The sequence below is a fragment of the Brucella oryzae genome, from assembly GCF_041929965.1.
Lineage (GTDB): Bacteria > Pseudomonadota > Alphaproteobacteria > Rhizobiales > Rhizobiaceae > Brucella > Brucella oryzae.
The window spans coordinates 1-88,883 of record NZ_JBHEEO010000018.1 but is presented as its reverse complement, the minus strand read 5'-3'; the positions used below and the strand labels follow the sequence as shown (position 1 = coordinate 88,883).

Below are 88,883 nucleotides of genomic sequence, written 5' to 3'. Positions count from 1 at the left end.
GCGGCTGTCTTTTGTTGATGGAGAAACTGCAATCGCTCAACGATGTGCCGGTTCAATTCCATCAGCGTGGCTTCATCAAGACTATCAATATCGAGCTCGGTAATCGGAGTCTTCTTCATCGTGCAATCTATACGACCTTCTTGGGCAAAAGGAATTATGGTAGATTGCAACTCACCGTGCAACTGCACAACAAAATGGCACCGCCAACGGATATGCCCCGCTTACAATTTTTGCCGGTTGATGCGGTTTTTGCGCACAGTTTAGACCGCTGATATTTCATGCAGAATTATGCGATTTGGAACCTAACGGCCGGTTTGCTTGCGTTACTGGATATATGAGTTTCCGTTTTGAGAAGGCGACTTAGGGAAGCGTGAGGTATTGCAGGATTGTGTGCGTCTGCCTATGGCACCGCCGCCCTATTCGCCGGTTTCACCGGCTCACCGAACCATCCGTGCCGTTTGCCAGCCTTCGCAACGGCGTTTCCGGTCTTTTGCTCCGCAAGCCCGTCTCTTGCCTGCTTCGTCAAGGCTCCCGGCACGTCCGTTTCGGCCCATGCGGGTGACGACCGGACTGACGCGGCGATGCCATCGCTTCGCTCATGCCATCGCAGAATAAAAGTCGGCCGTAGGCCGTCCTATTCGCGTCAACGCGAAAAAGGATGCTCATCATGCATATGAGAAGGCTTGTTCAACTGGCGATGTCCGGCGTCTTGGTTCTTGGCTCGTTCGCTTTCGCTGAAGAACCGGACTGGACCGGACGCTCACAACAGGAACGAGAGGCCGATAGTTCGGACTCCCGGCACGAAAACCCCGAGGAATCGACAGAGCAACCGCCTGTTCTCCCGCCGCCAGCCTCGCCAAGATCGCCCAAATAATCAGGAACGGAGAGCCGCGTTGCGGCTCTTGCTTGTTTGTCTCGAGGGGGAGAGATCGGCCGCCGGTCTCTCCCCCGCAACAGGCAAAACCGGTTTCCCCGTCCTTCCGCGGGCGAGCTCGCCGGCGTTGCCGGCGAACTCCCCCTTGTGCAGGACCAGGTGCGCGGATTTTGCGCGTCCCGCGCGGATCCTCGCAACCTGTCCCTTCGGGCGGGTGATCCCCCTCCGGTTTTGCCTGTTGCCCCCCTCTCTCCGGTCGGATCGCCGACTGCTCGGGAGCAGGAGCCGGGCTCCTGCCCCTCACCGGGACAGGAAGACCGCTTCGCGGATCAGGAGAGAAAACACCATGGCGAAACTCAGCAAAGCACAGCGCAAGGCCCATGCCGAGGCAGAGGCGATCCTGACAAAGGACCGCCTGACCGAGGACGAAAAGGATTTTGTTTTCCAGAACTGGCATGAGGGCGCAAACTTTGAGACCGGCGCGGCTGGCGCATTCTTCACGCCGTGGGACATGGCAGCAGATTTCCAGATCGATACGCGCAGCGGGCGCGTGATCGACCTTTGCGCAGGCATCGGCATTTTGAGCTATTTCATCCATCATCGCAGCCTGTGGGGCGGCGGTAGGGGGGCCGATATCACATGCGTTGAGATCAACCCCCGTTATGTGGAGATCGGGCGCAAACTCTTGCCGGAGGCCCGTTGGATCAATGCCGATGTTTTCGACTGGCGCGAGCTTGATCTAGGCCACTACGATTGCGCCATAGGGAACCCGCCGTTCGGGAGGGTGAAGCGGCAGGGGAATGGCCCGCGTTATCGCGGTCAGGACTTCGAGCTTCACGTTATCGATATCGCTTCTGAGCTTGCCGACTATGGCGCTTTCATCGTGCCGCAGCAGTCCGCCAGCTTTCGCTATTCCGGAACGCAGCTTTACCAACGTCTTGAGAAGGGGCGCGGCGTCGATTTCGAGCGTCAGACCGGCCTTGAAATGATGGGCGGCGCAGGTATCGACACGGCTTTTTATCAAGACAAATGGAAGGACGTTGCCCCCCTCTGCGAGATCGTTTGCATTGAATTTGCCGAATGCCGCGAACGCATGAAGGCCGAACGTGACCGGATCGCCGCCCGACCCATGCCGCAAATAATGCGGCAGGCCGAGCAACTGGCCTTGCTGTGAGGGGAGATCGGGCAATGTCGAAAATAAGCATCAGCCTTCTGGAAGGCTACCACATCACAGCAACCGACAAGCGCCATATCGCGGCGATTGTCGAACGAGGTTGGCGCGAGGGCGTAACCCGTCAGCGCCGATACAAGATCACGGAGAGGACCGGCGATATAGTTCGCCTTGTGATCGAGCGGAGCGAAAGGGACATGCACGGACGGCCCACGACCCGGCGCAGCAAGGTTGTCATCAGGATCAGGGAAGGGCAGGGGCATGCGTGAGCGGGATAGTGTCACGGTATTTGATACCCCCTCAAATCTAGGGGGAAGTTTCACCGTGTCGATTTTGAAGGAGATCGACCCCGAAACTGTCAAGGTGCGCGTCTGGTACGGGCGCGCAACGCCGAGCGGTTGGGAGCCTTGGAAAGATTGGGACGGCTACACCTTTCAAACGCGCCGCGATCTTCTCGCTAATAAGCGTGTCATGCGCTTGCGCAAGCCTTGAGCGAGCAACCATTATGAGCAGGGTCAGAGGCCGAGGCTAGAGCAACTGGATTGAACCGCGCACCGGTGCTAGAAGAAGGGCATATTATGAGCCGTTATTATATCAATCTTTTCAATCAAGGGCGCACCGACGCGGGCGCTGTCATCGGCTATGATCCGCCGTTGCGCACGTTTTTCCTACAAGGGTTTATTTCGGAGGAATCCGATTTTGAGGAGCCTGAAATCTGGCTCGGGACCGTCCTTGAAGAGTTTCCCACCCTGGAATGTCTTGTCGAGGAAGCGCGATCACGCGGCTACGAAATCGGCCAGCTAAAGAGGGATGACGTAATCTCCATGTTGGCGGAGGCTGGTCACAAACATGAGCCGACGATTTGGGAGCGGCTTGGCCTGATCATTTAGAACGGGAAAGGAAACATATGCTTGAAAATCTTGGAGAATTCATTTCGCCAATGGCGACCATCGTCGCCGCTTTATGCCTTATAGTCGTATTGGTCTGGATATTCAGAAAAGGGCTTTAAGCAAAAAATGCCTCATCCCTCGCGTGTTGACGATCTGCAAAAGAGTATCGCTCGCTTTGCGATTATAATGACTGTCGGAGGATTAGGATTTCTTGCGACTTATTTTTTGACTGGCGGATTGGCATCAGACGATGCAAAACTAGTAGGGATGCTGCATGGATGTATATTCTTGTGTGGCTTGGTTATGCTCTTGGTGCGGTTGCTCGTCTATTTTCAAAGGCGTTAGTGCGCTAACGCGCTGGGGGATATCCCGCCGCCAGTTCGCCAATATTTGGTGAAAATATAGTGCGGAAATCCCGCATGTGTCGCTTGACAAATGTACGGAATTTCTGTACTTAAATCCCATGCACACGGTCATTGAAACACCCGCCTATCTGTCATCCGCCAAGGATGAAAATGTAAGTGAGGAGGAGCGCATCGAGATTGTGTCCTTCCTCGCTTCAAATCCAGACGCGGGCGATATCATGGCCGGCACAGGTGGAGCGCGAAAGGTGCGTTTCGGCGGTCGCGGCAAGGGAAAGAGCGGCGGCTATCGGATCATCACCTTCTATGCCGACGAGGATATTCCGGTGTTCTTGCTCGATATCTACAGCAAGGACACGCAGGCAAACCTATCGAAGGCAGATCGAAACGAGCTGCGCAAAATTCTGACGGTCCTTCCGCAAATATGGAGGGAAAGCGTCAGTGAACAGGTGAAGAAACTCAGGAGTCGAAAATGAGCAAGGCAGGATCACGAATTTTGCAGGGCGCACGGGAAGCTCTTGCTTTTGCTAAGGGCGAGGCCGATCCGGCGGAATATGTTATTCATATCCCGCCACAGGTGGACGTTCGCGCCATCCGTCAGAAAACCGGATTGTCCCAAAAGGCGTTTGCCGCCCGGTACGGATTTTCCTTCGGTCGCGTTCGCGATTGGGAACAGGGCCGCTCCAATATCGATGCGCCGTCCCGCATCCTTCTCACCATCATCGAGAAGGAACCGGAAGCAGTTGAACGGGCGCTTTCCGCAGCCTGACCGGAGGCCTTATGAAGCAGCAGGCAGACCGCAGGAATGATCCACGTAAGGTCTACAGAACGGCGGACACGCCGTCCGATCTAGCGGAAATGCTGATAGTGGAACTGGATAAGCGCTTGGCAGGTAAGCCGGTAGCAACGAGAGGAGAAAAGCCATGGCACTAGCCCTCAAGCAGAAGGCCCCGGCCATCACCGCCGATGAAATGGAGCGCCGTCGCAAGATGGTTCGCAGCGCATTTCGTTCGAACGCTATGGAAGGTCTTCGCCCGAACCCGGCATGCCAGCCGGTATTTGACGCGTTCATTGCTGGCGAGATCGAGCTTGACGAGATGATGCCGCGCGTTAAGTCCATTCTCGGCATCCAGTAGGCATGTCGTTTACGCTCGCCGACGGCGAGACCCTTCGAAACAAGATAGGGGCCGAGACACACGAGGCGCTAGAAGCGGCCGAGCACCCGATTCTAGCGATCCGGCTGCTCGAACTGCGAAGCGGTCTCGGTCCCGAACCCACCTTCGACACGGCCCATCTTCAGGCGCTTCATAAGCACCTGTTTCAAGACGTGTTCGAATGGGCGGGCGAGCTGCGCCATCATCCATTCACTTTCGCTGACGGTACGCAGGCCTCAATGCCTGCCATGCACAAGATTGGCGGTAAGGATTTCGCGATCGGCAACGAGATCGACAGAGGCTTGAATAACCTCATGTCGGATCTCGAATCCCGCAACTTCTTGCGTGGCCTTGATCGCGAAACCTTCGCAACGGAAGCGGCCGACGCCTTCGCCCGGATGAATTCCATCCATCCTTTTCGCGAAGGCAACGGCCGGACTCAGCGTGAATTCTTCGCGGCCCTTGCCGAAAGGGCAGGGCATCCGCTCGAATTCGGCGTGATTTCCGACGAACGCATGACGTTCGTCTCAGTCGCCGCCCATGAACGCGGCGACCTGGCGCCCATGCGTCGCATGTTCGCGGAAATCACCGACCCCGATCGCGTGAACGCGCTCGAGGTCGCGCAGCAGGCTATTGAGCGCTTCCGCCCTGTGCAGGCCCCGCACGTCACGGCATGGGACGGTATATATATGGCGACGACCGAACCGGGGCAGGATTATCGCGGCGTCTTCAGCGGTGCGGCCGGTCGCAACTTCATGATGCAGAGGGATGATGGCGCGATCATCATAGGCAACGTGGTCGATCTGCCGGAGCCGCGCCCGGAATCAGGCGCGCGGCTCTCCTTCACCGCTTCCGATCCTCGCCAACTCCAACCCGCGTATGAGCAGGCACAAGCGCCGCTCATTGCCGCCGTTACCGATTGGCCGCGAAGCATCGATGAGACCGTGGCGGAGAGGATTTCGGCCCGGCCGACCATGCAGGCCGCGAACAGCCGCCTTGAGACGGCGGTTTCGGCAGTCTGGCAAGATCCGCAAGCGGTCCTTGCCGAATTGCGCAACCGCATCGAGGTTGAACGCCGTCCCGTTTCCGAATTTGCGCAGGAAATGCGAACCAATCCGGAGGCTTTCGGCTCGCTCCACGGCAACCGCAGCCTTTTCGGCCGCGATGACGCGGCCCGCGAAAAGGCGCTTGCTGCCGTTCCGCTCGCCGTCGCTGCGCTCCATGATTACGGGCAGGTACGTGGCTCCCTGGCCGTGGACCTTCGTCGCGACGAAGAGCGCTTTCGCACTCTTATGCGCGAGCCGGTCAACGATCTGTCACCCGCTGCCCGCGAGCTGGTCGGCCGGATTGAAAAGACACCCGCCCACGAGCTGGGCGCGGTGCTCGGACAGGGCGACCATAAGCAAGCCTTGACCGAATTGCGCGGCTTTATCGCCAACATTCGTGACCGCTTTGGCGCTCCCGGTTCGCTGGAGCTCGACCGGGACCGCCTTTCGCGTGCGATTCCGAATGCTTCGCCGGAACGACTTGAGGCGTTCACGGCGGGCTTTTCGCGCGCGCAGTTCATCGTCTCACGCGCAGAAACCTTCGAGCAGGCCAACACCCTGCAGGCGGCTCACAGCCACCAGCAGGGACATGAGCAGGGCAAGACTTTCGAGATGTAGCAGATGCGGTTGATGCTTTATGCGGCATTTTGCTAAGTATCGCTATTCCCGTCAGCTATAACGAGGTTTCCGCTTATGAAGTTCACCTACATCGCCTTTGCCATGGTAGCCCTTGCTGGCTGCACGACCGCCCAAAAAAGCCCTTATGACCTGACCGCAGTCTGCCTCACTGACGAAGGAAAACCGGTTTCCAAGGGCATGACCTACAAGGGCAAGACATGCGGCCAGTCGGACATGCCGATCGCTGACGGCAAGCCTACGCCGCTCGTCTGGCGATAAATGGGAGGGGAGGGGACATGAAATCTTGCCTTGTCATCGTAGCCGCCCTCTCGGCGCTCAGTGCCTCGACAGCGATCGCGCAAACCTTCGAGACCGTCGATAGGAGCCCGGCCGGCGATCGTTTCGAGAAATCCGCCAACTTCGACATTCTCGGTATTCACCCCGGCGATACGATAGAGGACGTAAAGACGAAGCTGAAGGCCGAATTTCCGGACGGTCGTGAGCCGGAAGAAACCCGGCTGAAGGGATCGGTATCAACGCCTGAAGGCGCACGCGCCGAGATTGAGTTCGTCAACGAGATCGCTTCTGGAACTAGTGACGGAAAGAATCAGGTCTACGTGAATTTTGCTTCCGAGGTCTACGATAACAGAGCGCTTTCGATTCGTCGTATCGTGGGATTTGAGACCTTTACGACCGCAGACGTTTTCCGAAAGCAAGTTGCCGAGAAATACGGTCAGCCTTCTATTGTCGAAGATGAAGGCGGATTCCTCAAGCTATACTATCTCTACGCGAATGGCCGCTTGGTCTCGGATACCGAAGCTCCCAAAACCAAGGAAAATTGCAATCGCGTCAACGAAGGAAGCCTTTGCGATTTTGTAGAAGTCCAGCGGTCATCCGATAATCGAAACATTGAGATCGCGCAGAAGCCATGCGCAGCATTCTTTCACAGTCAATGGCAGTACTTAGGGAAATATCAGGTTGGGGAGCGAAATTCTGTTATTAAGGATGACCGGTGCGACGGGATCATGGTCGTCAGCATGAGCACATTCCAGCCCGAACTAAACTCGGCAGAATTCACCCTTGTCGATGTCAAGCGGGCCTATGGTCATCAGACCGCCCTGGATGCTGCCATAGAGGCCAAGTTGAAGCAGGGCGTCGATATGGACAAGGTTGCCAAGCCGCGTCTTTGATCTAATTGCACAGGCGCTATAATTGCATGATTGCACCGCCACCCGTATCTGACGCTCCAATTGACGTCGATCACGTATTGAACTTTGCTTTTTTTACAGGCGCGGTGTTAGCCGTGCTTTTGACGCTGAGCGCTGTTATATGCATCCAATGGCTTCGACGGCTCACGCGATGGATTTGGTGGCTCTATACACCGCAAGGACGGCGCTCCACCGCGAAACACGAAGCCGGTCACGCCCTTGTTGCATCAGTTCTCGGTGCGGAAATTGTGGGCGTATCTGTTTATCGCAGGGCAGTTGATGGCGACCTAGGATTGTCCGTTCATAGAAATCCATTGATTGCTGCAGATACGCTTGAGGATGTTTGGCAAATGTTGGTCAGAGAAATAGCCGTCTGTTTGGCCGGGGGAATGGCAGAGCGGAAGTGGTCAAACATTGATGCTGTAGCTTACTCAATGGGAGCGTCGAAGGATTTGGCGAAAGTGCAGGCCATGGCCTCACTCGCGAGATTCATTACACACCGCCCTGATCCAGAGAGCGAGATTAAGAAGGCCTTATACGACGACATTCAGACGCCAAACTGGCAAAGAGCGATAAATGATCTGGCAAGCGCGCTTTTGAGGTCAAACGGAGCAGGTGTTACCTCTCCTGTGGTTGCTAAGGTCGTGGATCAATACATGTTGCAGCTACCTATGGTAAGATCGCTCGCGGAAGCCCGAAATACCACAAACGATCCCAGGAACACCGTCATCCCCTGACGATCACCGGCGCTCCGATCGGCACGCGCTCATATAGATCGATCACATCACGGTCAAACATGCGAATGCATCCACTCGATACGGATTTGCCGATCGAGCTTGGATCATTCGTGCCGTGAATGCGATAGAGCGTGTCCCGACCGCCCTGGAACAGATAGAGCGCGCGAGCGCCAAGAGGATTCGCCGCACCCCCTTGCACACCGCCCGCTAGTCGGCCCTTGCCGTCAGGATCGGCGGCAATCATGTTCGCCGTCGGCGTCCACTTAGGCCATTCTTCCTTGCGGCCGACTGTCGCCCGCCCGCTGAAACTGTGGCCTGCTTTCCCGACGCCGACCGGATAGGTGAGGGCTTTGCCGCCGCCCTGTATCAGCAGCAGTTCATACCGGGATGGCTCGACAATGATCGTTCCGGCCGGCTCGCTTGTTTCATAGTCCACTGTCCGTCCGCCTCGGTTCGAAGGTGCTGGCCGATCCAAGCCAACCCGCTCCGTTTCCGAGGAAGCACAGCCAGTCAGCATCGAGCCGGCTGCGAGCAAGAATATCCGTCTGCTGTATTTCATAGGTTACGACCACTTCTGAATTTGACATACGTTAGCTGCCGACCATGGGAATGGTGCAGACGGACTAAGCGATGAGCACTGAATTTCCCGGCGCTGCGTCCCCTGAGTGAAGAACCTTTGCGTAAACTCCAAGGCATGGAAATGCCCCGACATCTGGTATGTCCACGCGGTTCTGCGCATGGATTGCTCGTAATACATCTGGTTTCGGCTCAAGCCCGAGACCGTGAGCCAAAGTGGGCGTGTCGCAAATTCTTTTGGTTAACTAGCTGTTGACCACAACGGTGGAAATTCAGCTCCCGATGTAGCGGAGCGTAGCCATGATTCTGAATGCCATTGCCGAAAAGCTGAAGCGCCAGTCGAAGGACGATTTCAAAGGGCGGCATTTCGAGGCATGGCTGATCGTGCAGGCAGTGACATGGTATCTACGGTATCCGCTCAGCTACAGAGATCTCGAGGAGATGTTCCGCGAGCGCGGCTTCGAGGTCGACCATAGTACAATCAACCGCTGGGTCCTCGCCTATGCACCTGTAATCGAGAAGCGCCTACGCCAGTTTCGCCGACCGCATTGTGGCTCAGTCAGGATTGACGAGACCTACGTCAAGATCCGGGGCAAGTGGCGATACCTGTACCGCGCCATCGACAAGCACGGAAACCCGGTCGACTTCTTGCTCACCGCGAAGCGCGATCTCGACGCCGCCAAGCGCTTCTTCCGTAAGATGCTCAAGGATGAGCCGCTACTATCGCCGGGTAAGATCGGTACAGATGGCGCTAACACGTTTCCTTCAACGATCAAAACAGCCATCGATGACGGGCTCCTGCATCCGAGCCCGGTACATTATGTCACGAAGCACCTCCAGCAAGGCATCGAGAGCGACCACTTCCGGGTCAAGAAGAACATGCCCAAGATCGGCTGCTTCCAGTCATTCAAAACGGCGCGCCGGACGATCGCTGGGTTCGAAGCGATGTTGTGGCTGCGCAAAGGCTTCGGCTTTTCCGGCGACTGGACAATCAACGACCAGAATGACCTGCTCGGGCGCCTCTTCGGACTTCAAAAGGTTAACAAAGCGTGAAAATGCCACCGTTCGCGGGGTAGTCTCAGCCTACTGCAAGGTTTGCGACAAGCCCCATATTATCGTTGTCAAAAGCGCCGCCGTGATTCATCCTGCTTTTCGATGATTCTGCGGCCCAAACTCCTCTCGCGCCACCCCGGCAAGCTTCTTGACGCGGTGGCCGTCGCTCCGTGGGCCCTGGTCCCGGCCTGGCTGCGCCGGGCAATCCCGGATGCGCAAAGCGTTGCGGGAAAGGAAGTTGAGGAGGTCGCGCTTGCTGCCGGTGCTGCTATCGGCGCCCTCGATGCGGTAGTCCGCCGGCAGGAACGGTGGGCCGGGGTCTGGCGGCAGCGCCTGGCGCTTGTCGCGGCCGCGGTGACGGCACGACAGGCCGGCCGCGTCGAGGATTCTTTGGCATTGCGCGACGCCGTGCTGCTGACACGCCCCGGCGATTTTTTGTCCGTTGGCCCGGCCGGGCTTTTGCTGCTCGCCTGGCGCCGGTTGGTCGACACGCCTGCCGAGAAACTGCTGACCGAGCGGAGCATCGGCGCGGTGTTGGAAGAACTCGGCTACGCCCCGGATGAAGAGGTGGTCAGCGCTCTGGTGGGGGAACTCGGTCAGATCGGCGGCGGGGCAGAGACGGTCGGGATGCTGACCGGTGCTTTTGTGGCCGCCGAACGCTATGGTTTTGGGCCGGCTTTCGGCGCCTGGCTCGCCGACGGTCTGCTGGCGCAGCGGCTGGCGTGGCCGCATGCAATACCGCTGCTGGGCACCGAAGCTGCTTTTTTTGGCATGCGTGCCGGGCATTCACGTCGGGCGGCGACCGGTATGGCGGCAGCGGGCCCTGAGACAGAGCCGGAGCGTGCCAAAAAACTGCTGGCGGCACAGGCGCGGGCGGCGCTGCGCGCCATCGATCTTTTTGCTGAGCTCGGCCGCCGTGCCGAAAAACTGCTGGCCGTCGCGCCGAAACTCAGGGCCAAGGGAGCGGACGCGATCGTCGACCGGTTGTTGAACGAAGACGCGCTCATGGCCTCGCGCGGGGACAAAAAAATGGACAAAAAGATGAGTGACCGGGGGCTACGCCGCCTGTTCGACCGGCTTCTTGTCCTGGGTGCCGTGCGTGAGCTGTCCGGTCGCCCGACCTTCCGCACCTACGGACTGTGACGATGGCGGCTCGTTCGACCAAAACTCGGCGAGACAATGGGGATGGGCAACGACCGTTGCTTGACCGGGAGCTGGATCACCTGCCGCCGGAGGCGCGCTGGCGCGAATGGATGCAGCGCGTTGAGGCAACCATTTTTGCCGCCAGCGAGCCGGTGACACGTAGTGTCCTCGCGCGGGTGGTTGGCGCGGATTGCAACCTCGATCTCTTGATCGACGACATTCGCGAGGAGCTGCGCGGGCGGCCTTACGACCTGGTCGCCGTCGCCGGCGGCTGGAAACATTTGACCCGGCCGACCTATGCCGACGCCATCCGCGCCGCTATGGGCGGCAGTGAGAAGGCGATGGATCTCACGCAATCCGAGGTGCTGGTGCTGATGTGCGTGGCGTATTTCCAGCCGATCACCCGCGCCGAGTTGTCGTCTTTCTTCGGCAAGGAGATCAGTCGTGATTTTATTGGTCATCTGCGCGGCGCGAAGCTGATTGCGTCCGGCCCGCGCAGCCCGACGCCCGGCGCGCCCTACACCTACGTGACGACCAAAGAATTCCTGTTGGAGTTCGGCCTCGACACGCTGCGCGACCTGCCGGATTTCGAGGCGCTCGAAGACGCCGGGTTGCTGTCGAAGGAGAAGCTGCTGGCAGGGGATATTCCGATGGGGATTGCGGGCGGTGAAGATGATGGCGAGGACGAGCAGCCGAGCGTCGGTCTCGTCGACGACGCGATGTGATGAACGGATCATCCTGGTTTTCCTGCGCCCGCCGATGAGAACTCATGACCATGACGACTGATCGTGCGACAGGCGATGACCGGTGAACCTACATGGCGTTGCCGTCAAGCAGGCTGGCCGGAAATAGCACCAACTTGGTGCCGCCGGCATAGCGTCGCGGCGAGAACAGGATGTCACGAAACCCTGCTGCTTGACCTGGTCGGCGGGCTTCCAGGAAGATTCTGATGCTGTCCCGTGTCTTCCTGACGACCAGCACGAAAGCGAATTTGCTCGTGCGAACAAGGCCGGTCTATGCCGATGCGTCGTCTGGCGGGGCAGTTCGCTTTGGAGCGGTTTGGTGATCGCTGAGGGTCTGGGAGAGACTGTGCAGCGCCCTCAGCAATTCTCCCATCGCCATACTGTGGGACAGCCCGTCTTTTTCGACGACCTTGATCAGCGCCTCGATATGGGCGCTGTCGGTATCCCACGGATTCGAAGAAGTTTTCATAAAGCATCGATTCAGGGGCAACGCGCGGGCGGCCAGGAGCGGGATGCCGCCCGCCGTGTTGCCTGATTTGCGTACTCGTTACCTGGCGCGAATCCCAATCTCGCTGATTATGGTTAAAATAGCATTACAGACTGCGTTTGAATCAGCACCGAAGCATGCCGCTTTGTCGGGCGGATGCAGCGGCACGAGGGCAATGCCCGTGTCGAACGGACACGACAGGATGGCCTGCTCGATTGTCAGAAACTGAAAGCGAACAGTAGATGTCGGTGTGATCGCCAGGACTGCTGAGCGACCTTACGGAATTCGAGGATTTCGGCTGCCCGCTTTGGCATCGAATGCTCGGTCGTGGTGATTGAGTGTGAAATCGCACCGAACAGTAACCCCGCGTCGAGCAGGATTTATCGACCTGATTTCATTGCGAAAATTAGAATTGTCCAAGGATCTAAGAAGGCGCAAATCGCAACCCTTCGAAAATCTGGGAAAGAGCAGCTGAATCAGACACTTGAGCATGCTGGTGCTTGGGGTTACTGTTCGGCGCGATTTCACAACGTGTATGCGAAACTGATAAAGGTGAAGGCCGCGCCACCTCGATGACAACCTTGTCCGCTACAATGTCGCTTGCACCTATTCGCTGCTGGGCGAGACTGATGGTGCCATCAAATTGCCGGAAATTTGCCTGAAGCAGTTTGGGACCGACATGAAGCAATGGATCAAAAACGACTCTCGATCTCATCCGGGATCATCCGGCAATCAGACGCTTTTAGCGCCGTATTGATGTCCGTCAGCAATGCTATGTTAGGAAGTCAAATGGCTGAGCCGCCCTATCGCGTCCAGGCGTTCAACAGCGCCACGCACTCCGAAAACAGGATGCACGATGATGCGGTGGCGCAAAAATATGGCTTCAGCGGCGGCCTGGTGCCAGGCGTCGATGTCTTTGCGTATATGGTCCACGTTCCGGTGGCGAAGTGGGGACGAGCCTTCCTCGAGCGCGGCCTGATGGAGGTGCGCTTCGCGAAGCCGGTTTACGATGGCGAAACCGTGGTGGTTACGTCCGAGCCTTCAGACGAAGGCCTAGCGATTGCGCTCAACGGCAGCGACGTTCGAGCTGCCGGCAGTGCCTCGCTGCCGGACGCGCCACCCCCGATCTCCGTTGGCGATTATCCCGAGACTGCGCCGGTTGCGGTGCGGGGGCCGGTCGATCTCAGGTCTTACCAGGTCGGCAAATGGCTCGGAACGGCGCCGCGCTCCTGGCCGGGCCAATCTGGAGCGGACTATCGGGCGGAAGTACGCGAAACCGATCCAATCTATGCTCGCGAAGGGTTGGTGCATCCCGGTATGGTGCAGCGGGTTATGAACCGGGTCTTGATGGAGAACGCTTTACTGGGGCCGTGGATTCATCTCGGCAGCCGCATGCAGATGCTGTCCACAGCTGCTTGCGATGAAGAGTTGGTCGCGCGGGCACGCGTTACCGCGAACTACGAAAAGAAGGGCAACCGTTTCGTGGAAGTAGATGCCGTTGTTGTTGCGAACGGCCGGAAGTTGATCGCCCACTGCCAGCACATCGCGATCTATCAACTTCGCGAACGAGCAGCGTGAGGCACAAGGCTGTCGAGCAGCATCGTCACCGGCGCACCCGGTTCTGCAGGCCGTCAAAACAGATAAGGGAACGCAAGACACGCACGTGACAATCGCTCCACCAGACGCGGACGGGGATTCTAGTCGCCTTTCAAGTTTGTCCCCCAGGACAGCCCGTGTCTGCTTCGGCGGCGCGGGCATCCTTACAACGAAAGCAATCAAAGATGCCCAATGCGGCGCTGGTATATCCCGATACGAAGCTCTTTATTGATGGCGAATGGCGTGAGGGTCGCGAATGCCGGACTATTCCGGTTATTGATCCGGCGACCGAGGAGACGATCGGCTCGGTTGCACATACCGCGCGCCGGATCTCGACGCCGCGCTGGCCGCCGCCGATCGCGGCTTCAAACTCTGAAGCTCAACCTCGGCGTTTGATCGGTCTAAGCTGATGTGCAAGGCCGCCGGCTTGCTGCGAGAGCGCGGAGATCGCATCGCCTGGCTCCTGACGCGCGAGCAAGGCAAACCTTTGGCAGAGGCCAAGGGCGAAGTGATGGCGGCGCCGACATCATCGATTGGTTCGCTGAGGAGGCGCGCCGCACTTGCGGCCAGGTGATTCCGGCGCGCGCGCGAAGAGCCATGCAGATGACGCTCAAAGCTGCCGGTCGGTCCGGTGGCCGCGTTCACGCCCTGGAACTTCCCGTCAATCAAACAGTGCGCAAGCTCTCCGCGGCGCTCGCCGCCGGCTGCTCGATCATCGAAGGCGCCGGCACCGCCGCCGGCGGCGCCTGCCGAGCTCCTTGGCGCCTTCGTCGATGCCGGCGTGACCGCCGGGGGTCGTCACTCTGGTCTCTGGCGCGCCGGGGGAGATCTCCGAGTGTGAAAATGCGCCGGCCAGTGACCCCGCGTCGAGCAGGATTTGTCGTGCTGATTTCATTGCGAAGATGAGTGTTGTCCTAGGGATCTCAGAAGGCACGATTGTGACCCTGCGAATCTCACAAAGAGCAGCTGTATCAAACTCTTGAATGTTCCAGTACCTAGGGTCACTGGCCGGCGCATTTTCGCAGCCGATCGCCTAATCAGATTCACGCGCTCGAAGGCGCACTGAGTCAGTCGGTCTGGTCGGCATCGAGGTATCGTCCCTCGGTTCATTACGCTTCGGCACCTTGGGGTCGATTGCACTATTTGGTAGTTTGTTCCGGCGCCGCGTGGAGAGTCTGCCATGTGGCCAGGGCTCGGGACAAGTGTCGGTCCATCATTCCCACTGCCAAATCGGTTCGACGAGCCTCAATGGCTTCAAGTATCTCACAATGATCGTCGTAAGCTTGCGTGCCCCGTGAGTAATCTGAAAAGTATATTATGCGACGCTGTTTTGAGAATTCATAAAATAATTTCACCGTGCGAAGCAGTACTCTATTCTGTGTTGAAGCGACGATTCCAAGATGGAACGCTTCATCCTCAGCCTCAATTGTCTTTTTGCTATCAATTGCAAGCTTCGTTTTGTAGAGGATTTCCCTCAGCCGATCTACGTCCTGATCCCGCCTTCTATCGCAGGAAATCCGTACGCCCTGCAGCTCCAGAATACTTCGCACTTCAAACACGTCCTTAGTCTCTTCAGGCTGAAACGGCAGGCCAGAAGACGCACGAAGAACGAGGGCCTCGATGCTACTTTCCTCAGAATTTCTAAGATAGATCCCAGAGTTAGGCCTTCGCTCAATCACACGCATCGACTCGAGAGCGGCCAAAGCCTCGCGAACCGCCCCGCGACTGACATTGAACCTGTCGGCAAAGTCACGTTCCGACGGCAATCGTTCGTTCGGCTCATAGCGACGCTCATCAATGAATGAGAGTATTTTCCCTACAACGTTCGGGACACCGGCAATCCTATCGCTTTCCGTCTTCTCAAGCATTTTTCGGTCTTTTTTCCAGCCGTCAGTCCATCCCAACCAGGTCCATCCCGATACGGAAGGGTCATAAATCATACGCGTTGCTTGGCAACTCGAACCCAAAGTACCAGTGAAACCCTAGCCGGTCTACCAAATTGGTTAATCCGGCTCCGCGCTGAAGCTGCCATATGCCCGATGGTTAAGCCACCCGTTCATTAAACTCCCCACGGCATGCCTTGCGCGTAGAGATGGCCAAGCGCGGCGCCCGGCCAACACCAAGCCGATGGCCTAGCCGTAAACGCCGTCCGCCGTTCAGGGCCTTCCTCTATCGCCACCGCACCCTCGAGACGCAGGTCGAAACTACCTTGCTCTCGTCAAACTCATTTCAGCTAAAATCTAGATGCAATTCATGGGTCGGTGACCTATAAATGCCCCCGGAACGCTCGGAGAGGCGTTCAGGTAGGAGCCCGACCATGATCAAGATGAGCGTCTACTATCCGGCCCATGGCGGCTCGAAGTTCGACCACGATTACTACTGTGCCAGCCACCTGCCACTGATCAGAGAACGAATGGGCGATGCCTGCCTGCGCTACGAGATCGAGAAGGGCCTAACGGGCCGCGAACCTGGAAGCGCGCCGGAGTTCGTCGCAGCGTGCCACATCTACTCACCGAGCCTGGGGACATTCCGGGAGGCGTTCGGCCCACACCGCGCGGAGATCGTCGCGGACGTCGCCAACTATACGGACATCGCACCCATCGTGCAGATCAGCGAAATCGTTGGAGCGTAAGGGCTTCGGTGCGTCAGGCTTGGCCGTTGTCCGGGATCGGCGTCGTGCTCGCCATGACCAGCTAACCGGTGCCGAACAGGTCCACGATCAGGAACGTGTCATTGCCATTCATGCGACAACTACTTTGCTCTCGTCAAGCGCGCTTCAGCCAAAATCTGGATGCGCTCTATGAACCGGTGAAGTAGACCGGCGCTGGCGAACGGTTCCAGAAAGCACCCGAAGCCTGCATCATTAACTCCATCTATCTTCGAAGTAGGGGTCAAAGTTCGGTCGTGCGGATACCCGCCGGGACCAGCGCCGCGTCGATCATTGCCATGACCATGTTCTGCGGGGCCTTGCCGATGTCGATGACATGTCGGCGGTGTCTATAGTGAGGGTGAACATGCGTCTCTCTCCTCACCTGCGAAGAGTAGAGCGAAGGTGCAGCCCGCTCACCGACTTGAGGCCAGCCTGCCGCAAAGTTCATCGGCAAAACCCGCTTCCAAGCACATTCCGCACGCAAAAGCCGTTTCACGCTTTTGCTTGGAAATGGGGTTAGCCCTTGTCCGCGGCCAGGCCTACCTGTTCGACAGCGTGCGCCGCGCAGATTTCGTCGTTGTCCGATGTATCGCCGGAGATTCCGACAGCACCGAGGGTTTCGCCCGCTTCCCCGCGTATCAGGACACCACCGGGAACCGGCACGATCTTCCCGCCGGAAACGCCGGACAGGGCTTGGACAAAATGAACACGCTCGGCGGCGGCCGCGTTCAGCCAGCGGGAGCCCGAGCCGACCGCCAGCGCGCCATAGGCTTTGCCAAAGGCGATCTCGAAGCGGAGCATGGAAGAACCATCCTGCTTCTGGAATGCGATGAGGTGGCCGCCTGCATCGAGCACCGCGACCGAGAGCGGCTTCAGGTTGAGCTCCCGCCCCCGATCCAGCGCGGATTCGATGATGCGATTGGCGACATTCAACGTGATGGTATTCATTGTTTTATCCCGTTCCGAGAACGTTCTCGCCTGCCCCACTGGCCTTCAGCTCCAACCGGCGGGCGTGCAGAACCGGCTCGGTATAGCCGTTCGGCTGGGCGCGGCCCTGCAGCACCAGATCACACGCGGCCTGGAAGGCGATCGAATTCTCGAAATCCGGGGCCATCGGCCGATAAAGCGGGTCGCCCTCGTTCTGCCGGTCGACGACCGCCGCCATGCGCTTCATCGTCTCCATCACCTGATCGCGCGTACAAACGCCATGATGCAGCCAATTGGCGATGTGCTGCGAGGAGATGCGCAGCGTGGCGCGATCCTCCATCAGGCCGACATCGTTGATGTCCGGCACTTTCGAGCAGCCGACACCCTGGTCGATCCAGCGCACGACATAACCCAGGATGCCCTGGGCGTTGTTGTCGAGTTCCTTCTGGATCTCTTCGGGCGTCCAGTTCGGCCGCAGGGCGACGGGGATCGACAGGATGTCGTCGAGCTTGGCCTTCGGGCGGTTTTTGAAACCTTCCTGCACGGCGTGCACATCGACCTTGTGGTAGTGCGTCGCATGCAGCGTCGCGGCTGTCGGCGACGGCACCCAGGCGGTGTTGGCGCCGGCCTTCGGGTGAGCGATCTTCTCAACCAGCATCGCCGCCATCAGGTCGGGCATCGCCCACATGCCCTTGCCGATCTGGGCATGACCGGCAAGCCCGCACTCCAGGCCGGTGTCGACATTCCACGCTTCATAGGCGGAAATCCACGCCGCCTGCTTCATGTCGCCCTTGCGGATCATCGGGCCGGCTTCCATCGAGGTGTGGATCTCGTCGCCGGTGCGGTCGAGGAAGCCGGTGTTGATGAAGACGACGCGTTCGCGGGCTGCACGGATGCATTCCTTGAGGTTGACCGTGGTGCGGCGTTCCTCATCCATGATGCCCATCTTCAGCGTGTTGGGCTGCATGCCGAGCGCCTGTTCGACGCGGCCGAAAAGCTCGACAGCGAACGACACCTCCTCCGGCCCGTGCATCTTCGGCTTGACGATATAGACCGAGCCTGTCCGCGAATTGGCGCGGCGGCCATTAGGGCCGACATCGTGCAGCGCGATCAGGCTGGTGATCATCGCGTCCATGATGCCTTCCGGAACCTCATTGCCGTCGCGGTCGAGGATCGCCGGGTTGGTCATCAGGTGGCCGACATTGCGCACCAGCATCAGCGAGCGGCCGGGCAGAGTCAGTTTGCTTCCGTCGGGTGCCGTATAGTCGCGGTCAGGATTGAGCTTGCGCGTGAACGTCTTGCCGCTCTTCGAGACCTCTTCCTCTAAATCGCCCTTCATCAGGCCGAGCCAGTTGCGGTAGACGGCGACCTTATCCTCGGCGTCGACCGCGGCGACCGAGTCCTCGCAGTCCTGGATGGTGGTAATGGCCGATTCCAGAATAACGTCTGAAATTCCAGCCTCGTCTTGGCTTCCGATGACGTGTTGATCATCAAGGATGATTTCGATGTGAAGGCCGTTTCTCGATAAGAGCAACGAAGACGGATTGTCGACGTCACCTAGGTACCCCGCGAATTGTGAGGGATCGCGCAACCCACCCTCCGAGGAGCCCGTCATCAGTCGAAACTGACCATCTTTAATTTGAGAACTGGTCATGTTTGACCAGCTGTCTGTCTTCAACGGCACGCTGTCATCTAAGAATGCTCGCGCCCACGCGATGACTTTCTCGCCGCGCTTGGGATTGTAGCCATTGCCCTTTTCGGCGCCGTCGGTCTCGGGAATGGCATCGGTGCCGTAGAGTGCATCATAGAGCGAACCCCAGCGCGCGTTGGCGGCATTCAGCGCATAACGGGCATTCATCACCGGCACGACGAGTTGCGGACCGGCGACGGTGGCGATCTCCGGATCGACGTTTTCGGTGGTGACCTTGAAATCCGGACCTTCGTCCAGCAGGTAGCCGATCTCCTTGAGGAAAGCCTTGTAGGCCGCCATGTCGGACGGCGCGCCATTTTCGCGATGCCAGGCGTCGATCTTCTCCTGAATCTCGTCGCGCTTTTCGAGCAGCGCCCGGTTCTTCGGAGCGAGGTCGCGAACGATCTTGGCGAAGCCGGCCCAGAACTCTGCGAGCTTGATGCCGGTGCCCGGCATCGCGCGCTTGTTGACGAAATCGTAGAGCCCGCGATCGACCTGCAACCCGCCGACTTCGATTCGATTTGCCATGTCCAAAGCTCCGTTATGGCGCCCCCACAGGCGCGTATCGTTTCGCGGGTTCGGTGCATAGAAAAACCCTTCCACTTCCAGCTCTGCGCTGACGGAAAGGTTCGTGACGCCGGTCTGAACCCTGATGAATCGGTTTGCGGTATCAATCTCGCGAACATCCCGCACCACGCTATCGGCCGTCGGAAGTGCGCCGCCTGCCAACGATGTCTCCGCACCGCGCGGGATAACCGGAACCCGCAGATTGTGGCAAATTCTCATCGCCGCCGCTACCTCCTCGGTGGTGCGAGGCAGAACCACGGCGAGCAGCGGACATCGGTACGCCGTCAAACGCGTCGCATTCATATGCCTGGGTTTCCTCCGGGTCCGAGACGATCGCGTCCGCGGGCAGGACGGTACTCAACGCGGCGACGATCTCGGGCTTATGGGCGATGATCGCGGCGTCGGGAACGGGCATGGCGATGCTGGACATTGGCTCAATTCCGTCTGACCGAAAGCAGTGAATAACCGGACGCTCCTTCGCGCTCGCCTTCATCGAAGGCACACGAGATGCGCAGGCTCGCGACAAGCAGACTCACGAGCATCACAGCTATTTCCCGCGCGCCGCGCGAGAATCCGGAGCGAAGGGGAAGCGCGATATTCGCTGCGGCGGCTCGCCCGCGATGACCTTGGCGCGTCGAACGGCTGAGACCGAATCCGGAGCGCACGCAGCCGGCCCTGAATCATCCGCAATAGATAATCTTGTCCTTCTCAAGTCGCGATATTTCATCGTCGCCGATGTTGAGGATTGAATTGAGGATGTGCTTCGTATGCTCCCCAAGCATGGGGGGGCTGATGGTGTACTCAATTTCTGTCTGAGAGAATTTGATCGGATTGGCCACGAGCGGCACGGTCTTGCCCGTGGTGTGGGGAAGATTGATCTGCAATTCGCGATGGACGACCTGCGGATGCACGAATGCCTGGTCGAGTCGGTTGATCGATGCGCATGGTACGCCGATGGGTTCGAGAAGCGCGATCCAGTGCTCGGTTGGTTCCTGGGCAAGGCGTTCGGTCAGGATCGGGATCAGAGCGTCGCGGTTTTCCAAGCGATCCGTGTTTGTGGTGAAACGGGGGTCGTCGCAGAGCACTTGCAGCCGGGACGCCGTGCAGAACTTCCTGAACTGCTGGTCGTTCCCCACCGCAAGCACGAATGATCCGTTGCTCGATTTGAACACCTGATAGGGCACGATGTTCGGATGGGCGTTTCCATATCGGCGCGGCGGCTTCCCCGTGGTCAGATAGTTCAAGTTCTGGTTGGCCAGAGCGGCAAGCTGGACATCAAGAAGCGCCATGTCGATATGCTGGCCCTCGCCCGTCCGCTCGCGATGCAACAACGCCGACAGCACACCTGTTGCGCTATACATTCCAGTGAGGAGATCGGAAATCGGGACGCCGACCTTCTGGGGCCCGCCGCCGGGTTTGTCGTCGGCCTCGCCCGTGATGCTCATCAGCCCGGATATGGCTTGGATGGCCATGTCGTATCCGGCCACGGTCTTCATCGGGCCGGTCTGGCCGTATCCCGTGATGGAGCAGTACACTATGTCCGGCTTGATGAGGCGGAGCGTTTCAAAATCCAGCCCATACCGCTTCATGTCGCCGACCTTGTAGTTCTCGATAAGAACGTCGGCCTTCTTGACCAGAGATCGAACGATGTCAGCGCCGGCTTGCGTGGCGATGTCTACGCAAATCGAATGCTTACCGCGATTGGCGCTGAGGAAATAGGCGCTCTCGGTCGTTCCATCCAGATGCGGTGGGCCCCAGTGGCGGGTGTCGTCGCCGGTAAAGGGGCGTTCGATCTTCCAGACCGTCGCCCCTAGATCGGCTAAAAGCTGCCCGAGCCACGGGCCCGCTAGAATCCTCGATAGATCAAGAACTTGGTATCCACTCAACGGTCCGGCCATCTCAACCACTCACATTGCGATTAACGTGCCTCTCTATGGAAGCTATGGCGAAACGTAACTGGACATACCAGATTGGTCAATCCAATAATTTTGCCCCGCGTCCTGTGGGTGCTATAAAAAATCTATCAAGGGGGACATTGACGAAGCAGCGGGATTGGTCTATCCAATTTGGTCTACAAGTAGGTCATCGGGAGGGATGGCCTGCGAAGCCCACAACAGGGCATCACGTTTAGGGAGGTTACGCTGCATGGCGCGAATATCGCTCCAAAATGTCTCCAAGTCGTTTGGTGGCGACCAGGGCCCATGGGCCGTCAAGGATTTCTGCCTGGAGATAGAGGATGGCGAGCTCGTTGTTTTTGTCGGTCCTTCGGGATGCGGAAAATCGACGACACTGCGGATGATCGCTGGCCTCGACGACACCACTTCAGGCGCTATCACGATCGGCGGGCGGGATGTCACCGGTCTGCCACCGAAAGATCGCAATGTTGCGATGGTCTTTCAGAACTATGCGCTGTATCCGCAGAAGTCGGTCTACGACAACATGGCGTTCGGCCTACGGGTGCGCGGTGAAGCGAAGCAGGAGATCGACCGGCGCGTGAGGGCTGCAGCGGCCAGCCTAGACCTCGAATCCCTGCTCCACCGCAAGCCGCGACAGCTGTCGGGCGGGCAGATGCAGCGTGTGGCACTCGGGCGTGCGCTCGTGCGGGACCCCGATGTTTTCCTTCTGGACGAGCCGCTTTCCAATCTGGATGCGAAGCTGCGCGTCAAGATGCGGGAAGAAATCGCGACGCTCCATGCCCGGCTCCGGGCGACGATGATCTTCGTGACACATGACCAAGTCGAAGCAATGACGCTCGGGGACCGCATCGTGATCATGCGCGATGGCGTGATCCAGCAGGCTGGGAGACCTCTCGAACTCTATGACCGTCCCGCAAACACGTTCGTAGCCGGGTTTATCGGTTCGCCCGAAATGAACCTGATCGACGGGCAGTTGTCCGACGCAAGCGGGCGGCTCGAGGTGCGATCGGGAGACCTTTCGGTAGGCATACCAGAAAAGACCTTCGCCAGGAGCGGACAGAACGTGACGCTTGGAATCCGGCCCGAGCACCTCGTCATCTCTAACGGCTCGCCGCTTGAGATGACCGTGAACTTGGTCGAGCAGATCGGAGCGCAGACTTATCTCATGGGCACGCTGGCCGGCCATAAGATGCGTGCCGTCCTCCAGCGTCGTGATGAAATCCGCGCCGGTGACAAACTCCCTATCGCCTTCCCGAGTGAGCGGCTTCACCTGTTCGACTCCATTAGCGGTGCGTCGCTGCGGATGGCGCAAACGGGCGGCAAAATCGGCGTAATGGAAAATGCGTAATGGCCCCCTGCGAGAGCGGCGGGTCAGGCTGATACTGCGCCCCTGGACCGTGGAGGGCGTCACCGGACTTCAGTAGGAGCTCTGTGTCGCGTCCTAACGATAGCACCTCTGGAGCGTCATAAAGGAGGGTCAACGCTATACTCGATACCGGCGACGTTAATTCTTGGCATTTGGCTTGAACTGACAAGTTAACAAGGGAGGAGCAGGAAATGAGCATTTACATTCCAGGTAGAGTGAGAATGGCGGTAGGCTTGTCCGGCATGACCCGCCGCAACTTTCTTAAATCCGCTGCCGCCGTCGGAGCAGCAAGCCTCGCGGCGCCTGCGGTGGTGCGGGCCCAGTCCGGCGTCACGCTTCGGTTTCTCAACAACGAAACTTCGGTCGCTAGTCAGGCAGCCCTGAAAAAAGCGTGCGACGACTACGAAAGCAAATTCGGCGTCAAGATAATCGTCGATTCGAGCCCCATTAGCGGCACGATGCAAAAAGTGATGGCGGCGGTCGCTGCCGGCCAGCCCTATGACATCATGACTTCCGGGTTCATCGCTGGAATCTTGGAGTATATTCACGCCGGCGCCATCGTCCCGGTGACCGACCTGGTCAAAAAGTATGACTGGGGCAAGAAGGCCGCATGGGAGTATCAAGGTGAGAACTGGTACTATCCGTTCGATTACAACCTCGTCGTAAATTATTACCGGAAAGACCTCTATGCCCAGAAAGGTCTGAAGATACCGGAGACGTGGGACGACTTCTTGAAGAACTGCCAAGCGCTTACAGTCGTTAATGGTGGAAATGTTGACGTCGGCGGCTGTGTCATACCTCTTGCAAGCGACAGCTCGACCAACTGGGCGAGCTTCGGCAATATGTTCGCCGAAGGCGCGGAGCTCTTTGACAAAGACTGGAATGTCGTTTTCGACCAGGGCGAGAACGCTGATCGTGCCACGCGCTTCTTGGATTTCTACGGCGAGTTGTACAAGACGATGCCGCCCGGCATGAACGCCGTGAGTTATGCTCAACTAATGAGTCTCTTCGCCACCGGAAAGGCGGCACACAGTGTCTATTCTGGTCGGTTGGTCGAAGCGCTTGAAGCGACTAACCCAGAACTCGCCGATAAGTACGGAATATTCCCCTCGCCTGGTAGTACCGGTCAAAAGGCACTTTCATATGCTTTTGACGGCTTCTGCGTAGGGAAGTCGAACCAAAGCGAGGAGGCGATTAAGTTCCTTCAGTGGTTTGCAGAAGAGCATTACGTCGATTGGCTGCTTTCAGCATGGATGAACAACCATCCGGCGCGCCTGGACATCTATGAGAACGAGCGTTGGAAGAGCCATCCCATGATCAAGAAGCATTGGAATACGATGATGACGATGAAGTCCTACATTGAAGGCGACAACATCAAGATCATGGCAATCGACACCAGCGGTCCTTCGATCGACATGCGTGCTTGTAACGTATTCATCGCGAATGTCATGCCGGAAATGCTCCAGCAGAAAGTCCTCGGCAACGCCTCGTCGGCTGATTGCGTCGCCGCGACTGCGCAACGCATTCGCTCCGTCATCTAACTGCAGATCGGGGCGGCCTCCGCTGCCGCCCCGATCGTTCGTTCAAGGGATGATTCTTATGGTTCAGGACCGGCGAATTGTTGCATTGTTTATTGGCAGTATCTCCTTGCTCGCATTTATTATTGGCGGCCCGTTGATTTACGCGGTTATGCTATCATTCTATTCGGCCCGTTCGTTTATGAGCGAACCCGAGTGGGTCGGCCTGAGCAACTACATCAAGGTATTGCAAGATCCTCTTTTCTGGAATTCGTTGACGAACGGCCTCACAATCGCGCTTTCGTCGATTGTCCTGCAGGTAGTTCTGGGCGTTGGAATAGCGATGGTGCTTAACAAGCGCTTTGTTGGCCAGACCATTGCACGTTCGATCGCTATTCTTCCCTACTTCCTGCCGACAGTTGTCGCCTGCCTAGTGGCCCAATGGATTCTCGAGCCAAACTACGGATTGGTAAAGACCGCTCTGGCATCCATCGGTGTTGGAATGCTCGATTGGAGTTCTCATGCCTTCACGGCCAAAGGCACAATCATACTCGTCAGTGTGTGGTTGTGGACACCTTTTGTCGTAACCTGCGTTCTATCTGGTTTGCAGACGATCCCAACGCAACTTTACGAAGCTGCTCGCGTCGATGGCGCCGGTGCTTGGACGCAATTCTGGCACATCACGATACCAGGCTTACGCTCGGTTCTGATCGTGGTCATCCTTCTGCGTGGCATCTGGATGTTCAACAAGTTCGATCTGATATGGCTTTTGACAAAAGGCGGGCCGCTCAACCAGACAGAGACCTTGCCTACCTTAGCCTATCGGAAGTCGTTTATTGAGTACAACCTGGGCGGGGGCGCCGCTGTGGCAACGATCTCCTTCCTCCTGCTCTCAGGCGTCATTCTCATCTATCTGCGCCTGTTCCCCATCGATGATGCAAAGCAAGGGCGATAAGAAATGAAGAGCCATGTAGAGCGATTGCCCGTTGATTCCAGTCGCCAGATACCTGAGCGCGAACCGATTCGTCCGAGATCGTCGCTGCAACACGGGAGCAAGGTTCAGGAAAGCACTTTCTGGAAACCATTCAAAAAGCTATCGGCAAAAATTGCCCTTTATGCAACCGTACTCGTTATCTGTCTTTATTCACTCTTTCCGATATACTGGATGATCATTTCGAGCCTAAGGCCCGCGGAACGCCTTTTTCTCGATACATCTCTCGTTTTCTGGCCGCCGGACCTGACGTCTTACGTCTCCCTCTTCCGGCAGACGAATTATATCGTCAATTTTCTGAACAGCGCTCTGATGGCGGTTGCGACGATTACCGTCTCCCTCGTGCTGTCGGCATTTGTCGCTTACGGCGCCACCCGGCTGCGCTTTCGGGGCAAGACTATGCTCGTTGCATCGATGCTTTTTGCCTACATGTTCCCACCCCTCATGCTGGCCATCCCAATGGCGGCAGCTTTCCGAACGATCGGCCTCACCGACACACTGTGGGGGCTGTTGATCGCCCATCTCGCAATTTCGCTGCCGCTGGCGGTGTGGTTGCTCTGGGGTTTCTTCAAGTCAATGCCGTTTGACCTTGAGGAGGCTGCGATGGTTGACGGCTGTTCTCAGTTCGAAGCGTTCATCAAGGTCGTCTTGCCATTGTCCGCTCCCGGGCTCATCACTGTCGCCATCTTCTCGTTCCTTCTCTCTTGGGCCGACTATGTGTTCGCGCTGATACTTATTATGAGCGACCAAAGAAAGACGCTCCCCGTTGCTCTGCAGTCGTTGCTCGGCGCGCATGATTTGCGTTGGGGTGAAGTCTTGGCCGGCGCTTCGCTGATAGCTCTGCCTTTGTTTGTAATATTTATCTTTTGCTATCGGTACTTCGTCGCCGGGCTGTCAGCGGGTGCGGTGAAGGGATGATCCCGTCAAAAAGCGGCGGAAGATCGGCCGCCTTTTTGACTTGCGTTTGAAAAACATCACCGACCGGAGAAGGTCCATGTCGAGTTACGACTATATTATCATTGGTGCAGGTTCCGCCGGGTGTGTTTTAGCCACCCGCCTGAGTGAAGACGCCAATGTGAGCGTTTTGCTGATCGAGGCGGGCGGAGGGAAGTCGCTGTTTGTCGATATGCCCGCCGGAATCAGGATCCTCTATACGAGCGATCGGTACAACTGGCGCTTTTGGACTGAGCCGCAGCGACATCTTGACAATCGCCGGATCTATATTCCCAGGGGGAGGGTTATTGGAGGGTCGTCATCAATCAATTCGATGATCGCGATCCGCTGCAACCCTTGGGACTACGATTCGTGGGCGTCTCGGGGCATGCCTAAGTGGAGCTTTTCCGCAATGCTCCCCTATTTGCGCAGGATTGAGGATGCTAGCCTGGTTGTTCAGCCTGATAATGGAACGCGCGGGCACAGCGGACCCATCAAGCTTTCCTTCGGGCCACGGCGCTCGACCACGCAGGCGTTTGTCGACAGTCTCGTCGCTGCAGGTTTGCCTGAGAACAATGGATTCAACGGGTCGTCGCAGATAGGCGCGGGCTTCTACGAACTTACGATAGCACATGGAAAGCGGTCCGGCGCATTCAAGTACTTAGAACGCGCCAAGGGACGCCCAAACCTCACCATTCTGCCAAATTGTCATGTTCGTCGCATCAACGTTGAAGGAGGTTCTGCCAGTGGCGTGATCGTGGTTCAGAATGGCCGCGAGAGGACAATCAACTGTGATCGAGAAGTTCTGCTGACGGCAGGCGCAATCGGTTCGCCGCAGCTTTTGATGTTGTCGGGTATCGGGCCTGCTGATCATATGCGGTCTCTCGGCATTAAACCGGTTCACCACCTCCCGGGTGTGGGAGAGAATCTTCAGGACCATCTCGACTGCGCGGTTCGCTTCGAGGCATCGCAGCCGACGACGTTGACCCCCTATATGGGCCTCCTGAAAGGCGGGATGGCCGGTGCTCGATACATTCTCAAAGGCGATGGGCCGGCCGCTTCACAGGCCGTGGAGGCGGGGGCGTTTTGGGGCCCCGACCGATCGTCGCCGTTGCCGGAGTGGCAGGCGCACTTTGCTAACGTTCTCCGCAATCCGCCGCCCGGCGAGCGTATCGCTCACGGCTTCGCTGTTCGCGTATGTCAGCTCAGGCCACAAAGTCGCGGTACGGTGAGATTGCGAAGCGGGGACCCCGCCATTCCACCAGCAATCGACCCGCGTCTTGGGTCCGAGCATGCGGACCTCGCGAGTCTGAGAGATGGCGTGCGCGATATGTGCGATATGATGATGTGCGGACCACTCAAGAACTTCGTAAAACGCCCGATCGATGCGGAAGCCTTTGGCAATCTCTCCTCGCTGGAGACTTTCGTGCGAGCGCGGGCCGAGACGGTATATCATCCCGTTGGGACCTGTCGCATGGGTGCTGATGATGCATCGGTCGTGGACCCGAGCATGAAAGTCCGCGGTCTTGATGGTCTGCGGGTCGTCGACGGTTCGGTGATGCCAACGCTTCTAAGCGGCAATACAAACCTGCCCATTATGGCGATGGCCGAGAAAATCGCTGACGAACTTATTCACGGTGAAAGCTTTTCGCCTGAGTACCCGATCGCTGGGCAGATGCTTGCGCATGACGCGCATGGGCGCCGCCCGCCCTCCTCCTGAAAGCCTCCGTTTACCGTCCGCGGAACGCTGTAACGGTGCGAAAGCGCCCAAACCGTTTTCGTAGCTTTTGAACTCGCAGGGTACGATGGCTGATTTTGATGTTGATCTGGCAGTAATTGGTGGTGGTTCAGGCGGGGTCCGCGCGGCGCGGGTTGCTGCTAGCTATGGGGCCAAGGTCATTGTTGCTGAAGGAGATCGGGTTGGCGGGACCTGCGTCATCCGTGGCTGCGTGCCCAAAAAGCTTATGGTTTATGCTTCAGATTTCCAGAAAGAGATCGGGAACGCGGCGGGCTTCGGATGGTCGATTCCCCCAGCGAAATTCGATTGGGGAGTATTGACGGGAAATAGAGACAGGGAAGTCTCCCGTCTCGAAGCCGCATATACGTCGGCGATTGAAAAGTCGGGAGCGCGCCTGGTAAAAGAGCGCGCGACGTTTCAGGATGCGCGCACCTTGCGTCTTTCCAATGGGGAAACTGTGCGCGCTCGTAATATATTGATTGCCACAGGCAGCACGCCCAACCATGGGGAAGTTTTACCAGGCCTCGAGCATGTCATCTCCTCAGATAAGGTCTTTGAGCTTCGTGAATTGCCGAGACGGATCATAATTCAAGGAGGAGGCTACATCGCGGTTGAGTTCGCATGCATATTTGCCGGTCTCGGTTCGAAAGTGACTTTGGTTTGTCGGAGCGACAACATCCTGCGCGGTTTCGATCAAGACATAAGGACACATGTTCGGGATGCTCTGGAGCAGCAGGAGATTAGGATTGTCACTGACTGCCGGATCAAAAGAGTCGACAGGATGGACGAAAGCAGTGGCGTATTGAAAGCTAGTCTTTCAAACGCTGAACAGCTCGTCGCCGACCAAGTCATGTTTGCGATCGGACGAAAGCCCAACACTCAAGGCCTAAATCTCCAGAAATCTGGCGTTGCGCTAAGTGCTGACAGCGGCGGCGTCGCGGTCAACGAGAACTCGCAGACGAATGTGCCCCATATCTATGCGGTCGGCGACGTGACAAATCGCGTCAACCTTACCCCTGTAGCCGTGCGCGAAGCGCAGGCCTTTGCAGATTCGGTATTTGGCAAGCGTCCCACGCAGGTCGACTATACGGATATCCCGACTGCGGTTTTCTCGCGTCCGGAAGTCGGATCAGTTGGACTATCGGAGGCACAAGCCTGTGCCCGGTTTGAAAGGGTGGACATCTACAAAACGGATTTCCGGCCGATGAAGGTTGCCCTCTCCCACAGCTCCGAACGAATGATGATGAAACTCGTCGTGGATGCCGATTCCGGGAGGGTCGTCGGCTGCCATATTGTCGGATCTGGCGCTGCGGAGATCATCCAGGCAGTTGCGATTGCGATAAGAATGAAAGCCGTAAAGGAGGACTTTGATGCAACAATGGCTCTTCATCCAACAGCGGCGGAAGAACTTGTCACGATGCGGACACCGACCAAGCGCTGCGTTCGATAATGCATTTGTGTAGTCAGTCGGACTCTTCTTGCTTCACCTCAATGCGCTGGGAAGACCATGCTGAGGCGGTCGAACTTCGGTCTTAGGGGTGCTCGCAGCTCTCATCTTTGCTACCATGAAAGCTAATAACGGCTAATCACATGAACAGCCCCTCTAACCGCGTGTGGATAATAGTCAACGATGGATTCGAAGGCGTTGCGATAAGCTATTTGGACGTCTCAGCTGCTGGCAACTTCCAGCAGCCTTCAACTCATCCATTTTCACTCGTGAGAACAATTCGTCGATTTATCAGCAATTTATGTCGATCAGCATTCACGAGGACATATTAGCACATGCCTCTGTCGAGCCACGCATTTCCTAATCGAAGTGCTCTGAGTCAACCGCAGCACTCTGAATAGCCACAGGATCTCGGAGGCTCCATGTGCGGATGTATATGGACCCCGCCCAATTGCAACAGTCGGCTGGATCAGGATCGATGGTCACAACTGCTGATGTATATCCGGCTGCGTGATGCGGCTGGACAACGTCTTCGCCGCGAGCCTCGATGGGTTGATGGGTTTTCGCCGCTTCCACCTCAAAGCCCCGATGACATTGGTTAACGCCATGCCGGTCCACACATCAGGTTCTGGAAGCGACGGGGTGACCGTTTCGCCATCTCCTGCCATTGGCTGCAATTGGCGGGGTGGGACCTCCTTTAGTTATTGGCCGCTTCTATTCAGGCCGCCTTCACCGACAGCGCGGCCCCTTTGCGGAAGTCGACCGGCGTGCTCGCAACATAAACCGTCACGCCCGAAGGGATGCTTGAGTACGTTCAGCTGGCGTATCTGGTCTGGTCGGTGCAGGTGCGCCAGCGGACGCAGCTGATCGACGCTTTGCGCGGGCATCTTGCCGAACGCGGCATCATCGCACCACAAGGTCCGGCTCACCTGAAAACCTTAGCTGCCGCGATTGATGCCGCCGAACCAGCGATGCCCCAACTGGTCCTCGACCTTGGTCGCGTACCTCGAGCAGGTCGACCGGTTGAGCCGCGAAGATTGGAGAGCTGGAGAAATCCTTCGCCGTGAAGCCCCACGCGGGGAGGATACACCCACCTTCGGACCACGCCGGGAATTGGCCCGATCACGGCCATGGCGGTGGAAGCGTGTGCGCCCCCAATGGCGACCTTAAGCGAGGTCGCGACTATAGCGGTGGCGCAGTTCGGAGCGTGATCTGCTCCGAGAGCCATTGACTGAGAAAACTGGATATGCCAAATTGGTCAAACCAGATCGCGATGTTTTCCCAAACGATGCGCACCTGGATGGTTGGACGTCGAAAATCTCGAAGGAGGAAGCGCCGTGGCGAAGGAAAAGAGCGGCTACTATGGCACGCGAAGGAAATTCTGGTCGTGGGGATATGAAGGTGAAGATAACTCCCAGGACGAAATCCGTACCATGCGAGACCGCGTGGAGCAGCGGCTTGGGATTAAGGATATCGAAGTTCTCTCGGACCCGACCCTTGATGAGATTGAACTTTATCCGTCGCGCATAAAGATCCCGCGAACGCTGGAAGATTTCTGCACCACGGAAAAGTGGGACAGAGTTGTCCATACCTACGGTAAGGGTTTTAAGGACATGACCCTTATCTACCGGCGCGATTTCAAGAAGGCTCCGGACGTCGTGGCCTATCCGCGCGACGAAGAAGATATTGCCGCCATCTTCGACTGGTGTGGCGAAAACGGCTATGCATGCATACCGTATGGCGGTGGATCGAGCGTCACAGGAGGCTTCTGGGGTCCCGAGCGCGACGCCTTTCCCGGCGTGGTCGTTATTGACCTGGGCAACCTCAACCAGATTCTCGAAATCGACCCTGTGTCACGCTGCGCGCGGATCCAGGCAGGCATTCTCGGGCCGGCTCTGGAAGAACAACTGAAGCCGCACGGCCTCACCCTGCGCCATATTCCGCAATCGTGGGAATTCTCATCGCTGGGCGGCTGGATCGCAACCCGGTCGTCCGGTCACTATGCGACCCATCTCACGCATATCGACGACATGGTGGAAAGCCTGCGCGTCGTCACGCCAGCGGGGACGATCCAGAATCGCCGGCTGCCTGCCTCAGGTGCGGGACCAAATCCGGATCGCATGTTCATCGGGTCTGAAGGCACGATGGGCATCATCACTGATGCATGGATGCGTCTGCAGGGGCGTGTGAAATTCCGTGCGAATGCATCGATCTCCTTCAAGTCGTTCTATGAGGGTGCCAAGGCCGTCCGTCAAATCACCCAAGCGGGACTGTTCCCGGCGAACGCTCGCTATCTCGACGAGCAGGACGCCAAATTCTACGGCGCTGGAGACGGCACCGATTCCGTCTTGCTGCTGGGCTTCGAATCCGCCGACCATCCGGTGGACGCATGGCTGGAGCGTGGTCTCGAAATCTGCAAGGACTTCGGTGGCGTCGTGAAGCAGCGCGCGGGAACAGCAGACAACGCGCTGGAAACCAGCCGCAGCGGGCCGCAGGGTAACTGGCGGCACCAGTTCAGGTATCTGCCCCGGCTGATGCATACGCGCGCTGCGATGGGAATCGTGAGCTTCACGTTCGAAACCGCCTATACTTGGGATCGGTTCGAAGAAGTCGATACCGAGATCATGCGTCGCGTGCGAACGGCCCAGAAGGAACATCTTGGCGGTGGCATCGTCTGCCGCAGGTTCTCCTTCCTGTATCCGGACGGTCCGGCTCCATACTACTCGATCATGGCTCCTTCGACACATGCCAACAGCCTCGAAGCCTATTCGATGCTCCACGACGTGGCGTCGGACGCCCTAATAGAGCTCGGCGCCACCATCACGCACCATCATGCTGTCGGCAAATCGTTCCGTCCTTGGTACGACAAAGAAGTCGATCCGTTGTTCCGCCGTGTGCTGGCAGCCGCCAAGACCGAGCTGGACCCGAAGTGGATGTTGAATCCTGGGCTGATCGTCGACAAGCCCACAGGGCTCAAGATCGTCGGATAGGGGTTCTTCAGCGATGATTGATCTATACTTCTGGCCAACCCCCAACGGGTATAAAGCCGCTATAATGCTTGCAGAGCTGGACTTGGAGTACCGTGTTATTCCGGTTGATATAACCGCAGGAAAGCAATTTGAGCCGGAATTCCTGAAGATCAATCCAAACAACAAAGTGCCGGCCATCGTTGACCACGATGGCCCGCACAACAAGCCTTACGCTGTTTTTGAATCGGCGGTTGTTCTACTCTATCTTGCGGAAAAGTCCGGAAAGTTCCTTTCTCAGGACCCGGAAAAACGATACGATACGCTAAAGTGGCTTGTGTTTCAGAATACCACGATGGGCCCAATGCTGGGCCAAGCACATCATTTCATGGTGTATGCGACTGAGAAGATCGATTACGCCATCGAACGTTACGACCGGGAAGTTGGTCGAATATACAACATTCTCGAGAAGCGCCTTGCCGAATATGAATATCTCGCCGGCGAGTATTCTATCGCTGACATCAGCACATTCCCTTGGGTTCGCACGCGGAAATTGCATCGACGCGACCTGTCGGAGTACCCGAACATTGATCGTTGGTACCAGGCGATCAAAGACCGTCCGGGGGTTCGTGCGGGCATAGACACATTGTCCGACAGCAAGCAGTGGGAAGCGAAGCCGGGCACCGACGCTTGGAAGAATATGTTCGGAAAGAACGGCAGTTCGTAACAATCACACAAAATCCTCCCAGGCCTCAGGCGCGGCGGTCTATTCGTCGCGCCTGAGGCCGCGTAGGGGCAGTTGATGCAGGGCGGTCCCTATGGGGCTGGCGCAGGATCTTGGAAATTTTGCGCGGCCGAAATGCCGTTTGAAATCGCCCAATACGTGACCACGAACTCGGCTGATGGATCCACTATCTACTTGACAGCCAGTAAATTGGATGACCAAATTGGATATACCAATTGCCGCGCAGGCTATCAGGATTTGGGGAAATTGAGATGGATTTTTTGGCCGAGCTGCCTCGTCGCATTCATATGATCTTGGAGGAAGGGGCAACGTTCGGCGACTCCCGTATCGCCTTTACAGATGAAAACGGGATTGATTGGTCCTTCCGCCGGCTGATCGACACGGTCGCAGCTGTCTCTGATGAAATGCGACAACTCGGGGTTCGGCAGGGTGATCGGGTGATGATCATCTGCGAAAACTCGATCAGGGCTGTGGTTCTAATGTATGCAGCAAGCCGGTTGGATGCATGGGCGGTGCTAGCGAATGCCCGGCTCAGCAAGCATGAACTTGCCCTTATTGAAGAGGATTGCCAGCCGCGGCGTATATTTCGCACCGATTCCAACTTGTCTGCACAAAATGCGGACGACGGCAATGCTGATGTTCGGCTCTTTACTGATATCGGCGCCGTAACGGTTGGTCCGTTAAATGAGAACAGCCAGCCGGAAGAAGTTCACGAAGGATCCGCAGAGCAAGTCGCCGTTCTGATCTATACTACCGGGACCACGGGGCGCCCTAAGGGCGTCATGCTTAGCCATCGCAATTTGATTTTCGTCTCAAGCAGGGGAAGACGAACACAGTCTCTCGCTCCCGATGATGTCGCCCTGTGTGTCATGCCGATATCTCATTCGTACGGGCTCGTGTTGATGCAAGGCATGTTGTACGCTGGCGCGCGTATGAAAATTATGCCACGATTTTCACTACAGGAGGCCCTAGATGCTGTTCGCAGCGGAGAGTTGACGGTTTTCAACGCCGTTCCAGCCATGCTGACACGGGTGGTGGCACATGTTGAACAGACGGGCGAAAAGCTCACGCCAAATAACCTCCGGTACGTCTACACGGGCACCGCGCCGCTCGACCTGTCACTGCGTAAAAATGTCGAACGGCTGTTCGGCGTGGTCTTACAGAACGGATACGGATTGACTGAAACGTCGCCGACGATCAGCCGGTCTCACTATTCGATTGGCACCGACGACATCCATATTGGTCCACCGATAGAAGGGGTCGAGATCCGGATCGTCGGGCCTGACGGTCTCGATGTCCCAGAGGGAAAGCCGGGAGAATTGCTGGTCCGGGGCCCCAATGTGATGTTGGGATACTATCGCCAGCCGAAAGCGACCGCCGAAGTTATCGACGAGGATGGCTATCTTCACACAGGCGATATCGTCAGTCGCAACGAACGCGGCGAACTGGTTATTCAAGGCCGATCAAAGGAATTGATCATTCGCTCCGGCTTCAATGTCTATCCTCCGGAAGTCGAAGCCGCCCTGAATGCACATCCCAGCATTCTAAATTCCGCCGTGCTCGGACGTCCTGTTGAGGGAAATGAGGAAATTATTGCCTTCGTTGAAATGTTGCCTGAACGGCAGTGCGAGGTGGATGAGATTAAGTCCTTTCTGAAGAGCCGCCTTGCCCAGTATAAGCTGCCGCAACAGATTATCGTTATGCACGATTTGCCGGTCGCTCCGAATGGAAAGATAAAGAAGAACGACTTGAAGAAATATCTCTAGATAGTTTGAGCTGTCGGTTCGACACTTCCTTCCGAAGCGCTCTGGACCATGAGTCCGACCCATATAGTATCTCCGACAAGGTCCGCAATCCCGCAAAAAACTCGATATGGAGAACCCGCCTCGCCATGACAACCTTGCATGCTAACCTGATCGATGGAGCTTGGGTCGAAGGCGAAGCCGCGCCGAACATTAACCCCTCCAACACCAACGAAGTCGTCGGCACCTATGCGCGTGCTACTCGAGCTGACTCCCAAGCCGCGATCGCCGCCGCTAAACGTACGTTCCCGACATGGTCGCGCACGAGCCCTTTGGAGCGTCACGCGGTGTTGCGCAAGGCGGCAGACGAAATTCTCGCCCGCAAGGACGAACTCGGCCGACTTTTGTCGCGCGAGGAAGGCAAATCGTTGGCCGAAGCAGTCGGCGAAACGATTCGTGCGGCCCAGGTTTTCGATTACTTCGCGGGCGAAACGCTACGGCTGGCCGGCGAAACGTTGCCCTCTGTGCGTCGGGGTGTCGTGGTGGATGTGACGCGTGAGCCGGTCGGCGTGATCGCTATCATCACGCCGTGGAACTTCCCAATCGCCATTCCGGCGTGGAAAATTGCGCCGGCGCTCTGCTACGGCAACACTGTGGTATTCAAGCCGGCTGATCTCACCCCTGGCTGCGCTTGGGAGCTGGTTGACATTCTCCACCGCGCCGGGCTGCCAAAGGGCGTACTCAATCTCGTAATGGGCCGTGGTTCGGTCGTCGGCCAGACCATGCTCGATAGCCCCGACGTAGATGCGATAAGCTTCACAGGCTCAGTGGAGACCGGCCGGCGTGTGGCGGCCTCCTGCGTCGAACACGGCAGGAAGTTCCAACTCGAGATGGGCGGTAAGAATCCGCTGGTCGTGCTCGATGATGCGGACCTCAACGTGGCGGTCGACTGCGCCGTCAACGGTGCATACTTCTTAACTGGCCAGCGCTGCACGGCTTCCTCACGGCTGATCGTCACCGAAGGCATCCACGATCGTTTTGTCTCGGCAGTTACCGAAAAGCTTAGGAGCCTCGTCGTCGACGACGCGCTCAAGCCGGGAACGCAGATCGGTCCGGTGGTGGACGAGAACCAACTCAGTCAGGACGAGAAGTATATCGCCATTGGCCGTGAGGAGGGCGCTAAGCTGGTGTGTGGAGGCGAAAGGCTGAACCGTGAGACGCCCGGCTTCTTCTTGCAGCCTGCCTTGTTCACCGAGGCAACCAATAATATGCGCATCAGCCGCGAAGAGATTTTTGGTCCCGTCGCGGCGGTAATTCGTGTCAAGAATTATGAAGAGGCGCTGGAGACCGCGAACGATACGGCATTCGGCCTGTCCTCGGGGATCTGCACGGCCAGCCTGAAACATGCGACGCACTATAAGCGCAATGCCGACGCCGGCATGATTTTTGTCAATCTGCCCACTGGCGGCGTCGACTTCCATGTGCCGTTCGGCGGCCGCAAGGCATCGAGCTTCGGCCCTCGCGAACAGGGCCGCTACGCCGCCGAGTTCTACACGACCGTCAAAACGGCCTATACGCTGGCCTGACGGGCTAATGCCGGTCCGCTTACCAGCCCCGAGGTGCCCGCGCCGTGACGGCTTCGCCCATGGCGCAGGCCGCTGGAACGATCCCGCCGGGGCGACCTTGCCTCGCTCGGCCGCGCGAGAGTCGAATAACACCTGCCGCGATTGCCAGGCAGGTACTGGCGGCGCCAATTACTCAGGGAAGAAGCAGCTCGTGCAGCCGGAACGCTTCGTGAGGTCGAAGCATGCTCGGGATCTGCCAAATAATGCACTCTGCGATACTACGAGGTCGGCGCCTGAACTAGAGCAAGAGATGTTCCCACGGGCCTCCTAGGAAGCCGTGATAGCGGATCAACCACCAGTTCCTGCTGTTCGATCAGCCGGCGAAAATTCTGCTTGTGGACCAGACGGCCGGCATGCGCCTCCACCGCGCGCTGCTGCAACTGCAGCAGCGTAAACTGCGGCGGCATCAGTTTGAACACGCGTGATCTGGTCGAAAAGCCAGTCGTTCCGGCCGTCTGACTCTAGAGGAATTCGCCCGATGCAAGCCTTCACCTTCAATACGACCCCCTCGATCGTCTTCGAAGCCGGTTCGGCCAAGCGCTTCGGCGCGATCGCAGGCAAACGGCTGGGCCCGACGGTGCTGTTCGTGACCGATCCCGGCCTGCGCAAACTCGGCCTGTGCGACGCAGCCATCGCCTCACTGGAAAGCGTCGGAGCGTCGGTTGCGATTTTCGATTCCGTTGAAGCCGATCCTTCGCTGGCGACCGTGATGAAGGCGGTGGAAAATGGTCGTTCAGCCGGCGCGACCGGCGTCGCAGGCTTCGGCGGCGGCTCGTCGCTCGACGTGGCGAAAGTGGCCGCACTTCTTCTCGGCTCCGGCGAAGACATCGACGGCGCCTGGGGCGTGGCGCAGGCGAAGGGACCGCGCCTGCCTCTGGTGCTGGCGCCCACCACGGCAGGAACAGGCTCGGAAGTCACCCCGGTTTCAATCATTACCGTCGGTGACGAGGAGAAGCGCGGCGTGTCCAGCGCTATCATCCTGCCGGACATTGCGGTGCTCGATCCGGAACTAACGCTGGGCCTGCCGCCGGCAATCACCGCAGCCACCGGCGTCGACGCGATGGTGCACGCAATCGAAGCCTATGCCTCGAAGAACGCCAACAACAATCCGCTGTCGAAGATGCTGGCCAGACAGGCCCTGCAACTCATCGGCGCCAGCATCGAAAAAGCGGTGCTTGACGGTAAGGATGTCGAGGCGAGGGGGGCGATGTTGCTCGGCTCCATGCTCGCCGGTCAAGCCTTCGCCAATTCGCCGGTGGCCGCCGTCCACGCGCTTGCCTATCCGATCGGGGGGACGTTCCATGTCCCGCACGGCCTCTCGAACGCACTTGTCCTGCCGCATGTCCTGTGCTTCAACGCGCCCGACGCCGCCCATCTCTACGCCGAGATCGCCACGGACGCTTTCCCACGTCTCGCACAAGAGGAAGGTGTGCAGGGGCGCTGCGCGGCGTTCATTGAGGAACTGGCCTCGCTATCGAAAAGACTTGGCCTGCAGCCGCGCCTGCGGGATGTCGGCATCGGCGAAGAGCATCTGAAAAAGATGGCGGCGGATGCGATGAAGCAGCAGCGGTTGTTGGTCAACAATCCGCGCAATGTCTCGGAGCCGGATGCGCTCGCCATCTATCGCGCGGCATGGTGAGACGATGAGCGAGCGGTCTTCACCCACGTCGCGCAATGCCTACAACGCGTTTCGCACAATCACCACGGCTGGATGGATAACGACATCTATGGTGACATGAACAAATGCGGTGCATTATTCGCTGTTCGACACTGCGGTGAATGGCTGGCTGATCGGCGAGGGCCTGCTGGACATCCATGGCGGCGACCAGATTGGGCTCGTCGTCGAAACCGGGTGCCGCTATTTTTCTGAACTTGCTTTCCCCGATAAGGTAACGGCCGGTATCCGCGTCGCCAGGCTCGGAACGTCCTCCGTTCGCTATGAGGTTGCCCTGTTTCGGAATGAAGAAGAGATCGCCGCGCTGAAGGCTTCTTCGTCCACGTCTAGCTAGGGAAGGAGGTCGGCAACGCTCCTCACTGTGCGGTCAGAATACCGGCACCAGGGAGACATCTCCAAGACGCCGTCAGCTTGTCAGCAATCAGTCTGCTTGCCGTCCCCGGGCCCAGCAATCGCAGAAGCTACCCCACGCTCCAGTTTACCCGGAATGGCGCTGTTGTAGGGGTCAGAACAAGCACCGCAATCAGATCCACGTTCACTTCGTGGCCCTGGTCCCGTTTTCTGGTTCTCCTCAGTGTTTTTGGAGGGAGTATCTTCCATTGCGTACGGCTTGTGTCCGAAGCCTCCGTCGAGGCTGATTGGTTCAACTTCCGACGAACGTGGACTGCCCCCGACCAGCCGTCAACGTCTCCGGCGACATGAAGTTTTTGTTCTTCGCATCTGCACAAAATTGTGCCAAACGCCCTCAGGCGGTTAACGTAAGGGAAGGAATGCCATGAGCGCGACAGGTGAAGTGAAGGCCCTGACGCCCCCCGATATCGTGTCACACAAGGGTGGGACGCCGCTGGTTTGTCTCACTGCCTACACGACACCGATGGCGAGGCTTGTCGATACCACCTGCGATATCGTGCTTGTCGGTGACAGCGTTGGCATGGTGCTGCACGGCTTGCCGTCCACGCTGGGCGTCACGCTCGACATGATGATCATGCACGCACAAGCGGTGCGCCGTGGCATCGAGCGGGCACTGATGGTTGTGGACATGCCGTTCGGGTCCTATGAGGAAGGGCCCGAACAGGCCTTTCGCAATGCCGCCCGGCTGATGGCCGAGACCGGCTGCGCCGCCGTCAAGCTCGAGGGCGGCGAGAGTATGGCGGAGACGATCCAGTTCCTGGTCGCGCGCGGCATTCCGGTGATGGCGCATGTCGGCCTGACACCACAGGCAGTCAATACTTTTGGCGGCTACAAGGTGCAGGGGCGTGGCAACGATGCGGAACGCATCTTGCGCGATGCCGACGCGGTTTCAAAAGCCGGCGCGTTTGCCGTTGTGCTGGAGAAGGTGCCGGAAGCGCTCGCTCGCAGGATTACCGCCGACATTGCCATCCCCACCATCGGTATCGGCGCCTCGTCAGCCTGTGACGGCCAAATCCTGGTGGTCGACGACATGCTTGGCATGTTCACGGACTTCCGGCCGAAATTCGTCAAGCGCTACGCTGAACTCGGGGAGCGGGCACAAGCCGCGATCGCAGCCTACGCAAACGAAGTGCGCGAGCGGCGCTTTCCAGGTGCAGAGCATGTCTTTCGCGATCAGCCCAAAACGATCAAGGGTGGAGAAGCGGCATGAATGTTCCGATTGTCAGGGCCGTGGCGGATCTTCGCACGATCGTTGCGGGATGGCGTCGCGAAGCAGCCAGCATTGCTGTGGTGCCCACTATGGGTGCCTTGCATGAAGGGCATCTCAGCCTGGTGCGTGCCGCGCTCGAAAAGGCCGACCGGGTGATCGTGACGCTGTTCGTCAATCCAAAGCAGTTCAACAGCGCAGCCGATCTTGCCGCCTATCCGCGTACCGAGGTGGAGGACGCTGCAAAGCTGGCGCCACTGGGTGCGCATCTGCTTTACGCGCCGGACGCTGCTGAAATCTATCCGGAGGGTTTTGCCACCGCGGTTTCGGTCGGCGGCGTCAGCGAGGGCCTGTGCGGCGCGTTTCGGCCGGGTCATTTCGATGGCGTCGCCACCGTCGTCGCCAAACTGTTCCTGCAGACCGGAGCCGATCTCGCGTTTTTCGGCGAGAAGGATTTCCAGCAGCTTCATGTGGTTCGCCGCATGGCGCGGGATCTGGACATTCCGATCACCGTCATCGGCTGTCCGACAGTCCGCGAAGAAGACGGGCTGGCGCTCTCTTCGCGCAACGTCCGGCTCTCACTGGCGGAGCGACTGGCTGCACCGAAGCTCGCGTCGATTCTGCACACAGCAGCCGGACAGATCGCCAACGGAGCGCCGGTCAGCCTGACACTGGCTGAGGCGCGCGCTGCCATCCTTTCGGCAGGCTACCGGGAGGTGGAATATCTGGAATTGCGAGCAGACGCCGATCTTCGGCCTTTGAACGCACTTTACTGTCCCGCGCGTCTGCTGGTGGCCGCCTGGCTCGGCAACACACGACTGATCGACAATGTCGAAGTTGTTCCCCTGCTGTCGCTTAGCAGTTAACCGAAAGAATGCGCCGGTTTGGTTCGGGTTGACCATTTAATCATGAGAATATGGGCTGCGGGATTCTCAAATTAACTGCAATTGCAGGGAAGGCCTCGGCCGGTGGGCTTGAGCAGTTCGCCCTGCGGCTTGGTTAAACGGAGCCAGTCCGCCCAGTTATCTGGCTGGAGCACGACCACCTGACGATCATGGTAGGGCGCGACGTCCGGCCCTGGACTCGTCGTCAGCATCGTGAAGGAGGCTGGGTGATTGCCCTGGGCCTCACGCCATAGCCCGGCGATGGCCATGAAGGGGGCTCCGATCAGGCTGAAGCGATGTTTGGTTTTGGGGTACTTCTTGCCGGTGAATTCGTAGAATCCCGATGCCGGGATCAGGCAGCGCTTGCTGTCGGCGAAGTCTCGCCCTTCCGATCTAAAATTGAAGACCGGCCCACCCCTGGGCCCCGATGGCGGGAAGCTGAAGTTCATCTGGACGAGTTCGATCATGTCGCCGGCCGCACGCATGACCGGTCCCATATCGTTGATCCTGATATCGTCCGCCTGGGGCAGATCGAGTTCTGTCTGTTGCGTTGGTATCTCCAGCTCCAACGCCTGCATCATCTGGCAGTATTCAACCCAGCGAACGTGTTGCTCATAGGCATTGCACATCCGGTAAGGATAGCGTGAACTTCAAAATCTTTCGAGGGGTGGGGCGTCTTCCTCCGGAACCGGACTGTCGGCGAAGCTGAAGCCCCGCGGTGCGGGTCTTCACCCTCCGGGCGTCCATCCCTGACGCGGGCAGGGGCATTCGTGCAGTTGGGGGGAGTGCTTCTGAGATGCTGAGGGCGATTTTGGCGTGGGTAGAGAGGCGGCGTGCGATCCGTCGCCGATGGCGGGAAGACGCCAGGCGCCTCGTCCGTCTCCACGGCCCGACTGCCTATTATGAGGCACAACGGCTTGCCGCAACATCCCGCGCGATCGAAGACGGCCAGTTCCTCCACTGGGCAAAGGTAGCTGCCGAGGTGGCGCGGATAGAACCGTCGGCCGAGATGGATATCGACGTCGTCCGGTCGATTGTCGATCACGAACTTCGTCATCGAGTTCATTCGGATCCTGAGCCATGACACGAAGAGGCGGGTCGCCGCGACAATACTGAGGGCACGTCAAGCCCGGTCTCTGCAATGGCTCTCTGCTACCGGGAAGGATGCGACTGGGTGCGGATCCATCCACGCGCAGGTCCGCCCCCGCTTGCTGTGCTGGCTTCCTGGTCCAGGTCCGTCCTCCTCCAATCAACCCACAAGGGGTCCGCTACGCGAGCGTGCGGCCGCTGCGGCTTCGCCTGCGCGGTGATTGCGGCCGGGCCCCGGACCCGACGGGCACCAGAGCGGGGATCGGCCCCGCCCATGGACGGAGCCCTTCAATGTCGCACGATCTTTCACTCGCACAGAACCATGCCTGGAACCTCGCCCGCACCCTGATGGTGCCGGTTATTCTCTTCAAGGTCGACGACGAATACGGCGTCATGCCCGCCGACGAACTCGACGACGCCGAAATCGAGCCGCTCTTCGAATACGATCCCTACCAGGGCGGTCGGCCGGCTCATTGAGCCGGCCTTCCTCGCGCGCCAAGCGCCCGGCCGTCTGAAGGCCGGGTTGCGCGTCGCATCGTCCTTTCCCTGCTGGTGGCGGGACGCCACGAGCCCTTATTGGGACGAGGTTTTGCCGCTTGCGCCGGGAAGCCCGCAAGGGAGGCTGCGCCGCCCCGGCAAGCCGGTGCGCCCCTGCGGCCTTCCGGCTTCGCGGCCGACCTCGAGGCCTGCCGGAAAGGTAGACAAACAGATCTGGACAAGGAAAGGGCCGGACGCCCCGCGGCGCCGGCGGGATTGACCCATGGAGCAGCATGAAATCGAGACATTGCGAGACAAGGTGCCCTGCGCCGCCGTGCTCGAGCGCGAGGGCTGGACGGTGGACGTCAAGGAGAGCACCACACGCGCCGTGAAGTACCGGCGCGGGGCAGGCGAGATCATCATCGTCATCCACAATGGCAGGGGCTGGTTCGATCCACTCTCGGATGCCAAGGGCGACGTCTTCACCCTCGCCGGTCACCTGGCCGGTATCGCCTTTCCGGCGGCCGTCGAGGCGGTTCGCAGTCTCGTCGGCTATGTTCCGGCCACGCCGTCCTGGAATTGCCCGAAGCGCACAGGCATTCCACTTTCGATCACCGACCGATGGCGGCGCCGACGACCTCCAACCATCGGGTCTCGCGCCTGGCGATATCTGGCAGATGAGCGTGCGATCCCAGTATCCATTCTGCAGGCCGCTATCGCACAAGGCCTGCTGCGCGAGGGGCCGAGCGGCAGCATCTGGACGGCGCATGTCGACCAAACCAGGCAACTGATCGGTTGGGAAGAACGCGGCCCCCAGTGGCGCGGCTTCTCCACCGGCGGCAGCAAGCAACTGTTCCGTCTCGGCAACGAGGCTGCGCTTCGGCTCTGCGTCACCGAGGCGGCGATCGACGCCATGAGCCTTGCCGCACTCGAGGGCATGCGTGCCGACACCCTCTACGTCAGCACCGGGGGCGGGTGGTCGCCCGTCAGCGATAACGCGATCCGGTCGATCGCCTCGAACCCCGACATATTGATGGCCGCAGCCACCGACAACGATCGGCAGGGCGAGATCTATGCCCGTCGTTTGCAGGAGATCGTGCGTGAGACTGGGTGCCGGTACGAGCGGCTGCGGCCATCCACGCAGGACTGGAACAGCGATCTGAAAGGACAGGGGAAAGGAAACCCGGGAGTGGAAGGGGATATCAGAGCGGAATCGCTGCCGCATGCCCGGCCGTCGCGTCAAGGGAAGCTGCGCCCGGCTGGCGCCGGCCCTTGACCCGCCGGACCGGAGAGGCGGCCGCGGGAATGGGTGATGAGAAGGCATGAAGGTGATGATCCGGTCGGATGGACAGGATCGCGCTTGATGCCGACGGACGACAGGAGCCGCCATGATCACCCAAACTTCCTTCCGCAAGGTCTTCGAGGGCGTCGCCACGCGCCAACAGATGTTCCATATGTTCGATCGCCATGGCCCGGCGCCGATGAGCAAGGCACGCCTCACCGGCCGCCTCTATGACGGCGAGTGGTTCGAGATCGGCCGGGCCGAGCACGACTACATGTTCGAGATCCTGCCGCCGCTCTGGATTCGCGGCGACATGTTCGCAATGCGCGAGTTCATGACCGGCTCGATCACCAGCGTCTTCTTCGCACTCTCGATCGATGGGCGGCCACGCTACTTCCACGCCTATTGCGATATGTCGGCCAAGGGTTCGGCCGAGCGCATGCGCGATGTGATCATCGAGCGGGAATCCCGCCCCGTCCGTGCCATGACGCGCGCGGAGCGGCTCGACCATATCTGGAGCACGACCCATGCCGACTATCGCGGTTATGCGGGTGAGCGGTGGCCCGAGGCCGACCAGGACAAGCGAACCGTGCTGGTCTATGGCGGCGGCCAAGGGACGGTCCTGAAGCTTCTGGACGATCTGACCGCCCCCGAGATCAGCGCCAAGCTGCCGGTCCATCTCCGCTACCTGCCCGCCGCGATTGCAGCCTGATCGGAGGCTGTCATGTTCACATTTCCTATTCTCGGCGTTCGCAAGGTCATCGAGCGCGGCATCGCCGATGCCGCCGTCAATGGGGGATTTCGCAATCCCTACTACGGCATCAAGCCCGGTAAGGATGAAAAGCCGGGACTTTGGCTGGTCGGCGATCAGGGCGTCTATCTCCTCTCCAACGGCAAGCTCGCCGAGGGTGAGCGCGCCCTCGTGATCTATTCGGATGAATGCCACCCGGTCGGCAATCCCGACTGGTGGCACTACAAGAACCGGCATTTTGGTGGTGACGACGGCATCGAGTTCCTCGACGCTGAAAGACTGATCCCGCTGTTCGACCGGAACACGCGCTGCACGCATCTGCGCGTGCAACTGACCGAGACGGACGTCTCGCTGTCGCTGATCGCCCGCTAGCCCATCCCACAACCCCGTCAGCGTTTCGCGCGGCCGCACACGCGGGTCGCGTGATCGCGCTCGCCATAATCCCAGGAGATATCCCGTGTCCCACGACGACCCCTTCACGCTCGACCTGTTCGGCAATACCGCACTTTCCTCAGGTCTCGGCCTTGGCGTGACCGCCTTTTCCGACAGTGCGGCCAACGATCCGGACGATGACGACCCGGCCCCGCATTCTCCCACGCCTGCCGTGCCCGCCACGGCGGATGCTCAACTCTTGCGCCGGGCGCCCAATGGCGAGAACTTCCATCTCGCCGGCACGCGCGGTCTCGCCAAATCCTGGCGGGAGCGCGCCCGCGACAACATCGCGGCGATCCGGCTCGCCGCCTCGATCGTCGATGAGCAGCGTCCGGCCTCGGTCGACGAGCAGGCCGCGCTGATCCGGTTCACCGGCTTCGGCGCTTCCGAGCTCGCCAACGGCGTGTTTCGTCTCCCAGGCGAGCTTGAGTTTCGCGAGGGCTGGGCGGACATCGGCGCCGACCTCGAGGACGCGATCGACGGCGGCGACTACGCGTCGCTCGCCCGCTGCACCCAGTATGCGCACTTCACCCCCGAATATATCGTCCGGGCCATCTGGTCGGGCCTGCAGCGGCTCGGCTTTCGCGGCGGCCGTGTGCTCGAGCCCGGTGTCGGCACCGGACTGTTTCCGGCGCTGATGCCGGCGGCGCTACATCCCGTCACCCATCTCACGGGCGTCGAGATCGATCCGGTTACCTCCCGGATCGCCCGTCTGCTGCAGCCGCGCGCCAAAATACTCAATCAGGATTTCGCGCGGGTCGATCTGCCGGCGCATTTCGACCTGGCGATCGGCAATCCTCCCTTCTCCGACCGCACCGTGCGCAGCGACCGCGCGTTGCGCGCGCTCGGCCTGCGCCTGCATGACTATTTCATCGTGAAGGCGGTTCGGGCGTTGAAGCCCGGCGGGCTGGCCGCCTTCGTGACCTCGAGCGGCACCATGGACAAGGCCGATGGCCGTGCACGCGGGACGATCGCGGCTGCGGCCGATCTTGTCGGCGCCATACGTTTGCCAGGGGGCAGCTTCCGTGCCGATGCCGGAACCGATGTCATCGTCGACGTCCTCTTCTTCCGCAAGCGCAAGGACGGAGAGGTGGCGGGCGATCAAGGCTGGCTCGATCTGGCGGAGGTGCGACCACTGAGCGAGGACGACGGGGGTATCCGGGTCAATCGCTGGTTCGCCGAGCACCCCGATATGGTTCTTGGCGAACATGCGCTGCGGCGCGGCATCTACGGTACCGACGAGACCTATACCTGCCTACCGCGCCCGGACGTCGATCTCGACGCCGCGCTCGCGACCGCGATCCAGGCGCTTCCAGAAGCCATCTATGACGGCAAGCCGGAAGACTGCGGTCCCGACGTAGACGACAGTGGCGACGACCCGGCATCAACTGCGACTATGCCGAACGGCGCGACCGCTCGTGAAGGCAGCTATTTCATAGGCAAGAACGCCGCCCTGATGCAAATGGTCGACGGCGAGGCCGTGACCATCACCGTCAGGAAGGGACGGGGAGGGGACGGCGTCTCCGACAAGCAGGCCCGCATCATTCGCAAGCTGATCCCGATCCGCGACGCCGTGCGCGAGGTGCTGAAACTCCAGGAATTCGACCGGCAGTGGAAGCCGGCGCAGGTCAAGCTGCGCATTGCCTGGTCGAACTTCGTGCGTGAATTCGGGCCGATCAACTTCACCACCGTCTCGACCACCGAAGACTCAGAAACCGGCGAAGTGCGGGAGACGCATCGCCGTCCCAATCTCCAGCCCTTCCTCGACGACCCCGACTGCTGGCTGGTAGCATCCATCGAGGACTACGACCTCGAGACCAATACCGCCCGGTCCGGCCCGATCTTCACCGAGCGCGTCATCGCGCCGCCGCCGCCGCCGATCATCACGTCGGCCGCCGATGCCCTCGCCGTCGTGCTCAACGAACGTGGCCATGTCGACGCCGATCACATCGCGGAATTGCTGCATCGCGATGTCGCCGATGTCGTTGACGAGTTGGGGCAGGCGATCTTCCGGGATCCGACGTCCGGTTCCTGGCAAACCGCCGATGCGTATCTCTCCGGCGCCGTTCGCTCCAAGCTCGCTGCCGCCGAGGCCGCCGCTGCGCTCGATCCAGCCTTTGCCCGCAATGTCGAAGCGCTCAAGGGCGTCCAGCCCGCCGATCTCAGGCCCTCCGACATCACCGCCCGCCTCGGCGCACCCTGGATTCCGGCGACCGACATTGTCACATTTGTCAAACAGACGATGGATGCCGACATCAGCATCCATCACACGCCCGAACTTGCATGCTGGACGGTCAGTGCGCGCCAACTCGGCTGGAGCGCCGCCGGCACGACCGAATGGGGCACGCATCGTCGCGATGCCGGGCAGCTGCTGTCCGACGCGCTCAATTCCTCCATCCCGCAGATCTTCGACACGGTGAAGGACGGCGACACCGAACGGCGCGTCCTCAATACCGTCGAGACCGAAGCGGCCAAGGAAAAGCTGCAGAAGATCAAGACGGCGTTCCAGAAATGGATCTGGAGCGATCCGGATCGCACTGACCGATTGGCGCGGCTCTACAACGACACCTTCAACAACATCGCGCCGCGAAAATTCAACGGCGACCATCTCCTGCTTCCAGGCGCCTCCGGCGCCTTTTCTCTTTATGGGCACCAGAAACGGGCGATCTGGCGCATCATCTCGGCTGGCTCGACCTATGTCGCCCACGCCGTTGGCGCCGGCAAAACGCTCTCGATCGCGGCGGCGATCATGGAGCAACGCCGCCTCGGGCTGATCAACAAAGCCATGCTGGTCGTTCCCGGCCACTGCCTGGCGCAGGCGGCCCGCGAGTTTCTGGCGCTCTATCCAAATGCCCGGATTCTGGTCGCCGACGAGACCAATTTCGTCAAGGAGAAGCGCCATCGCTTTCTGTCGCGGGCGGCAACCGCAAATTGGGACGCGATCATCATCACCCATTCGGCGTTCCGCTTCATTTCGATTCCCTCGGCTTTCGAGCAGCAAATGATTCAGGACGAGCTCGAGGCTTACGAGGAGTTGCTGACCAAGGTCGACCGCGAGGACCGGCTTTCCCGAAAGCGCATCGAGCGCATGAAGGAGGGGCACAAGGAGCGGCTGGAGGCGCTGTCGAGCCGCAAGGACGATCTGCTCACCATCTCCGAGATCGGCATCGACCAGATCATCGTCGATGAGGCGCAGGAGTTCAGGAAGCTCAGCTTCGCCACCAACATGTCGACGCTGAAGGGCGTCGATCCCAGCGGCTCGCAGCGGGCCTGGGACCTCTACGTGAAATCCCGATTCGTCGAGACGAGAAATCCGGGCAGGACGCTCGTGCTCGCTTCCGGCACGCCGATTACCAACACGCTCGGCGAAATGTTCACCGTGCAGCGGCTGATGGACAATGCTGCTCTCGCAGCGCGCGGACTGCACGAGTTCGACGCCTGGGCGTCCACCTTCGGCGACACCTCGACGGAACTCGAGCTGCAGCCGTCCGGCAAATACAAGCCGGTCACGCGCTTTGCCCAGTTCGTCAACGTCCCCGAGCTGATCGCCATGTTCCGGTCCTTCGCGGACGTGGTGCAGCCCGCCGACCTGCGGAAATATGTGAAAGTTCCGGAGATCGCCGGCGGCAAGCGGCAGATCATCACGGCGGAGCCGACCACTGCCTTCAAGGCCTATCAGCGTCACCTCGATGATCGTATCAAGGCCATCGAAGAGCGCGAGGGTCCGGCGCAGCCCGGCGACGATATCCTGCTCTCGGTCATCACCGATGGCCGCCATGCCGCGATCGACCTGCGCCTGGTCATGCCGGCCATGGACAATGAGGATGACAACAAGCTCAACGCGCTTGTCCGAAACACCTTCCGCATCTGGCAGGAGACGGCCGAGAACGAATATGTCCGCAAGGACGGCAAGCCCTTCGACAAGTCCGGCGCCGGCCAGCTCATCTTCTCCGATCTCGGCACCATCAATGTCGAAGCCTCCCGCGGCTTCTCGGCCTATCGCTGGATCCGCGACGAGCTCGTCCGCCTCGGTGTGCCGCCGTCGGAAATCGCCTTCATGCAGGACTTCAAGAAGTCGGAGGCCAAGCAGCGGCTGTTCAACGAGTTCAATGCCGGCAAGGTCCGCATCCTGATCGGGTCGTCCGAAACCATGGGCACCGGCGTCAATGTGCAGGCGCGGCTGAAGGCGCTGCACCATCTCGACGTTCCCTGGCTCCCCTCCCAGATCGAGCAGCGCGAAGGCCGCATCATCCGCCAGGGCAATCAGCACGACGAAATCGGACTCTATGCCTATGCGACGCTCGGTTCACTCGACGCCACCATGTGGCAGAACAATGAGCGCAAGGCCCGGTTCATCGCGGCGGCTCTATCGGGCGACACGTCCATTCGCCGCCTCGAGGATATGGGCGAGGGGCAGGCCAACCAGTTCGCCATGGCCAAGGCCATCGCATCGGGCGATCAGCGCCTGATGCAAAAGGCAGGGCTTGAGGCCGAGATCGCCCGTCTCGACCGGCTCCATGCCGCCCATATCGACGACCAGCACGCCATCCGCCGCCAGGTCCGCGACGCGGAGCGCGAGATCGAGCTTTCGAGCCGGCGCATCGCCGAAATCGGAACGGACATCGCGCGTCTGGTGTCGACCGCTGGCGATGCCTTCACAATGACCGTCACCGGAACCTCCTTCACCGAACGCAAGCTCGCCGGCCGCGCCTTGATGAAGGAGATCCTCACCCTTGTTCAGCTCAGCCAAGAGGGCGAGGTCGTCATAGCCGCGATTGGCGGCTTCGACCTGGAGTTCTCAGGCGAGCGCTTCGGCCGGGACGGGTATCGCTACACCACGGTGCTGATGCGCTCCGGCGCCGACTACGAGATCGACCTTGCCGTCACGGTCACGCCGCTCGGCGCGATTGCTCGCCTCGAGCATGCTCTGTCGAACTTCGAGGGCGAGCAGGATAATTATCGCTGTCGGCTGGAGGATGCCCGCCGGCGTGTAGCCTCCTATCAGCCACGTATTGGCGAAACTTTCGCCTTCGAGGCCGAGCTTGAACTGAAGCGGGAGCAGTTGGCCGATCTCGAAGCCGATCTCGCCGCCAGCACGGATGACGGTCCCGGCGTTGTGGTAGGGGCGGCTGATCATGCGACCCGCCAGGCGGCATGAATGGAAACCCGCTTTCCCGCCCTAAACCTAAATGCGGTTCTTGAGATCTTCGAGGCTGGCAAGCTGCTGGCGCCTGCTGGCGACGGCTTCGCCAAGCAGCGCCCCAAGCTTGTCGTTGTACGCCTCGATCTGCTTTGTCGAGGTTTCCACATATTCGCGCAAGAGCTGCTCCTGGCGATCGATCTCCCGCTTCAACGTCTCGGCGTCGTTCCGACCTGACATGCCGATAATGACCCGCCGGTTGCTGATTTCGCCATGAGGCAGGGTGGTTGAGTATGGATTGGTCCGCAACCTAAACAGGCCAGGGTCGCCGGAGAACGCGAAGCTACGAGTTGCACGAACTCCGTCGATCTCCACCATCCCGTCAAACATGTCGTGGACCCGCACGCGTGCCTCCTGCGCGTCCTTTTGTGGATTGTCGAAGTCCACCTTTAGCGGGGCGACACGAGCCTCGGGCAAAAGGGCGTGCACGATCTCCGCGTCAGACTTGATCAAGTCCACCCTGCTGACTTTCTGGCGGACGTGGTTGCCGACTGCGCCCTCCTGTGCGCGCAGGTACCGGTCGAGCGACTCTTCGAGAAACAGTACGTTGCCGATGATCATCGGACCTCCTATAGGCGCCGCGTAACGCGTGTTGCAGATTGATCGGGACTCACGAAAGCGCCTTGCGCAATGATCGAAGGAGCGCCTCGGCGTCATCGATCTTTTTCAGGATGTCGGGGTCGCCCTTGAGATCCTGCAACGTGGTCCAGGGTACCCCCTTCATCGCTTCAACCGCGGCCTCCAGATCCCCGGACAATCCGCCCTTTGGCTTCTTCTCGGTGGGTCCCAGACGCAACATTGCAGAATCGAGATCCCCCGCGTCGCTGAGGAAATGCGCGCGTGCCACCGGATCGGGGAGGATCGATCGTAGTTTGCGCAGGTCCTTGGAGTTGGTTATGCGCTTGTCGTTCACCTTCTTGACGACGGCGTCGACGATGCTGGGAGTGAACAGCTTCTTGCTGACGCCCATCATCTCACGCGCCCAGGTGATGGCGGCGCTTGGGTCGCGAAGGCTGGTGAACTTCTCCGACAGCTCGAAAATATCGACCAGTTTGTCCAGTTCCCGAACGGTGATTCCGAGTATGTTCGCGGCGCTGGCGCGTCCCATCAGGTCGACAAGGCGGTAGGCCACCATTTCCTTCTCTTTGGCGTCCCATTCCTTGCGCTGCCGATGGATATAGATCCACGCGCGAAGCCGATCCTCGTCACTCAGTGTGCGGTCGGTAACCTCGATGGGAAGCTGGCGGAATTCTTCTTTCCCCTGTTCTACCAAGGCCCGCGAATTCGTCCACCGGCGATCGCCATCGATGATGCGAAACTTTCCGGGGAAATCGGGATGGGGTTCGACGAGTAGTGGCTCGAACAAACCGCCATTGGCTTCGATCTGCCGTTGCAGTTCTTCGTCAACCTTAGGCCCGAGCCTCGGCTGCTTGTCATTGGGAAGGATGGAGTCGATGTCAGCCTTCGTGCGGTACGTCCGAAGAACGGTACGATCGAGCCGGCGCTCCTGGAGGTTAACGACGTTGTCGCGTTCGCGACCCGCCATCGGGACGGGGTTATTCATTATCCTGCTCCCACACCCCCGCCGTGCCGATGATCGTATCGATCTCATTACTCAGCTCAGCGCGCACTTTCTGCACCGACCGAATGAGCTCGCCCTGACGCTTCCAGACAGATTCGTGCGCCTTCTTTTCCTTTACCTGGATGTCGAGCAGGTCGTCCGTGTGAGTGTCGATCCGGGCAATCAGATCGGTACAGCGCTCCGAGGTAATGAAGTCATAGAGCGCAGCCGTCTTCTGGGTCTTCTCCTCACCGCTCATGCGCAGAATATGGGTCTGCACGATGTGGTGGCGGATCAGCTGAACCAGAGCGACAACGCGGGCAGGATTGGCTAGCAGAACGCCATCCTGATGGTGCAGCTGCCGCGCGCCGGCGGGAAACTTGCTCGTCGAAAGAATGGCATGTTCCGCCTTGGCTGCCATTTGGTCGGTTGCAAGCTTGCTGACGAAGTCGTTGCGCCATGCGCCATGGTTCTTCGAGTCGTAGATGATGGTGCCGCACTCCTTGCCGTTGTGAATGACGACATGGATAATGTCGGCACCGGGCTGCCCTTTGTTGACGCGGTCGATCCTGTCGCCCTCGAACTCAGCCTTCAGAGCTTCGAACAGATCGACCTCGGCGCCCTCGCCAAGCTCCTCGTTGGTCTTCTTGTCGAGAGCCCGAGTCAGCTCCGCCACCTTCGCGGACAGCTTGAGCTTTTCCTCAAACGCGAGAGCCTTCTCGGCATTGACGGCCGCAGTCTGAGCGAGCTCGAGCGCCTCGCGCTGTTCTTGGAGGCGCTGATCCAGCAGGGCTTGATGATCGGCGAGCTGCTTCTCGACCGTAGCCGCTTTGGCTTCCGCGTTCTTCCTCGCCTCTTCAAGCTCAGTGAGCCTGCTTTGGGCGGCCACAGCGGCAGCCTCAGAAGCTTCCGAACGGATTTCGATCTCGCGCGCCGCTGCGGACTCTGTCAGCGCCGTGATCTTCGCTTCCGTTTCAGCTGTAATGGTGTCGAGCTGTGCCTTGAGGCTCGTCCCGGCCTCTTCAGCCTTCAGCCTGGCGGCCTCCGCAGACGCGACCCGCTCGTTGGCCGCCGCTTCAGCGGCGACCTTGGCCTCTGCCCGAATACTGTCCTGCTTCGCAAGGGCCTCCTGCCGGACCGCCTCGATAGCGGCGCCGCGCTCCTGCTGTTGCTGGGCAAGCCGCTCCTCGAGAGCGACCCGCATCTGTTCGGCATTCTGCTTTTCGGCCTCCGCTTGCGTCACGCGGCTCAACAGGAGATCCTGAGCCTCTTTGCTTGCGAGTACCGTCGCCGCGATCGCCTCCTGGGCTGCGGCCTCGGCGGCCTTGCGGCCCTCTTCGCGGGCGAGGACGGCTTTGGCGGCGCCGTCCTTGTTGGCCTTGTCAACGGCATCGGCCTTCTCGCGGGAAAACTGCTCCTGAAGGCGAGCCGAGAGTTCCTCCGCAGTTTTCTTCTGCCGCGTCTCGATCCGCGCTTTAATCTCATCCATCTGGTCGTGCGGGATCTGCTGTTCACACAGCGGGCAAACCTCGTCGTGATCGTGCAGGAACGACGACGAGGGAACAGGAGTCGCCTTTAGAAGGGGTGATGCTGACGCGGCCACATTGACCTCCGGGGTTGCTAGAAACTGGGACCTATTTTCTCCTACTTGATCCTGAAGTCAAGTACTGATATTTTGTTGGATGTGGGCTCGCATCAGGCGCGCTCCGGAAAGGCAATCATGACAAAGACTTTCAAGCCGGGGCATGCTGCCCCGCGTTCTGGACAATACGGGATTCTCGGGCCCCGTGGTGGAGACACCGGCAAAGAGCGCACCGTTACGCGCGGCGAGCCGATGCCGCCGACGCCGAAGTCCGGCCAGACCTACAAGTTGGTCGATGCGACCCGGAACAAGAGCGGTCGCCCGTGATCCGAAAAGAACGGCGACCTTCTTTGGTCGCCGTTCATGCTGCCTTCGCCACGCGCGGGTCGAGGTCGAGACCGCAAACCCAGTTCGCCCATGATTTTGCGAAATGGAGGAAGGCTTCCTCAGTCGTCACCAGAACGCGATAGGTTTCAGCCTGCTCGCGTTGTTCAGGTGTTTCCTCGTAACGGGACAGGAAGGCCATATAGACCATCCGGTTTCCAGCAATCTCCTGACCGTTCTTGTCGAGATAGATGATATTGCCGTGCGCCAAGGCGTTGCGAAGCACGCGAAGAACCTCGCCGGCCTTGCGATTCTCGATGGTGTTCGCATCATCGGAAAGTGGATGCCTTCCTTCCTGATCGTGCCAGCCATGCACTTCATCAACGGAATTGACGATGCGCGATTGCCGCCATGCTCCTACGTCCGGCGCAGACTGCCAGAACGGCGCCTCAAAGAATTTGGTTTTTTCGAGCGTCTTGAGGCTTTTCACCAGATCGACGTCGCGCTCTCCATCAACCAGGACATGCGATGCCCGCATACGTTCGTAGGGAATTGTAAGGATCGCCGCTGCCGCCAGCAGACCGAACGAGCCGAGCAAATCGTGCTTGCGCGCAGGTTCTTCCAGCAATTCGATCAATTGTAATGCGCGTTGCGGATATTCGATGGCAAATCTGTCCGGTACGCCCATGTGTCCTCCTAGCCAAATGGCTTGCGATCGTAGCCGCGGAAATTCGCTAAAGCAGCCGTTCCGTTCCAGGGATCTGATGATCGCTTCTAGCGTCCTGCTCATTCCAGAAAGCGACAGGAACGGCGACATTCTCGGTTCTTGCGAGACGATCAGCAAGCAGCCGCAACCAATTGGCAAAATAGGGAGGGAAAGAAACCCTCCTCGCGGATCGGCCGCACCGCTGACGCCTGCGCTCAACCGCCTGGCTCGCGATCCCGGCCGCGTCGTCCTTCGCAGGGCTGATTAGCCCCGCTTGGCTTGCCGGGCAGGGATGCTCGACAGGCAGTTGCACCGGCCCGTCCGCTCCGCGGGCCGGGGGATGTCTTCAGAAAAGAAGACGGAGAAGGACCCGCGATCGGCGGTGTCCGCAACCCGAAACGGAGCATCCCAATGGAACTGAAGTTTGTCGATCCGCGCGCGCTCAAGGAGAATCCCGACAAGGCGCGGCGCTCCAAATCGAGCCCGCAGGCGGACGCCCTGTTGCTGGCCACGATCAAGGTTGTCGGCATCGTGCAGCCGCCTGTCGTCGCCCCCGAGACCGAAGGCGGCAACGGCTTTGTCATCGATGCCGGGCATCGTCGCGTGAAGCAGGCAATCGCGGCGGGCCTCGAGGAAATCGCCGTGCTGGTGATCGAGCGCGCGGAGGACGGTGGCGCCATGCGATCGCTGGCCGAGACGCTCGCCCATGAGCAGCTCAATCCCGTCGACCAGTGGCGGGCGATCGAGCGCCTGGTTGCGCTCAACTGGACCGAGGAGGCGATCGCCATCGCGCTGGCATTGCCGGTTCGCCAGATCAAGAAGCTGCGGCTTCTGGCGAACGTCCTGCCATCAATGCTCGATCAGATGGCCAAGGGCGACATGCCCGATGAGCGCCAGCTTCGCACCATCGCTTCCGCCGCACTCGAGGATCAGAAAGAGATCTGGAAGAAGCACAAGCCATCCAAGGCCGACCCGCAGGTCTCATGGTGGGCTGTCGCGCAGGGTCTGACCAAGACCCGCATGTTCGCAAAACATGCCAGTTTCGGGGATGATCTGGCACATGCCTACGGAATCGCCTGGGTCGAGGATCTGTTCGCCCCGGCAGACGAGGACAGCCGTTATACGACCGACGTCGACGCCTATCTTGGCGCCCAGCAGGAATGGATGGCCAACAACCTTCCCAAGCGCGGCGTCATCGTCGACGCGGGCCAATGGGGCGACGCCAAGCTGCCACCGAAGGCCGAGCGAGTTTATGGCAAGGCCGGCAAGTCCGATCATACCGCGATGTATCTCGACCGCGAGGGCAAGGTGCAGACGGTCGCCTATCGCATGCCCGAGGCAAAGAAGCCGAAGGGCAAGGGTGATGCAACCGACGCCGCAGGTACAGACACGGGGCTGGTCGCTCCCAAGGCCCGTCCGGACGTGACGCGCAAGGGGATCGAGATGATCGGGGACTTCCGCACCGATGCGCTGCACGAGGCGCTCGCCCGCGCGCCAATCGAGGAGGACATGCTGATGGCGCTGCTCGTTCTCGCCTTCGCGGGCAGGAACGTCTCCGTCGATTCCGGTTCCTCGGGCACGGTCTACGGCCACGCGCGGCTGGAGCGTCATGCAGCCCTTCTTTTCGGGGAAGACGGCAGGCCCGTATACGATCGTGAGACGCTCAACCAGGTCGCGCGTAAGGTCCTGATCGACGTCCTCTCATGCCGGGAGAACAGGACCAACAGCGGCATCGTCGCTCGGGTCGCCGGCGATACCGTCGGCGCCGACGGCTTCCTGCCGAACATGGGCACGGACGAGTTCATGTCGTGCCTGTCGCGGCCGGCGCTGGAGGCGTCCTGCAAGGACACGCCAGTCCTGCCGCGTGCCCGCGTCAAGGACACGCGCGCAGCCCTCGTCGAGCACTTCAAGGAAGGCCACTTCGTCCATCCCTCGGCCCTGTTCGCGCCCGACGTCGCCGAGCTGACGAGCTGGACGGCCCGGTACGCCGCGCCGGACGAGGCTGACGACGACACCGCGCGGGAAGTCGATGAGCTCGACGGTGATCAGACCGGGGCGACGGCAAACGAGCATCCGGTCGATGACGGCCACACCGTCGAAGAAACTGAAGCCTGGCGCGTCGCCGCCGAATAGGCCGCCAATCCACTTCCTCCCAACCCACCCCGCCGCCGGCAATCGCGCCGGCGGCGGTTCTGTTTTCATCAACAGCACCACTGGAGAAACAATATGTCCGCTCAATTGATCTACGATCTCGTGCCGCTCGGTTCCATCATCCGCTACTCCGACGGCACACCGCGCCCGCCCGAGCGTCATCGCAAGAAACTCTCGGCATGGGAGAGCGCCAATAGCGGCGGCCGCCTGATCCGCAAGACGCCAGCCCGGCAGACCGGGCAGTATTCGTCGCCCGCGCATTTCACGCTGCATGAAGGCGATTATGGCAGCGGCGGTGTCATCGTCCTGCGCGTCCACAAGAGCTTTTCGGTCGATTGCGGCTCGAAGTTCGTGGTGATCTCCCGACCCGCACCGGGCTCGGTCCAGGTCTTCGATCGCGCCGGCGAGGGTGCCGAACTCGTCTATCTCGCCGCCAACCGGCAGGACGCGGAGACCTGGCTGCAATCTCATCGGTATCCTAACGCGGTGCTCGAGGACGTATCGGCCGATACCGCGGCGGCCGACGCCGTCGAGGGGAGGGCGGCATGAACGCGACTGCTCAAACCGAGGCAACGATCGACAACACCTCCGGATTCCCGGAGGTGTATTACGGGCGAACGAGCGATGGCCTCTTCGCGGCACTGGTTGGGGAGAACGCTTTTGCGATGATCCCTGCCTACAATGGCGGACGCTATCTCGGCCATGCATGGAAGCTGCCTCTGCCCATCTCCGAATGGAAACAGTCCAGCTTCTATGGTCACGGCGGGCAGCTCGACGGCAAAGCGGCGTTCCGCGCCCGTGTCGAGGAGAACGCCCGACATCAGGCACAATTGCGTAGACTGGCCCGCCGCAGCATCCCGGCTCGGCAAGCAACCCCATGGGGGCTCTCGGATCATGCCACGCACTATGCCGAAGGCGTCGTCTGCCATTCGACCCCGAGCCATGGCGGGTTCCATCTCGACCCCGACCGCAATGCCCACATCCATCCCCTTCTGAGAAGCGCCGACGGCTTCTACGAGGAGGATTGCTGCTGGGCGGCCGTTGCGCAGGCCTTTCCCGATCTTTTCACCGATTTCGAGAAACGTTGCGCCGAAGAGACCATCCGGCACTGGTATCCCGAGGCCTGGCCGCGATCCCTCACGTCCACACCTAAACGATTGCGGGAGGCCGCCTCATGACGATTGCAGAGCACATCGCCATAATGGCGCGCATGGAAGCTGCCCGCCGGGAGACGCATGCCCATCTCGGGCTGATCGAGCGGCAGATTGCGGCGCGCGCGGAGCGCCTGATGACCACCTTCCGCGCCAGATCACGCGATTACCGGAAGTCCAGGTCGACATGGAGCCATGCCGACGAGCAGCTCTACCGGGCCACGCTATCGGAGCTGAACTTTTCCCGTCACCGCGAGGTCGATGGTCTGTCGCGCAAGCTCGCCCGCCAGGATGCGGCGATCGCCGCCTTCCGTCGCCGGCACGGGTTCTCGGAGGTCGATCCGGAGCTGGATATGGCGGTCCTCCGCGGCCTGATCCTTCGCAGCGCGTCTCCATGCGCGGTTTCGTGAGCCCCGACCTGCGATCAGGAGGGCAGCCCTGTCCGAAACCGTGTGGCGGGCTGTGCGGGTAACGGGGCAATATCCGGGTAGGGCCTGCGGCGACTGTCCGGCCGTGATGCCGGCGAAGCGGATTGATCTGTCGCACTTCCTCGCGCGAGCCAATTCATGGAAACGACCCCGTGCCGGTCTTCCCGGCGGGTTTGCTGCGGTCTGAACCGGCGGCTGACCCCTTCAAGGCCGCTTTGCGCCGCGATGCGGCCGGAGCCCGCCGGTCTCGACAAGGCTGGCCCGCGTTCCGCGCAGGGCTGTTAGCCCCGCTTGTCCGCAAGCCAACCTTGCTCGCCTGGCAGGCCCCGGACCCTGAAGCGTCCAGTTTCCGCCGGTTCTCTTTGACCGCACCCGCAGGGAAGACCGGCACGGGGCCGGATCGCCCGAAGGGCATCGCTAGAAAGGATTGCTTCATGTCCAGTTCAACCCGCTCCACCAAGACCAAGGCTCGCGTCGTCCAACTCCGCAAGGGCACCACCCTCGAAATGGTGCGCCTGTGCTGCCCGGATGCCAACCAGGCCGCACTCATCTCCGAGAGCTTCGGGCTCGCTGTCCTCGACAGCGACGGTATCCGGGACTTCCACGAGCGCACCCTGATCGAAAGCGCCGACACCCTCTCCGACGGCCTTTCCGAGAAGGCCATGCAGATCCATCTCCAGCGGATCGTCGGTTCCCATGTCGGGTCTGCCTACGGGGCGGGGCAGTTCTATTCCAAGGCTGTCACCGAGGCCAAGGACGCGACCGCCCGGCTCGCCAACGACATGCGCGATGAGGATCGCGACGGCCCGGTCGGGTTCGACAGCGCCGCCCAGCGCAAGCGTGAGTTCGCCGCCGACATGGGTATCCAGGCCCACGCTCTGCGCATGGCCGCCGAGGGCGTGGTCGCAGCCTACGAGCACATCGTCGGCGAGAGCTGGAAGCCCTACGAGCGTCAGGCCGAAAATCCCGGCCAGGCCGTCAGCCGGCAGGCCGCCGACCTGCAGATGGCCGCTCTCGGATAGGGGCCGCGGGCGGAGCTTCGGCTCCGCCCATCCTCGGGGGCTCCCACCCTTGGGATCGCCCGCCGTTCGAACGCCATCTATCCCGAGGAGTATCGTCTCGAGGTTGAGGGACTTATCGAGGCATGGCGGCCGGAAGTGTGGGCCCGTTCGACAGAATCCCGCCTCGGCTGATAGCCTCGCATCCTCTTAGCTCGCAACAGGTCGAGGAATAGGCTGACCGCATCTAGCTCGTTGTCGAACGAATGCTGGACCGTTCGGCCTCGTGTTCCGATCCGGCCCCACCGGCGAACGAGGCGGGTCTGGCCGAACAGGGTCTCCTCGATCGACAGCGCGTAGAACCGCGCCATCCTCCGGTCCGGGTCTGTGCGTTCGACATAGAGATGGTATGGCTGCGCGATCATGCTGAGCAGAATCGCGCAGCCGGAATCCGTCGTCCAATGACAGGTTTGAATCACTGGGAAGGGATCGATTTATTCCCGTGATAGGTGGCGGGAACTTCAGCAGGTATAGGGCGGCCTTACCCGCGTCCGGCTTGCGCGGGACCGGGAGACGGAGGGAAGCAGGAAGACGCATGGCGCGGCCGGCGCAATCGCGGCCGTCACGATTGGTGGTCCTGCTCCGGTCCTCGTTCCGCGAAACGGCGAAGCCGTCCTCCACTGCCGTTCCGGCCCGGCTGCGACCTCTCTCATTCTTCCGATTCATCCTCCGGGTTCGCGGACCTGCGGTCCTCTCGCGGGCGGACCTCGTGACGGCCGCGATCGGCGCGGCCTCGAATGGAGGTTCGAATGATGAACAGGAAAGACAGCAAACCCCGCGTCGACATCTACGCGAAGATCACCGACCGCATCGTCGCGGATCTCGAGAAAGGCGTCCGCCCATGGGTAAGACCCTGGAGCGAAGCCAACACCGCCGGCCGCATCACGCGACCGCTGCGGCATAATGGAACGCCCTACCAGGGCATCAACATCATCCTGCTCTGGTCGGAGGCGGTCGCACGCGGCTTCGCTTCGCCCATCTGGATGACGTTCAAGCAAGCGATCGAGCTTGGCGGGCATGTCCGCAAGGGCGAGAGCGGCTCGACCGTCGTCTATGCCAGCCAATTCACCAAGACCGAAACCGACGAGCGCGGCGATGAGGTCGAGCGCGGTATCCCGTTCCTTAAGGCCTATTCGGTCTTCAACGTCGACCAGATCGAGGGATTGCCGGACCACTATTACGGTGCGCCGCCGCCGGTGACCGATCCCGTCACGCGCATCGCCCACGCTGATGCGTTTTTTGACGCGACCGGCGCCAGGGTCGTCTATGGCGGCGCCAAGGCATTCTACGCGCCCTCGTCCGACCACATCCAGCTCCCAGTCTTCGAGAGCTTCCGCGACGCGGAATCCTTCGTTGCCGTCAGGGCGCACGAGACCATCCACTGGACAGCTCCGGCCCACCGGGTCAACCGCGATCTCAGCCGCTACCACAAGGATCGTAGCGAACGCAGTCGCGAGGAGCTGATCGCCGAACTGGGGGCGGTTTTCCTCTGCGCCGATCTCGGCATCGTACCGGAGCTCGAGCCGCGGCCTGACCACGCCAGTTACCTCGCGTCCTGGCTCGAGGTGCTCTCCAACGAGAAGCGCTTCATTTTCTCGGCCGCCGCGCACGCTCAACGCGCAGCGACCTACCTGCACGATCTTCAGCCGGCGGCCAGGATTGCGGAGGCGGCCTGATGCCAGGGCCCGACCGTTGCCGTGCGGGAACTCTGCCGCTGGCCGGTCAATGACGGGAGGTCGGGATGGGGATGGCACCTCTCGCCGCGCGGGGATCCGCAAGGTGATGCCGATGTAGGGACGTCCGTCTTCATTCCGGTTGTTTCTGCTACGGGCACGCCCAACTGCGTCCTCGATGTGGCTGGTCTGACCGAAGGCCGATCTCGCTGCGCTCGGTCTCGCTCTCATCCCCGCAACGGCTGGTCTCGACTTTCTTCCCCTGACGGCTTCGCCGCCATTCCGCGCGGATCAAGAAAGTCTCATCCTGCCGCCCTCCACTGACGTTCCGGCCCGTTGGGTGCCGGTCGATCGCCTCCGGTCTGTCGACCGCCATCGAGGTCGCGGCGGTCGCGGCCCGAGAAATCAAAGGAATGAGACAAATGGCTACCATCGGCACCTTCACCTCCACCGGCACCGGCTTCAACGGCGTCATCAAGACCCTCAACCTCAACGTCAAGGCCAAGCTGGTCCGCGTCGAGAACCCTTCCGACAAAGGTCCGCACTTTCGCATCTTCGCGGCAGCCAACGTCGAACTGGGCGCCGCCTGGCAGAAGACCTCCAACGAGGGCCGCGACTACCTTTCGGTCAAGCTGGACGATCCGAGCTTCCCCGCTCCGATCTATGCCACCCTGGTTGAGGTGGAAAGCGAGGAAGGCCTTCAGCTGATCTGGTCCCGACCGAACCGGGACTGAGGCTCCCGCCAGAGGGCTCCGCCGCAAGGCGGGGCCTTCAGCCTTCCACCGACGAGCAGCCACAACCGAAAGGAACCATACATGACGACTACCAACCGCGCCGAAGCGAAGGCCCTTCATCCTCAGGACATCGCCGTCTGGCCGGACGGAACATGGGCCGAACTCGGCGACGTCTGGAACGGCGAATACGGCTTCATGTCCGACGACTACGAGGTCGTGCCGCTCGAGGACCATGCCCGTCTGAAGGCCCTCGGCATCGACGGAGAGGTGCTGTGACCGGCGCCACTGCACGCCCTCGCCGCCCCGGAGCGGGGCCTTCTGCTTGACGCCACGGTCAAATGGAATGGCCAGCCTTAGCGGCGAAAGGACTGCCGAGACTGGCTTTCGAGCCGAATTTCGGCTATACAAAAGAGCAAGTTACAGGAGCCTGAAACATGACCGCAACGCTAATGGAAAGCCCCGTTGTCGCGGATCGAGCACACGCGTTGCGGCTTGCCAAACAGGTCATCAAGACCCTCGACCCGAAGCCGCTTGAGCCCATCGTCGCAGCGATGCTGACCGACGGCCACAAGGCCGCGCTTTCGGCAATGGCCGTGTCGCGAGATGAGCCGAACCTGTTCGAACAGTTCCTCGTCCTGTGTGAAGAGGCCGGGCGGTTGAGCGAAGCGGATTGCGATCAGCTGGGCGAAGCCTATGTCGAAGCGAGGCGTGCCCGTGCCGCTTGATGAGTGACCCCTATCTTTACCCGGGCACAACAGTCCTCATCAATCATTTCAACATCAGGGATCAGGCCAAACTCGACAGCAAGGAGCGTCGGGAGACCCTGAAGACGTTGAAGGGTCTCTACGACAATCCGGTCAAGGGCGAATTCGACCTCGCGCACCTGCTGGAAATACACCGGCGCGTCTTCGCGCCGGTGTATCCGTTCGCCGGCGAAATCCGCCGCATCGATATGGTCAAGGCCGAGGAGAAACTGGGCGGCGGCAGTGTCGAGTACGCGCCGTTCCATCTGGCGCGTCTCCAGGCCGAACACTGCCTGAAGCAACTCAATGCCCGCGACTGGTCGGGTCTCATGGACCTGTCGCGGCCGGAGGACATGGCCTCATTTGCAGGCATGGTTGTCGACCTCTGGAAGGTCCATCCGTTCCGGGAAGGCAATACGCGCACGACCATGACCTTCATGCACCAGTTTGCGGCGGCCAAGGGGTTCGCGCTCGACCGTGAGTTGATCCGTACCAATGCTGAATATGTCCGCCATGCGCTGGTGGTCGGCACCCATGGCGAAACTCATTATCTGACACGCATCCTGACCGACGCGCGCCAACGCGAACATGCGCGCGAGCAGAGCCAGGCGCGCATGGGGAACCAAAGCCGCACTGACATTGGACAGTCGGAGCGGGCTGTACTGCTTCCCGGCCGTACCCTTGCCCCGGAAGTTCTCAAGGCCGAGCTGCAAGAACGGATTGCCGCTTCCGAAAGCGCCACCGAGGCTATGAAACGCCTTATCACCACGGCAAAGGCGGTATTTGCCGACCACGGGCCGGTGGTGGAAATTATCCGGAATGCCGCTCTTGAGGGCGAGATCGGCAATCGGCAGGTGATTTCGGAGTTGCGGGATGCTCCGGAGCGTTTCGGGCCGCTTGCCGGAAGGGACGCTATTCTTGCGAGCCGGCAGGAGCGGGAGGCACACCGGCAAGCGATCGCTGCAAAGCGCACGCTTCGCGGGATCGCCGAGAGTTACCTCAAGATCGTGTACGGAATCCGGCAGACGATGCAGCAGCAGCGTCATGATGAGGTGCGGCGGGCCAGCGTGGAGGTCCGGCGGCCAAGCGGCGAGCTCCTGAGCGCGATTGATAGGGGTGATGCGCTGTCGCCCGAGCTCAAGGTCGAGCTGCGGCAGACCACGAGCGCATTCGAGCGCCGTTTCGGCGATGATCTGGCCGCATTGCGCTCGGGCAAGAATCTCGGTCCACTTGCCACCAGGCACGGCGTCGACGAGAAACGGCTCGAGGAAGCGACAGGCGTACTGAAGGCGCTCGACCGAGCCCAGGCTCAGGAGTGCACCAGGGCACAATTACGGTCTCTCGATAGGCACGGCCCCACCCGATAATCCCATGCCGTCTGGAACGTGGCATTCAGCTGTGCCGGCCGGCCCGCCGAGCGCGGTCGTTCAGCCCTCTTTGGACCTCCCCTTGTGGGGGACATCTGTCGTACGTTTTCTCGATCTGAACGAGCAGGCAGCGCCATGCGCCGTTTCTCCACAACCCAACCTTTGCGCTGCAGCTGAAGTCGACCGTTTGCGGACCAAGACAGCGGAGGATTACCGGAATTCCGTTCCATGACGCCGGACTCTAAGCTAAACCTCACCAGAGGGCGGGAGGACGAAGATGATGGTGGGGTTAGATTTTGTCGCACTAGACGTAGAAACAGCGGATAGCAGCTTTCCAGAAAGTATCTGCCAAATGGGCTTCGTGATTGTTCGCGAAGGGCGCATCGTCGAGACTTTTACGCAGACCGTAAATACACATCATCGGTTCGGGTGGTGGCAACAAGCCAATTTGTCGATCACCGAAGAGGACATTGATCGAGCTCCGCCGTTTTCTGAGATCGCTCGATCGATTGCGCATCTGATGTGTGGGGCGGTCTTTAGTCATACACCCTATGACCGTTTCGCGGTCGGTCGCGCTTGCGACGCGTGCGGGCACAGCTTCGCAGAGACTACTTGGCTTGATAGTGCGCAAGTCGTGCGACGAGCATGGCCGGAAAAGTACGGGAAGACGGGGTACGGATTGAAGAATGTCGCGGCCGATCTAGGCATTGAATTTCTGCACCATGACGCTGGCGAAGATGCGCGGGCTGTGGCGGAAATTGTCATTCGAGCGAGCCTAGAGTGCTCACTAGATGTAGCCGGATGGGCAGAACGGGTCCGAAGACCAATCTTAGGCAATTCAAGCGCAAAAACCGACCTACGTCGGGACGGCAACATTGATGGACCGCTGTATGGCGAGGTTGTCGTCCTCACAGGGGGCTTCGATTTGCGGCAGGAAGAACAGGCCAATTTGGCCGCCTATGCAGGCTGCGAGGTGGAAAATAGCGTTACCAAGAAAACGACGTTGGTCGTCGTGGGTGATGATCGTTTCGCGCGTGGGGAACGTTCCGGCAAGTGGAGAAGGGCCGAGGAATTGGCGGGCCAAGGCATTCCTATTCGGGCCATGTCTGAATCCGATTTCCGCGCGCTCATTGCAGATTGAACGGCACACGCCTTCCGCAAGTCTTGAATCGGCGTGGGCGAGGAAGAGGACGACGGGGTTCAATGACCGCACGCCACCCCGAGCGGCCGTGCAGCGTCACGCTGGTGCTAAAATTTAGCGTACGAGCTCGGCGGTTTAATGGCCCAGAAGCTGACCTTTGACCGGTTCGGTGTTGACCTTCAGGTTCCGACTGATATCCGCCCCCTTTGGTCGGCGCTTAGAATCTGCCGGCCTGTGCCTGCTTCACACGATTGATCATACGCAGCGTGTCAGTATGACCGGCGTCGGCGGGAATACCGCGGCAACGGTTGACTCCATTTAGCCCGAAGCGTCTACGGATGAGAGTTTCCTGATCTCGGCAAGGTCATCGTCTGTCTTGCGCAGAATGAGTTGGAAGCACGCATCGCACACACGCCGTTCAGTCGAATAGGCCTGCCCAAGCTTTGGAATCTCGATGCAGGTTGTTCCCATGACGAGGTCGTCGTGGCAGCGATAGCATTTGCTGAGGCGTTTGACGGGAGTCCGCTTGGGGCGGCCGTTCGTGCCTCCAATCAGCGAAGGCGTTGGCCCTCTAGGATTCGATTTTGTCATACTCCGCCTTCGCTTTGCGAACGCGCCTGACAAGCACTTGCAGCAGGTCGTCCAGGTTATCGAGGACAGAACGGAATTCTTCTGTTGTCGCCTGCTGCCTCTCTTTGCCCAGGCGTTTTTGCATTTCCTTGTTCACCATCATCAGCGCACAGATGTAGTTGTTCCTGCCGGTGAGCTTCAAGGATTTGTATTTGTAGACCATCTCATTGCCGGTCTGTTTAAGCTCAACATGATTCAGCAACACGTTTGCGAGGCGTTTAGCCTGCTCCTGCATGCGCTTCCTGGCCTCTTCCCACTCACGCTGTGGCTGGACCATGAAAGGTGCCGTGGCCGACCTCTTTCGCATTGGAGACTGCTGCGCGAGCCGAACCATTTCCTCAGCCTTGCTGTCGTCGAGGCCGAGGAGCTTCAAACGTTCCCGTAGGTCCGCGACGATCTGCGTGTCCTCGACCGACGTGAAATCTTCTTCCCACAAGGAATCGACGACCTCACCGTGGACGACGACCTGGTCGCCCGCACGAAGCCGCGCGCTACCGTCGAGCACCCCTTGCGGTACCTCCGGTTCGTCGCCGCCAATGACCTTGTCCCAGAACGCCTGGTCGTCGTTCTCGAACTCCTTGAATTCCTTCAGGCGTGCGTCGAGGTTCATGCCCAGATGGGTGACGATATGGCCGACATTGTCTGGATGACCCGGATCGTTCTGCACAACGACCCGCATTATGCGCCCGACAAACTGGATGTAGGGCGCCAATGACCGGAACGGGCGGAAGATCGCTGCAACGCTCAATTTGGGATGGTCGAACCCCTCGCCAAGCATCTGCACCTGGATGATACAATCGAGTGAGCCGTTGCGCAGTGCCGCAAGAATGGCCGCCTGCTCATCCTCCGTCTGCTTGCTATGGATAACGTCGGCGTTGAAGCCGCGCTCCTGATACAGCGAACGGATTTCCCGCGCATGATTGATGGAGCACGCGACTGCGATGAGCTGGTGCTGCGTCCCGCTTTGTCTAAGCTCATCGAGCTTCTGCAAACTGCTATCGACGATGTGCTTGTTGCACAGCCTAGCAAGCGCCACGCCGCGGCTGAACCATTCTTCCTCCTTGAGCTTCAGCACCTCGTCCAAGGTGTACGTTCGCCCGCCGGCGTCGGAAAATCCGAGCTCAATGGTCGACGGAGCGACGTAACTTGCCTTGAGGCGCTTGATATAGCCTTTCAGGGTGGCGTTGCGGAATGGATACCGGAACACCAATTCGCCATCGAGTTCCTGGCGATCGCCCCGGAATGGGGTCGCCGTAAGCAGGATGACCTTGGCGTTTGGAAAACGCTCGATGACTTTCTGCCAGCTAGCGGCCGCGCTGTGGTGCGCCTCATCAACTATGATCATGTCGAAAAAGTCATCGGGAAACTGGGTCAGCCACTTATCGACGTTGGTCGCGAGCTGATGGACGTTCGTGATGACGATATGGGACTTTGTTGCTATCGAGATGTTGCCGCTATCCAGCGTACATGCCAACGGACCAGACAACATCTGGTCAGCGCTGAGCACACCCGCTTTCCGCCAGAAGCATTTCTGCCGGTTTGTGATGTCCATCGCTTCGTAAAGCCCGTCCTTGATGGTGAGGTTGGGCGCGATAACAATGACCCTGCCCTCGGAGAGTCCAAACGGCAGGAGAGAAGCCAGGCCGGTCTTGCCGCATCCGACCGGAACCTGGAGGATCGCCTTATTCTTTCCCGCCCGGAAGAATTCATAAGTGCGCAGATAGCCTTCGCGCTGTGGGTCGCGGAGGTGGTCGTTCCCGTCGATGACGAATTCAGCGTCCAGGAAGAACGACTGCAGGGGGCGGGCGGTGCGTACCCACTGGTCGAGCCCGCTCTTTTCGAAGATCCATTTCTTGCCGATCTTCCGCGCCGGGATGCGGTTCTCGCGCGCCATCGCATACAGCGCGGTCTTGCCCATTCCTAAGTAGATCGCGGTCTCTTCAAGAGAGAGCCAACCGTCAGTATCCGTCATACATCCTCACAATCTGATATCTAGCGATAGCAAACGACAGATAGAATTGCAAAGGAAATCGGCGGTGGTAGTTGTCGCCCGCATTTGAAGGCGCCACAGTGGGTTTTAGCCTGGGCAGGAGCGCCACTTGTGCCCAACGCCTGGTTTCGAGCCCCCGGATGAGTGGCATTGGATCATGGGTCACGTTGCTGGCCGTTCGACAAAGGTCAGCAACTGTCCGAATGCCGAAATCCGAGTCCTTGCCGGGACCCAGCCACGTCGGTTTTTGTCGTGATGCTTGAATGATGATCCCCCTTCGTCAGCGAGAATAGTTGCGTGAACAGCCGCCCGTCATGCGGCCAAGGCACAGAGTCCCGTGCCGTCCCTGTTTTCCACCCCGCCCAAGGCGGGGCGAAGCGAAGCGGAGCAGGCGAGGGGGCTGAACGCGCTTCCCACATTGCGCCGAAGAGAAGCCCCCGAGCTTGTGGTAAACGGGGGCGGGACGGCTGCCGTTTCAGGATCCAGCTGCTCCCGTCTTCGGTTGGAAATTGCTCTTGCCGACGAGCGCCGCCATTTCCGGACGGCGGAAGTAGATGGCGCGACCGCAACGTAGCGGCGGATTACCGCCGGTGAGGATGATCTGCTCATCGGCGCGCATCTGGGTGACTTCATGCGGCAGGATCAGCGGGCGTTGCGAGAGCTGTTGGGAGCGGGTGCGGGACGAACCCATGTCGCGCGAGGTGCGGCTGACGTGGTTCACCTCTACCGTGGTCATCCCGCAGCGCTCGGAAATGTACTTCGCCGTTTCCGGATCATTGATCGCCGAGAACGACACCCAGGAAGCGGACTCGAACCATTTGCTGGTCGCGTCGCGCCCACCAAAGGCCTCCCGCATCTGCCCGAGCGACTGGAACAGCATCAGGAGTGTGATGCCATATTTGCGGCCGGCGTCGCGGGCGGTTTCGACGATGCGCATGTAGCCGAGGCGGGCGGCCTCATCGAGCAGGAACAGGGCGCGCTCTTCGAGATCGCCATTGCGATTGTAGATCGCCTTGAGGAACGCTCCGATGACGACGCGAGCCATACCGGGGTGATTTTCCAAGGTAGACAGATCGACATTGATGAACACCGTCGTGCGCCCATTGGCGATGTCGTCCGTCCTGAAAGTGTTGCCCGACACGATGGCCGCGTAGCTGTCGTAGGAGAGCCAGTGCGTCTCCTTGGCGGCGGTCGCATAGACGCCGGAGAAGGTTTGCGGCGTCATGTTGATGAAGGGGGCGATGACCTCTTTGACGAACCGGGAGGTCGAGCTTTGATAAAGATCGGCGAGCTTTTCCTTGAGCGTTTCTTCCGGCTCGGCCAGTCGCGCGCGGACGATGCGCAGCGATCGTTCGCGCTTGGTATCGTCCGGATCGGACAGCATCACGTCGGCGATGACGCCGGTGATGAGCTGTTCGGCCGAGACGCGGAAGAAATCGTCGGCGCCGGAGGTGACGCGTGGTTTTTCCGACATCAGCCACGCCGCCACGGAGGCAATGTCTTCCTCCGGCGCATTGCCGAAGCGGCCGATCCAGTCGAGCACGTTGAACCCGATGTCGGGTCGTTTCGGATCGAGAATGAGCACGTCCTGACCATGCGCTTCGCGATGGGCGGCGACCATCGGCGCAATCTCGGTCGAGGGATCGAGGATGATCATCGAGCCCTTGAACTTGAGCGCCGTCGGCACGACCACGGAGGTGGTCTTGTAACCGCCGGAACCAGCAAAGACGATGCCGTGCGTCGAGCCAAATCCGCAGTCGAAGCAGACGAGCGGTGATTTTCCGCCCTTGCCCCACGTCTCCTTGCGGCGCGGATCGAAGTTGACGCCGGCGACGGAATCCTCGTCGACGCGATAGCGCTCACCGATGACGATGCCACCGCTTTCGGGAAAGAGTCCTGCGATTGTGGCGCTGTCCATCCAATGGCTATCGCCATGGATGGCGCGACGGCCGGAGAGCCGTTTCGGACCCGTCGCGCCAAAGACGGCATTGCCGCGCAGCGCAACCCGCAATCCGAACATGCCGGCGACGAAGGCCGTCGCCGCGCCGCCGATAGTGTAAAGGTCAAGTAAGGAAAACAGCGTTCCTTGCGGCACCTGGCTGGCGAAATCGGACAGGCGTAGCGTCTCCGAAATGGCGGCGAACGCGGCGGCGGCAACCCCGCCGATCAGGACGCCGAGGCCGGCCGACTGAATGGCAAGTGAGCCCTTGGCGGCAAAGAGGAAAATGACGCCGATCGCGGCCGCGGCGGCGTAGGGGACGACAAGGCCGCCGCGCCCGAGGGTCTGGTAGCTTTCCGGCGAAGTGCCGAAAGCGGCGAGCCAGGACTCAATCCCCTGGAGCCCCAGAACGGCTCCCAACATCATCATCGCCGGTGCGGTCAGCAGCATCAGTTTCTTCGCTGTCATTATCGAATATCGCCTTTCCGATTGCGGCCAATCGAGCGCGCTCGGTTGCGTCGCTGAGCCGCGCAGCCGCATCGATGAGGGCGCCGAGAATGACGGCGCGATCCGCACTGCGAAGTCCCGCCTTCACGACGAGACCGCCGAGCTGGATCTTCTCGCGCGCATCCTTCTTCCGGGCTTCCGTTTGTGACGCCCGGTAGCGGCGCTCATGCATCAGGAGCGCCCGTTTGAGAGCGAGCAGCCGGCCCGGAGGTCTTCTGTTTCGTCCCCGCTTGAAATCGCTTTGCCATCTCTTCGAAGCCTGTGACCAGCTCTGTGTCGGATGCGTTCACTTCGCCTAATCCGGCCTTCAGCGCGAGCCGGCCGATGCGTTCGGCCTCCTTGGTTTCGGCAAGCTTCAGCTGCTCCTGTAGGCGTTCGATTTCCTCGCGGATACGGGAAGAGGGTCGTCTCATCGGCGGGGTTCTCCGGTTTCGTAGATGGTCATTGCGATGCGGAGAATCGCATTTGACGTGCGCGCAGCGCACCCTGCGAAAAACCACAGGTAGGCGAAGCCTATGCATTGCGGGAAGAATCCCGCCGTTCGGAAGAACGGTCCAAGGGCGCAGTAATACGTTGCTAGCAACGTTCCCGCGTCCGGCCCTGGATGGGCCGCGCTCGACCGAACAGCATTCGCGTTCGGATCGAGAGAGCACCTGCCCTGTGGCGATCACGCACTTCACACCCCAATTGATCAGCCGCGGCGAAGGCCGCAGTGCTGTTGCGGCGGCTGCGTATCGCCATTGCGCCCGCATGGAGAACGAGCGCGAGGGCAGGGTGGCAGACTTCTCGCGCAAGCCCGGAATGGTCCATGAAGAGTTTGTGTTGCCGGGCGATGCGCCGGACTGGGCAAGGGCGCTTATTGCCGATCGCTCGGTTGCCGGCGCGTCCGAAGCCTTCTGGAATAAGGTGGAGGCGTTCGAGACCCGCAAGGACGCTCAGCTCGCCAAGGAGTTCATACTGGCGCTGCCGCGCGAGCTGACCGCCGAGCAGAATATCGCAATGATGTGCGAGTTCGTCGCGGAACATGTGAGCACGCGAGGGCTGGTTGCGGACTGGGTTTACCATGACGCGCCGGGCAATCCGCATGTGCATCTGATGACGACATTGCGCCCGCTGACGGAAGACGGTTTCGGCGGCAAGAAGGTGCTTGTCATCGCAGAGGACGGACGGCCGGTCAGGTCGAAATCCGGCCAGATCGTTTACAAGCTCTGGGCCGGTGACAAGGCGGACTTCCTCGCTATGCGCGAGGCCTGGTACGCCGCGCAGAACAAGCATCTGGAATTGAACGGCCATGACATTCGCGTCGATGGCCGCTCCTATGCCGAGCGTGGCATCGACCTTGAACCGACTTCGCATATCGGTGTTGCCAGCAAAAACATTCAGCGGCAAGCGGAGGCTGAAGGGCGCGCGGCCAGGCTTGAACGGCTCGCATTGCACGAGGAAACGCGGCGCGAGAATGCGCGCCGGATAGAGCGCCGGCCGGAGATCGTGCTGGAGGCGATCGCGCGCGAGAAGAGCGTCTTCGACGAGCGCGATGTCGCCAAATATCTGCACCGCTATGTCGATGATCCCGGCCAGTTCGCCAACTTGCTGGCGCGCGTCATGGGAAGTCCGGAGGCCGTGAGGATTGAAGTCGAGGGCGTCGATCCCGAGACCGGCGAGCGATTGCCGGAGCGTTTTGCGACGCGCGACATGATCCGCATTGAGGCCGAGATGGGGAACCAGGCCGAGCATCTTGCGACGAACGGCCGGTTCGGCGTCTCAATCAGCGCGCGCGCCGAAGTCGTTGCCGGCCATGCGCAGATTTCCGACGAGCAGAGCTTCGGCCTGGAACGCATCACTGGTAACGAGCGCCTCGCCATCATCGTCGGCCGCGCCGGCGCCGGCAAGACGACGATGATGAAGGCCGCGCGCGAAGCATGGGAGGCTTCCGGCTATCGTGTTGTCGGCGGTGCGCTCGCGGGCAAGGCCGCCGAGGGGCTGGAGAAGGAGGCGGGCATTGCGTCGCGAACGCTCGCGTCCTGGCAGCTCCAATGGGAGGGGGGCCGCCTTCACCTGGACAACAGATGCGTGTTCGTCATGGACGAGGCGGGCATGGTGTCGTCGCGCCAGATGGCCGACTTCGTTTCTGCTGTTGCCCATGCAGGCGCCAAGCTCGTTCTTGTCGGCGATGCCGACCAATTACAGCCGATCGAGGCGGGCGCTGCGTTCCGCTCGCTTGCCGATCGCGTCGGTTATGCCGAGCTCGGCACGATCTACCGCCAGCGTGAGCAGTGGATGCGCGATGCCTCGATGGATCTTGCCCGAGGCAAGATCGGGGCGGCGATCTCCGCCTATAAGGGGAAGGGACGCCTGGTCGGAATGGAGTTGAAGGACCAGGCGGTCAGCGCGCTCATTCGCGACTGGATTGCCGACTACGACCCGAACCGGTCGAGCCTGATCCTTGCGCATCTTCGCCACGATGTGCGGACACTGAACGAGCTGGCGCGTGGCGCGCTCCTCGAGCGCGGATTGATCGAAGACGGCCATGCCTTCCGCACGGAAGACGGCATGCGGAACTTCGCGGTCGGCGACCAGATCGTGTTCCTGAAGAACGAGGGTTCGCTTGGCGTCAAGAACGGCATGATCGGCCGCATTGTCGAGGCCGAGACGGGCCGTATCGTGACCGAGATCGGAGACGACAGACGGCGCGTCGAGATCGACCAGCGGTTCTATCGCAATGTGGATCATGGCTATGCGACCACCATCCATAAGTCCCAAGGCGCCACCATCGATCGGGTGAAGGTGCTGGCGACCCTCTCGCTCGACAGGCATCTGACCTATGTGGCGATGACCCGGCACCGGCATGACGCAAAACTCTATTTCGGACGACGCTCGTTCGAGAAGGCGGGCGGGCTCATTCAGAACCTGTCGAAGCGCGGGGCCAAGGACACGACGCTCGATTTCACCGGATCGAAGCTCTACGAGCAGGCGCTTTCCTACGCCAACAGCCGCGGCCTCCACGGCGCGCGCGTGGCGAAAGCCCTTGTCGAAAACCAGCTCCGTTGGATCAGGGAGCAGCGCGATCGGCTCGAGACGGCCGCCGCCAGGCTCGCAAGCTTCATCGGGCGGTTCGGCCGTGCCGCCGATCGTCAGGCAGCGGCTGCCGCGACTGCCTCTCCCGTTTCCCAGCCCTGGGTTCGCGGCCTCGCGACCTGGGCGCAATCCATCCCGCAGCTCGTGGAGGCCAAATTGCAATCAGACGCCACACTCACCCATGCCTGGACCCAGCTTCGAGACCGCGTCACTCAAGTCTATGAGAAGCCCGATGGCGCGATCGATGCGATGAACCTTTCCACAATCATGAGCGCCAATGTAGCGGAAAGGCAGGCAGCGCAAAGCCGCATCGTCGACCAGCTCGGTCGCGATCCGGAAGCCTTCGGCGCGATGCGCGGCAAGACCGGCATGTTTGCCTCATCGGACGCGAAGGCCGAGCGGCAGCGGGCCTTGAACAACGTTCCGGCACTCAAGGACAATATTGCCCGATATGTGCGGCTGCGCGCCGAGATCGGAGATCTTCGCACCGTCGAATTGTCACGCGAGCGCGATCGCAGCCGGGTCGACATTCCTGCATTGTCCGGATCGGCGCAGGGCGTGCTTGACCGCATCCGCGATGCGATCGATCGCAACGACCTTTCGGCCGCGCTCGGTTTTGCCCTTGCTGACAAAATGGCGAAAGCAGAGATCGACCAGCTCAACAAGGCGCTCGACCAGCGGTTTGGGGAACGGGCATTCCTTGGCTCGAAAGAGGCCAAAGGGCCGGCCTATGATGCAGCCGCGGCACAAGTCGCCGAGGGCGACCGCTCGAAACTGGTGGCAGCCTGGCCGAGCTTCAGTGCCGCCCAGCGCGTTGCGGCCTATGAGCGGGCGCAGAAGGAGACGCGGGCTCAGAGCCAGGTCCGCGATCAGGGCATGAGCCGATGACGAGACATTGCAGGGCGCTTGCGATCATCGGCGCCGGCGCCGTGCTTCTCGGTTCGATGGCGGCAGCCTTTGCATGGGGCGGCTATCGCGTGAACTTCACGCCCTCCTATCCGCTTGGCCTTTGGCAGATAGAAACGCTGGACCGCCCGGTTGCGGTCGGCGACAGAGTGTTCATCTGCCCGCCTTCCGGTCCTGCCGTCGATCTCGCCCGCGAGCGCTTTTATCTGCCCAGAGGTCGTTGCCCGGCCGGAACAGCGCCGCTCATCAAGACCGTGGTCGCATTGGCCGGACAGTCCATCCGCGTCGAGGGCCAGGTCATCATAGATGATGTGCCCTTGGCAGCTTCGACCGTTCACGCACAGGACACCGAGGGGCGGCCGATGAAGCCCTGGATGGGCGGCATCGTGCCCAAGGGCGAAGTGTTTCTTCATTCCGATTTCGGTGGTTCCTATGATTCAAGATATTTTGGGCCGCTTCCTGCCGACGGCATCCTCGGCCTCGCACGGGAAATCCTCACCTTCACGCCGTAGCCTTCTGCAGGCCATTCTATTCGCCGCCGGCGGCGCTGCCACCGGAGCGATAGGGTGGAGTGGGCATCCGCTCACCTTCGCCCTCGGCATAGCCTTCCCTGCGCTTTGGGCCCTCGCTCCGTCGCGCACGGTCGCGGCCCTGGTCGCGCTGGCGCATTTTCTCGGCGCATCGCGCGGCCTGCCGGAGGGCGCTTCGATCTTTTTCGGGGCGCAGCTCACCATCGGCCTTGGCCTCTGGCTTGCCGCCTCGCTCATGTTCGTTGCCGTCCACACTGCACTCTGGACGTCGCGTGGCGGCTGGCGCCAGCCACTTCGCTACGCGATAGCGGCCGTCCTTATGAGCGTGCCGCCGTTCGGGACCGTCGGTTGGGCACATCCGATCACCGCAGCTGGAATTCTCTTCCCGGGCTGGGCCTGGTTCGGCCTTGCCGCAACCGCCGCCCTGTTGATCACGATGACGACCCGCCTATGGCCGATTGCGGCCGGCGTTGCAGCCCTCGCCTTCGCCTGGTCCGCCTTTAATTGGACGCTTCCGGCCGAGCCGGAAGGCTGGCGGGGCATCGACACCAGGTTCAGGTTCGAAGCTTCGGGCCAGTATGCCGACTACCGTCAGCAGGTCTCGACGATACAGCTGGTCGAGGCCGCCGCCAGCGACGGCGCGCGTGTCGTGATCCTGCCGGAAAGCGCCATGGGCTTGTGGAGCGCCACCACAGAGCGGCTTTGGACCCGCGAGCTTTCCAGCCTCGACATCCTGGTCAATGGCGGTGCGGCGATCGTCGATCCCGTCGGCTACGACAATGTGATGATCGGGGTTTCGGGGAAGGGCGCGGATATCCTTTACCGCGAGCGCATGCCGGTCCCGGTCTCCATGTGGCAACCCTGGACGACCGGCGGGGCGCACGCGCGGTTGTTCGCCAATCCGGTCTTCGAGTTCGCCGGGCTGAGGGTTGCGCCGCTGATCTGCTACGAACAGCTCATCATCTGGCCCGTCATCCAGTCGATGCTTTTCGCGCCGGACGCGCTTGTCGCAACCGGCAACGCCTGGTGGACCGGCGACACCAATATCGTCGCCATCCAGCGGTCGAGCGCGCAGGCGTGGGCTTCGCTGTTCGGCCTGCCGCTGGTGATGGCGTTCAACGAATAGGATAGGGAACCATGATCGATGCCGAACTGATCCAGCAATGTGCCGATCCCAGCCTCAAGGTCGAGATCGTGCAAAAATTCATCGAGGAGGCCGGCGGTGCCGACCATCTGACCGTCACCGTTAGGGCAGGGGAGCGCATCATCCTTGTACCGAAACCATCGACCGAGTACGAGGCGATGCAACTCATCCAGCAGAATTTGGGTCAGTCGATTGTCAGGGTAGGAGTGACTCAGTACCCGGCCGGCCTCGGCATTCAGGACATCTCCGAGCTCAGCCCGGACCTACTCGATTCCTGCAAGAACATTGGCATGGGCACCGCGCTCTTTGCCAAGGTCTATCGCATCGTCGCCAAATGGTATGGAGCACCCGCCCAGGAGGTCCTTGAGGAGGCGATATTCGCCTACAAGACCGGGTGGTTCGACGGAAAGCAGGTGTTCTATGAGTCCGACCCCGGCGAAACCGAGCTTGCCGAGCCGCAGCCAGCGGAGCAGGGCGCTCGGGTTGCGGCAGAGAGCACCGGCCCATCGGAGCCGCCTTTTTCGGAGGAAGATCCGAACAAGGCCGGTATCCGCATCGATCTCTCCGGAATTAGCAGCAACAATAAAGAGCAATGAGTATCCACGTCGTCGTCACCATCATGCTTTGCGTACTGTCGTGCGAACCGGCCGAAATCCGTGTCTGGGACGGGGACTCCCTGCGGCTCGGGATGACGCAGGAGTCCGAGGCGATCCGCATCTTCAACATCGATGCGCCGGAGATTGAGGGGCAGTGTGCCTATGAAAGCGATCTGGCGCAGCGTTCAAAACATCGACTGGCGGAGTTGTTGCAGGGTCAGCGCGTCGAGGTCCTGCGCCAAGGCACGGACCGCTATGGCCGCACGCTTGCGAGCGTGAGCGTCAACGGCAGGGACGTCGGCGACATTCTCGTCAGTGAAGGCCTCGCCAGAATCTGGAGCGGCCGGCGCGAGCCGTGGTGTTTAGGCGATGCTGGCGGGTAGCCAGCCGAGCTCTCGCGGATTTCGCAGTCAGTCAAGATGCGCCGCTAATGTAGGACCATCCGTAGATGACCGCATTTAGGTGAGTCAGCGCCGATAGATATCCAAATCCGGAAATGTTGGACTGCCAGGGGTCCAGAACTCCACGCTATCGGCGTGCATCTCGTAGAATTCGCGGTCTACGGTGATACGCACCGCATGCGGTAAAAATCCATCGACGAGGCGGTAATCCTTCTCGTCGAGATGAACAGCTTCTGTCCCGAGCGGCAGCAATATCGGCCTGTCCAAAACGGCACGGAGATTGGAAAGCGTTATGGCCGGATCAAGACGGACCGGCACCTCGAGGTCTTCATCCGCGAACTCATCGAGGTTGAGGGCAGAATCGTCCCCTGCAGATATCGCATTTTCGAGCGCCTGAAGAGCATCATTGCGCTTGGCGTCAGGGGCGTTCGAGGTGGACAAGACCGGGGCGTGTCGCAAATTCTTTTGGTTAACTAGCTGTTGACCACAACGGTGGAAATTCAGCTCCCGATGTAGCGGAGCGTAGCCATGATTCTGAATGCCATTGCCGAAAAGCTGAAGCGCCAGTCGAAGGACGATTTCAAAGGGCGGCATTTCGAGGCATGGCTGATCGTGCAGGCAGTGACATGGTATCTACGGTATCCGCTCAGCTACAGAGATCTCGAGGAGATGTTCCGCGAGCGCGGCTTCGAGGTCGACCATAGTACAATCAACCGCTGGGTCCTCGCCTATGCACCTGTAATCGAGAAGCGCCTACGCCAGTTTCGCCGACCGCATTGTGGCTCAGTCAGGATTGACGAGACCTACGTCAAGATCCGGGGCAAGTGGCGATACCTGTACCGCGCCATCGACAAGCACGGAAACCCGGTCGACTTCTTGCTCACCGCGAAGCGCGATCTCGACGCCGCCAAGCGCTTCTTCCGTAAGATGCTCAAGGATGAGCCGCTACTATCGCCGGGTAAGATCGGTACAGATGGCGCTAACACGTTTCCTTCAACGATCAAAACAGCCATCGATGACGGGCTCCTGCATCCGAGCCCGGTACATTATGTCACGAAGCACCTCCAGCAAGGCATCGAGAGCGACCACTTCCGGGTCAAGAAGAACATGCCCAAGATCGGCTGCTTCCAGTCATTCAAAACGGCGCGCCGGACGATCGCTGGGTTCGAAGCGATGTTGTGGCTGCGCAAAGGCTTCGGCTTTTCCGGCGACTGGACAATCAACGACCAGAATGACCTGCTCGGGCGCCTCTTCGGACTTCAAAAGGTTAACAAAGCGTGAAAATGCCACCGTTCGCGGGGTAGTCTCAGCCTACTGCAAGGTTTGCGACAAGCCCGTATTATGCCTTCACGGCCGTTCAGTACTTTTTCGAGCGTCTGCCGCCGCTTGGAAAGGGGCTCGTGCGTAAGATCGCGACCGTCGAGATAGAGAAGATCGAAGGCGAAGAATATGGCCTCACGGGCAAAACGCCTGCCGCCACGTCCGCCGAGAGCTTGCTGCAGCAAGCCGAAGTCAGATCGGCCTTGTTCATCCAGAACGACCGCCTCGCCGTCGAGGATCATTGTATCGTGGCCGAGTTGCTGCGCATCGTCGGCAATGTGTGTGAATCTTGGCGTCCAGTCGTGTCCTCCTCGGGTCAGCACCCGGACGCCATCAGGTTCGACATGGACCGCAAGGCGGTAGCCATCCCACTTGATTTCAAATGACCAGTCCGGCCCTGCTGGTGGCTTGGAGACGAGCAGCGCAAGGCACGGCTCGATGCGCCGGGGCATCGGGTCGCTGATCTGCGTTCGCGTTCTCATATCGCTCAAGCGCTTCGCCATGGCGTCCTAACGCTCGAAGAAGCGATTTGTCTCAAAGAGATGATAGCGGAGCTTGCTTCGCAAGCGTGTTGATCCCCTTCAGGGGGAAAGACCGTACGGCCGTCTCTCCCCCGCAATGGCGAAAACCGGTCTCCCCATCCTTCCGCGGGCGAGCTCGCCGGCGATGCCGGCAGACTCGCCCTTGTGCAGGACCAGGTGCGCGGATTTTGCGCGTGTCCGCGCGGATCCTCGCCACCTGTCCCTTCGGGTGGGTGATCCCCCTCCGGTTTTCACCATTGCCCCCCTCTCTCGCCGGTCGGATCGCCGACTGCTCGGGAGCAGGAGCGGGGCTCCTGCCCCTTACGGGACAGGAAGACCGCTTCGCGGGAAAAGGGAAATAGGAGATAACATCATGACCGATAACAACAACATCACAGTGCCGCTCAACAAGCTCGACCACGACCCCCGGAACGTGCGCCAGACCTACGAGGCGGCAGAAATCGCGGAAATGGCCGCTTCCATAAAGGCGCGTAATTTCCGGCTGATCCATAACCTTGTCATTCGTCCGGGCGAAAAGAAGGGCCGCTATTTCGTCACCGCTGGCGGTTTGCGTCTGGCTGGCCTCAATCTGCTTGCAGAGCAGGGCGAAATCGGAAAAACCCATGGCGTCGATTGCGGCCTGTGGGATGGCGAAGACGCGACCGAAATCAGCCTTGCTGAAAATTTCGTCAGAAAGGGGATGCATCCCGCCGACGAATTCATGGCCTTCAAGACCTTGGCCGACGAGGGGAAAAGCCCTGCCGAAATTGCAGTACGTTTCGGGACCACGGAGCTAAACGTGAAGCGCCGCATGGCGCTGGCTCGCGTGTCGCCGGTCCTGTTCGATCTCTTCCGCAATGGTGAGATGAGCTATGACGAGCTTGCAGCCTTCACCATCACGGATGACCACGAACGGCAGGAGCAGGTTTGGAATAGCCTCGCCAGTTACAACCGTTATGCCCACACCATCAAGCGCATGCTGGCTTCCGAGGAAATCCCGGCTTCCGACAAGCGTATCCGTTTCATTGGCGGCTTGGATGCCATTGAAGCGGCTGGCGGGACCGTTCGCCGCGATCTGTTCGACGGTGAGAGCGGCGGCTATGCCACCGATTCCGGCCTAGTCGAAAGGCTGGTGCTCGAAAAGCTCGAAACCGAAGCCGAAGGCGTCAAGGCTGAGGGTTGGAAATGGGTTGAAGTTCATTCCGCACAGCCGGACGACATTTACAGCATGAGCCGCGTCTATCCGGAGCCTGTAGATATTAGCGCAGAAGATCAGGAGCGGCTTGATCAGCTTGCCGAGGAATATGACAGCCTTGCCGAATTGATCGAGGCAGGAGACGCCGACGAGGACGCCGAACCGAAGCTTGAAGCCATCGAAAAGGAAATGGACAGCCTCAAGGACCGGCAGGAAGCCTATAAGGCGGAGGATTTGGCGCGCGCCGGGGCGATCGTTTGCCTCGACTACTACGGGCGGGCAACCGTGCATCGTGGCCTTGTCAACGATGAGGATGAACAGCAGGAGCAGGAGGAAGGCCAGCACAGCGGCGAGAATGAGGGTAGCAGAGAAAGCGAGGCGGCGCCGATCAAGCTGACCCATTCGGCGGCATTGGTCGAGGACCTGACAGCGCAGAAGACCGCTGCCCTTCGCGTGGAACTGGCCGACAATCCCGATATAGCCCTCGCAGCCGTGGTTCATGCCCTGCTTTTGAGCGCGGTCTACCGCTATGCGAGTGAACACACCGCCTTGGAAATCAAGCTGACCTATCAGCCCTTGGAAGGGTCCATGAAGCAGCCCGAAAACAGCAAGGCCGGAATTGCGTTTCAGGAGTTGAAGGAACGCTATGGCGATCATATCCCCGGCAATCCCGCCGATCTATGGGAATGGTGCCTTGATCAGCCTCGCGACCAGTTGCTGGTCTTGCTGGCCTTCGCCGCCTCTCATAGCCTCAATGCCGTGGAAGCAAAATTTCATGGACGCGACAAGGCTCTTGCTCATGCCAACGAAATAGGCCGCGCCCTCAATGTCGATATGCGCAACTGGTTTGAACCGACCGGCGATGCCTATCTTTCCCACCTCAACAAAAAGAGCATCGAGGCTGTGGTTGCCGAGGTGAAAGGGGAAGAAGCCGCGACGGCTATCCGAGCAGCAGGCAAGAAGGCCGAGGCCGTTGCCATTGCCGAGCGGATGGTTGCAAACACCGGCTGGCTTCCCGAACCGGTTCGCATTCCCATGACCGAGATCGAAGCCGAGCAACAGTTCCCCGAAGCGGCTGAATAAGCCGTTAGCTGGTCGCGCTCCTCTCCGGCGCGGCCAGCTCCCCCAAAAACCCATTAGCGCCCGGCCAGGTATCGAACCTGCCCGGGCGCTTGGCGTTCCGCCAGTTTTCTCATGCCCCTTGTTCGATCCGCGCCGGAGGCGGATCGAACTTCCTCGCCAGCGGGCGAGGGGCGATGCCCCTCGTCCCGATGCTTTCAGCACCGCGCCGGCGCGCAGGCTTGTGCAAGGGCGGCCTTCAGGCCGGGACCGGAGCCACGCGCAGCGGGCAAGGCCCGCGAGCATGGCGAGGACCCACCACTTGCACAAGCCGAGCACTGGTGCATTCAATAACGGCACCACTCCATAGGATCGTGATATCCGCCGTAATAGGTTCGCCCGTGTCCGCTCTTGACCATCAGCGCCGCGACGTCTTCGCCGTCGGCGGTCCGGACAGTCACAAGCACGCGCCCATAGCGGTCATTGCCCCGGCGCTGAAACGTCAGCCCCGGTCTTTGCATAAGCTCCTGGAGCCGCACTGTGGCAGCGTCTGCCATGTTCCGCTCTTTGGCGCAGCGCGCGCCATCGCCAGCTTCAGGAGCGTTCACGCCCTGAAGACGGTATTTGATCCGATCCATCCAGAAAGTATCGCCGTCCACTATGCAGGTGATACGCTTGCCGCGACCGCAAATCGGCCAGTTCGTATCGGCGGCTTGCGCCGACATTTCGCCCGAGGGGAGGGCGAACAGGAGGGGTATAATCAACAGCAGTCGCGGCCATCTCATTCAGAGCTTCCTCTTTGCATTTTCGCTTTATAAAGCAGAATCAACTTTATGCCGCGCATGCAAGGGGGAAGATCGACGCGGCTGCGATAAGCAGCCAAAGGCGGGCGGCGCTGAGCGCCGCCCGCTTCCGCGTCAGTCCCAAGGAATGACCGCCATCAGGGTGTCGTCGTCCTGTCCCGGATAGCGGCCAAGGTTCGCATTCAGCTTCGCGAAACCGGTGTTGACCGAAAGAGTGTAGTATTCGCCGCCTCGCTGGTTCTTCTTCTTCCAGATGCCGCCAACTTCGATCCGGCGATTGCGCGGAGACTTGCCGTAAAGACGGTAGACCGGAGCCGCCGGGTTTTCGCTGTGGACCGGCTCGCCGGTCACGTCGATATCAAAGGTGATCGTGGCGATGTTACCTGCGACCTTGTCGCCGTCGATCTTGATGTAATTCACGAGGTCAGTCATCGGTATTACTCCTCTTTTCGGTTGCCGATGCGGAAACACCGGAGCGAACACGGGACATGCGTCACCCGTTAGGGCCGCAACATCGTGGAGGACGCCGAAAGGCTGGCGAATTTGCTTCGCGAGGAAGCGCCGCAGGCGCGGGGAAATTCGTCAGCGCAGGCGTTGGCGCAGGGCCGTTCGGTCCTAGATTCCGCTCGTCAGGCAAACCGAATGGAGCGGAGTAATTAACGTCATGACGGATCGCGGTACGTACATCACGAACGGCGACTCTTGGAAAGCATAAGTTGTATTGCCGCATCAACTTTGAATATGACCATCCGCAGCCTCATGACAATTAGAAAAAAGCAGGGGCGTCTATTGGGCGTCTGCCTTACGGCACCGCCGCTCTATTCGCCGGTTCTGGCGCACCGGCTCACCGAACCAGTCAGGCCGCGCGCCAGCCTACACAACGGCCAGCACCGTCACGCAAGCGTGCCGATCCCGGCCTGTTCCGGACAGGGCGCGCGGCCAGCCTGTTTCGGCCCATTCGGGTAACGATCGGACTGACGCGGAATATGGTCGCTGGCCAAGGCCGCCGAAGCCATTGGGTGCGGCGCGATCGCGCCGCAGGTCACGATCCCACGCGCTGCGCGCAGCCTCGAAGAAGAAGGGCAGTTTCACCGCATGAGGCCGTCGGGCCAGCGCAATAATGTTCCAATCCTGCCGCGTTGAAACCGGCTACGGCCGGTGGCTTGGAGGGAGCAATGTGCTTCATGCCCCGCTCCTGTGAGCTGCGTTATTCATTGCTGCGTAGACTACCACCCGGCCAGGGGCCAGCAACCTTGTCGGCCAAGAATTTTCCCCGCGCCTTCGGCGCTCCTCGCGCAACAAAATTCATGTCCGCCAAGGTGCTCCGCTGCGCTGCGCCCCTCCGGGTGCAAGCCCCTGTCCGGGCGTTCGCGTAACTCCGCAATAACGCAGATCACAGGAGCTACCACCATGAAGAATTTTATCCAATATCTCCAAGCCACCGGCCGCAGCCTCCGCACTTTCCTCGCGAAGATCGTCAGTAACTTCTTCCGCCGGGGCAGTATCGCCCTGAAAATCGCGGTGAAACTGCCCTTCTTCTTCGAGGCAGACCTGACGGTCAAAACCGAGTGGGATCGGGACCAGCACCGCTAACGCGGTGCAGCCAAGGCCGCTTCGGCGGTCTTGGCCTTTTCCCGGCCTTCGGCCTCGACGATGCGAGCCGCGTTGCGGCTCTTGCTTGTTTGTCTCGAGGGGGAGAGATCGGCCGCCGGTCTCTCCCCCGCAACAGGCAAAACCGGTTTCCCCGTCCTTCCGCGGGCGAGCTCGCCGGCGTTGCCGGCGAACTCCCCCTTGTGCAGGACCAGGTGCGCGGATTTTGCGCGTCCCGCGCGGATCCTCGCAACCTGTCCCTTCGGGCGGGTGATCCCCCTCCGGTTTTGCCTGTTGCCCCCCTCTCTCCGGTCGGATCGCCGACTGCTCGGGAGCAGGAGCCGGGCTCCTGCCCCTCACCGGGACAGGAAGACCGCTTCGCGGATCAGGAGAGAAAACACCATGCGCAAACAGTCCAAAAGCAGCACCAAACAGCTCCGCGCTGACGTTTACGAGCGGATCACCAACCGGATCATTGAACAGCTTGAGCAGGGTACTCGCCCATGGATGCAGCCATGGGGCGCTTGCGGAACGCCGGTCCGCCCGTTGCGGCATAATGGCGTTCCCTATCGCGGTATCAATACCGTGCTTTTGTGGATGGAAGCCAGCGAGCGCGGCTATTCCTCGCCGTTCTGGATGACCTACAAGCAGGCGCAAGAGCTTGGCGGGCAAGTCCGCAAGGGCGAGAAATCGGCCCTTGTTGTGTATGCGAACGCCATCGAGCGCACCGAGACAACCGAAAGCGGCGAGGAAATCGAAAAGCGCATTCCCTTCATGAAGGGATATAGCGTTTTTTGCGCCGATCAAATCGACGACCTGCCAGAGCAGTATTACGCCAAGGCGACCGCGCCCGAAGGATCGGAGAGGAAGGAACGCATTCCGCATGTGGATGCCTTTTTCACCAACCTTGGCGCTGACATTCGTGAAGGTGGAAACAAGGCGTATTACCGGATCGATGCTGATTTCATCGGCATGCCGGTTTTTGACGCCTTTGTTTCGGCCGAGGCACATGCAACTACGCTCGGGCACGAATGCATCCACTGGACCCGCCACCCGTCGCGCCTTGCTAGGGATTTTGGCCGCAAGGCGTGGGGCGACGAGGGATATTCGCGGGAGGAACTGGTTGCCGAACTTGGGAGCGTTTTTTTAGCCGCCGATCTTGGCCTTGCCATTGATGCCCGCGACGATCATGCCGCCTATATCGCGAGTTGGCTCAAGGTCCTGAACAACGACAAACGGGCGATTTTTCAGGCGGCATCCCATGCAGAGCGTGCCGTTACCTATCTGCATAGCCTTCAGCCTGACGCGGGCGAGATCACAGCCGAAGTTGACGAGATCGAGGAACGTCGCGCCGCTTGAGCGGCGCGGGAAAGGATGAGCCATGGGCACCATTGGAGAATTGGAACAACAGGCAGGCATAGGACCGGCGCGCGAGGAACGCGCCGCCTTCTGGATGCAATTCCGGCATCTCGAAGGGAGAGCCTGCCTTGAGGCCGGAGTTGCGGAACTGCACCGGATTATTGCGGAAAAGGCGGAGCTTGCTCGCCATGCCATGAAGGAGGACGGCCTATGACTGATTTGGAGACCCTGAATTCTTTCGTGCCGGGATGGAGCGAAATCCCGAACGGGATGATGACGAACCCACATGACGCAGGCGGCATTATCGATTGCACTTTCGTAACCGGCGAATGGTTTGTGATCTTCAATGATGATCGCCCTATGCGGGACGGTTTCGCCACGCGGAAAGATGCCATCGCAGCCTTTATCGAGGCTGCCCGTCCTCAAGTCCGATAGAGGCCGAAGGCTGACATGAAGAATTCATTTCAGTGGAAGCGCTGGAATCTTGGTTACACAAAGGAGGTCATGGACCGCGATCCTGACAGCCCTTTGACGCAGGCGCTTTTATCGTGCTGGCCGCCGCGTATCCAACGGGCGCTAGTGGCCCGGTTCAAATCGCGGGCACAGGAGTTTGTCCCGGATCGACCGGACCAAACCCCTCGAAAGAGGGGAGGGCAAGCCGCCCCTCTCAATCTCACCCCATGAGGGAAGGGCGGTACGCCCCTCCCTCAAACACCCTCCCATGGGAAGGAGGGACGGTTCCCTCCTCCTCCTTCCCAAACCCTTCCACCTCTCCCTGGCAGTGGGTAACGATGCGGGCAGATTCGCCAGTACCGAGAGAATCAGTCATTGATGATCAGTGCCGGAAGTGTTCGTAAAGCCGGCCACGATGATGCGATTGCGCTTGTGCGACAATGCGATCCCACAGGCTTTGGGTTTAGGAAAAACCCTTACGACGCAAGCGCTTGTCAAGTTGTGACCGGTTCGCTTGAAAGCTGTAGCTCGGAAAATTTCCCGAATCATTTTGCTTTATCAAGCAAATCGGTTAGCGTTTGCGGCTGACGCGATTGCGAGTCGTGTGATTTGGAACGAGGAGAAACCCTAACCCGGAAAAAGTAAACCCCGACGCAGCAAGCTACATCGGGGGGAAAGAATGATCTTAGAAGCGATTGCCGTCGCTCCGAGAGACCCATCTCAAAAACTCAAGTCTCAATCTAAGGCTCCTTTCCCTCACTGTCAATATCGAGCGCAGCTTTTGCGAACGGGTGAGCTTTGCCCGGATTTCAGAAAGGAATCCGATGCAGACCATCGCCAGTTTCAGAAGGGTGACGCCTGGCATTCTTGCCAGCGCTGCCCTTGCCATGAGGGAAGACAACCGCCCCGCGACCAAGGCGCAGGTTGCGAGCGCGCTAAAGAAATGCGCCGGTCGCCTTGGCATAAAAGGCTATCCCTACCAGATCCTCGACACGCTTCTTGCTATCTCCCCGGCAGAGGACTGGACAGAGGGCAAGCGTCCCGTCGTCGCCATATCAAATGCCCGTTTGGCCTATGATCTTGGCGTCTGCGAGAAAACCGTCACCCGCGCCATTCGTTCGCTCGTGGAGGCGGGCATTGTCGCTTATCGCGACAGCCCGACCGGTCGCCGCTATGTAAATCGGGAAGGCGGGGGCAGCTTCGGCCTTGATTTCTCGCCCGCCAGAGCGCGGCTCGCGGAACTCGAAGAACTGGCGAGCGCTCATGTCGATGAGTGGCGATCGATGCGCGAGACGACACGGCAAAGCCAAGGTGTCGCCCGGCAGATCGTCGATGCGCTCGAACAGCTTCGCCGTGATGGTCATGAGACGCAGGGTTTCGAGGAGAAGTTCAATGCGCTCGTAGTCGATTTTCACCAACAGAGGGCAAATCCTGACTACCTTGCGCAGCTCGTCGACCTCCTAAAGGACGCACTTGCACTGTATGAGCCGTCCGAGCAACCTTCGGGGTCATCGCCACAGAATGATGATTCTGCCGATCAAAGCCGTAAAGAGTCCCCCGCGCAGGACAATTCTGTCCCCCCATATACAACTACAACCCCCACGACATTAGTAAGAAGAGAACGGCATCGCGCTAACGCACGATCGATTCAGTTTAGTTCTGAGATCGGCTCCGCCGATCAATGGGCTCTCGAAAAAGAGCCTGTGCGAGCGGAACCGTCTGCGCAAGACCGGGAACGTAGTGATGATGATCCTGCAACCACCCTTGATCTGCTACGGCTAGCTTGCCGCCAGCTTCAGGCCGAATATGGCATCAGTTTCTCGTCCTGGCGCGATTTGGAGGGGCAGGCCGACACAATCCGGGCGCTCATACAAATACCGCGCGAAACATGGGTCGCGGGCGTACAGGTCGCCGGCCGGATGAACGCGGCCGCGGCGCTCGCGATCGTGGCTGAGAAGCTGGTGCGGTCCGCCGCGCTGAAGCCGGGCGCGGCCGAGATCGCGAAGCCGGCGCGCTACTTCCTGTCAATGCTGTACCGCTCGCCGAAGGGTGAATTGCACCTCGCGCCGACACTGCGGGCCTTGGCGAAATCTGCCATGAACTAGGGCGCTCGAATTGTTGAAGGCGAAAGGGAAGCCCCCGCCGAAGCAGGCCGGGGGGACGGCGCGAATACCGATGATGGTCATTGGCATCGAGGTCCTGCCGGCAAGATGTAGGGAGCTGTGCACGCTTTGCAAAGCGGCGCTGACAGTTTGAGGTGAAGGACCAAGCTACCGGCCTGGTTCATGTTCCAGATTGCCGACTGTCATTTCGATAGACGGGCGCGAAAGCTGTGTAGCGTAGCTGGCGGCACGGAGCAGGAAGTTTCGTGCGCGCGACGCCTAGGCCATTGATGTCAATGTCGTCGGGACGAACACTGTGAAGCCGTGCCGGTCAAAATGCCGGTTTCGGCTATGGAATGAAATGGGACGAGAGCAAAGACATAGCGATCAAATCCCTTTGCATGGCAGCGTTGTCGATCGAATAGGCCACTAGGACCGTCCGCCCGGCCAGCAACAGCATAACCGAACGATTTTCCCCGCGCCTGCGGCGCTTCCTCGCGAGTCAAAATCGCCCGCCAATGCCGTCCTCCGCTGCGCTGCGGCCCTTCGGGTGCAGCCCGGTCTTTGTGCGGTCCTTTCTCGTGTCCATCGACAACGCAAGCAAAGGAGATCGCGCAATGTCTGACCTCGTAAACTTCATCCAGATCGACGCCGAAACCGACACGCTGACCGGCAACCTCGCAACGCTGACCTTCGACATCGACATCACCGGCGAGCCGGTTGAGAGCACGAACCCTCAGGCTCCGGTCTACCGGCTTTACGCGAAGTCCCCGCGCAACCGCCGGATCGAGATCGGCGGCATCTGGAAAAAGAAGAACCAGAGGGGCGGCGAATACTATACGCTCACCGTCAACACCGGCTTTGCAAAGCTGAACGCGAACCTGGGCCGCTATCCGGGGCAGGATGACGAAAGCCTGATGGCGGTCATCCCCTGGGATTGATCCACCCGGCCCCCGCTTCGGCGGGGGCTTCCCTTTCGCCTTCCCTGAGACGGAGAGTTCAATGACTGATTCCCAAACCCACCTGTTTCGTGTGGAGCTCGAACGCCCAAATGGCGCCCTGGATTGCTATCCGTGTGTATCGCTCGATACGCTGCCCGAGCTGATCGTTCCGCTCATCTCGAGCGCTGATGAACCCGCCGGCACCATTGTCCGCGTCTACGACTATCAACGCTGGACGCCCGACAGTGAAAGCGGGCTCATACGTGCCCTGTCTCTCCTCGAATAGGACTTGCCCCTTGTTCGATCCGCGCCGGAGGCGGATCGAACTTTCTCGCCAACGGGCGAGGGGCGATGCCCCTCGTCCCGATAGGTCAGGATGGCACCGAACCGCCCGATCCGGTCAAATTCGGTCGCTTGCGACCGGAACCGGAGCCACGCGCAGCGGCGAGCCCGCGAGCATGGCGAGGCTCTGCAATTTGACCGGATCGAGGATCGGTGCATTTCAACAAGGAAATAGTCGCCGGCGAAGCCGGCCTTCCATGCAGTAAGGGTTTTTCCAGCCCGGAGGGCCGAAGCCTGCTTTCGAGGGAAAGCAGGCGTAGCAGGCGGAGGCCTGAGCGCGCCCCCAATGGCGCCGTAGAGAAGGCCGGAGCCTGTGGGAAAACCCTGCGGCTGAAGGCCGCCGTAAAACGCTGTCCCAAAACTGACGTTTTTGATATGTTGTTTTTGTTACGGGTTTTCTGACAGATTCGGGAGGTGATATGGCACACACTGACATTTGTCCCAAAAATGACCGTTTTTGGCACAGGGGGCTGAATGCTAATCGGCTACATGCGTGTATCGAAGGTGGACGGCTCGCAGAGTCTCGACCTGCAGCGAGATAGTCTCGTGCAAGCGGGAGTCGATCCGAACAACATCTATCAGGACCTGGCGTCGGGGAAACGCGACGATCGACCGGGCTTTGCGGCGTGCCTGAAAGCATTGCGGCGAGGGGATACGCTTGTCGTGTGGAAGCTCGACCGGCTCGGCCGCGATCTGCGCAACCTGGTGAACACGGTTCATGATCTTACAGCGCGAGACATCGGCGTGAAGGTCCTAACCGGACATGGCGCATCAATCGACACGACGACGCCGGCGGGCAAGATGGTTTTCGGGATCTTCGCCGCTCTGGCTGAGTATGAACGCGAACTGACAATAGAACGTACTGTGGCGGGCCTCTCTGCTGCGCGAGCGCGCGGGAGAGTAGGAGGGAGACCGCCGAAAATGACCAAGGCGAAGTTACGTTTGGCTATGGCTGCGATGAGCCAGCCGGGAACG

90 protein-coding genes and 3 pseudogenes are annotated in these 88,883 nt (G+C 60.1%); 68 read left to right on the top strand and 25 right to left on the bottom strand.

Annotated features, from left to right (window positions below):
• From JNC70_RS17185 to JNC70_RS17130, 12 genes are all read left to right on the top strand, one after another.
• A partial coding sequence (locus tag JNC70_RS17185; protein WP_374788737.1) for a hypothetical protein occupies window positions 1-272 on the top strand: 272 nt, incomplete at its 5' end.
• 948 nt (window positions 273-1,220) lie between these two features.
• Entirely contained in the window at window positions 1,221-2,048 is an 828-nt protein-coding gene (locus JNC70_RS17180) for a class I SAM-dependent methyltransferase (RefSeq protein WP_100560350.1), read from the top strand.
• A gap of 14 nt (window positions 2,049-2,062) precedes the next feature.
• On the top strand, window positions 2,063-2,314 hold the full coding sequence (locus tag JNC70_RS17175; RefSeq protein WP_100560352.1) for a hypothetical protein: 252 nt from the start codon (window positions 2,063-2,065) through the stop codon (window positions 2,312-2,314).
• 55 nt (window positions 2,315-2,369) lie between these two features.
• On the top strand, window positions 2,370-2,537 hold the full coding sequence (locus tag JNC70_RS17170; RefSeq protein ID WP_157803369.1) for a hypothetical protein: 168 nt from the start codon (window positions 2,370-2,372) through the stop codon (window positions 2,535-2,537).
• 50 nt (window positions 2,538-2,587) lie between these two features.
• Complete coding sequence (locus JNC70_RS17165; protein ID WP_226622911.1) at window positions 2,588-2,935, top strand: hypothetical protein; 348 nt, start codon at window positions 2,588-2,590, stop codon at window positions 2,933-2,935.
• A 421-nt stretch (window positions 2,936-3,356) separates the two neighbouring features.
• Entirely contained in the window at window positions 3,357-3,773 is a 417-nt protein-coding gene (locus JNC70_RS17160; RefSeq protein ID WP_313709323.1) for a type II toxin-antitoxin system RelE/ParE family toxin, read from the top strand.
• Window positions 3,770-4,066: a helix-turn-helix domain-containing protein gene (locus tag JNC70_RS17155; protein ID WP_100560358.1), complete on the top strand. Its 297-nt coding sequence runs from the start codon at window positions 3,770-3,772 to the stop codon at window positions 4,064-4,066. Before JNC70_RS17160 ends, JNC70_RS17155 begins: the two co-directional genes overlap by 4 nt.
• 154 nt (window positions 4,067-4,220) lie before the next feature.
• Window positions 4,221-4,433, top strand: coding sequence for an antitoxin VbhA family protein (locus JNC70_RS17150; protein ID WP_100560360.1), 213 nt, complete (start codon window positions 4,221-4,223; stop codon window positions 4,431-4,433).
• 2 nt (window positions 4,434-4,435) lie between these two features.
• A complete protein-coding gene (locus JNC70_RS17145; RefSeq protein ID WP_100560363.1) occupies window positions 4,436-6,115 on the top strand; it encodes a Fic family protein in 1,680 nt (559 codons plus the stop codon).
• A gap of 75 nt (window positions 6,116-6,190) precedes the next feature.
• Window positions 6,191-6,394 carry a hypothetical protein gene (locus tag JNC70_RS17140; RefSeq protein WP_100560365.1) on the top strand — a complete coding sequence of 68 codons (204 nt, stop codon included), beginning with the start codon at window positions 6,191-6,193 and terminating at the stop codon, window positions 6,392-6,394.
• 17 nt (window positions 6,395-6,411) lie between these two features.
• Window positions 6,412-7,305, top strand: a complete 894-nt coding sequence (locus JNC70_RS17135) for a hypothetical protein (RefSeq protein ID WP_100560367.1) — start codon at window positions 6,412-6,414, stop codon at window positions 7,303-7,305.
• 26 nt (window positions 7,306-7,331) lie between these two features.
• Window positions 7,332-8,060 (top strand): M41 family metallopeptidase, encoded by a 729-nt coding sequence (locus JNC70_RS17130; RefSeq protein WP_100560370.1) that lies wholly within the window; start codon window positions 7,332-7,334, stop codon window positions 8,058-8,060.
• Here the strand turns inward: JNC70_RS17130 and JNC70_RS17125 are convergent.
• Window positions 8,050-8,496: a L,D-transpeptidase gene (locus tag JNC70_RS17125; RefSeq protein WP_235913277.1), complete on the bottom strand. Its 447-nt coding sequence runs from the start codon at window positions 8,494-8,496 to the stop codon at window positions 8,050-8,052. The genes JNC70_RS17130 and JNC70_RS17125 overlap by 11 nt on opposite strands.
• A gap of 440 nt (window positions 8,497-8,936) precedes the next feature.
• Between JNC70_RS17125 and JNC70_RS17120 the strand changes: the two genes are divergently transcribed.
• The 3 genes from JNC70_RS17120 to scpB all read left to right on the top strand — a co-directional run bounded on the left by JNC70_RS17120 (window position 8,937) and on the right by scpB (window position 11,557).
• Window positions 8,937-9,689: an IS6 family transposase gene (locus tag JNC70_RS17120; protein ID WP_035228067.1), complete on the top strand. Its 753-nt coding sequence runs from the start codon at window positions 8,937-8,939 to the stop codon at window positions 9,687-9,689.
• 102 nt (window positions 9,690-9,791) lie between these two features.
• Entirely contained in the window at window positions 9,792-10,832 is a 1,041-nt protein-coding gene (locus JNC70_RS17115) for a DUF1403 family protein (protein ID WP_154386543.1), read from the top strand.
• A 2-nt stretch (window positions 10,833-10,834) separates the two neighbouring features.
• Window positions 10,835-11,557: an SMC-Scp complex subunit ScpB gene (scpB, locus tag JNC70_RS17110; protein ID WP_093037012.1), complete on the top strand. Its 723-nt coding sequence runs from the start codon at window positions 10,835-10,837 to the stop codon at window positions 11,555-11,557.
• 289 nt (window positions 11,558-11,846) lie between these two features.
• On the opposite strand, the gene JNC70_RS17105 is transcribed toward scpB, so the two are convergent.
• Window positions 11,847-12,044, bottom strand: coding sequence for a hypothetical protein (locus tag JNC70_RS17105; RefSeq protein WP_093037015.1), 198 nt, complete (start codon window positions 12,042-12,044; stop codon window positions 11,847-11,849).
• A gap of 442 nt (window positions 12,045-12,486) precedes the next feature.
• Window positions 12,487-12,777, bottom strand: a complete 291-nt coding sequence (locus JNC70_RS17100) for a hypothetical protein (RefSeq protein WP_139274564.1) — start codon at window positions 12,775-12,777, stop codon at window positions 12,487-12,489.
• 74 nt (window positions 12,778-12,851) lie between these two features.
• Between JNC70_RS17100 and JNC70_RS17095 the strand changes: the two genes are divergently transcribed.
• The 3 genes and pseudogenes from JNC70_RS17095 to JNC70_RS17085 all read left to right on the top strand — a co-directional run bounded on the left by JNC70_RS17095 (window position 12,852) and on the right by JNC70_RS17085 (window position 14,564).
• On the top strand, window positions 12,852-13,640 hold the full coding sequence (locus JNC70_RS17095) for a MaoC family dehydratase (RefSeq protein ID WP_093037332.1): 789 nt from the start codon (window positions 12,852-12,854) through the stop codon (window positions 13,638-13,640).
• Window positions 13,641-13,795: 155 nt separating this feature from the next.
• Entirely contained in the window at window positions 13,796-14,068 is a 273-nt protein-coding gene (locus JNC70_RS17090) for a hypothetical protein (protein ID WP_245414195.1), read from the top strand.
• A pseudogene (locus JNC70_RS17085) lies at window positions 14,068-14,564 on the top strand (aldehyde dehydrogenase family protein). Before JNC70_RS17090 ends, JNC70_RS17085 begins: the two are co-directional and overlap by 1 nt.
• A 233-nt stretch (window positions 14,565-14,797) precedes the next feature.
• On the opposite strand, the gene JNC70_RS17080 reads toward JNC70_RS17085, so the two are convergent.
• On the bottom strand, window positions 14,798-15,562 hold the full coding sequence (locus JNC70_RS17080; protein WP_371822012.1) for a FadR/GntR family transcriptional regulator: 765 nt from the start codon (window positions 15,560-15,562) through the stop codon (window positions 14,798-14,800).
• A 413-nt stretch (window positions 15,563-15,975) separates the two neighbouring features.
• On the opposite strand from JNC70_RS17080, the gene JNC70_RS17075 reads away from it, so the two are divergent.
• On the top strand, window positions 15,976-16,290 hold the full coding sequence (locus tag JNC70_RS17075) for an EthD family reductase (RefSeq protein ID WP_093037020.1): 315 nt from the start codon (window positions 15,976-15,978) through the stop codon (window positions 16,288-16,290).
• 259 nt (window positions 16,291-16,549) lie between these two features.
• Here the strand turns inward: JNC70_RS17075 and JNC70_RS17070 are convergent, their stop codons facing one another.
• From JNC70_RS17070 to JNC70_RS17055, 4 genes are all read right to left on the bottom strand, one after another.
• Window positions 16,550-16,756 (bottom strand): hypothetical protein, encoded by a 207-nt coding sequence (locus JNC70_RS17070; protein WP_093037023.1) that lies wholly within the window; start codon window positions 16,754-16,756, stop codon window positions 16,550-16,552.
• 68 nt (window positions 16,757-16,824) lie between these two features.
• Complete coding sequence (locus tag JNC70_RS17065) at window positions 16,825-17,256, bottom strand: GlcG/HbpS family heme-binding protein (protein ID WP_093037026.1); 432 nt, start codon at window positions 17,254-17,256, stop codon at window positions 16,825-16,827.
• 4 nt (window positions 17,257-17,260) lie between these two features.
• Window positions 17,261-19,795, bottom strand: a complete 2,535-nt coding sequence (locus JNC70_RS17060; RefSeq protein ID WP_245770677.1) for a malate synthase G — start codon at window positions 19,793-19,795, stop codon at window positions 17,261-17,263.
• Between the two features lie 377 nt (window positions 19,796-20,172).
• The gene (locus tag JNC70_RS17055) at window positions 20,173-21,390 is read right to left on the bottom strand and encodes a CaiB/BaiF CoA transferase family protein (protein ID WP_374788736.1); all 1,218 of its coding nucleotides are present in this window, start codon (window positions 21,388-21,390) and stop codon (window positions 20,173-20,175) included.
• A gap of 247 nt (window positions 21,391-21,637) precedes the next feature.
• Between JNC70_RS17055 and JNC70_RS17050 the strand changes: the two genes are divergently transcribed.
• The 11 genes from JNC70_RS17050 (at window position 21,638) to JNC70_RS17000 (ending at window position 36,439) form a co-directional block, all read left to right on the top strand.
• Complete coding sequence (locus JNC70_RS17050) at window positions 21,638-22,756, top strand: ABC transporter ATP-binding protein (protein WP_374788735.1); 1,119 nt, start codon at window positions 21,638-21,640, stop codon at window positions 22,754-22,756.
• A 209-nt stretch (window positions 22,757-22,965) separates the two neighbouring features.
• Entirely contained in the window at window positions 22,966-24,315 is a 1,350-nt protein-coding gene (locus tag JNC70_RS17045; protein ID WP_154386605.1) for an ABC transporter substrate-binding protein, read from the top strand.
• Between the two features lie 58 nt (window positions 24,316-24,373).
• Entirely contained in the window at window positions 24,374-25,246 is an 873-nt protein-coding gene (locus JNC70_RS17040) for a carbohydrate ABC transporter permease (protein ID WP_374788734.1), read from the top strand.
• A gap of 3 nt (window positions 25,247-25,249) precedes the next feature.
• Window positions 25,250-26,200: a carbohydrate ABC transporter permease gene (locus JNC70_RS17035; RefSeq protein ID WP_093037037.1), complete on the top strand. Its 951-nt coding sequence runs from the start codon at window positions 25,250-25,252 to the stop codon at window positions 26,198-26,200.
• Window positions 26,201-26,276: 76 nt separating this feature from the next.
• Window positions 26,277-27,935, top strand: a complete 1,659-nt coding sequence (locus JNC70_RS17030; RefSeq protein WP_077548353.1) for a GMC family oxidoreductase — start codon at window positions 26,277-26,279, stop codon at window positions 27,933-27,935.
• A gap of 85 nt (window positions 27,936-28,020) precedes the next feature.
• On the top strand, window positions 28,021-29,403 hold the full coding sequence (gene gorA, locus JNC70_RS17025; protein ID WP_374788733.1) for a glutathione-disulfide reductase: 1,383 nt from the start codon (window positions 28,021-28,023) through the stop codon (window positions 29,401-29,403).
• A gap of 797 nt (window positions 29,404-30,200) precedes the next feature.
• The gene (locus JNC70_RS17020; protein WP_139274565.1) at window positions 30,201-30,467 is read left to right on the top strand and encodes a hypothetical protein; all 267 of its coding nucleotides are present in this window, start codon (window positions 30,201-30,203) and stop codon (window positions 30,465-30,467) included.
• 270 nt (window positions 30,468-30,737) lie between these two features.
• Window positions 30,738-32,390: an FAD-binding oxidoreductase gene (locus JNC70_RS17015; RefSeq protein ID WP_093037046.1), complete on the top strand. Its 1,653-nt coding sequence runs from the start codon at window positions 30,738-30,740 to the stop codon at window positions 32,388-32,390.
• A gap of 13 nt (window positions 32,391-32,403) precedes the next feature.
• Window positions 32,404-33,093 carry a glutathione S-transferase N-terminal domain-containing protein gene (locus JNC70_RS17010; RefSeq protein WP_093037049.1) on the top strand — a complete coding sequence of 230 codons (690 nt, stop codon included), beginning with the start codon at window positions 32,404-32,406 and terminating at the stop codon, window positions 33,091-33,093.
• 269 nt (window positions 33,094-33,362) lie between these two features.
• Window positions 33,363-34,877: a class I adenylate-forming enzyme family protein gene (locus JNC70_RS17005; RefSeq protein ID WP_093037052.1), complete on the top strand. Its 1,515-nt coding sequence runs from the start codon at window positions 33,363-33,365 to the stop codon at window positions 34,875-34,877.
• A 125-nt stretch (window positions 34,878-35,002) separates the two neighbouring features.
• On the top strand, window positions 35,003-36,439 hold the full coding sequence (locus JNC70_RS17000; RefSeq protein WP_093037055.1) for an aldehyde dehydrogenase family protein: 1,437 nt from the start codon (window positions 35,003-35,005) through the stop codon (window positions 36,437-36,439).
• A gap of 332 nt (window positions 36,440-36,771) precedes the next feature.
• Here the strand turns inward: JNC70_RS17000 and JNC70_RS16995 are convergent.
• Window positions 36,772-36,906: pseudogene (locus JNC70_RS16995) on the bottom strand (NrtR DNA-binding winged helix domain-containing protein); the annotation flags it as partial.
• Between the two features lie 50 nt (window positions 36,907-36,956).
• Here JNC70_RS16995 and JNC70_RS16990 point away from each other — a divergent pair.
• From JNC70_RS16990 to panC, 4 genes are all read left to right on the top strand, one after another.
• A complete protein-coding gene (locus tag JNC70_RS16990) occupies window positions 36,957-38,117 on the top strand; it encodes an iron-containing alcohol dehydrogenase (protein WP_093037061.1) in 1,161 nt (386 codons plus the stop codon).
• Window positions 38,118-38,226: 109 nt separating this feature from the next.
• On the top strand, window positions 38,227-38,487 hold the full coding sequence (locus JNC70_RS16985; protein WP_334155710.1) for an acyl-CoA thioesterase: 261 nt from the start codon (window positions 38,227-38,229) through the stop codon (window positions 38,485-38,487).
• Between the two features lie 441 nt (window positions 38,488-38,928).
• Complete coding sequence (gene panB / locus JNC70_RS16980) at window positions 38,929-39,774, top strand: 3-methyl-2-oxobutanoate hydroxymethyltransferase (RefSeq protein WP_093037064.1); 846 nt, start codon at window positions 38,929-38,931, stop codon at window positions 39,772-39,774.
• On the top strand, window positions 39,771-40,637 hold the full coding sequence (gene panC / locus JNC70_RS16975; protein ID WP_093037067.1) for a pantoate--beta-alanine ligase: 867 nt from the start codon (window positions 39,771-39,773) through the stop codon (window positions 40,635-40,637). The genes panB and panC overlap by 4 nt, the downstream gene beginning before the upstream one ends.
• Window positions 40,638-40,708: 71 nt before the next feature.
• Here the strand turns inward: panC and JNC70_RS16970 are convergent, their stop codons facing one another.
• A complete protein-coding gene (locus JNC70_RS16970) occupies window positions 40,709-41,284 on the bottom strand; it encodes an SOS response-associated peptidase family protein (protein WP_093037070.1) in 576 nt (191 codons plus the stop codon).
• Between the two features lie 167 nt (window positions 41,285-41,451).
• On the opposite strand from JNC70_RS16970, the gene JNC70_RS16965 reads away from it, so the two are divergent.
• The 6 genes from JNC70_RS16965 (at window position 41,452) to JNC70_RS16940 (ending at window position 49,844) form a co-directional block, all read left to right on the top strand.
• Complete coding sequence (locus JNC70_RS16965; RefSeq protein WP_093037342.1) at window positions 41,452-41,739, top strand: hypothetical protein; 288 nt, start codon at window positions 41,452-41,454, stop codon at window positions 41,737-41,739.
• Window positions 41,740-42,035: 296 nt separating this feature from the next.
• Window positions 42,036-42,221: a hypothetical protein gene (locus tag JNC70_RS16960; RefSeq protein WP_093037073.1), complete on the top strand. Its 186-nt coding sequence runs from the start codon at window positions 42,036-42,038 to the stop codon at window positions 42,219-42,221.
• A 283-nt stretch (window positions 42,222-42,504) separates the two neighbouring features.
• Window positions 42,505-43,497: a DUF3991 and toprim domain-containing protein gene (locus JNC70_RS16955; protein WP_154386603.1), complete on the top strand. Its 993-nt coding sequence runs from the start codon at window positions 42,505-42,507 to the stop codon at window positions 43,495-43,497.
• Window positions 43,498-43,612: 115 nt separating this feature from the next.
• A complete protein-coding gene (locus JNC70_RS16950; protein WP_185910483.1) occupies window positions 43,613-44,215 on the top strand; it encodes a DUF1419 domain-containing protein in 603 nt (200 codons plus the stop codon).
• 12 nt (window positions 44,216-44,227) lie between these two features.
• Entirely contained in the window at window positions 44,228-44,626 is a 399-nt protein-coding gene (locus JNC70_RS16945) for a DUF3085 domain-containing protein (protein ID WP_154386601.1), read from the top strand.
• Between the two features lie 85 nt (window positions 44,627-44,711).
• A complete protein-coding gene (locus tag JNC70_RS16940; RefSeq protein ID WP_185910475.1) occupies window positions 44,712-49,844 on the top strand; it encodes a helicase-like domain-containing protein in 5,133 nt (1,710 codons plus the stop codon).
• 27 nt (window positions 49,845-49,871) lie between these two features.
• On the opposite strand, the gene JNC70_RS16935 is transcribed toward JNC70_RS16940, so the two are convergent.
• The 3 genes from JNC70_RS16935 to JNC70_RS16925 are packed head-to-tail and all read right to left on the bottom strand — an operon-like array spanning window position 49,872 to window position 53,050.
• Entirely contained in the window at window positions 49,872-50,447 is a 576-nt protein-coding gene (locus JNC70_RS16935) for a hypothetical protein (RefSeq protein ID WP_154386600.1), read from the bottom strand.
• A 49-nt stretch (window positions 50,448-50,496) separates the two neighbouring features.
• Entirely contained in the window at window positions 50,497-51,450 is a 954-nt protein-coding gene (locus JNC70_RS16930) for a ParB/RepB/Spo0J family partition protein (protein ID WP_185910476.1), read from the bottom strand.
• Window positions 51,443-53,050: a DUF2130 domain-containing protein gene (locus tag JNC70_RS16925; RefSeq protein ID WP_154386598.1), complete on the bottom strand. Its 1,608-nt coding sequence runs from the start codon at window positions 53,048-53,050 to the stop codon at window positions 51,443-51,445. The genes JNC70_RS16930 and JNC70_RS16925 overlap by 8 nt, the downstream gene beginning before the upstream one ends.
• 117 nt (window positions 53,051-53,167) lie before the next feature.
• Between JNC70_RS16925 and JNC70_RS16920 the strand changes: the two genes are divergently transcribed.
• A complete protein-coding gene (locus JNC70_RS16920) occupies window positions 53,168-53,356 on the top strand; it encodes a hypothetical protein (protein ID WP_154386597.1) in 189 nt (62 codons plus the stop codon).
• 34 nt (window positions 53,357-53,390) lie between these two features.
• Here the strand turns inward: JNC70_RS16920 and JNC70_RS16915 are convergent, their stop codons facing one another.
• Window positions 53,391-54,041, bottom strand: coding sequence for a HEPN family nuclease (locus JNC70_RS16915; RefSeq protein ID WP_154386596.1), 651 nt, complete (start codon window positions 54,039-54,041; stop codon window positions 53,391-53,393).
• Window positions 54,042-54,470: 429 nt separating this feature from the next.
• Between JNC70_RS16915 and JNC70_RS16910 the strand changes: the two genes are divergently transcribed.
• From JNC70_RS16910 to JNC70_RS16890, 5 genes are all read left to right on the top strand, one after another.
• Entirely contained in the window at window positions 54,471-56,192 is a 1,722-nt protein-coding gene (locus JNC70_RS16910) for a ParB N-terminal domain-containing protein (protein WP_154386595.1), read from the top strand.
• A gap of 93 nt (window positions 56,193-56,285) precedes the next feature.
• The gene (locus tag JNC70_RS16905) at window positions 56,286-56,759 is read left to right on the top strand and encodes a UCP036055 family protein (protein ID WP_154386594.1); all 474 of its coding nucleotides are present in this window, start codon (window positions 56,286-56,288) and stop codon (window positions 56,757-56,759) included.
• On the top strand, window positions 56,756-57,388 hold the full coding sequence (locus tag JNC70_RS16900; protein ID WP_154386593.1) for a DUF7007 domain-containing protein: 633 nt from the start codon (window positions 56,756-56,758) through the stop codon (window positions 57,386-57,388). Before JNC70_RS16905 ends, JNC70_RS16900 begins: the two co-directional genes overlap by 4 nt.
• Window positions 57,385-57,771: a hypothetical protein gene (locus JNC70_RS16895; protein ID WP_185910477.1), complete on the top strand. Its 387-nt coding sequence runs from the start codon at window positions 57,385-57,387 to the stop codon at window positions 57,769-57,771. Before JNC70_RS16900 ends, JNC70_RS16895 begins: the two co-directional genes overlap by 4 nt.
• 452 nt (window positions 57,772-58,223) lie before the next feature.
• Window positions 58,224-58,811 carry a hypothetical protein gene (locus tag JNC70_RS16890; protein ID WP_154386592.1) on the top strand — a complete coding sequence of 196 codons (588 nt, stop codon included), beginning with the start codon at window positions 58,224-58,226 and terminating at the stop codon, window positions 58,809-58,811.
• 77 nt (window positions 58,812-58,888) lie between these two features.
• On the opposite strand, the gene JNC70_RS16885 is transcribed toward JNC70_RS16890, so the two are convergent.
• On the bottom strand, window positions 58,889-59,212 hold the full coding sequence (locus JNC70_RS16885) for a WGR domain-containing protein (protein ID WP_154386591.1): 324 nt from the start codon (window positions 59,210-59,212) through the stop codon (window positions 58,889-58,891).
• Window positions 59,213-59,599: 387 nt separating this feature from the next.
• Between JNC70_RS16885 and JNC70_RS16880 the strand changes: the two genes are divergently transcribed.
• The 6 genes from JNC70_RS16880 (at window position 59,600) to JNC70_RS16855 (ending at window position 64,505) form a co-directional block, all read left to right on the top strand.
• Window positions 59,600-60,523, top strand: a complete 924-nt coding sequence (locus tag JNC70_RS16880) for an ArdC family protein (RefSeq protein ID WP_154386610.1) — start codon at window positions 59,600-59,602, stop codon at window positions 60,521-60,523.
• Window positions 60,524-60,942: 419 nt separating this feature from the next.
• Window positions 60,943-61,254 (top strand): DUF736 domain-containing protein, encoded by a 312-nt coding sequence (locus tag JNC70_RS16875; protein ID WP_154386590.1) that lies wholly within the window; start codon window positions 60,943-60,945, stop codon window positions 61,252-61,254.
• 81 nt (window positions 61,255-61,335) lie between these two features.
• On the top strand, window positions 61,336-61,530 hold the full coding sequence (locus JNC70_RS16870) for a hypothetical protein (protein ID WP_185910478.1): 195 nt from the start codon (window positions 61,336-61,338) through the stop codon (window positions 61,528-61,530).
• Window positions 61,531-61,688: 158 nt separating this feature from the next.
• On the top strand, window positions 61,689-61,979 hold the full coding sequence (locus JNC70_RS16865; RefSeq protein ID WP_154386589.1) for a hypothetical protein: 291 nt from the start codon (window positions 61,689-61,691) through the stop codon (window positions 61,977-61,979).
• Window positions 61,979-63,364, top strand: coding sequence for a Fic family protein (locus JNC70_RS16860; RefSeq protein ID WP_154386588.1), 1,386 nt, complete (start codon window positions 61,979-61,981; stop codon window positions 63,362-63,364). Before JNC70_RS16865 ends, JNC70_RS16860 begins: the two co-directional genes overlap by 1 nt.
• A 277-nt stretch (window positions 63,365-63,641) precedes the next feature.
• Window positions 63,642-64,505, top strand: coding sequence for an exonuclease domain-containing protein (locus JNC70_RS16855; RefSeq protein ID WP_154386587.1), 864 nt, complete (start codon window positions 63,642-63,644; stop codon window positions 64,503-64,505).
• A gap of 318 nt (window positions 64,506-64,823) precedes the next feature.
• On the opposite strand, the gene JNC70_RS16850 is transcribed toward JNC70_RS16855, so the two are convergent.
• The 5 genes from JNC70_RS16850 to JNC70_RS16830 all read right to left on the bottom strand — a co-directional run bounded on the left by JNC70_RS16850 (window position 64,824) and on the right by JNC70_RS16830 (window position 69,984).
• Entirely contained in the window at window positions 64,824-65,096 is a 273-nt protein-coding gene (locus JNC70_RS16850; protein WP_263006718.1) for a hypothetical protein, read from the bottom strand.
• Complete coding sequence (locus JNC70_RS16845) at window positions 65,077-67,107, bottom strand: DEAD/DEAH box helicase (protein WP_154386586.1); 2,031 nt, start codon at window positions 67,105-67,107, stop codon at window positions 65,077-65,079. Before JNC70_RS16845 ends, JNC70_RS16850 begins: the two co-directional genes overlap by 20 nt.
• A 493-nt stretch (window positions 67,108-67,600) precedes the next feature.
• Entirely contained in the window at window positions 67,601-69,532 is a 1,932-nt protein-coding gene (gene traG / locus JNC70_RS16840) for a Ti-type conjugative transfer system protein TraG (protein ID WP_154386585.1), read from the bottom strand.
• Complete coding sequence (traD, locus tag JNC70_RS16835; RefSeq protein ID WP_154386584.1) at window positions 69,453-69,743, bottom strand: conjugal transfer protein TraD; 291 nt, start codon at window positions 69,741-69,743, stop codon at window positions 69,453-69,455. The genes traG and traD overlap by 80 nt, the downstream gene beginning before the upstream one ends.
• Complete coding sequence (locus tag JNC70_RS16830) at window positions 69,736-69,984, bottom strand: TraC family protein (protein ID WP_154386583.1); 249 nt, start codon at window positions 69,982-69,984, stop codon at window positions 69,736-69,738. The genes traD and JNC70_RS16830 overlap by 8 nt, the downstream gene beginning before the upstream one ends.
• 247 nt (window positions 69,985-70,231) lie before the next feature.
• Between JNC70_RS16830 and traA the strand changes: the two genes are divergently transcribed.
• The 5 genes from traA to JNC70_RS16805 are packed head-to-tail and all read left to right on the top strand — an operon-like array spanning window position 70,232 to window position 76,205.
• Window positions 70,232-73,534, top strand: coding sequence for a Ti-type conjugative transfer relaxase TraA (traA, locus tag JNC70_RS16825; RefSeq protein ID WP_185910479.1), 3,303 nt, complete (start codon window positions 70,232-70,234; stop codon window positions 73,532-73,534).
• Window positions 73,531-74,064, top strand: a complete 534-nt coding sequence (gene traF, locus JNC70_RS16820; protein ID WP_154386581.1) for a conjugative transfer signal peptidase TraF — start codon at window positions 73,531-73,533, stop codon at window positions 74,062-74,064. Before traA ends, traF begins: the two co-directional genes overlap by 4 nt.
• Window positions 73,985-75,208: a conjugal transfer protein TraB gene (locus JNC70_RS16815; RefSeq protein ID WP_154386580.1), complete on the top strand. Its 1,224-nt coding sequence runs from the start codon at window positions 73,985-73,987 to the stop codon at window positions 75,206-75,208. Before traF ends, JNC70_RS16815 begins: the two co-directional genes overlap by 80 nt.
• Before the next feature lie 11 nt (window positions 75,209-75,219).
• Window positions 75,220-75,822: a TraH family protein gene (locus JNC70_RS16810; RefSeq protein ID WP_154386579.1), complete on the top strand. Its 603-nt coding sequence runs from the start codon at window positions 75,220-75,222 to the stop codon at window positions 75,820-75,822.
• Window positions 75,819-76,205 (top strand): thermonuclease family protein, encoded by a 387-nt coding sequence (locus JNC70_RS16805; protein ID WP_154386578.1) that lies wholly within the window; start codon window positions 75,819-75,821, stop codon window positions 76,203-76,205. Before JNC70_RS16810 ends, JNC70_RS16805 begins: the two co-directional genes overlap by 4 nt.
• 84 nt (window positions 76,206-76,289) lie before the next feature.
• Here the strand turns inward: JNC70_RS16805 and JNC70_RS16800 are convergent, their stop codons facing one another.
• Window positions 76,290-76,664 (bottom strand): hypothetical protein, encoded by a 375-nt coding sequence (locus JNC70_RS16800; protein ID WP_374788732.1) that lies wholly within the window; start codon window positions 76,662-76,664, stop codon window positions 76,290-76,292.
• Between the two features lie 87 nt (window positions 76,665-76,751).
• On the opposite strand from JNC70_RS16800, the gene JNC70_RS16795 reads away from it, so the two are divergent.
• The gene (locus JNC70_RS16795) at window positions 76,752-77,504 is read left to right on the top strand and encodes an IS6 family transposase (RefSeq protein ID WP_035228067.1); all 753 of its coding nucleotides are present in this window, start codon (window positions 76,752-76,754) and stop codon (window positions 77,502-77,504) included.
• Between the two features lie 50 nt (window positions 77,505-77,554).
• Here JNC70_RS16795 and JNC70_RS16790 read toward each other — a convergent pair.
• A pseudogene (locus tag JNC70_RS16790) lies at window positions 77,555-78,046 on the bottom strand (ATP-dependent DNA ligase); the annotation flags it as partial.
• A gap of 391 nt (window positions 78,047-78,437) precedes the next feature.
• Here JNC70_RS16790 and JNC70_RS16785 point away from each other — a divergent pair.
• Window positions 78,438-80,342: a ParB/RepB/Spo0J family partition protein gene (locus JNC70_RS16785; RefSeq protein WP_157803360.1), complete on the top strand. Its 1,905-nt coding sequence runs from the start codon at window positions 78,438-78,440 to the stop codon at window positions 80,340-80,342.
• A gap of 323 nt (window positions 80,343-80,665) precedes the next feature.
• On the opposite strand, the gene JNC70_RS16780 is transcribed toward JNC70_RS16785, so the two are convergent.
• Window positions 80,666-81,103 carry a thermonuclease family protein gene (locus JNC70_RS16780; protein ID WP_100560271.1) on the bottom strand — a complete coding sequence of 146 codons (438 nt, stop codon included), beginning with the start codon at window positions 81,101-81,103 and terminating at the stop codon, window positions 80,666-80,668.
• A gap of 132 nt (window positions 81,104-81,235) precedes the next feature.
• Window positions 81,236-81,553 carry a DUF736 domain-containing protein gene (locus JNC70_RS16775; protein WP_100560273.1) on the bottom strand — a complete coding sequence of 106 codons (318 nt, stop codon included), beginning with the start codon at window positions 81,551-81,553 and terminating at the stop codon, window positions 81,236-81,238.
• A 327-nt stretch (window positions 81,554-81,880) separates the two neighbouring features.
• On the opposite strand from JNC70_RS16775, the gene JNC70_RS16770 reads away from it, so the two are divergent.
• Complete coding sequence (locus JNC70_RS16770) at window positions 81,881-82,087, top strand: hypothetical protein (protein ID WP_278501121.1); 207 nt, start codon at window positions 81,881-81,883, stop codon at window positions 82,085-82,087.
• Between the two features lie 444 nt (window positions 82,088-82,531).
• On the top strand, window positions 82,532-82,714 hold the full coding sequence (locus JNC70_RS16765) for a hypothetical protein (RefSeq protein WP_100560277.1): 183 nt from the start codon (window positions 82,532-82,534) through the stop codon (window positions 82,712-82,714).
• On the opposite strand, the gene JNC70_RS16760 is transcribed toward JNC70_RS16765, so the two are convergent.
• Complete coding sequence (locus JNC70_RS16760) at window positions 82,711-82,854, bottom strand: hypothetical protein (RefSeq protein ID WP_374788731.1); 144 nt, start codon at window positions 82,852-82,854, stop codon at window positions 82,711-82,713. The two genes, JNC70_RS16765 and JNC70_RS16760, sit on opposite strands and share 4 nt — an antisense overlap.
• Before the next feature lie 259 nt (window positions 82,855-83,113).
• Between JNC70_RS16760 and JNC70_RS16755 the strand changes: the two genes are divergently transcribed.
• The 7 genes from JNC70_RS16755 to JNC70_RS16725 all read left to right on the top strand — a co-directional run.
• The gene (locus JNC70_RS16755) at window positions 83,114-84,070 is read left to right on the top strand and encodes an ArdC family protein (RefSeq protein WP_100560279.1); all 957 of its coding nucleotides are present in this window, start codon (window positions 83,114-83,116) and stop codon (window positions 84,068-84,070) included.
• A gap of 22 nt (window positions 84,071-84,092) precedes the next feature.
• A complete protein-coding gene (locus JNC70_RS16750; RefSeq protein ID WP_100560281.1) occupies window positions 84,093-84,284 on the top strand; it encodes a hypothetical protein in 192 nt (63 codons plus the stop codon).
• On the top strand, window positions 84,281-84,505 hold the full coding sequence (locus JNC70_RS16745; protein WP_100560283.1) for a hypothetical protein: 225 nt from the start codon (window positions 84,281-84,283) through the stop codon (window positions 84,503-84,505). Before JNC70_RS16750 ends, JNC70_RS16745 begins: the two co-directional genes overlap by 4 nt.
• Before the next feature lie 842 nt (window positions 84,506-85,347).
• Window positions 85,348-86,628: a plasmid replication protein RepC gene (gene repC, locus JNC70_RS16740; protein WP_100560285.1), complete on the top strand. Its 1,281-nt coding sequence runs from the start codon at window positions 85,348-85,350 to the stop codon at window positions 86,626-86,628.
• Between the two features lie 614 nt (window positions 86,629-87,242).
• Window positions 87,243-87,566 (top strand): DUF736 domain-containing protein, encoded by a 324-nt coding sequence (locus JNC70_RS16735; protein ID WP_100560382.1) that lies wholly within the window; start codon window positions 87,243-87,245, stop codon window positions 87,564-87,566.
• Between the two features lie 61 nt (window positions 87,567-87,627).
• Window positions 87,628-87,852: a hypothetical protein gene (locus JNC70_RS16730; RefSeq protein WP_100560287.1), complete on the top strand. Its 225-nt coding sequence runs from the start codon at window positions 87,628-87,630 to the stop codon at window positions 87,850-87,852.
• Window positions 87,853-88,382: 530 nt separating this feature from the next.
• Window positions 88,383-88,883: recombinase family protein (locus tag JNC70_RS16725; protein WP_374788730.1), on the top strand; the 501-nt coding region annotated here is incomplete at its 3' end.

Coding starts and splice junctions, on each gene's coding strand:
- JNC70_RS17055 (WP_374788736.1), bottom strand. CDS start 21,390: ATGGCCGGACCGTTGAGTGGATACCAAGTTCTTGATCTATCGAGGATT.
- JNC70_RS17075 (WP_093037020.1), top strand. CDS start 15,976: ATGATCAAGATGAGCGTCTACTATCCGGCCCATGGCGGCTCGAAGTTC.
- gorA (WP_374788733.1), top strand. CDS start 28,021: ATGGCTGATTTTGATGTTGATCTGGCAGTAATTGGTGGTGGTTCAGGC.
- JNC70_RS17105 (WP_093037015.1), bottom strand. CDS start 12,044: ATGAAAACTTCTTCGAATCCGTGGGATACCGACAGCGCCCATATCGAG.
- JNC70_RS16805 (WP_154386578.1), top strand. CDS start 75,819: ATGAGTATCCACGTCGTCGTCACCATCATGCTTTGCGTACTGTCGTGC.
- JNC70_RS16745 (WP_100560283.1), top strand. CDS start 84,281: ATGACTGATTTGGAGACCCTGAATTCTTTCGTGCCGGGATGGAGCGAA.
- JNC70_RS16890 (WP_154386592.1), top strand. CDS start 58,224: ATGTCCAGTTCAACCCGCTCCACCAAGACCAAGGCTCGCGTCGTCCAA.
- JNC70_RS16970 (WP_093037070.1), bottom strand. CDS start 41,284: ATGTGCAATGCCTATGAGCAACACGTTCGCTGGGTTGAATACTGCCAG.
- JNC70_RS16955 (WP_154386603.1), top strand. CDS start 42,505: ATGGAGCAGCATGAAATCGAGACATTGCGAGACAAGGTGCCCTGCGCC.
- JNC70_RS17145 (WP_100560363.1), top strand. CDS start 4,436: ATGTCGTTTACGCTCGCCGACGGCGAGACCCTTCGAAACAAGATAGGG.
- JNC70_RS17050 (WP_374788735.1), top strand. CDS start 21,638: ATGGCGCGAATATCGCTCCAAAATGTCTCCAAGTCGTTTGGTGGCGAC.
- JNC70_RS17100 (WP_139274564.1), bottom strand. CDS start 12,777: ATGAGATCGAGAGTCGTTTTTGATCCATTGCTTCATGTCGGTCCCAAA.
- JNC70_RS16765 (WP_100560277.1), top strand. CDS start 82,532: ATGAAGAATTTTATCCAATATCTCCAAGCCACCGGCCGCAGCCTCCGC.
- JNC70_RS16990 (WP_093037061.1), top strand. CDS start 36,957: ATGCAAGCCTTCACCTTCAATACGACCCCCTCGATCGTCTTCGAAGCC.
- JNC70_RS16910 (WP_154386595.1), top strand. CDS start 54,471: ATGGAACTGAAGTTTGTCGATCCGCGCGCGCTCAAGGAGAATCCCGAC.
- JNC70_RS17120 (WP_035228067.1), top strand. CDS start 8,937: ATGATTCTGAATGCCATTGCCGAAAAGCTGAAGCGCCAGTCGAAGGAC.
- traG (WP_154386585.1), bottom strand. CDS start 69,532: ATGACAGCGAAGAAACTGATGCTGCTGACCGCACCGGCGATGATGATG.
- JNC70_RS16815 (WP_154386580.1), top strand. CDS start 73,985: ATGATTCAAGATATTTTGGGCCGCTTCCTGCCGACGGCATCCTCGGCC.
- JNC70_RS16895 (WP_185910477.1), top strand. CDS start 57,385: ATGACGATTGCAGAGCACATCGCCATAATGGCGCGCATGGAAGCTGCC.
- JNC70_RS16785 (WP_157803360.1), top strand. CDS start 78,438: ATGACCGATAACAACAACATCACAGTGCCGCTCAACAAGCTCGACCAC.
- JNC70_RS17095 (WP_093037332.1), top strand. CDS start 12,852: ATGGCTGAGCCGCCCTATCGCGTCCAGGCGTTCAACAGCGCCACGCAC.
- JNC70_RS16945 (WP_154386601.1), top strand. CDS start 44,228: ATGTTCACATTTCCTATTCTCGGCGTTCGCAAGGTCATCGAGCGCGGC.
- JNC70_RS17040 (WP_374788734.1), top strand. CDS start 24,374: ATGGTTCAGGACCGGCGAATTGTTGCATTGTTTATTGGCAGTATCTCC.
- traF (WP_154386581.1), top strand. CDS start 73,531: ATGACGAGACATTGCAGGGCGCTTGCGATCATCGGCGCCGGCGCCGTG.
- JNC70_RS17060 (WP_245770677.1), bottom strand. CDS start 19,795: ATGAATGCGACGCGTTTGACGGCGTACCGATGTCCGCTGCTCGCCGTG.
- JNC70_RS17000 (WP_093037055.1), top strand. CDS start 35,003: ATGACAACCTTGCATGCTAACCTGATCGATGGAGCTTGGGTCGAAGGC.
- JNC70_RS16755 (WP_100560279.1), top strand. CDS start 83,114: ATGCGCAAACAGTCCAAAAGCAGCACCAAACAGCTCCGCGCTGACGTT.
- JNC70_RS16960 (WP_093037073.1), top strand. CDS start 42,036: ATGTCGCACGATCTTTCACTCGCACAGAACCATGCCTGGAACCTCGCC.
- JNC70_RS17115 (WP_154386543.1), top strand. CDS start 9,792: ATGATTCTGCGGCCCAAACTCCTCTCGCGCCACCCCGGCAAGCTTCTT.
- JNC70_RS16830 (WP_154386583.1), bottom strand. CDS start 69,984: ATGAGACGACCCTCTTCCCGTATCCGCGAGGAAATCGAACGCCTACAG.
- JNC70_RS17030 (WP_077548353.1), top strand. CDS start 26,277: ATGTCGAGTTACGACTATATTATCATTGGTGCAGGTTCCGCCGGGTGT.
- JNC70_RS16750 (WP_100560281.1), top strand. CDS start 84,093: ATGGGCACCATTGGAGAATTGGAACAACAGGCAGGCATAGGACCGGCG.
- scpB (WP_093037012.1), top strand. CDS start 10,835: ATGGCGGCTCGTTCGACCAAAACTCGGCGAGACAATGGGGATGGGCAA.
- JNC70_RS17150 (WP_100560360.1), top strand. CDS start 4,221: ATGGCACTAGCCCTCAAGCAGAAGGCCCCGGCCATCACCGCCGATGAA.
- JNC70_RS16810 (WP_154386579.1), top strand. CDS start 75,220: ATGATCGATGCCGAACTGATCCAGCAATGTGCCGATCCCAGCCTCAAG.
- JNC70_RS16855 (WP_154386587.1), top strand. CDS start 63,642: ATGATGGTGGGGTTAGATTTTGTCGCACTAGACGTAGAAACAGCGGAT.
- JNC70_RS16845 (WP_154386586.1), bottom strand. CDS start 67,107: ATGACGGATACTGACGGTTGGCTCTCTCTTGAAGAGACCGCGATCTAC.
- JNC70_RS16850 (WP_263006718.1), bottom strand. CDS start 65,096: ATGACAAAATCGAATCCTAGAGGGCCAACGCCTTCGCTGATTGGAGGC.
- JNC70_RS16930 (WP_185910476.1), bottom strand. CDS start 51,450: ATGAATAACCCCGTCCCGATGGCGGGTCGCGAACGCGACAACGTCGTT.
- JNC70_RS17005 (WP_093037052.1), top strand. CDS start 33,363: ATGGATTTTTTGGCCGAGCTGCCTCGTCGCATTCATATGATCTTGGAG.
- JNC70_RS16935 (WP_154386600.1), bottom strand. CDS start 50,447: ATGATCATCGGCAACGTACTGTTTCTCGAAGAGTCGCTCGACCGGTAC.
- JNC70_RS16900 (WP_154386593.1), top strand. CDS start 56,756: ATGAACGCGACTGCTCAAACCGAGGCAACGATCGACAACACCTCCGGA.
- JNC70_RS16875 (WP_154386590.1), top strand. CDS start 60,943: ATGGCTACCATCGGCACCTTCACCTCCACCGGCACCGGCTTCAACGGC.
- JNC70_RS16770 (WP_278501121.1), top strand. CDS start 81,881: ATGACAATTAGAAAAAAGCAGGGGCGTCTATTGGGCGTCTGCCTTACG.
- JNC70_RS17065 (WP_093037026.1), bottom strand. CDS start 17,256: ATGAATACCATCACGTTGAATGTCGCCAATCGCATCATCGAATCCGCG.
- JNC70_RS17035 (WP_093037037.1), top strand. CDS start 25,250: ATGAAGAGCCATGTAGAGCGATTGCCCGTTGATTCCAGTCGCCAGATA.
- JNC70_RS17010 (WP_093037049.1), top strand. CDS start 32,404: ATGATTGATCTATACTTCTGGCCAACCCCCAACGGGTATAAAGCCGCT.
- JNC70_RS16885 (WP_154386591.1), bottom strand. CDS start 59,212: ATGATCGCGCAGCCATACCATCTCTATGTCGAACGCACAGACCCGGAC.
- repC (WP_100560285.1), top strand. CDS start 85,348: ATGCAGACCATCGCCAGTTTCAGAAGGGTGACGCCTGGCATTCTTGCC.
- JNC70_RS16780 (WP_100560271.1), bottom strand. CDS start 81,103: ATGAGATGGCCGCGACTGCTGTTGATTATACCCCTCCTGTTCGCCCTC.
- JNC70_RS17140 (WP_100560365.1), top strand. CDS start 6,191: ATGAAGTTCACCTACATCGCCTTTGCCATGGTAGCCCTTGCTGGCTGC.
- JNC70_RS16915 (WP_154386596.1), bottom strand. CDS start 54,041: ATGGGCGTACCGGACAGATTTGCCATCGAATATCCGCAACGCGCATTA.
- JNC70_RS16965 (WP_093037342.1), top strand. CDS start 41,452: ATGCTGAGGGCGATTTTGGCGTGGGTAGAGAGGCGGCGTGCGATCCGT.
- JNC70_RS17155 (WP_100560358.1), top strand. CDS start 3,770: ATGAGCAAGGCAGGATCACGAATTTTGCAGGGCGCACGGGAAGCTCTT.
- JNC70_RS16860 (WP_154386588.1), top strand. CDS start 61,979: ATGAGTGACCCCTATCTTTACCCGGGCACAACAGTCCTCATCAATCAT.
- JNC70_RS16865 (WP_154386589.1), top strand. CDS start 61,689: ATGACCGCAACGCTAATGGAAAGCCCCGTTGTCGCGGATCGAGCACAC.
- panC (WP_093037067.1), top strand. CDS start 39,771: ATGAATGTTCCGATTGTCAGGGCCGTGGCGGATCTTCGCACGATCGTT.
- JNC70_RS16880 (WP_154386610.1), top strand. CDS start 59,600: ATGAACAGGAAAGACAGCAAACCCCGCGTCGACATCTACGCGAAGATC.
- JNC70_RS17175 (WP_100560352.1), top strand. CDS start 2,063: ATGTCGAAAATAAGCATCAGCCTTCTGGAAGGCTACCACATCACAGCA.
- JNC70_RS16795 (WP_035228067.1), top strand. CDS start 76,752: ATGATTCTGAATGCCATTGCCGAAAAGCTGAAGCGCCAGTCGAAGGAC.
- JNC70_RS17135 (WP_100560367.1), top strand. CDS start 6,412: ATGAAATCTTGCCTTGTCATCGTAGCCGCCCTCTCGGCGCTCAGTGCC.
- panB (WP_093037064.1), top strand. CDS start 38,929: ATGAGCGCGACAGGTGAAGTGAAGGCCCTGACGCCCCCCGATATCGTG.
- traD (WP_154386584.1), bottom strand. CDS start 69,743: ATGCATGAGCGCCGCTACCGGGCGTCACAAACGGAAGCCCGGAAGAAG.
- JNC70_RS17045 (WP_154386605.1), top strand. CDS start 22,966: ATGAGCATTTACATTCCAGGTAGAGTGAGAATGGCGGTAGGCTTGTCC.
- JNC70_RS16905 (WP_154386594.1), top strand. CDS start 56,286: ATGTCCGCTCAATTGATCTACGATCTCGTGCCGCTCGGTTCCATCATC.
- JNC70_RS17070 (WP_093037023.1), bottom strand. CDS start 16,756: ATGAACTTTGCGGCAGGCTGGCCTCAAGTCGGTGAGCGGGCTGCACCT.
- JNC70_RS16730 (WP_100560287.1), top strand. CDS start 87,628: ATGACTGATTCCCAAACCCACCTGTTTCGTGTGGAGCTCGAACGCCCA.
- JNC70_RS17180 (WP_100560350.1), top strand. CDS start 1,221: ATGGCGAAACTCAGCAAAGCACAGCGCAAGGCCCATGCCGAGGCAGAG.
- JNC70_RS16920 (WP_154386597.1), top strand. CDS start 53,168: ATGACAAAGACTTTCAAGCCGGGGCATGCTGCCCCGCGTTCTGGACAA.
- JNC70_RS16735 (WP_100560382.1), top strand. CDS start 87,243: ATGTCTGACCTCGTAAACTTCATCCAGATCGACGCCGAAACCGACACG.
- JNC70_RS17130 (WP_100560370.1), top strand. CDS start 7,332: ATGATTGCACCGCCACCCGTATCTGACGCTCCAATTGACGTCGATCAC.
- JNC70_RS16870 (WP_185910478.1), top strand. CDS start 61,336: ATGACGACTACCAACCGCGCCGAAGCGAAGGCCCTTCATCCTCAGGAC.
- JNC70_RS17020 (WP_139274565.1), top strand. CDS start 30,201: ATGCTTGAGTACGTTCAGCTGGCGTATCTGGTCTGGTCGGTGCAGGTG.
- JNC70_RS16775 (WP_100560273.1), bottom strand. CDS start 81,553: ATGACTGACCTCGTGAATTACATCAAGATCGACGGCGACAAGGTCGCA.